Here is a 114,497-nt window from a genome sequence, read left to right on the forward strand (position 1 = left end):
CTGGCCCTGGGATCGGACACGGGCGGGTCCATCCGCCAGCCGGCGCACGTGACGGGCACCGTCGGACTCAAGCCCACCTACGGCGGGGTCAGCCGCTATGGGGCGATCGCCCTGGCCTCGAGCCTGGACCAGGTGGGCCCGGTGACGCGGACGGTGTTGGACGCCGGCCTGCTCCACGACGTCATCGGCGGGCACGACCCACGTGACTCGACCTCGCTCACGGATGCCTGGCCGTCCTTCGCCGAGGCGGCGCGGGAGGGCGCACGTGGAGACGTGCTGCGCGGGCTCAAGGTGGGTGTGATCACCGAGCTTCCCGACTCCGGTTTCCAGGCGGGCGTGTCCGCCTCCTTCCGCTCGGCACTGTCGGCGATGGAGGCTCAGGGTGCGGAGATCGTCGAGATCAGTGCCCCGCACTTCGAGTTCGGCGTGGCCGCGTACTATCTGATCCTGCCCGCCGAGGCCTCCAGCAACCTCGCGAAATTCGATTCGGTCCGCTTCGGGCTGCGCGTCACTCCCCACGGGACGCCCACCGTGGAGAACGTCATGGCCGCCACGCGCGATGCGGGCTTCGGCGACGAGGTCAAGCGCCGCATCATCCTCGGCACGTACGCCCTGTCGGCCGGCTACTACGACGCGTACTACGGCTCCGCTCAGAAGGTGCGCACCCTCATCCAGCGCGACTTCGACGCGGCGTTCGCACAGGTGGACGTGATCGCGACGCCGTCCGCTCCCACGACGGCGTTCCGCCTCGGAGAGAAGATCGACGATCCGATGCAGATGTACCTCAACGATGTGACGACCATTCCGGCGAACCTCGCCGGCGTCCCCGGCATCTCGATCCCTTCGGGCCTCGCCGAGGAGGACGGCCTGCCGGTCGGCATCCAGTTCCTCGCCCCTGCTCGGCAGGACGCGCGGCTCTACCGGGTCGGTGCGGCACTCGAGGCGCTGCTGATCGATTCCTGGGGCGGACCGCTGCTGGACCGGGCCCCCGTGCGCGGAGAGGTGGCCTGAGATGGCGAAAGAGAAGACTCTGGACTTCGACAAGGCGCTCGAGCTTTTCGAGCCGGTCCTCGGATTCGAGGTGCACGTCGAGCTCAACACCAAGACGAAGATGTTCTCCGCCGCACCGAACTCCTTCGGGCGTGAGCCGAACTCCGACCTCGCCCCCGTGGACCTCGGTCTTCCCGGTTCGCTTCCCGTGGTCAACGAACAGGCCGTGAGGTACTCGATCTCGCTCGGGCTCGCCCTGGGCTGTCAGATCGCTCCCTCGAGCCGCTTCGCACGGAAGAACTACTTCTACCCCGACCTCGGCAAGAACTACCAGATCTCCCAGTACGACGAGCCGATCGCGTTCGAAGGATCGGTCGAGGTCGAGCTGTCCGACGGCACTCGGGTGGTCGTTCCGATCGAGCGCGCACACATGGAAGAGGATGCCGGCAAGCTCACGCACGTCGGCGGCTCGACGGGCCGCATCCAAGGCGCCGAGTACTCTCTGGTCGACTACAACCGCGCCGGAGTTCCGCTCGTCGAGATCGTCACCAAACCCATCTACGGCGCGGAGCACCGCGCACCCGAGATCGCCAAGGCGTACGTGCAGACGATCCGCGACATCGTGCTGTCGCTCGGGATCTCCGACGCGAAGATGGAGCGCGGCAATCTGCGCTGCGACGCGAACGTCTCGCTGCGCCCCCGCGGTCAGGAGAAGCTGGGCACGCGCACCGAGACCAAGAACGTCAACTCGATGCGATCCGTCGAGCGCGCCGTGCGCTACGAGATCCAGCGCCAGGCGGCGATCCTCGCCGACGGCGGCACGATCACGCAGGAGACGCGGCACTGGCACGAGGACACCGGTACCACCTCGCCGGGGCGTCCCAAGTCCGACGCCGACGACTACCGCTACTTCCCCGAGCCGGACCTGCTTCCCGTCGTTCCGTCCGCGGAGCTGATCGAGGAGCTGCGGGCGGCGCTTCCGGAGCCGGCAGCGGCACGTCGCCGTCGGCTGAAGACCGAGTGGGGCTTCACGGACCTCGAGTTCCAGGATGCAGCCAACAACGGCATCCTGGCGGAGCTGGAGGCGACGATCGCGGCGGGCGCGACGCCCGCCGCAGCGCGCAAATGGTGGACGGGCGAGATCACCCGCCTCGCGAACGCGCAGGGTCGCGAGGCATCCGATCTGATCGCGCCGGCCGATGTGGCCGCCGTCCAGGCGCTGGTGGATGCGGGCACGCTGACGGACAAGCTCGCCCGGCAGGTGCTGGAAGGCGTGATCGCCGGCGAAGGGTCTCCGCAGGAGGTGATCGACGCCCGTGGTCTCGCGGTCGTCTCCGACGACGGCGCGCTGGTGGCGGCGATCGACGAGGCGCTGGCGGCACAGCCGGACGTTCTCGAGAAGATCCGCGACGGCAAGGTGCAGGCGGCCGGAGCGGTGATCGGTGCTGTCATGAAGGCCATGAGGGGCCAGGCCGACGCTGCGCGCGTGCGCGAGTTGGTGCTGGAGCGTGCCGGCCAGTAGCGGAAGGGATGTCGGTCGGTGCTGACATCATCGGTTCATGGGACGCGGTGACGGCACCGGTCGCCTCGTCTCCTCCGACGATGCGGACGACACCGGCACCGACATCCTGCACGTCGACATGGACGCGTTCTACGCATCCGTCGAGGTGCTCGATGACCCGTCGCTGCGCGGCAAGCCCGTCATCGTCGGCGGGTTCGAGGGCCGCGGCGTCGTCTCGAGCGCGTCCTACGAGGCGCGCAGATTCGGCGTCCGATCCGCGATGAACGTGGGGCAGGCGCTTCGGCTCTGCCCGACGGCGATCACTGTGCGCCCGAACTTCGAGCGCTACGCCGCCCTCTCGAAGGAGGTCATGCGGATCTTCCATGACGTCACGCCGCTAGTCGAGCCGCTCTCGATCGACGAAGCGTTCCTGGACGTCCGAGGTGCGCGGCGGCTGTGGGGGAGTCCCGGTGAGATCGCACGCACGCTGCGCCGGCGCGTGCGCGCCGAAACCGGGCTGACCTGCAGCATCGGCGTCGCGGCCACCAAGCACGTGGCGAAGATGGCCTCGACGATCAGCAAGCCGGACGGTCTTCTGATCGTGGCCGCCGCCGATACCGAGGCGTTCCTGCGCCCGCGATCGGTGCGGACCCTCTGGGGGATCGGGCCGAAATCCGCCGAGGCGCTCGAGGGACGCGGCATTCACACCGTCGCCGACATCCTCGACACTCCGCGATCGGTGCTCGAGCGATCTCTGGGCGCGGCGACGAGCGAGCGCATCTGGCATCTGGCACGAGGGCTCGATGCCCGCGTCGTCGACACCACGCGCGTCGAGAAGAGCGTCGGTCACGAGGAGACCTTCGATCTGGACATCGACGATGCCTCCACGCTCCGCTCGGAGCTGCGCCGCCTCGCCGACCGTGTGGGCGCCCGGCTGCGCACACACGGGTGGGAGGCGCGGACCATCTCGATCAAAGTGCGATTCGCCGACTTCACCACGATCAGCCGCTCGCAGACTCTGCCCGAGGCGACCGCGGTGGGCCAGCGCATCGGTCAGGCGGCGCTCGATCTGTTCGATGCGGTCGATCGCACGATGCCGGTGCGCCTGGTCGGTGTTCGGGCCGAGAAGCTGCGCGCAGCCGGGGTCGACGGTCCGGCGCTGTGGGATGACGACGAGGAATGGCGTCGTGTCGAAGGCGCGCTGGATGATGCCGCCGCCCGCTTCGGCAAAGGTGCGATCACACGAGCGACACTGCTCGGCGGCTCTCGCGGCGGCGAAGCGCTGCCGTCGCATCCGCGCCCCGAGAGCATGGATTGAGCAGGAACCCTCGCGCAGACCTGGGCAGTGCGGCCCCGGCCGGGTAGCGTGGAGGAATGCCCAACATCGCACTCGAACTCGGCAAGCAGTCCGCGACCTTCGGGGTCCACAGCGCCTATGGCGAGCAGATGGACGTCGGCGGCATCCAGATCGTCCCCGTCGCACTGGCGTGGACGGGATTCGGAGGCGGATCCGATGAGGCCGGCAACGGCGGCGGAGGCGGCGGCGGGTACTCGGTGCCGCTGGGCGCATACATCCGCAAGGGCGATTCGCTCACCTTCGAGCCGAACATCGTCTCGTTCCTCGCGGTCGCCATTCCGTTCGTGTGGGTCGCAGGTCGTGCGCTGAGCCGTGTCATCCGCGCCCTCAAGCGCTGACGCCGATCCGGTCTCGACGGCGCTCGGCGTCGCCGCCTCACATGTCCTGCAGGCGATCGTCGGGGTGGGCGCCGCCAACCCCGTGGTGCTGATCGACGGGCGCAGCGGGTCGGGGAAGACGTCGCTGGCGCGCGCGCTGGTGGCTCGATGGCCGATGCGCGGGCGTGTGCAGCTGGTCTCGATGGACTCCGTCTATCCGGGGTGGGACGGATTGGCGGACGGCGTCGAGACCGCGCGGGAGCTGATCCTGCGTCCGCACGCCCGAGGACTCATCGGCGTGTGGCAGCGGTGGGACTGGGAGATCTCCGCGCCCGCGGAGGCGCATGCCGTCGACCCCTCGCTGCCGTTGATCGTCGAAGGATCCGGCCTCCTCACGGCGGGGACGGCGCGTCTGGGAGACGTCCGGGTCTGGCTCGAGTCACCGGGTCCGTCGCGCATGCGCCGCGCGCTCGAGCGGGACGGCGACACCTATCGCCCGCACTGGAGCCGCTGGGCGCTGCAGGAGGACCGGCACCTCGAGCGGGACGAACCCACCCGGCGCGCGACCCACGTGTTCGCCATCCCGTGACGGCCTAGTCCTCCGACGCCGCCTGCACGATCCCGTCGAGCCGGTATCCGAGCCACTCGTAGATCCCGAACCGCGGGTCCTCGACGTCGTGGTCGTCCTCCGAGCGGATTCCGAGCCGCGTCGCCAGCACCAGGCGGATCGCCGCCAGGCACCGCAACCACGCCTGAACCGTCTCGGCGTCCAGTGCCAGCTCGACGAGCTCCATGAGGACCTCATCGTCGGCGGCGACGTCCTCGGGCAAGGAGGCGGCTGCACTGAGAGTGCTGAGGACGATCCCGGCGTCCTGGCGGCGGCGCTCGAGGAGGTCGCTCTCGGTGAGCTCGCGGAATTCCCGCGCCGCCGCGGGGTCGCCCGCGTAGGCGTCGGGTACCAGCCGCGCGATCGCCGGATCGCCGCCGGCACTGTCCGCGTCCTCGAGCAGCTCGGCGAACTGCGTCACGAGTCCGGCGAGATGGGCGGCCTCCATCCTCGTCAGCTCGAGCACCACGGTGCGGCGCGCGCTCACTGCGGCGCCTGCCGGATCGTCGCCCACAGCCCGTAGTCGTGCATCGCCTGCGCGTGCAGCTCCATCTGCTCGCGCGCGCCTTCCGCCACGATCGCATGACCGTCGTGGTGAACGGCGAGCATCAGCCGCTCCGCGTGGGAGCGTTCGAATCCGAAGTACTCGCGGAAGACGTGTGCGACGTAGCTCATGAGGTTGACCGGATCGTTCCACACGACGGTCTGCCAGGGCCGGAGGGGTGATTCCTCCCCGCGGGTTCCCACGCTCTCGTCGATATCAGGCTGCGCGAGCATCATGCCCACCCGAGTTCGTGCAGCCGGTGGTCATCGATGCCGTAGAAGTGGGCGATCTCGTGCACGAGGGTCGTGTGGACTTCGTCGCGGAGCTCCCTTTCGCTTCCGCACGTCGCCAGATGCGGTTCCCGATACAGGATGATCCGGTCGGGAAGCTCGCCCACACCGTAGCGGTCGCGTTCGGTGAGAGCCCAGCCGTCGTAGAGTCCCAGCAGGTCGAGAGTGCCGTCCTCAGGCCGATCCTCGACGACGAAGATCACGTTGTCCAAGCCGTCGACCATGTCGTCAGGGAGGCGATCGAGTTCGTCGGTGACGAGCGTCTCGAATGCCTCTGCATCCATGTCAATCATTGGGGTGAGTAACGGGGCTCGAACCCGCGACATCGGCCACCACAAGGCCGCGCTCTACCAACTGAGCTATACCCACCATGTCTCCCGCACGTGTCGGGCAACCCGAAAATTCTCTCATACTTCGGGCGCGTACGCCGAAACGGCCGCCGCCGCCGCGGCGCGTGCGCCATCACTGGTCGGCCCCGGCTCGGGGACGAACACCGCGGAGCGGTAGTAGGACAGTTCCAGGATCGATTCCCGGATGTCGGCCAGCGCGCGATGACCCCCGCCCTTCGCCGGAGCATGGATGTACGCGCGCGGATACCAGCGCCTGCTGAGCTCTTTGATGCTGGAGACGTCGACGTTGCGGTAGTGCAGCCAGCGGTCGACGCGAGGCATGTACTTGGCCAGGAACATCCTGTCGGTGCCGATCGTGTTGCCCGCCAGCGGAGCCTTTCCCTGCAGCGGAACGAATCGCTGGATGTACTCGAGCGCCTCGAACTCCGCCTCGGCCACGCTGACCCCGCCGGGGATCTCCGTGAGCAGTCCCGATTTCTCGTGCATGGCGGTGACGAAGTCGTTCATGTGCTCGAGCGCGGACGCATCCGGCTTGATGACGATCGAGAAGCCGGAATCGAGCGGGCGCAGCTCGAAATCGGTGACCACGACGGCGATCTCGACGAGCTCGTCGACCGCGAGGTCCAGACCCGTCATCTCGCAGTCGATCCACACGAGACGGTCGTTGTCCGAAGCTCCCACCATGGGCTCCATCCTAGTGACGGGGCTCGGACACGGACGTCCGCGGGGATGCCGCCTCGGCCCCCCCGGAGAGATTCGAACTCCCGACCAGCCGGGTAGAAACCGGACGCTCTTCCACTGAGCTACGGGGGGTGACCCGTATACGCTACCGGGCGCGCTCGTTCCCCCGGAACCGGTGTCGTCCACGCGGGGCCGTGAGCCCGACGCGCCACGACGGCACTGGCGGGAGCCGACGCGCGGGCGTAGCGTCGAGCGTGTCGGAAGGAGTTCGAAGATGAGCACGACCGAGACTCACCACGCCCTGTGGGTCGCATACGGCCCGTCCGGAGTGGCGGGCAGCATCCGCAAGGACGACGGCGGGTACACCGTGACGATGGCCGGAGCGCAAGCGCATGCGGGAACCTACCCGTCGATGGAGATCGCGAAGAGCGCACTGCACGCACGCATGCCCGCCGGCAGCGATTGGCCGCGGTTCCAAGAGCACTGAGCGGTTGTCAGTGGACGGCGTCCGCTGACGCCGGCGCTGCGCTGCTGTGCACGGAGCCTTTCGCGCGGCGGGTGTCCAGCAGCGGCAGCGCCACGTGGACAAGCGGTCCGATGAGGACCGCGAAGAGCACGGTGCCGATGCCGACCGTGCCGCCGAGCGTCCAGCCGACGGCGAGTACGGTCACTTCCACCGCCGCGCGGCACACCCAGATCGGCCATCCCAGGCGCGCGTGCAGGCCGGTCATCAGGCCGTCCCGTGGTCCCGGTCCGAACCGCGCACCGATGTACAGACCCGATGCGAGCGCGACCAGCAGGATGCCGGTCAGCAGCACGGCGACCTGCGCTCCGACACCGGAGACAGGGGGTATGAGCCAGAGCACGGCCTGCATGCTCGTACCCACGAGCAGGATGTTCGCGATGGTTCCCACGCCGGGCCGCTGGCGGAGCGGAATCCACAGGAGCAGAACGAGGAAGCCCACGATGTTGGTGACCCACCCGATGCCGATGCCGGTGTGCACCGAGATCCCCTGCGCGAAGACCGTCCACGGGTCCACGCCCAGTCCCGCCTCCACCGTCAGTGCGCAGCCGGCGCCGTAGAGCACGAGGCCGACGAGGAGCTGGAGGATGCGTCTGGGCATGTGACCATCCAATCTCATGATTGGCTCGCATGGAGCAGTCCAATTCACCTACTCTGGCTTCCATGGACTCTCGGATATCGGCCCGCGCCCTCTCCGCTGCGCTGGGCGGGTGGCGCACGCGCGAGCCGGCCTACGAGGCGCTGGCTGACGGCATCCGTCTGCTGTGCCTCGACAACCGGATCGCACCTCGTACCGCCCTGCCCGCGGAACGCGAGCTGTCGGCCGCGCTCCAGCTGAGCCGGAGCACGGTGGCGGCCGCCTACCGCAGCCTTCGCGACTCCGGTCATATATCCAGCACGCGTGGCTCGGGCAGCGTGACCCTGCCGCTCCGGCGCCGCGACCCGGAAGGAGCGACGACCACGGAAGACGCGATCGACCTGCAGCAGGCCAGCCCACCGGCATGGCCGGGACTGGCCGGGGTGATCAGCGAGGTGGCGCTGTCGGCGTCGACGATCGTTGCGCGGACGGGTTACGACGTTCTCGGGAGGAGCGAATTGCGCGAGGCGATTGCCGCCCGGTACAGCGCGCGCGGCATCCCGACCTCGCCCCACGAGATCGTCGTGACGACCGGGGCCCAGAGCGCGATCCACCTGCTCGCGAGCGTCCTGCTCAGCAGGGGCGACCGCGTGGTGATCGAGACGCCGACGTACCCGCACGCCGCGGACGCGCTGCGCCGCGCCGACGCGAGACTGGTCGGGGTGCCGGTGACCACGGCGGACGGCTGGGACCTCGACCGCGGCCAGCAGGCGTTCGCGCGCACGCTTCCCGTGCTGGCGTACCTCATGCCGGACTTCCAGAATCCCACGGGGCGATCCATGACCGCGGCGGAGCGCCACGGCGTGCTGCAGGCTGCCGAGCGGTCCGGCACGATCCTGGTGCTCGACGAGACCACGGCGGACCTGGACATCGATCGCGGCACCGTCGCTCCCGGTTTCATCGACGGCGACCCGTCACTCGTGGTCAGACTCGGCTCGCTCGGAAAGACGGTCTGGGGCGGGCTGCGGGTCGGCTGGATCCGGGCCGAGGCCGATCTCGTGCGACGCCTCGTCGCGGCGCGACCGGCCCATGATCTGGGGACACCGGAATTCGAGCAGGCCGTCGCGGCAGCGGCACTCGCGCAATACGACGCCGTCATCGCCCAGCGGTCGCATGTGCTGCGCGCAGGGCGCGACGCCCTGGTCGCGGCGCTGCGGGGATCCCTTCCGGAGTGGCGCATCCCGGACGTGCACGGCGGAGTCTCGCTCTGGATCGCGCTGGACGCCCCGCTGAGTTCGACGCTCGTCATGGATGTCCGATCGCGCGGCGTGCTGCTCTCGGCGGGACCGCGGTTCTCGGTGGACGGCGGTCATGATCGGCACCTGAGGATGCCCTTCACCGCCGCGCCGGAGGACCTCGTGCGGGCGGTGGGCGTCCTGGGCGAAGCGTGGCCTCGCGTACGCGGCGGTGCGCCGGTTGCCATGACCGAGCATCTGGACTCGGTCGTGTGAGCACCACCGGGGCCGGCGGGCTCTGCCGTCAGCGGGCGAAGCGGACACAGTCGACGGCGTCATCCGCCGCCCAGAATTCCCCGAGGTCACGGAATGCGCGACTGGGGGCGTGGTACCGCCGCGCTCGGTAGCGGAGGTCCTCTCCGGTGCGTACGGCCTGAAGGTGGCCGATCACCCGGCCCCGCTCGACGACGCGCCAGAGCAGGGGACCGGCGGAGACGAGACCGACGGCGACAGCCCCGGACAGGCGGGGGGTTGCGGGGGAGGAGGACATCGTGAGCGTCATGGCATTCCCTTCTCATTCGAAGATAGGTACGACCTCCGACATCGCGCGAGCCGCGGCCGCCTCCTCCCCAGGCGGCTGTTCGACGAAGACTTTCTCCACCTCTCCACAGGCGGGTGCACGACACTCGCCGATCTGCGCATTCTGAGAACGCGTCGGTGCCCGACGGGCACCCGGGCACCGACGCAACCCGAGGACCGTCCTCGGGAAGAGAGGGATGCGCCATGAACGACACGATCACCATCGTCGGAACCGTCGGAACCGACCCGGAGAAGAAGGTGCGCAACGGCGTGCCGATCACCACCTTCCGGGTGGCCAGCAAAGAGCGCCGTTTCGACCGGGCCACCGGCTCGTGGGTGGACGGGGAGAGCAACTGGTACACGGTGTCGGCGTACCGTCGCCTTGCCGAGCACGTCTTCGAGTCGGTCCACCGCCGCGAGCGCGTGGTGCTCACCGGGCGCCTGAAGATCCGCAACTGGGACACCGGCGAGAAGCGCGGCACGTCCGTCGACATCGACATCGACGCGATCGGACACGACCTGCTGTTCGGAACGACGACCTTCCGTGCCGATGAGTCCGGGCCGGCTGCAACGGCATCGGCGCCGGAGGGGTGGGCCTCCACGGGTGCGGATGACGGCGGGTGGGAAAGCGCGGGCGCGCAGGGGTCCTCGTCTCTGGTCGGAGGCGACGCGGCCGCGGTGAGCGCACCGGAGGACGACTCCGACACGAGCAGCGCCGGTGCACAGCGGCCGCTCTCGCTGGCCGGTGCGGAGACGCCGTTCTGAGCGACGACTCCGGGTGCTCAGGACGGTGCACTTTAGACTCGAACCGTGTCCCGCCACCCTGAGCGCCGCGCCGGTCCCGCTTCGCGCACACTGATCGTCGCTGTGCTCGTTGGCGCCCTTGCGCTCGCCGGGTGCACGCCCACGCTCGGAGAGAACACTGCGGAGTCATCTCCGAGCGCTCCCCCGAGCGCAACCCCGGAGGCGACCGTGGCGGAATCCGCTTCGCCGTCCGCCGCACCCTCCGAGACCGAAGCCGCGGGGCCGGCCCTGGTGCCCGATGGCACCGCCGAGGAGAACCTTCCCCTCTTCCGCGCGGTGGTCGAGGCGGTATGGGCGACGCCCGACCAGGTGGCGGGCCGCGCGTTCATCGACGCGCTCGTCGCCGCCGGGTTCGACAAGACCGCGATGCAGCTGACGCCCGACCAGAGCACCGTCGGCAACCCCGCCGAGAGCATCCAGTTCTCGGTGCGCTGGAATGATCAGTGCCTCATCGGCCAGGTCGGCCCCGCGACCGGCGCGCCGGTGGCCGTGGTCGTTCCGCTGCTGGCCGAAGGCACCTGTCTGGTCGGAGAGACCCGCCCGATCGACTGGTGAGCCGCTCGCGCGAGGCGCCCCGACGGCGAAAGCTGCCGGAGCGCGGCCGGTAGAATGGACAGGTTATGGCTGATTACATCTACTCGATGGTCCGTGCCCGCAAAGCTGTCGGCGACAAGGTGATCCTCGACGACGTCACGATGGCTTTCCTTCCCGGAGCCAAGATCGGCGTCGTGGGTCCCAACGGCGCCGGAAAGTCCACGATCCTGAAGATCATGGCCGGCATCGACACCCCGAGCAACGGGGAGGCGAAGCTCAGTCCCGGCTACAGCGTCGGCATCCTGATGCAGGAGCCGGAGCTGGACGAAGACAAGACAGTCCTCGAGAACGTGCAGCAGGGCGTGGGTCCGATCAAGGAGAAGCTCGATCGCTTCAACGAGATCTCAGCCCTCATGGCCGACCCCGACGCCGACTTCGACACCCTCCTCGCCGAAATGGGCACCCTGCAGGAGGCCATCGACGCCGCTGACGCTTGGGACCTCGACTCCCAGCTCGAGCAGGCCATGGACGCATTGCGCACTCCGCCCTCCGAGGCGATCGTGTCGAATCTCTCCGGCGGCGAGAAGCGTCGCGTCGCCCTCTGCAAGCTGCTGCTGCAGAAGCCCGACCTGCTGTTGCTGGACGAGCCCACCAACCACCTCGACGCCGAGAGCGTTCAGTGGCTCGAGCAGCACCTTGCGAAGTACCCCGGTGCGGTGCTGGCCGTCACCCACGATCGATACTTCCTCGACCACGTCGCGGAGTGGATCTGCGAGGTCGACCGCGGACGCCTCTACCCGTACGAGGGCAACTACTCGACCTACCTCGAGAAGAAGCAGGAGCGCCTGCAGGTGCAGGGCAAGAAGGACGCCAAGCTCGCCAAGCGCCTCGCCAGCGAGCTCGAGTGGGTGCGCAGCAACGCGAAGGGGCGACAGACCAAGTCCAAGTCCCGCCTCGCCCGATACGAGGAGATGGCGGCCGAGGCCGACCGCACCCGCAAGTTGGACTTCGACGAGATCGTGATCCCGCCCGGCCCCCGCCTGGGCCAGGTCGTGCTCGAGGCGAAGAAGCTTCAGAAGGGCTTCGACGGCCGTAGCCTGATCGACGGGCTGACCTTCAGCCTGCCCCGCAACGGCATCGTCGGCATCATCGGCCCGAACGGCGTCGGCAAGACCACGCTGTTCAAGACGATCGTCGGCCTCGAACCGCTGGACGGCGGCGAGCTGAAGGTCGGAGAGACTGTCGACATCTCCTACGTCGACCAGAGCCGTGGCGGCATCGACCCGAACAAGTCGCTGTGGGAGGTCGTGAGCGACGGCCTGGACTGGATCCAGGTCGGCAAGGTCGAGATCCCCTCGCGCGCGTACGTGTCGCAGTTCGGGTTCAAGGGACCCGACCAGCAGAAGAAGGCGGGCGTCCTCTCCGGTGGCGAGCGCAACCGCCTGAACCTGGCGCTCACGCTCAAGCAGGGCGGAAACCTGCTGCTGCTCGACGAGCCGACCAACGACCTGGACGTCGAGACTCTCGGCAGCCTCGAGAACGCCCTCCTGGAGTTCCCGGGATGCGCGGTGGTCATCACGCACGATCGCTGGTTCCTGGACCGGATCGCCACGCACATCCTCGCGTACGAGGGCACCGAGGACGATCCCGACCAGTGGTACTGGTTCGAGGGGAACTTCGAGGCGTACGAGGAGAACAAGATCGAGCGCCTCGGCGCCGATGCGGCGAACCCGCACCGCTCCACGTATCGCAAGCTCACGCGTGACTGACGCCCCGCGCGGCACCGCGCCCCATCCTCGTCTGCACGTCCCGATCCATCTGCGATGGGGCGATCTCGACGCCTTCAACCACGTCAACAACGCCTCCATGCTGAAGCTCCTCGAGGAGGTGCGCGTGCGTGCGTTCTGGCGGCCGGGCGTCGAGGAGGAAGCGCCGCCCACGGCGGTGCTGGATTCCGGCATCGATGCGGGCACCCTGACGCTCATCGCCCGGCAGGAGATCGAGTACCTGCGCCCCGTGCCCTACCAGCGCAATCCGCTCGACGTGCAGCTGTGGTTCGGCAAGATCGGCGGATCCAGCATCGAGGTCTGCTACGAGGTGTTCAGCCCCCCGTCGTCCGGCGCGCGCATGAGCGAGCCGGGTGATCGGGGTGCCGCCGCGATGCAGCAGGAGCTCTATGCGCGGGCGTCGGCCGTCGTCGTGATGGTGGATGCCGCCACCGGGCGGCCTGTCCGCCTCACCGACGAGCAGCGCTCGGCTTGGACCCCGTACCTCGGACCCCCGGTCGTCTACGCGCACCGGCGCTGACGCGCCTCAGCCGGCCGGGTGCGCGGGAACGCGGACCATGATCTCCTGCGCCACGCTGGCCACCAGCATCCCGTCACGCGAGTAGATGCGCCCGGTCGCGAGCCCGCGTCCGCCGCGCGCGCTCGGCGACTCCTGGACGTACAGCATCCACTCGTCGACGCGGCCGGGGCGATGCCACCACATCGCGTGGTCGAGGCTCGCGACCTTCAGACCCGGGGTGGCCCACGCCACGCCGTGCGCGCGCAGGATCGACTCCTGGATGGTCAGATCGCTGAGGTAGGCCAGCGCCGCGCGGTGCGTGGCCGGATCGTCGGGAATCGCTCGCCGCGTACGCATCCACACCGCCTGGCGGGGCACATGCTCGCCCTGCACGGACAGGTAGATCGGCGAGGCGATGTGGCGCACATCCAGCGGCCGGTCCGTGAAGAGGCGCTTGGACATCGGATGAAGGCCCGCGAGGTGGTCTTCGAGATCGGGTAGGTCCTCCGGTGCCGGCAGTCCAGCCGGCATCTCGGCCTGATGCTCGATGCCGGGGTCTTCGTCCTGGAAGGACGCGATCATGGAGAAGATCGGCACGCCCTCCTGGAACGCCTGCGTCCGCCGGGTCGAGAACGACCGCCCGTCGTGGATGCGATCGACCGAGAAGGTGATCCCTTTCGAGGCGTCGCCCGGTCGCAGGAAGTATCCGTGCATCGAGTGCACGGAACGACCATCGGGAATCGTGCGCTCCGCGGCGACGATGGACTGAGCGAGGACCTGTCCTCCGTAGACGCGTCCCAGCGGCATCGACTGCGACACTCCCGTGAAGATGTCCTCGGTGGTGCGGGCGCCGGATTGGGACAGATCGAGCACCGCCAGCATGGAGGCCACCGGATCGGGGTCGGGGATGAAGTCCTCGGGGGCGGTGTGATGAGCATCGGTCACAGTGCCATTCAACACCGCCATCCGACGCGATGCTTTCCGGCACGATGTTGTAGCTTTGGGCGGATGTCCCCGCGCCTGATCTTCCCCGACGCCGCTGCGGCCGCGGACGCCCTCACTTTCGCCGGCCGCACGGCGCGCGTGGGCGACGGCGCCGTGCGGCTGGCGGCCTCGGCGGGAACGCTCATCATGACCTCCGCGCCGTTCGCGCCGCGCGGCCTGTTCGACGCGACGCCGACGGTGCTGGCCATGCGCGCGCTTCCCGTCGACCCGGAACTGGTGTGCGATCTGGTCGTGGACGCATCGGAGCTCGTCGGATCGGATGACAGCGCGGCTCAGCTGCAGCTGCCCGACACGGCGCTGTCGCCGGCATGGGCCGGCGTCTCGCCGCCGCGTGCCGGCTGGCGGCAGACCGCGAAGATCGCGGCATCCGTTCTCGCCTCGCGCGCGCAGTGGGGGATCGCGGCCGTCGCCGAAGCGCTGCCGCAGAACCCCGGGGAGGATGCCGTCCGCGCGGTTCGCGCCACGGTGTGGGGTCCGCCTGATGACGCACTGGCCGGCCTTCCGCTCGGAGCCGCGTTCGCCGCGTTCACTCTCGGCTTCATCGTCGGCGAGGAGGACGCAGTCGTACGCTCATCGGGCGCGTGGACGCGTGTCTCGCTTCGTCGGGGCCACGTGATCGTGCGCGGCCCTGCCCGCACCGGCATGACCGCCGTGCGCGAAACCGGCCTCGCGCCGGGGGCCTAGAGCGCAGCCGCGGCCGCCCTGCCGGCGGTTCTGCCCGAGAAGAGGCACCCGCCCAGGAACGTTCCCTCCAGTGCGCGATAGCCGTGCACGCCGCCGCCGCCGAACCCGCTCGCCTCGCCGGCGGCGTACAGACCGTCGACCGGTTCGCCGTTCGCCCCCAGGGCGCGTCCGGACAGATCCGTCTCGATGCCGCCGAGCGACTTGCGGGTCAGGATGTGCAGCTTCACCGCGACGAGCGGTCCGGCCTTCGGGTCGAGGATCCGGTGCGGATCGGCGGTGCGCACGAGCCGATCGCCCCGATACGAGCGCGCCGAGCGCAGCATCGCGATCTGCGCGTCCTTGGTGAAGTCGTTGTCGATCTCCCGATCGCGAGCCTCGACTTCCGTGCGCACGAGAGCGGGGTCGAGGACCTCGCCGCCGGGCAGCGCCTGCATGCCGGCGATCAGCTCGTCCAGGCTGTCGCGCACCACGAAGTCGGCCCCGTGGTCCATGAACGCCCGCACGGGGCCGGCTGCCCCCTTGCCGAGGCGCGACTTGAGCAGCAGCGGCACGTCGCGCCCGGTGAGATCGGGATTCTGCTCGCTGCCCGACAGGGTGAACTCCTTCTCGATGATCTGCCGCGACAGGACGAACCACGAGTGGTCGTACCCGGTCGTGCGCAGGTGCGCGAGGGTTCCCAGTGTGTCGAAGCCCGGGAAAAGCGGCACCGGGAGGCGCTTGCCGTTCGCGTCGAGCCAGACCGAGGACGGACCGGGGAGGATCCGGATGCCGTGCAGCGGCCACACCGGGTCCCAGTTCTGGATGCCCTCGACGTAGTGCCACATGCGGTCGCCGTTGATCAGCCGCGCGCCCGCCTGAGCGCTGACACCCAGCATCGCTCCGTCGACATACGCGGGAACACCCGCGATCATCGACGCCGGTGGAGTGCCCAGTCGCGCGGGCCACTGCGCACGGACCATGTCGTGGTTGCCGCCGATGCCGCCCGAGGAGACGATCGTCGCGCCCGCCCGGATCTCGAACTCACCGACGATCTCACGGGAGGTGGCACTGCCGCGCACGGCACCGGATGGGGCGAGGACCTCACCGCCGGCGCCGATCACGGCACCCTCCGACGTCAGCAGGGTGGTGACGCGATGTCGCGGCAGGATCGTGACGAGACCCGCTGCCTCACCGGCCTCCACGGCCGACTGGAACGGGGCGACGATCCCGGGTCCGGTGCCCCACGTGATGTGGAAGCGGGGGACGGAGTTACCCGGACCGGTGGCGGTGTAGCCGCCGCGCTCGGCCCAGCCCACGACCGGGAAGAACCCGACGCCCTTCTCGCGAAGCCACGCACGCTTCTCGCCGTGCGCGAAGTGCAGATAGGCCTCGGCCCAGCGGCGGGGCCATGCATCCTCGGCACGGTCGAACCCGGCTGTGCCGAACCAGTCCTGGTGCGCCAGCTCGGCCGAGTCTCTGATCCCCATCCGGCGCTGCTCGGGCGAGTCGATGAAGAACAGGCCCCCGAAGGACCACCAGGCCTGCCCGCCGAGATTCGAGCGCGGCTCCTGGTCGACGAGGACGACGCGACGGCCGGCGGCGACGGCTTCGGCGGCGGCGACGAGGCCCGCCAGGCCCCACCCCACGACCAGGACGTCGGTGGACAGCGGGGTGGGGGTGGCGCTCATGTGCGACTCCTTCGTCGGCGAGGGAAGTGGGGTTATCAGTCCGGCGGGGTGCTCGGATGGACCGGGAGGGATGCCGCGCCGCGTCCGTCCGCGGCCGGACCGATGCCCGAGGGCTCGAACGTGTTGACCATCGCCATGGCGGCGCGCTGCAGATAGTCCCACAGCGTCGCCTCGTGCAGGGGTGACAGCTGGAGTTCGTCGACAGCCGTGCGCATGTGCGCGAGCCAGCGATCCCGCGCATCCGGATTCACAGGGAACGGCGCGTGCCGCATCCGCAGGCGGGGATGCCCGCGTTCCCGGCTGTAGGTCGTCGGACCGCCCCAGTACTGCTCGAGGAACCCCGTCAGGCGCTGCTTGGCCGGTCCGAGATCCTCCTCGGGATACATCGGCCGCAGCACCGGGTCGTCCGCAACACCCCGGTAGAACGCGTCGACGAGGCGGACGAAGGTCTCGTGCCCGCCGACTTCCTCGTAGAAGCTGATGCTCATGCCGACCCCTCCGGCGTCTCGGGCGGGTTCTTCGCCTCGTCCTTCGGCGTCCGCTTGGGTCGCCACACCGGCCGCTCGGGGGGCGGGGGAGCGTGTGTCACGGCTGTGGGCTTCGTCTTGGGCGGGTTCGCACCCCGGACGCGCTGAGCCCCCTCCAGACCGCTGAGGACGATCGAGTTGAGCTGAGGCAGCTCCAAACCGAGCTCGTTCACGGCGTTCAGGACCCGCATGCGCAGTTCGCGTCCGACGTCGTCCTTGGCGTTGGCCCGCGTCTTCATGACGAGGCGGATCACCAGCGCGTCACCGGAGACGGATTCCAGCCCCCACACCTCGGGCTTGTCGATGATGCGCGTGCGCCACTTCGGGTCCTTCGCGAGATCCTTCATCGTCTCGAGCATGGTGCTCTCGACGAGTCCGATGTCGGTCCCGATCGGCAGGGCCAGGTCGACGATGACCCGTGACCAGCCCATCGACATGTTGCCGATGCGCGTGATCTCGCCGTTGCGGACGTACCAGAGCGTGCCGTTGACGTCGCGGACGGTCGTGATGCGCACGCTCACGTACTCGACGATGCCGGTCGCCAGGCCGAGATCGACGACATCGCCGATGCCGACCTGATCTTCGGCGACGATGAAGATCCCGTTGAGCACGTCCTTCACGATGTTCTGCGCACCGAAGCCCAGGCCCGCGCCGATCGCGGCGGTGAGCAGGGTGAGCGAGGCGAGTGCGGTGGGTGCCAGCAGATTCACGATGAGCAGCAGCGCGACGATCACGATCGAGACGTTCACGATGTTCTGCAGGATCGACCCGAGGGTCCGCGTCCGCTGCACGAGACGGATCGAGGCGAGGGGTGAGCGCTCGAGCGCCTGGGTGTCATCCACGTTGGCCTTGTTCTTGGCCCCGTTGACGATGCGCTTGACCACGCGCTCGATGACGAACTTCAGGATCCACCCGATGATGAGCGCCCCGAGCACGATCCCGAGCACCTGAAGGGTCTTCCAGCCGGCGCGAACGAAGAACGCGCCGACCGCTGTCCAGAACTCGAGGTCTGTGATCGTCGGGTCCGCAGAGATCCACATCATCGGCTCGATCCTAACGACGGATGCCTCGGCGTCCGCTGAGCGCGAGGCCGAGGCATCCGTGGGTGTCGATTACGACGCGTCGCGATCCTGCACGGCCAGTGCCCGCTCGACGCCGGCGAGGTTCTCATCGACGAGTCGGCGCAGTGCCGGGGCTGCGTCCGGGTTCGCCTTGAGCCAGGCTCGCGTCGCGTCGCGCAGCTCGAGGTTCGCCAGCGGCGACGGGTACAGGCCCACGATGATGTACTGCGCGATCTGGTACGACCGGCTGTTCCAGATCGGCAGCAGCATGTCGAAGTACGGCGTGACGAATTCGCTGAGCTGTCCGACCGTCGCCGGGTGCTGGAACCCGAGGGCCGTGGAGCGCACGATCGTGTTCGGTTGATCGTCGTTGTCGATGATCGAGGACCACGCGGCGTGCTTGGCGCCCGAGTGCGGGATCGACGCCTTCGCCTGAGCGGCGAACTCGCCGCCCTTCGCCGTGTTGTCGGCCGCGAGGGCGTCGTCGATCTGCTTCACGTGCGCGACTCCGCCCGCGGCGAGCGAGATGAGCAGCTGCCACGCCAGGTCGGTGTCCACCTCGAGACCCTCGAGCGTGGTCTCGCCATCGCGCAGCGCCCGCACGATCGCCCAGTGCTCGGGCGTCGAGGCCGCGGTCGCGAAGGCGGTCACGAACTGGAGCTGGCTGTCGCTGCCGGCCTCGGCCGCCTGGGCCAGCGCCCAGAGCCCCTCGGCGACCTTCGCCCGCGTGGCCTCGCGCTTCTCCGGCGCGACGTACGAGTTCGCCGCCAGCTGCAGCTGAGCGAGCGTCGTGCGCACCGTCGTCGATTCGGTCTCGCTGCCGATGTTGCGCAGCACGAGATCGACGTAGTCGCTGGGGGAGGCCTCGGCATCCCGGGTCTGGTCCCACGCGGCACCCCAGACGAGCGAACGCGCCAGCGGATCGGAGATCTTGCCGAGGTGCGCGATGGCGGTCGAGAGCGACCGCTCGTCGAGGCGGATCTTCGCATAGGCGAGGTCCTCGTCGTTCAAGAGCACCAGGTCGGGACGCTTCTGACCCTTGAGCTCGGGCACTTCGGTGAGGTCGCCGTCGACATCGAGCTCGACGTGGTGCACACGCACGAGCGCGCCGCCCGTGACGTTGTAGAAGCCGACGCCCAGGCGATGCGGCCGGATGGTCGGATAGTCCGCCGGCGCGGTCTGGGTGATGGCGAAGCGGGTGATCGTGCCGGTGCCGTCCTCGTTGATGACCGGCGCGAGGGTGTTCACGCCCGCGGTCTCGAGCCACTTCTTGGCCCATGTGCCCAGTTCGCGGCCACTGGTCGCCTCGAGCTCGGAGAGCAGATCGGTCAGCTCCGTGTTGCCCCACTCGTTCTTCTTGAAGTACTCCGCGACGCCGGCGAAGAACGCCTCGATGCCGACCCAGGCGGCGAGCTGCTTGAGCACCGACCCGCCCTTGGCGTACGTGATGCCGTCGAAGTTGACCTGCACGTCTTCCAGGTCGTTGATCTCGGCCACGACGGGATGGGTGGAGGGCAGCTGATCCTGACGGTAAGCCCAGGTCTTCTCCATCGCGTTGAACGTCGTCCACGCCTCGGTCCACTCGGTGGCCTCGGCAGTGGCGATCGTGGACGCCCACTCGGCGAAGGACTCGTTCAGCCAGAGCCCGTTCCACCACTTCATGGTGACCAGGTCGCCGAACCACATGTGCGCGAGCTCGTGCAGGATCGTGACGACCCGGCGCTCTTTGATCGCGTCGGTCACCTTGCTGCGGAAGACGTACGACTCGGTGAAGGTGACCGCTCCCGCGTTCTCCATCGCACCCGCGTTGAACTCCGGCACGAACAGCTGGTCGTACTTCGCGAACGGGTAGGGGTAGTCGAACTTCTCCTCGTAGTAGGCGAAGCCCTCACGGGTCTTGTCGAAGATGTAGTCGGCGTCCAGATGCTGCCAGAGGCTCTTGCGCCCGTACACGCCGAGGGGGATGACGCGACCGGACGCGCTCGTCAGCTCCGAGAAGACCTCTTCGTAGGGACCCGCGACGATCGCGGTGATGTACGAGGAGATCGGCGGAGTCGGCTCGAAGCGCCACGTGGCGGTGCCGTCACCGTGCTTCTTGGGCTCCGGGGTCGGCGAATTGGAGATGACCTTCCATGGTTCGGGGGCGGTGACGGTGAACTGGAACGTCGCCTTCAGGTCGGGCTGTTCGAACACCGCGAAGACGCGTCGCGAGTCCGGCACCTCGAACTGCGAGTACAGGTAGACCTCGCCGTCCACGGGGTCGACGAAGCGGTGCAGGCCCTCGCCGGTGTTCGTGTAGAGGCAGTCGGCCTCGACGATGAGCTCGTTCTCGCGCTCAAGACCGTTCAGGGCGATGCGCGAATCGGCGAAGACGTCCAACGCCACCTCGCGCCCGTTCAGCGTGATCGAGCGCACCTCGCGGGCGATCAGGTCGATGAACGTGTCGGCGCCCTCGGTGGCGGAGAAGCGCACGACGGTGCGCGAGCCGAAGATCTCAGCGCCCCTGTTCAGGTCGAGGTCCACTTCGTAGGAGTGGGTGTCGACGATCGCGCGGCGCTCCTGCGCCTCGATGCGGGTGAGGTTTTCTCCAGGCACTGCTTCTCCCATGTTCTACGGGGTCGTGTAGGGGGTTCGGACGTGCGAGCACCGGCGGGTGGCCGACGCTGGCAACCTCCCCAGCCTACGTCAGGCTCGCGCGCGCGACGTGGCTGCGCGCGTGGGTGACGGCAGGAGCGAGCTCGTCGAAGAGGTGATTGCTGTGCCTGAGCGAGCTGAGCACTCCCACGGTCGTGAAGAGCTCGACGTGGCCCTCGCGCACGCCCTTGATGAGCACCGTGACGCCTCGCCGTTCCAGCTGCTGGACGATCTCGGAGAGGACGTGCGCTCCGGTCGCGTCGACGAGCTCCAGCTGGGACATGCGCAGGATCACCACGGTCACGCCGTCGATCGAGGTGACGGCCTCGAGCACCCGATCTGCGGCCGCGAAGAACAGCGGGCCGTCCAGCCGGATGACGGCGATGCCGTCATCGCCCGGCTGCGGGTCACCGCCGATCGGCTCGCGGTGCACGCCCGTGGCGTGGGACAGACCGCGGATCGCGAAGACCGCCGCCACCGCCATGCCGATTCCGACGGCCACGATGAGATCGACCGAAACCGTGACGACGGCCGTCACGACGTAGGCGATCGCGTCCGCGCGCGTGGAGCGCAGGATCGAGCGGGCGGTCGCCAGGTGCACCATGCGCACCGCGGTGACCATCAGCACGCCGGAGAGGGCGGCGAGCGGGATGGCGCCCACCGGCCCCGCAGCGACCAGGACCACCAGCAGCAGCACGAGAGCGTGGAAGATCGCCGCGAACCTCGAGCGGGCGCCCGCGCGCACGTTGACAGCCGTGCGGGCGATCGCACCCGTGGCGGGCATCCCGCCGAACAACCCCGCGCCGATCGAGGCCAGCCCCTGGCCGACGAGTTCGCGATCGGGATCGTACGAGCCGGTATCGGCGAGCGACGCGGCCACTCGCGCAGACAGCAGGGACTCGATCGACGCCAGCGCGGCGACGGCCACTGCGGGAAGGAGCAGCTCGGAAAGGGTCTGCAGGGAGAACGACGGAAGGATCGGCGCGGGCAGGCTGGTCGGCAGGGTCCCGATCACCGCGAGCGGCGAGGGCAGGAGCAGTGCCAGCACCGTCACGACGACGATTCCGACGAGCGACCCCGGGAGCGAGCGGTGCAGGAGCGGCAGCGCGTACATGCACGCGGCCACGACGGCGACCGCCGCGAGCGACCAGGCGAGATACACCGGATCAGCGGAGGCGAGGGATGACAGCGCGGTCACGACCACGTTGGTGTGCAGGATGCCGTCGGGGTCGGCGCCGGTCAGTGCCGGGATCTGTTGCAGGAAGATGATCACGGCGATGCCGAGGGTGAATCCCTCGATGACGGGCCACGGAATGAACGAGACTGCGCGCCCGAGCCGGGCAGCACCGGCGATGAGCACCATGACCCCCGCAAGGACGCTCACCACTGCCACGGCGCCCATGCCGTGTGCGGCCACGATCGGTGCGAGCACGACGACCATCGCGCCCGTCGGACCGGACACCTGCACATTGGATCCGCCGAACACCGCCGCGATCACGCCGGCGACGATCGCCGTGATCAGCCCCGCCGCGGCCCCGGCGCCCGAGGCGATTCCGAAGCCGAGGGCGAGGGGGAGGGCCACGATGCCGACGGTGAGCCCGGCCAGCAGATCACCGCGCCAGCTCCGGCCGACATCTGCGTAATCGCGCGCACCGGGCAGGAGAGCGCGCGCGTACGTCGCGGCTCTGCTCATGCGCCGGGTCCGAGAGGGGGCAGGGATGCGGCATCCCTTGCGCGTCCCGCGTCGGCGGCCACGACGTTCAGCAGGAGCCGGCGCGCGACGGTGAGCAGTTCGGCGACCTCCGGATAGGCCAGCCGATAGTAGACGCTGCTGGCGCGCCGTTCGGACTCGACGAGTCTGTGGCGGCGCAGCACGGCGAGGTGCTGGGAGAGATGCGACGCCTCGAGGCCGGTCGCGGATTGCAGGTCGGCCACAGAACGCTCGTCCGCCGCGGACAGCAGTTCGAGGATACGGATGCGCAGCGGGTGCGACAGTCCCTTGAACAGTCCCGCCTTGATCTCGTAGAGCGGGCGCTGATTCTGGCTCGTCGACATGATGAATCCATCATACCGAGCTTGCCGCCGAGGCGATCCACCGGCCGCCCCTCTGCGCTGCTCCATAGAATGAAGGTCATGCGCATCCACATCGCGACCGACCACGCCGGCCTCGAATTCTCGACCCAGCTGCAGCATCACCTCGCCGGCCAGGGACACGACATCGTGGATCACGGGCCGCTCGAGTACGAGCCGCTGGATGACTACCCGGCGTTCTGCATCCGAGCCGCCCAGGCGGTGGTGGCAGACCAGGAGGCCGGAGTCGAAGCGCTCGGAGTGGTGTTCGGCGGTTCCGGCAACGGCGAGCAGATCTCGGCGAACAAGGTACGGGGCGTCCGCGCCGCACTGGTCTGGAGTGTGGCGACGGCCGAGCTCGCCCGCGAGCACAATGACGCCAACGTCATCGCGATCGGTGCCCGCCAGCACACTTTCGAGGAGGCGGCGTCGTTCATCGACCTCTTCATCGCCACCCCCTTCTCGGGCGAGGAGCGCCACGCTCGTCGCATCGGGCAGATCGCCGCCTTCGAGAGCGACGGTGCGCTGCAACCGGACCCGCGCGCGACGACGGGTCGGCCCGACGTCCTGGATGCGGACGACAGCTCGTTCGACCCCGAAGCCGGCTGATGCCGGAGGGCCATTCCGTCCACCGGATCGCCCGACAGTTCGACCGCAACTTCGTCGGTCGGGAAGTGTCGGCATCCAGTCCGCAGGGCAGATTCGCCGAGGGTGCGCGCATCATCAACGGTCGGACGGCGACCTCGGTGCGCGCGGTCGGGAAGCAGATGTTCCTCGAGTTCGACGACGACCTGTGGCTGCGCGTGCACCTGGGCATGTACGGCGCCTGGGATTTCGCGGGGGAAGTCGTGGTCGACCCCACCATCGCCTCCGCGAACGGGCGCATGGGCCAGACCAACCAGCGCGGCACGCAGCTCGAGGTGCCCATCCTCGACGACGCCGGCGAGAATTCGCTGACCTCCATCGGGGCGCCCCGGCGGGCGCGGGTGCGCGTGCGGATGTCGGAGCAGACCACCGGTCTGGGCGGCGGGGGAGATGCGGACGAGGATCAGTGGCCGCCCCCGGTGGTCGGCCAGGTGCGTCTGCGACTGCTCACGGCGGTGACGTCCGCGGATCTGCGCGGACCGACGGCCTGCGAGCTGCAGACGCCCGACGAGGTGGCGGCGACGATCGCGAAGCTGGGGCCCGACCCCCTCGTCGACGACGTGGCCGAGAGCGAGGAGATCTTCACCGCCGTGGTGGCACGAAAGCCCACCCCGATCGGCCAGCTGCTCATGGACCAGAGCGTCGTCAGCGGCATCGGCAACGTCTACCGGGCGGAGCTGCTGTTCCGGGCCCGGCAGAACCCGCACACCGCGGGGCGCGAGGTCCGCGAGGAGGTCGTCCGAGATCTGTGGCGCGACTGGGTGCGGCTGCTCGCGATCGGAGTCGAGACCGGCCAGATGATGACGATGGACGATCTGGACCCGGACGCCTATCGCGCGGCCATGGCGCATCGCGACGACCGTCACTGGGTCTATCACCGCGCGGGGCTGCCCTGCCGGGTCTGCGGCACGGCGATCGTGGTCGAGGAGATGGCCACCCGCAAGCTGTACTGGTGCCCGAGGTGCCAGGCGTGAACTGCCTAGGCTGAGGACATGCGCCAGAACCCGAGCTTCGCCATGACCGACGTCGCCGAACTGCGCCGCCTGGTCGAACGCAATCCGTGGACGACCCTCGTCAGCAGCACACCCGAAGGCCTTATGGCCTCGCACTACGCGGTCCTGCTCGACGACGAGCGCGACGACCTGACGATCGTCGGCCACGTGGGCAAGCCGGACGACATGATCCACGGTCTCGGCGAGCGAGAGCTGCTCGTGGTGGTGCAGGGTCCGCACGGCTACATCTCGCCCGGCTGGTACGGCGACGTGGCGAGCGTGCCGACGTGGAACTTCGTCTCCGCGCACCTCTCAGGGGTGCCCGAGATCCTTCCACCCGACGAGAATCTGCGCGTGCTCGACCGTCTCGTGGCCCATTTCGAGGGCCGGATGCCGCAACCCCGCATGATGTGGGAGCGGCCGAACGATCCGACGTACGTGGAGCGCCTCGAGCGCGGCACCGTGGGCTTCCGGCTCACCCCGACCCGCGTCGTCGCCAAGCGCAAGCTGAGCCAGAACAAGTCCGCCGAGGTCGTCGAAACCGTGATCGCCGAACTGGTCGGCGACGGTCCGTACGCGAATCCTGCGCTGGCCGCCGAGATGAGACGCGCGCGCGACGCGATGGCGCGTTCGTGAGCGGAGTAGGAGCGAGCGTCGGGACGATCACCGGCGCCCAGGTGAGCGGTGCGGCCCGTCGACTGCTTCCGACCGACGGCCCGGTCGACGTCTTCCTCCGCGACGGCGTGATCGCCGACATCGCGCCGGCGGGGGCTCTGCGGCCGCGGGGCGGGGTGCTGGGTGCCGCCGGGCGGTGGCTGATCCCGGGCCTCTGGGACCATCATGTCCACGTCGTGCAGTGGGCCCTGGTCGCTCAGCGGGAAGTGCTCGGTCATGCCGAATCGGCCGCGCACGCTGCGAGCATCATGGGTGAAGCGCCGGTCCTGTCCGACGGACGCCGCATCGGCACGGGCTACCGAGACGCGCTGTGGCCCGATCGGCCGACACTCGAGGTGCTCGACGCGAGCACCGGCGATATCCCGACCTACCTGATCAACGCCGACGTGCACAGCGTGTGGCTCAACAGCGCCGCGCTGCGGCGCGAAGGCCACATTCCCGACGGCGTGGGAGTGCTCCGAGAGGCGCCGGCGTTCGAGATCTCGCGGCGCCTGAACGACATCGACCCGTCGGTGGGCGACCGTCTCGTCGCGGCCATGGCTCGGGATGCGGCATCCCGCGGCATCGTCGGACTCGTCGATCTGGACATGGCGTGGAACGAATCCGCGTGGGACCGGCGCCTCGGCGGCGGCTTCGACACCCTGCGGGTCGAGTTCGGCATCTACCCCGAGTTCCTCGACCGGGCGATCACCGAAGGACTGCACACCGGTGACGCTGTGCGCGGAGCCTCGTCCGGGCTCGCGCGCGTAGGATCCCTCAAGGTCATCACCGACGGCTCGCTCGGCACGCGCACCGCCGCCTGTTCGCACGCCTACCCGGGCGACCCGCACAACCACGGTGTCCTGGCCGTACCGCCCGAGACGCTGGTCGAGCTCATGACCGCTGCGACGGGGGCGGGACTGTCCTGCGCGATTCATGCGATCGGCGACCTCGCCAACTCGCACGCCCTCGACGCCTTCGCGCTCAGCGGCGCGGTCGGCACGATCGAGCACGCGCAGCTCGTCGCGCACGCGGACATCCCCCGCTTCGCGCGGCTGGGCGTCGGGGCGAGCGTCCAGCCCGAGCACGCCGTCGACGACCGCGATCTCACCGACGCGATCTGGGCCGACCAGACAGCTCTGCCCTACCCGCTGCGCACCCTGGCCGACACCGGGGCGAACCTGCTGTTCGGCTCGGACGCCCCGGTCTCGCCCCTGGACCCGTGGGCGGCGATGGCGGCCGCCGTGTTCCGCACGCGCGGCGGCAGGGCCCCGTGGCGTCCGGAGCAGGGCGTGGACGCCGCAACCGCTCTAGCCGCATCCACTCACGGCGGCTCGCAGGCCGAGGCGGCCATCGAACCGGGGGCCGTCGCCGATCTCGCTCTGGTCGAGCGCGACCCGCTGGCCGCCTCCGAGACGCAGCTGCGCGCGATGACCGTCGGTGCCACCCTGCTCGGAGGCCGCCTCACGCACCTGGCCTGACCGGGCGTCGGATACGAGACGATGCGAGCCCCCGGTCCGAGGACCGGGGCTCGCATCGTTCCTCAGCGCGAGAGGTGCGCGAACAGGAACCAGCGGTCCTTGTCGAGGGCCTCGCGGATCTGGATCGCGACGTCCTGGCTGGCCAGGTCCACTTCGTCCAGCCCGTCGATCGCAGCCTTGACATCGACCAGCACGGCGTCCATGTCGGCGATCACGCTGCGGATGATGTCCTCCCACTGCGTGAACCCGGCCGGCACCTGGGTGGGGGCGGTCTTGGCCGCGACCGTCCCCAGCCGCGCGTCGATCGGCAGTCCGAGGGCGACGATCCGCTCGGCGGCGAGGTCGGCCCCGTCCTGGGCGTGGGTGACGATCGTGTCGAGCAGCTCGTGGATCGCGATGAAGTTGGCACCGCGCACGTTCCAGTGCGCCTGCTTGCCGTTCACGGCGAGGGCCTGCAGGCCCAGCGCGACCGGGGTGAGGAATTGAGCCGTGCCGGCGGCGACCGTCGGGTCAGCGGCCGTTGCGGGGGTGGTCTGCGTGTCAGTCATCTTTCGCCTCCAGGTGAGCGGTACGTGCGCCGGGGTGCACCGTCCGTCTTCGTGCTCCAACGCTACTCAGGCGCCCGCATTCCGCAACCAAGCACAGGCTCGGCTAACTCGAGCCGGCGCGGTCTGCGCTCCGCGCCGCCGGTCGGCTTCGGATGCTGCGAACCAGCGACTAGCGTCGAGGGGTGCCCTCCGCCGATCATGACCTCGGACCGCAGCACCTGAACAAGCCGTCGACCGCCGTCCGGCGGGAACCCATCGACCGCTCGCCGGAGCATGCGGAGCCGTCGCGCTTCCTACCGCACGTGCAAGGACTGCGCGCGATCGCGGTGCTCGCCGTCGTGCTGTACCACTTCTGGCCGGCCCGCTTCTCGGGCGGGTACATCGGCGTGGACGTCTTCTTCGTCATCTCGGGTTTCCTGATCACCGCGCACCTCATGCGCGAGCTGAGCGCCACCGGGACCGTGCGGCTGGGCCAGTTCTGGGCGCGCCGCGCCCGACGCCTGCTGCCGGCGTCCCTGCTCGTCCTGCTCTTCTGCGCGCTCGTGGCGATGTCGCCGTACCTGACGCCGACCTCCGCCCTCCCGAACGAGGTGCGCGAGATCCTGGCGTCGACCTTCTACGTCGAGAACTGGTACCTCGCCCTCAACTCCGCGGACTACCTCAACCACTCGGGTGACCCCACGACGGTCCAGCACTACTGGTCGCTGTCGTTGGAGGAGCAGTTCTATGTCATGTGGCCGCTCATCATGCTCGGGGCGGCGTGGGTCGGGCTGAAGTTCTTCCGCGGGGCACGCCGCCGGGCGGTGATCCTCGCCCTGGCCGTGGTCAGCGCAGCATCCTTCATCTTCTGCGTGATCTTCACCATCACCGATCCGGCACCGGCCTACTTCGTCACCTTCGGACGCATGTGGCAGTTCGGCGTCGGCGCGATGATCGCGTTGATCCCGGCGCTGCGAATCCGCAACGCGATCGGCAGCTTCCTCCTCGGGTGGACCGGCATCGCCGTGCTGGTCGTGGTGATCTTCGGCTTCGATGGCCAGACGGCGTTCCCCGGCTACATGGCGGCGATTCCGACCCTGGCGGCCGCCGCGGTGATCGCGGCATCCCGCACCGGTCGCTGGTGGTATCCGACCCGTCTGCTCTCGCTCCGGCCGGCGCAGTTCGTCGGGAATATCTCCTACTCGCTGTACCTCTGGCACTGGCCGCTGATCATCATCGCTCCGTCGGTGCCCTTCTGGGGACTTTCGATCTACCACCGCGTCGCGCTGCTGGCCGTCTGCTTCCTGCTGGCCTGGCTCACGAAGCGGTTCGTCGAAGACCCGGCGCGCGGCTGGAAGGTGCTGACCTCGCGGCCCGCGCGCGTGACGCTGTGGTCCTCGCTGGCTGCGATGGTCGTGGTCGGGAGCACGGCGGGCATCGCGTGGGCCGTGAACGCGCCCGCCTACACCGAAGGCGTGCGCGCCATCCAGGAGCTGCGCGAAGACCCACCGGAATGCTTCGGAGCGGCCGTCGTGCTGGATGAGAGCTGCGCCGGAACCGACTTCGGAGACACGATCCTCCCCGCCCCGGGCTTCGCCGGCGTGGACCGGCCGAGCGACGAGCAGTGCTTCGTGCAGTTGAACGACGCGCGGCCCGTGTCGTGCGAGTTCGGTTCGGACGCGGCCGACGCGCCGCGCGTGGCGCTGATCGGCGACAGCCACGCGTACCAGCTGCTGTCCACCTTCCAGCGGATGGCCGACGAGAACGGCTGGCACCTCACGACCTACTTCAAAGGCGCCTGCCCGTGGAATACCACCCCGCTGGCGACGCCGGGAGCGTTCGGGCAGGCGTGCACCCAGTGGCGCGAGTCCGTGACCGCTGCCCTCGCAACCGCCGACCTGGATGCGGTCTTCACCGCCGCGATCGCCACGACGCCGTACTCGTCGGCGGGGTACGAGTCGGCGCACGATGCGGCCGTGGCGGGCTACCGGGACGCCTGGGCAGAAGTGCTCGACCGCGGCATCCCGGTGATCACGGTCGTCGACAACCCGGTGTGGGAGACGGACCCGAACAAGTGCCTGCGCACCCGGGAGATGATCGAGTGCGACGGAGAACGGTCCCAGCTGCTCGTCGCCGACGATCCGCTTCGGGATGCCGCATCCGGCGTCGCCGACGTGATGCTGCTGGATTTCACCGATGTCTTCTGCGGCGCCGAGGTCTGCGCGCCGGTCGTGGGAGGCGCCAACATCTACCGCGATCAGGACCACCTCACCGTGAGCTTCGTCGACACCCTCGCACCGTGGTACACCGCCGCGATCGCCGGGGCACTCGGCGATAAGGTCGCTCCATGACCATCGCCGCCGGAGCCTCCGTCCTCTCCGCGGCCGGCCGCACGCCGGCACTGCACGCGAGTGCCTTCGTCGCCGCGGGCGCGCGGGTCATCGGGGGAGTGACGCTCGGTGAGGGCTCGAGCGTCTGGTACAACGCTGTCCTGCGTGCCGACGGCGACACGATCACCGTCGGAGCGGGCAGCAACCTGCAGGACAACGTCTCGGTGCACGTGGACGCCGGGCGTCCGGTGGTGATCGGCGAGAACGTCTCCGTCGGCCACAACGCCGTCGTCCACGGCTGCACGATCGGCGACGGCTCGCTCATCGGCATGGGAGCCGTCGTGCTCAACGGGGCCGTGATCGGCGAGGGGTGCCTCATCGCCGGCGGAGCGGTCGTCCTCGAGGGCGCGGTGATTCCGGCCGGATCGCTCGTCGCGGGCGTCCCCGCCAAGGTGCGGCGGGCGCTGACCTCGGAGGAGCGCGTTGCCCTTCTGCGGAATGCGGATGCGTATCGCACGCACGTGCAGGAGCACGAGGGCGCTCAGCCCGCGTAGCGCGTCAGTCGGTCGCCAGGGGGTGGTAGGCCCCGCGGAAGATCTCGAACACACGCTCGCCGGCGCTGCCGGGCAGCGGCGTGATCGGCTTGTCGTCCATGAACAGGCGGATGACGTGCGCCAGCTCCCGAGGATGGCTGAAGTTGATCGCATGAGCGGCACCTTCGAGCACGACCAGCAGGACGTGGTTCTGATCCTGTGACGCCACCTCTTTGATGCGCTCCGGGCCCGGAAGCAGCGGATCGCGCGTGCCGAGCACCACGAGAGTCGGGATCTTCAGCTCGAGCAGGCGCTGCACGGACGGGTACTGCGTCAGCGCCTTGAACATCTTGAAGGTGCTCGGCACACCGAAGCGCAGGTAGTCCGGTGTCGCCACGGTCACCATCCTGCGCGGCTCGCGCCCTCCATCCTTCGCGAGCTGGCTCATCGCACGGCGCAGAGGCTGATTGTGGATGCCGCCCGCCGGCGAGACGAGGACGGCGCGCTCGACCCGCTCCGGGTAGCGATGCGCGAGTTCGACGATCACAGGGCACCCCATGGAATTGCCCACCACGCTGGTCTTTCCCACCCCGCGGTCATCGAGGAAGCGGATCGCCGCGTCGGCGAGGTCGGGGATGTCCAGCGCCGCACCCTGCTTTCCACTGCGGCCGAAGCCGGGAAGGTCGGGCACGTATGTGTGGAACTCGTCGGCCAGAAGCTCAGCCGTCGGCAGAAGGTAGCGACCCGAGAGACCGAAGCCGTGCAGGTGGGTCATCACGCGGGCATCCGGGGGATTGGCGGACTCGCGATAGAAGACGTCGACGCCGTCGACCATTGTCCACCGTTCGGCCAGGGCCGATGCCGGCCGTCGCGGCGTCATCCGCGCACGGTGGCGGTACGAGGCCTTCTCCGGGTTCTTGGCCATCGCGATCTCCCTCCCGGTCGCAGATCCTGGTCCCGAGTATGTCGCGAAAAGCACGCTGAAGGCATCGTCCGGGAAGGGTGAGCCGTGGAGAGGAGAAGGTGTGGAGGGGCTGACGAGAATCGTCCCTCCGCCCACTCCCCTCGCCGCTGCGCGGCGGGCGGAGCCTCTGGACGGTGGGGCCCGCTCGCGGGCTCGCCGTTTCGGGCGGCACCCACACGAATGCCCTGCCGCACCGACTCCGTCGGCGCGTCAGGGCATTGGAGGGGCTGACGAGAATCGAACTCGCATCATCTGTTTGGAAGACAGAGGCTTTACCACTAAGCTACAGCCCCACATTCCGGCGGACGCCCGCCGGCATGTGCACCACCGATTCTATGGCATGTCGCAGCGATGCCAGTGCCCATCGGGCCTTCGGCTAGACTTCTGGGGGCCGATCCGCACGCATCCACGTGCACACCCGCCCGGGGCGTAGCTCAGCTTGGTAGAGCGCCCGCTTTGGGAGCGGGAGGCCGCAGGTTCAAATCCTGTCGCCCCGACATCACGGCCCCCAGAACCCACATCTTCAGCTGCCGCGCCGACGCGCGCGGTCGATCACAAGGAGAACGAACAGGCATGGTCACCAGCACCGTCGAGAAGCTCACCCCGACGCGGGTCAAGCTGCACATCACGGTCTCGCCCGATGAGCTCAAGCCGAGCATCGCTCACGCATACGAGCACATCGCGCAGGACGTGCAGATCCCCGGATTCCGCAAGGGCAAGGTGCCGGCGCCCATCATCGACCAGCGCGTGGGCCGCACGGCGGTCATCGAGCACGCCGTCAGCGAGGGTCTGGACACGTTCTACCGCCAGGCCGTCGACGCGAACGAACTGCGGGTGCTCGGTCGACCCAGCGCCGACGTCAAGGAGTGGCCGAACGAGAAGGACTTCTCCGGCGACCTGCTCGTCGAGATCGAGGTCGACGTCCGGCCCGAGTTCGAACTGCCGGCTTTCGAGGGCACCACCGTCGAGGTCGACGCGATCGAGGTCGACGACGCTGCGATCGACGAGGAACTCGACCGGCTGCGGGCGCGCTTCGGCACCCTCGTGACCGTCGACCGTCCCGCCGCGACCGGCGACTTCGTCGAGCTGAACCTCGTCGCCACGATCGACGGCGCGGAGATCGATCGCGCCGAGGGCGTGTCCTACGAGGTCGGCTCGGGCGAACTGCTGCAGGGCATCGACGAAGCCATCGACTCGCTGACGGCGGGCGAGGAGACCACGTTCCGCTCTACGCTCATCGGCGGCGACCACGCCGGCGAAGAGGCCGAGGTGGCCGTGGTCGTCACGGCCGTCAAGGAGCGCGAGCTGCCCGAGGCCGACGACGACTTCGCGCAGATCGCCAGCGAGTTCGACACCCTCGCCGAGCTGCGCGAGAGCCTCAGCGAGCGCGTCGTGCAGCAGGGCAGCTTCGCGCAGGGCAACGCCGCGCGCGACAAGCTGATCGAGCAGCTGCTCGATCAGGTCGAGATTCCCGTGCCGCCGGCGCTCATCGAGGACGAAGTGCACACCCACCTCGAGGGCGAAGGCCGCCTCGAAGACGACGTGCACCGCGCCGAGGTCACCGAGGCGAGCGAGAAGCAGTTCCGCACGCAGATGCTGCTGGATGCGATCGCCGAGAAGCTCGATGTGCAGGTGTCCCAGGACGAACTGACCCAGTACCTCGTGCAGTCGGCCGCACAGTACGGCATGGCCCCGCAGGACTTCGTCGAGGCGCTGCAGCAGAACAACCAGCTGCCCTCGCTCGTGGGAGAGGTCGCGCGCAGCAAGGCGGTCGCCGTCGCCCTCGGCCAGGTCGTCGTCGTGGACACGAACGGCAAGCTGGTGGACCTGACCGGCTTCGTCGCGGATGACGAGGACGAGGTCGTCGAAGAGGCCGAGCAGATCGCAGATGCCGCGGCCGAGGCCGATGCGATCATCGAGGCGGAAGAGGCCGAAGCCGCTCCGGCCAAGCCGAAGCGCAAGGCACCCGCCAAGAAGAAGGCCGCCGACAGCGAATAGTCAGGACACATCGATCGAAGGGGCGGATGCTGCGGCATCCGCCCCTTCGCGTCTGCGACGCCACGCTTCTCTGCCCAGGGCGAACACGGGCGGGGCGAGCAGGACGCGCCGGTAGATTCGAAGCCACGACCACCGAAACAGGAGTGAACATGGCCGAACCACTTGTCGCGACGAGCGTCTTCGACAGGCTGCTGAAAGACCGCATCATCTGGCTGGGCTCGGAGGTGCGTGACGACAATGCGAACGAGATCTGCGCGAAGATCCTGCTGCTGGCGGCGGAGGACCCGGAGAAGGACATCTTCCTCTACGTGAACTCCCCGGGCGGCTCGATCACCGCGGGCATGGCGATCTACGACACCATGCAGTTCGTCCCCAACGACATCGTGACCGTCGGCATCGGCATGGCGGCCTCGATGGGCCAGCTGCTGCTCACGAGCGGCACGAAGGGCAAGCGCTACATCACCCCGAACGCGCGCGTGCTGCTGCACCAGCCGCACGGCGGCTTCGGCGGCACCGCGAGCGACATCCAGACGCAGGCGCAGCTGATCGTGTCGATGAAGAACCGCCTCGCGGAGATCACCGCTGCTCAGACCGGCAAGTCGGTCGAGCAGATCAACGAGGACGGCGACCGCGACCGCTGGTTCACGGCGCAGGAAGCACTCGAGTACGGCTTCGTCGACCACATCCGCGCTCACCTGGGCGATGTCGTCGGCGGCGGCGGAACCGATCAGGACTGACCGAAGGCGAATGAGAAGGAACAACAGCGAAATGAGCATCCCCACCTTCGGCGGCACGGCAGGCAACGGCCTGGCCATGCCCTCCAGCCGCTACATCCTGCCCCAGTTCGAGGAGCGCACGGCCTACGGCTACAAGCGCCAGGACCCGTACAACAAGCTGTTCGAAGATCGCGTGATCTTCCTCGGCGTGCAGGTCGACGACGCCTCTGCGGACGACGTCATGGCCCAGCTGCTCGTGCTCGAGAGCCAGGACCCCGACCGCGACATCATCATGTACATCAACTCACCCGGTGGTTCCTTCACCGCGATGACGGCGATCTACGACACCATGCAGTACATCTCGCCTCAGATCCAGACGGTCGTCCTCGGCCAGGCGGCTTCGGCCGCAGCGGTCCTGCTGGCAGCGGGAACGCCCGGCAAGCGCCTGGCGCTGCCGAACGCGCGCGTGCTGATCCACCAGCCCGCGATGGGCGAGGCCGGCCACGGCCAGGCGTCCGACATCGAGATCCAGGCCGCGGAGATCCTGCGCATGCGCACCTGGCTGGAAGAGACGCTCGCCAAGCACACGAACCAGACGGTCGAGCAGGTCAACCGCGACATCGACCGCGACAAGATCCTCGACGGCCGGCAGGCGGTCGAGTACGGACTCGTCGACCAGGTGCTCACGACGCGCAAGCGCGTGCCGGCGGCCCTGACCAAGTAGCCGACTCCGACGCCCCGTCGCCTCTCCGGAGGCGGCGGGGCGTCGTCGTTGCTGCGCTCCGCCGTGAGCAGAACACCCGCCGCGGCATCCACAATCCGCGTCGCAATCCCGGCGCATGTCGCCCTCGGCGGTTAGGCTCGGAGAACGGTCGGGCCACGTCCCGTCGCAACGGGGGTCTGTCCCCGGCCGCAACAAGGAGGGCCTGATGGCACGCATCGGTGAGAGTGCCGATCTTTTCAAGTGCTCCTTCTGCGGAAAGAGCCAGAAGCAGGTGCAGCAGCTGATCGCCGGCCCCGGCGTCTACATCTGCGACGAGTGCGTCGAGCTGTGCAACGAGATCATCGAAGAGCGCATGGCCGAGTCCTCGACCGGCGTGGTCTCGGACTTCGATCTGCCCAAGCCGCGCGAGATCTTCGCGTTCCTCGAGGAGTACGTCGTCGGGCAGGAGGCCGCCAAGCGCGCGCTGTCGGTCGCCGTCTACAACCACTACAAGCGCATCCGCGCGCACGGGACGATCCAGAGCGCCGAGCAGCGCGCCGATGAGGTCGAGATCGCCAAGAGCAACATCCTGCTGATCGGCCCCACCGGCTGCGGCAAGACCTACCTCGCGCAAACGCTCGCCAAGCGCCTCAATGTCCCCTTCGCCGTCGCCGATGCCACGGCGCTCACCGAGGCGGGCTACGTCGGCGAAGACGTGGAGAACATCCTCCTCAAGCTGATCCAGGCTGCCGACTTCGACACGAAGCGGGCCGAGACCGGCATCATCTACATCGATGAGGTCGACAAGATCGCCCGCAAGGCCGAGAACCCCTCCATCACCCGGGATGTGTCGGGCGAGGGCGTGCAGCAGGCGCTGCTGAAGATCCTCGAGGGCACGGTCGCCTCGGTTCCGCCGCAGGGCGGTCGCAAGCACCCCCACCAGGAGTTCATCCAGATCGACACCACGAACGTGCTGTTCATCGTGGCGGGCGCGTTCGCCGGTCTCGAGGACATCATCTCGAGCCGGGTCGGCAAGCACGGCATCGGGTTCGGTGCACCCCTGCACACGAAGGGTGATGACCTGAGCCTGTTCAGCGAAGTGCGCCCCGAGGACCTGCACAAGTTCGGCCTGATCCCCGAGTTCATCGGGCGTCTGCCCGTCGTGGCCTCCGTGACGCCGCTGGATCAGGTCGCGCTCATGGAGATCCTCACCGAGCCGAAGAACGCGCTGGTCAAGCAGTACCAGCGCATGTTCGAACTCGACGGCGTCTCACTGGAATTCGACTCCGAGGCGCTCGAGGCGATCGCCGACCTGGCGGTCGAGCGCAAGACGGGCGCACGGGGACTGCGCGCGATCCTCGAGGACGTGCTCGGGCCGATCATGTTCGACATCCCGTCGAATGAAGACGTCGAGAAGGTCATCGTGACGCGCGCCGCCGTCGAGAGCGGCGCGGCGCCCACCTTCATCACCCGCCAGGCGCGCAAGAGCGCCTGACGGGTTCGCGGCCGGGTCAGGCCGCGAGACCTCGCCGCTCCAGAAGCGGTTCGATCTCCGCATCCCGCCCGCGGAAGTCGCGATAGGCCTCGAGCGGATCCTTGGATCCGCCAACGCCCAGCAGCCGATCGCGGAAGCGATCACCGTTCTCGCGCGTCAGCCCGCCGTTCTGGCGGAACCACTCGACGGTGTCGGCGTCGAGCACCTCACTCCAGATGTAGGAGTAGTAGCCGGCGCTGTAGCCGCCGGAGAACACGTGCGCGAAATAGGTCGACGAGTACCGCGTGGGCACCGCCGGGTTGTCCAGGCCGATATCGGCGAGGGCGGCGGCCTCGAACGCCGCGACATCGATGTCGGATGCCGCGTCTTGCTCCTTCAGCGAATGCCAGGCCTGATCGAGCCATGACGCCGCCAGATACTCGCTCGTTGCGAAGCCCTGGTTGAACGCCTCCGACGCCCGCAGCTTCTCCACGACGTCGCGGGGGAGGGGATCACCGGTGTCGGTGTGACGTGCATAGGCATCGAGGATCTCCGGCCAGTAGATCCACATCTCGTTGACCTGGCTGGGAAACTCGACGAAGTCGCGGAACACGTTCGTCCCGGCGAAGTGCGGGTAGGTCACGGTGGCGAACAGGCCGTGCAGAGCATGCCCGAATTCGTGGAAGAGCGTGGTCACCTCGTCGAGCGTGAGCAGAGTCGGCCTTCCCGCGGCCGGCTTGGGGACGTTCAGGTTGTTGACGACGATCGGCAGGGTCCCGCGCAGGCGCGACTGCGAGACGATGGAGTTCATCCACGCTCCGCCGCGCTTGGTGTCACGCGTATACAGGTCGAGCACGAACAGTCCCACCGGCGAGCCGTCGGCGTTGCCGACCTCGAACACGCGCGCGTCGGGATGGTACGCGCCCAGGTCGCGGCGCTCGGCGAAACTCACGCCGTAGAGCTGCGTCGCCGCGTGGAAGACGCCGTCCTGGAGAACTCGCTCTGCTTCGAACCACGGACGCAGCGCGCCTCGGTCGAGGTCGTACTCGGCGGCGCGCACCTTCTCGGTGTAGAACGCCCAGTCATGGGCTTCGAGCTCGAACCGGTCGGGCTCGGTGTCGATGATCGCCTGCAGGGCCGCCTGCTCGCGCCGCGCGTTGCGGGCAGCGGGCACCGCCAGCCGGCGCAGCAGGTCGTGCACGGCTTCGGGGGAGCCGGCAGTCTCGTCGGCGGTCACATACGCGGCGTGCGAGTCGTAGCCGAGCAGGGCGGCGCGCTGGGCGCGGAGAGCGACGATCTCGCGCAGGACGCCGCGGTTGTCGTTCTCTCCTGCCCGCGAGCCGCGGGCGCGCGATGCGTCGAGGATGCGTTTGCGACTGGCCCGATTCGTCAAGGATGCGAGGTAAGGGTGACCGGTGAAGAGGGTGAGCGTCACCACCCACTTGCCGTCGAGCCCCCTGTCTGCGGCTGCTTGTGCGGCGGCCGACAGCTCGCCCTCGGCGAGCCCGTCCAGTTCGGCGGCATCGTCGAAGACGACGGCGAGGTCGTTCGTGTCGCGCAAGAGGTTCTTCTCGAACGTCGTGGTCAAGCTCGACAGTCGCTGGTTGAGAGCCGTGAGTCGCTCCTTGGCCGACTCATCGAGACCGGCGCCGGCGTGCGACATCTCGCGGTACCGGCGTTCAACGAGGTAGCGCTGCTCGGGATCCAGATCGAGCTGGTCGAGCTGACCGTGCAGCGTCTGAACCCGCCAGTACAGCGCGGAGTCGAGTTCGATCGAGTCGTGGTGGGCCGACATCAGCGGGGCCAGTTGTTCCTCGATCTGCTGGATCTCGGGCGTCGCGTCCGCGGAGGACACCGTGTAGAACGTGCGGGACACATCGCCCAGCAGCTTGCCGCTCTCCTCCAGGGGGACCATCGTGTTCTGGAACGTCGGCATCGAGCGCACCCGGGTGATGGCGCTGATCTCGCTCTTCTGATCAGCGAAAGCCTGCTCGAACGCGGGCAGGTAATCCGACGGCGAGATCGCCGCATAGTCCGGAAGACCGTAGGGAAGCGTGCTGGGGGACAGAAGGGGGTTCTCGTTCGCCATGGCACCAGCCTAGCTCCGGAACATCTCCATGCCGCCGAAGCTTTGCAAACTCACTGTTGCAAACAAGTAGTTGCAAAGAATCCTTTGCACTGATACATTCGCCTTATGGACGAGAACTCGCAGCAGCCGGATGACGTCAGCGACCGCGTCGAGCAGCGTCACGCCGAGGACCGCGTCCTCGACACCGGAGCGCTGCGTGCGCTCGCCCACCCGCTGCGCGTGCGCATCTACGACATGCTCAGTCAGTACGGGCCCCAGACGGCGAGCTCGCTGGCCGAGAAGCTCGGCGAATCATCCGGCTCCACCAGCTATCACCTGCGCGCACTGGCCAAGCACGATCTCATCCGTGAGATCGATGACCGCGGCACCGGCAGGGAACGCTGGTGGGAACGACCCGTGGGCGGCATCTCCTTCGCGAACGCCGATGCGATGAAGACTCCTGCGGGTCGCGCAGCGACGCAGATCGTGATGACCGAGTTCTTCCGCAATCGCAACGAGCAGCTCCTGCGTTTCGTGAACGACGGCATCCAGAGCGCCGGAACCCAGTGGGAGACGGGAACGCTGATCTCCACGGCGACCGCGCGGCTGACGCCGCAGCAGAGCAAAGAGCTCTCCACCAAGATCATGGCGCTGATCGACGACGCCGTGGACACCTATCGCAATCAGACCGGCGAGGACGTGCGACCCGTGACCATCCGGGCCGATGTGTTCCCGCTGCCCGACCTGGAAGGAAAGCCATGACCGCCATCTCCACGCCGCGCCTCAGCAGCGGCGTCACACCACTCGAGCGCATGCTCCTGCGCGCGGCATCCGCCCTCGACGTCTTCGTCGCCGGTCGGATGGAACGCCGCAGTGCCGTCGACCCGCGCGGCGCGTACGAAGCACAGCGGTCGTTCGCCGCGGCCCGCGAAGCCGCGCAGGCGCGCGGCGCCATGGGCCTGCTCCCGCGATGACCGACGCCCTGGACACCGAGACCGCGCCGCCCTCGGGCGAGGGCGAAGGACATCGGCGCACCAGGGCGGCGGAGCGGCCGCGCAAGGACCCGCTCGGTCGCGACTTCGGAAAGCTGTGGACGGCTGCGGCCTTCAGCAATCTGGCAGACGGGATCGGGCGCACCGCGGTGCCGTTGATCGCCACCACCCTGACGAGCGATCCGCTGGCCATCGCGGCGATCGGCGCTCTGGCCTTTCTGCCCTGGCTGCTGTTCGGGCTGCCGGCCGGCATGCTCGTCGACCGGTTCGATCGCCGCATCATCATGGCCTCCGCCAACGCGATCCGCGGAGGCGTCGCGCTGTGGCTCGCGATCCTGACAGCGAGCGGACACATCAGTCTGTGGGCGCTCCTGGCCGGCACGCTGGTGTTCGGGCTCGGCGAGACGCTCTTCGACAACGCGACGAACGCGGTGATCCCCGGCGTCGTGACGCGCCGACAGCTGGACCGCGCGAACGGCAGGATGCAGGCCGCGCAGGTGACGATCGACAGCTTCATCGCGACACCCATCGCCGGTGTGCTCTTCGCCGTCGCCCTCGCCCTGCCGCTGTGGATCGGCGCCGCCGGGTACCTCGTGCCCATCGCGCTGGCGATCATGCTGCCGCTGTCTGCAGCCAGGCCGCTGCGTGATCCGGCGGCCGTGCCGGACCCGGCGGCACCCGACATCGAGGTCGCGACGCCCACGCCTGAGCCGACACCCACGCCGCTCGCACCGTCCAAGGTTCCCGCCCGCGAGGCGATCTCCTACCTCTGGGGCAACCACTACCTGCGTGCGATGGTGGTCTTCACCTCGATCGTCGGATCGGCTTTCTCGTTCGCGCAGGCCGCGACGATCCTCTACTTCCTCGACGAGCAGGACGTCGCCCCTGCCGCGATCGGCTTCGTCACCGCAGGCATCGGCGTCGGGGCGCTGATCGGCTCGCTCCTCGCCCCGCCGATCGTCGCCCGGATCGGGCGCGGGTGGGTGATGTTCTCCGCGAATTTCATCTCGGCGCTGGCCATGCTCCTGACCGGTCTGGCGCCGAACCTCGTGACCGCGATCCTCGCCTACGCCCTCTTCGCGTTCGCCGTCTCGACCTGGAACGTGCCGTGGGGGGCGCTGCGCCAGCAGATCGTTCCGGCCTACCTGTTCGGACGCGTTCTCGGAATCATCCGGATGCTGACGTGGGGGATGTTCCCGATCGCCACGCTGCTGGGCGGCTGGGTCGCTCGCATCGACCTGCGCCTTCCGTTCCTGCTGGCCTCCGCAGTGGTCGTGGTGGCGTCGCTCATCGCGGCCCGACTCCTCGTCGTCGGCACACGGCGTGCCGGGGCCGAGGCCGAGGCGGCGTCGGCCTAGCCGAACCCGTCCGCCGGGTCGTGGTGCACCACGGCAAGACCATCCTCGTCGAGACTGACGATGACACCGGTGTCGAGCTCCGCGATCGGGCGCCCCTCCAGCCAGGTCAGCGTCCAGCGCGGCGCCGGCTGCCCCAGCTGGTCGGCAGGAGTGACCGCCTCGACGGCCGCGATCTGAGCTCTCATCGCTTCCGGCAGCGAAGATGGCGGTTCGCCGCCCGATATCCAGCGGGTGCCCAGCTGCATGTCACGCCTCCTGTGGTGCCAGTTCGATGCCCGAGACCTCGATGGTCTCGGCATCCGTGTAGATGATCTCATCGATGCGGCCGACGGCTTTGAGGTCGCCCTCAGCGAGCTGAAGCAGGGCGATGGATGCCGCCGGCGCAGCGATCGTCATGCGGGTGACCGGTGTCTTCTGCGATGCCTTCGCCTCGGTCTTGGCCCGACGGATGCTGATGAGGGCGGCCCCGACCGCGCGCAGCACCGCAGGATCGCCGTCGATGCCGAGCGGTTCGGGCCAGTCCGTGGTGTGCACGGAGCCGTCGTTGAACCAGGACCACGCCTCCTCGGCCGCGAACGCGAGCACCGGGGCGAACAGGCGCAGCAAGGTGGCCAGAGCCGTGCGCAGCGCGAGGGCCGCCGAAGCCTGCCCGACATCCGCGCGATCGTATGCGCGCTCCTTCACCAACTCCAGGTAGTCGTCGCAGAACGTCCAGAAGAAGGACTCGGTCAGCTCCAGCGCGCGGGCATGGTCGTACGCCTCGAAGGCCTTGGTGGCCTCGCGCACCACGCCGTCGAGGCCGGCGAGCATGGACGCATCGAGGGCGTGAGTGATCGTGGCGCCCTCGGGCACCGGGAAGGACAGCACGAACTTCGCGGCGTTGAGCACCTTGATCGCCAGGCGACGGCCGATCTTGACCTGCGTGGGGTTCTGCGGATCGAAGGCGGCATCGGCTCCCAGCCTGCTGCTGGCCGACCAGTAGCGGACGGCATCCGTGCCGTGCTGATCGAGGATGTCGGCGGGGGTGACGACATTGCCCTTGGACTTGGACATCTTCTTGCGGTCCGGGTCGACGATGAATCCGGAGATCGCGGCGTCCGTCCATGGCGCGCGATCATCTTCCAGGGCGCTGCGCAGCATCGTCGAGAAGAGCCAGGTGCGGATGATGTCCTGCCCCTGGGGGCGCAGGTCGAACGGGGCGACGAGGTTCCACAGCTCGTGGTCGCGTTCCCAGCCGCCGGCGAGCTGTGGGGTGAGCGAGGATGTCGCCCAGGTGTCGAAGATGTCCTGCTCTCCCTCGAACCCGCCCGGGATGCCCCGCTGATCCGCCGTATAGCCGGGGGGGACGTCGATCGTCGGGTCCACCGGGAGACGTGCCGCCTCTGGCGTGATCACGACGTCGAAGTCCCGCTCGCCGTTCTCATCGAGGCCGTACCACACCGGGATCGGCACCCCGAAGAAGCGCTGGCGGGAGACCAGCCAGTCGCCGGTCAGGCCGCCGACCCAGTTCTCGTAGCGGACCCGCATGAAATCGGGGTGCCACGACATCTCGCTGCCGAGGTCGAGCAGCTTCTCGCGCAGTTCGGCGTCACGTGCCCCGTTCCGCACGTACCACTGACGCGTCGAGACGATCTCGAGCGGTCGATCGCCCTTCTCGTAGAACTTCACCGCGTGGGTGAAGGGCTTGGGCTCGCCCTCCAGCTCGCCCGACGCCCGCAGCAGATCGACGATGACCTTCTTCGCGCTGAAGACGGTCTTGCCCGTGATCTCCGAGTAGGCCGCGCGGGCGGCATGCGTCACGATCACATCGGGGGCGTCCGGGAGGACCCGGCCGTCCTTTCCGAGGATCGTGCGGTTGGGCAGGTCCAGCTCACGCCACCAGATGATGTCGGTCACATCGCCGAACGTGCAGATCATCGCGATGCCCGAGCCCTTGTCCTTCTGCGCGAGCGGGTGCGCGAGCACGGGCACCTCGACGTCGAAGAGCGGCGTGCGCACGGTCGATCCGAACAGCGGCTGATAGCGCTCGTCGTCGGGGTGGGCGACCAGGGCGACGCACGCGGCCAGCAGTTCCGGACGCGTCGTCTCGATGTGGACGTCACCCGTGCCGTCGGTCTTGTGGAAGGCGACCCGGTGATACGCGGCGGGCTGCTCCCGATCCTCGAGTTCGGCCTGCGCGATCGCCGAGCGGAAGTCGATGTCCCACAGCGTCGGGGCGAGCGCCTGATACGCCTCCCCGCGATCGAGGTTGCGCAGGAACGCCAGCTGGCTGGTGCGGATCGTGTCATCCGAGATGGTGCGGTAGGTCTGGGTCCAGTCCACACTCAGCCCCAGCTGGCGGAACAGCGACTCGAAATGCTTCTCGTCCTCGAGAGTCAGCGACTCGCACAGCTCGATGAAGTTGCGGCGGCTGATCGGGATCTGGTCGGCGGCCTTGCTCGACTTGTTCTCGCCGCCCTCGAACGGGGGCGCGAACTCGCTGTCGTAGGGAAGCGACGGATCGCAGCGCACGCCGTAGTAGTTCTGCACGCGGCGCTCGGTGGGAAGGCCGTTGTCATCCCACCCCATCGGGTAGAACACGGTCTTGCCCCGCATGCGCTCGAAGCGCACCCGCACGTCGGTGTGCGTGTAGCTGAAGACATGCCCGATGTGCAGCGACCCCGAGGCGGTCGGCGGGGGAGTGTCGACCGAGTACACCCCGGCACGGCCGCGCTGCGCCGCGCGCAGGCGATCGAACAGGTACGTTCCCTGTTGCTGCCAGGCGGCATCCCACTTGGTTTCGAGACCTTCCAGCGCGGGCTTGTCGGGAATGAGGGCGTCGGCCATGGAGATCTCCTGTGCGATATGTGCGGCACTGTGTGAGCGTGCCTGAGTGTGGGATGTCCACCGATTCTACCGCGCGGATCGCCGAGCGCGAGGGCGTCAATCCACGACGTGGATGCCGGCCGCAGCCGCCAGCGCGGGGGCGAGGTCCTCGATCTGACGCGAGGAGAGGGTCGCTCCGCGCAGCGAGCCGGCGTCCAGGAACGAGAGCGCGTCCAGACCGCGCAGGTCCAGATCCTTGGCCCGGAGGCCCCGGGTGTCGACTTCCTGCGCCCTGCTGGCGGAGAACGCGGTGCGCATCACGCCGGCCTGCGGCAGGTCCAGCGAGCCGATCACGCAGTCGGCGACCAGCAGATCGGTGATGCGCCCGCCGGCCAAGGACAGATAGTCGATGCGCACTCCGCGAAGCTCGACTTCGTCCAGATCAGCGTCGGCGAGGTCCAGGGTGCCGATCCGGCCGCCGGTCGCCCGCACACGACGCCACCGCGACGCGCGCGCAGTGACCGTCGTCGCCCGCAGGTCGGACAGCTCCACGTCCACGAGTGACGCGCCGCTCAGATCGAGCCGGTCGAGCGCGGCGCCGGAGAGCCGGCACTCCGTGATCGTCGCGTGAGCGGCATCCGTCACCGGCTCCAGGTCGCTCCAGTGCAGCTGGAAGTAGTCCCCATCGCGGGAGAGCGGCTGGCCGTCTTCGAGCCGAGGCGGCAGATCGGGGGGCGAGACGCGGGGCGCGAGCGGGGAAGCGGAGCGGGCCATCCCCCCACGGTACGGTCCGTGACCGATGCGGGTAGAATCGGAGGACGAGCATCGATCCGGCATCACCGGGGAGCTTCCGGAAGAACAGGGCGCGAGCCCCCAGTAGAACCGGACGGGGCAGGCCCGTCACAGCCGCAGTGAAAGGGGTGCCGGGTCATCAGGACCGGTGCAACGCGGGGTGGTACCGCGGTTCTCCCGTTCGGGAGGGTCGTCCCAGCACGGAAGCATCGCGACCTGCTGGAGTGACATGACCTATCCCAAGACCGGACCCGACGTCCCGCCGAGCCCTCGGTTCCCCGCGATCGAGCGCGAGGTCATCGACTTCTGGAACGCCGATGACACCTTCCGCGCCTCCATCGCGAACCGCGACGGCGCCGAGGAGTGGGTCTTCTACGACGGCCCCCCGTTCGCGAACGGGCTCCCGCATTACGGGCACCTGCTGACCGGTTACGCGAAGGACCTGTTCCCGCGCTTCCAGACCATGCGCGGAAAGCGCGTGGACCGGGTGTTCGGATGGGACACGCATGGCCTTCCGGCCGAGCTCGAGGCGATGAAGCAGCTCGGGATCACCGAGAAGGACGAGATCGAGCGGATGGGCGTCGCGACCTTCAACGCCAAAGCGCGCGAATCGGTGCTGGCCTATACCCACGAGTGGGAGGACTACGTCACCCGCCAGGCGCGCTGGGTCGACTTCGAGCGTGGCTACAAGACGCTCGACACCGGCTACATGGAGAGCGTCCTGTGGGCGTTCAAGACCCTCTACGACAAGGGTCTCGCGTACGAGGGCTACCGGGTGCTGCCCTACTGCTGGCGCGACCAGACGCCGCTGTCCACGCACGAACTGCGCATGGACGACGACGTCTACAAGATGCGTCAGGACCCGTCCGTCACCGTGACCTTCCCGCTGGTCGGACTCAAGGCCGAGGCCCTCGGGCTCACGGGCGTGCGCGCCCTGGCGTGGACCACGACGCCGTGGACCCTGCCGACGAACCTGGCGCTGGCCGTCGGCCCCGGCATCCGCTACGTCGTCGTTCCCGGCGGTCCGCTGGGATCCGCCGACGTGCACCACGGCCCCGACGGACGCAGCGACGAGTACGCGGAGGCGGAATCGCACCGCTATCTGCTGGCCGAGGACCTGCTGGCGAACTACGCGAAGGACCTCGGGTACGCAGAGTCTGCGGATGCCGCGGCCGCCGTGCAGGCCGTGCACACCGGCGCCGACCTCGAGGACGTGCACTACGACCGCCTCTTCGACTACTACGCCGACACGGAGGCGTGGGGCACCGAGAATGCATGGCGCATCCTCGTCGACGACTACGTGACCACCAGCGACGGCACTGGAATCGTCCACCAGGCTCCGGCCTATGGCGAGGATGACCAGCGGGTGGCCGAATCGGCCGGCATCCCGACGATCCTGAGCCTGGACGACGGCGGCCGTTTCCTTCCGGCTGTGACCGATGTCGCGGGCGAGCTGTGGATGGACGCGAACACGCCGCTCATCCGGATCCTGCGCCAGGACGGGCGCCTGCTGCGGCTGGCCAGCTACGAGCACTCCTACCCCCACTGCTGGCGCTGCCGCAATCCGCTGATCTACAAGGCCGTCTCGAGCTGGTTCGTGCGGGTGACCGAGATCAAGGATCGCCTGATCGAGAACAACGAGCAGATCACGTGGGTGCCCGAGAACGTCAAGCACGGGCAGTTCGGGAAGTGGCTCGAGGGCGCGCGCGACTGGTCGATCAGCCGCAACCGCTACTGGGGCTCGCCGATCCCGGTGTGGCGCAGCGACGATCCGGGATACCCGCGGGTCGATGCGTACGGCTCGCTCGCAGAGCTCGAGCAGGACTTCGGCCGGCTGCCGCGCAACTCCTCGGGCGAGGTGGATCTGCACCGGCCCTACATCGACGAGCTCACGCGCCCGAACCCCGACGATCCCACCGGACGCAGCACGATGCGCCGCATCGAGGACGTCCTGGACGTCTGGTTCGATTCCGCATCGATGCCGTACGCGCAGGTGCACTACCCGTTCGAGAACCACGAGTGGTTCGACGAGCACTCCCCGGCGGATTTCATCGTGGAGTACATCGGCCAGACGCGCGGCTGGTTCTACGTCATGCACGTGCTCTCGACCGCCCTGTTCGACCGTCCGGCCTTCACGGGCGTGAGCTGTCACGGCATCGTGCTGGGCAGCGACGGGCAGAAGATGTCCAAGTCGCTGCGCAACTACCCCGACGTCAGCGAGGTCTTCGACAGGGACGGATCCGACGCGATGCGCTGGTTCCTCATGGGCAGCTCCGTGCTGCGCGGCGGGAACCTCGTCGTCACCGAAGAGGGCATCCGTCAGGGCGTGCGCGAGTTCCTGCTTCCGCTGTGGAACGCCTGGTACTTCTTCTCCACGTATGCGAACGCCGCCGAAGGCCAGGCGGGAACGGGGTACGAGGCGACGTGGCGCACCGACTCGACCGACGTCCTGGACCGCTACATCCTCGCGCGCACCGGTGACCTGGTTCGCGATGTCGCCTCCGACCTCGACGCGCTGGATTCGACCACGGCCGCGGCGAGACTGCGCGATTTCGGCGAGGCGCTGACCAATTGGTACATCCGCCGCTCGCGGGACCGCTTCTGGGTGGGCGTGAGCGCCGATCCCGCCAGCCGCGAAGCCTTCGACACGCTCTTCACCGTGCTGGAGACGCTGACGCGGGTCGCCGCACCGCTCATCCCGCTCGTGAGCGAGCGCGTGTGGCAGGGGCTGACCGGGGGCCGCAGCGTGCACCTGCAGGACTGGCCGGACGCCGACGCGTTCCCGGCCGCGGACGACATCCGCTCGGCGATGGATGCCGTCCGGGAGGTGTCCTCCGTCGCCAACGCCCTGCGAAAGCGCGAAGGCAAGCGGGTGCGGCTTCCGCTGGCGCGCCTGTCGGTGGTGGTGGCCGATGCCGCAGCGCTCGCGCAGTTCGAGGACATCCTGCGCGAAGAGCTCAACGTCAAGGCCGTCGAGCTCGTCGACCTGCAGCAGGACACCGCGGAGTCGTACGGCATCTCGCACCGGCTTTCCGTGAACGCGCGGGCCGCGGGGCCCCGTCTGGGCAAGCAGGTGCAGCAGGCGATCCAGGCCGCCCGCGCCGGCGACTGGTCAGAGACCGAGGGCGTGGTGACCGCCGGGGCGATCACACTGGAACCGGGGGAGTACGACCTCGTGCTCGAGACGAAGGGCCGCCCGGAAGGAGAAGCGCTCGCCGTGCTTCCGAGCGGAGGCTTCGTGCTGCTGGAGACCACCTCGACGCCCGAGCTGGAGGCCGAAGGGCTTGCACGCGACGTCATCCGCGCCGTGCAGGACACCCGCAAGGCGGCCGGCTTCGACGTGAGCGATCGCATCCGGCTCGATCTGACGTTCCAGTCGGCGCAGGACGGCGCGGCGGTCGTCTCGGCCTTCGGCGTCGCGGACGTCGCGGGCGAGACTCTTGCGACCGAATACGTGGTGGCCGACGCCGGTGGCGAGACGCTGGCTGCGAGCAGCCGCGCGGCATCCAAGAGCGACGCCTCGCCGGATCACACGGCGCGGTTCCCGGCGGGCACGTTCGCGAACGCGGGCGAGTTCACCGTCGCCGTGACGCGCCTGGCCGCACAGGATGAGGTCGCAGCATGAGCGATCGCAGCCGTGCCGACGCCGTGTACGCCGCGCTGCTGGAGCGGCAGGGCGAGAGCTGGGTGCAGCCCCGCGTGGAGCGCACCCGCCGGGTCCTCGAGCTGCTCGACGATCCCCAGCGCACCTATCGCGTGGTCCACGTCACGGGCACGAACGGCAAGACCTCGACGAGCAGGATCATCGAGAGCCTGATCCGCGCGCACGGCCTGCGGACCGGACTGTTCACGAGCCCCCACCTGGAGCGCTTCACCGAGCGGATCATGATCGACGGCGAGCCCGTCGCGGATGCGGCAGTCGCCGATGCCTGGGACGAGATCACGCCGTTCGTCGATCTCGTCGACGCTGAGCTGGCTGCGGCCGATGACGCACCGCTGACGTTCTTCGAGCTACTCACCGTGCTGGCTTTCGTCGCGTTCGCCGATGCGCCGATCGACGTGCTCGTGCTCGAGGTCGGCATGGGCGGCTCGTGGGACTCCACGAACACCGCCGACGGCGACGTCGCGGTGTTCGCGCCGATCGACATCGACCACGCCGACCGGCTCGGCGAGACGGTCCGCGAGATCGCGGAGGTGAAATCCGGAATCATCAAGACCGGTGCTGCCGTCGTATCGGCGCGGCAGTCTCCCGCCGCCGCCGCAGTGCTGCGCGCGGCCGCCGCGGCGCGCGACGCGAGCATCGGCTTCGAGGGCGAAGAGTTCGCCCTCACCGACGCTCGGCTGGCGGTCGGCGGGCAGCTGATCTCGGTGCGAGGCCTCGCCGCGGCGTACGAGGACGAGTACCTGCCCCTCTTCGGCGCCCACCAGGCCCAGAATGCCGCGCTCGCGATCGCGGCTGTGGAGTCGCTCATCGGCGGCGGGACGCAGCCCATCACGGGCCAGATCATGGCAGAAGGACTCGCGCAGTCCAGCTCGCCGGGGCGGATGCAGCTGGTCGGCGTGAACCCGACGGTGATCGTGGATGCCGCGCACAACCCGCACGGCGCTCACGCGCTGACGGCGGCCCTGGGCGCGTCCTTCGATTTCGACGAGTGGGGAGTGGTGCTCGGAGTGCTCGCGGACAAGGACGCCGCCGGAATCGTGCGCGAGCTGGCCCCGATCGCCGCACATGTCTTCGCCACCGCACCCGACTCCGAGCGTGCCGAGGACGCGGACCGGATCGCCGACCTCGCCGAAGCGGTGGGGCTGCCCGTGACAGTGCACGCCGGTGTGGCCGACGCTGCGGAGGGAGCGCGCGCGTGGGCGGCGGCATCCGATCGACGTGCCGTGGTCATCGCCGGCTCGGTCGTACTGGCCGGCGAAGCCGTCGGTCTCGCCGCCGACGAGGACTGGAAGGCCGGGTGGTCGCAGTGACCGCTCAGACCGCCGACGCTCCGCGTCCGCGGCGGGCGCGAGGCGCAGCCGAATCCCTCGGCTCCATCGTCCTGGCGTTCGAGTCCGTGATCGTCTTCCTGGGGGGCCTGGCCATCTTCGGACTCAAGGCCCTGCCCGAGCCGATCCCGCCCTGGTGGGGGATCGTCGCCGGGACGGTGGTCGCCGTGGCGATGGTGCTGACGGCCCGCGTGCTGCGCTACCGCTGGGGGATCATCCTCGGCTGGGTCCTGCAGGTGATCGTCGCTCTCGGCGGCTTCTTCGTCCCTGCGCTGTTCTTCATCGCGCTGGTTTTCGGTGGCATGTGGGCGTATGCGACGATCAAGGGGGCTTCGCTCGACGCGCGCAACGCGCGACTCGCGGCCGAAGCCGACACGGCGAACGGAGACTGACCATGGCCACCGAAGAGACCCTTGTGCTCGTGAAGCCCGACGGCGTCGCACGCGGATTGACCGGCGCGATCCTGGCCCGCATCGAGGCCAAGGGGTACTCGCTCGTCGACATCCGCCTCGTCGAGCCGGACCGCGAGACGCTCGAGCGCCACTACGCCGAGCACGAGGGCAAGCCGTTCTACGAGCCGCTGCTGGAGTTCATGATGTCGGGGCCGTCCGTCGCGATCCGACTCGCGGGCAACCGCGTGATCGAGGGCTTCCGCTCGCTGGCCGGGACCACCGACCCGACGACCGCCGCGCCCGGAACGATCCGCGGAGATCTCGGTCGCGACTGGGGTCTGAAGGTCCAGCAGAACCTCGTTCATGGGTCGGACAGCACGGAGTCGGCCGCCCGCGAGCTCGAGATCTGGTTCTGAGCGCTCAGAACACCGAGCCGAGCACGTCCAGCCGCAGCTGGGCGATGATCGCGATGACGGCGTAGCTGACCACCGCCAGCAGCGGCACCCAGCCCATCAGCCGGTCGGCGCCGTGACGGATGCCGCGCGGGGCGGGCACGATGCCGGTGCTTAGCACGTGCAGTGTCACGACGTAGAAGGTCGGGATCGTGACGACCCAGGTGACCATGCACCAGGGGCACAGGGTTCCGAGCACGAAGATGCTCTGGCCGATCAGCCAGAGCACGAAGACGAATGCCAGAGTGACACCGGCGGCGAAGAGCCACCAGAACCAGCGCGCGAATCGCGCGCCCGCGAGGATCGCGACTCCGACGACGACCGGCGCCATCCAGCCGGTCAGACCCAGGATCGGGTTGGGAAACCCCAGCAGCGCGCCCTGCCACGACGTCAGGTTCTTGCCGCACTGCACCAGCGGACTGATGTCGCACCCGAGGATCGCGTCGGGGTCGGCGAGCAGGTGCAACCGCTCGATCGTGAGCGAGAACGCCGCCCACCAGCCGATCGCACCGGCGACGATGAGCCACACCGCAAGAGCCGTCGGTCGGGTGCGGGTCGAAGGCGGCGTCATGCCTCGGATTATGGCACCGGGGCCTGAGCGGTTGCCGCGCGCGCGAACCGCCGAAAACCGAACCGGGACGGCATCCGCGCATTCCCGCGTCGAAAGTGCGATAATGGTCCACGACGCTTCGCGGCCGCGCCGCCACAGCGTCACCCAGATGACTTCGGGCGATGAGCGCCCTTCGCAGCACGAGCCACGGGCCGGCTGCAGACCGAACGAGTACGCGGCACCGCAGGTGCGGCACCGCACGAGATTTCGCCGGACGACGCGCGGTGTCGTCCGCAGGGAGTACGCCAGTGATGGCCGATGAGAATGATGCACACCTCGAACCACGCGACGCAGCAGAAGGCCCGGTAGCCACCAGCGCTCCCGCGCCCGAGTCGCCCGAGCCGCCCGCCGGCGAGGCGCCCCCCGGCGAACTCACCGTCGAGGATCCGCCCGCCGAGGACGATGATGCGCCCAAGTCGGCCGTGGACCTGGGACTGCTGCCCGAGGTGTTCGTCTCGGCCGTGTCCACCCAGCTCTTCTTCTACGCGCCTCCGCAGGCTGCCGCGCTTCCCCCGCTTCCCGAGCTGGACGGGCCCGCCGACCCGGCGTCCTCGACCAGCGCGCGACGTCGCAACCGTCGCCGGACGGGCGAGGGGCGCGACGAGGCGGCCGGACCGGCCGAGGCCCCCCAGCAGCAGCAGCCGCGCCCGCGCGCCGTGGAGCTGATCACGGAGCCGCAGCGCATCAAGGGCTCGACCCGCCTGGAGGCCAAGAAGCAGCGTCGCCGCGACGGCCGAGAGGCCGGGCGCCGCCGTGCGGTCGTCACCGAGGCGGAGTTCCTCGCTCGCCGCGAAGCCGTCGATCGGGAGATGATCGTCCGCTCCAAGAACGGGCGCATCCAGATCGCCGTCCTCGAGGACAACGTGCTGGTCGAGCACTACGTGGCCCGCAACCAGGACGCCTCCCTGATCGGCAACGTCTACCTCGGTCGCGTGCAGAACGTCCTCCCCAGCATGGAGGCCGCCTTCGTCGATATCGGCCGCGGTCGCAACGCGGTGCTCTACTCGGGTGAGGTCGACTGGGACGCCGTCGAGACGGGCAACCAGCCGCGCCGCATCGAGCTGGCCCTCAAGAGCGGCGACCGCGTGCTGGTCCAGGTCACGAAGGACCCGGTGGGACACAAGGGCGCCCGCCTGACGAGCCAGATCTCCCTGCCCGGCCGCTACCTCGTGTACGTGCCCGGCGGCGCGATGAACGGCATCTCCCGCAAACTGCCCGACACCGAGCGCGCGCGCCTGAAGAAGATCCTCAAGGAGGTGCTGCCGGAATCATCCGGCGTCATCGTGCGCACCGCGGCCGAGGGCGCCACCGAGGATCAGCTGACGCTCGATGTGCAGCGACTCACCACCCAGTGGGAGCACATCAGCCGGCAGGTCGAGTCCATCCAGGCGCCCGCACTGCTGCACTCCGAGCCCGACCTCCTGGTAAAGATCGTCCGCGATGTCTTCAACGAGGACTTCACCAAGATGCTCATCCAGGGGGAGGACGCGCACCAGACGATCACCGCGTATCTCGAGAGCGTGGCGCCCGACCTGCTGGACCGCGTCGTGGTCTACGAGGGCGATGCCGATCCGTTCGACGCGTTCCGGGTGACCGAGCAGATCGAGAAGGCGCTGGACCGCAAGGTGTGGCTTCCGTCCGGCGGTTCGCTCGTGATCGATCGCACCGAGGCGATGACCGTCGTGGACGTCAACACCGGCAAGTTCGTCGGCACGGGCGGCAACCTCGAAGAGACGGTCACCAAGAACAACCTCGAGGCGGCCGAGGAGATCGTGCGCCAGCTGCGCCTGCGCGACATCGGCGGGATCATCGTGGTGGACTTCATCGACATGGTGCTCGAGTCCAACCGCGACCTCGTGCTGCGCCGGCTCGTCGAGTGCCTCAGTCGCGACCGCACCAAGCACCAGGTCGCCGAGGTCACCTCGCTCGGACTGGTCCAGATGACGCGCAAGAAGCTCGGACTCGGGCTTCTGGAGACCTTCAGCGAGGCCTGCGAGGTCTGCGCCGGTCGCGGGGTCATCGTGCACCACGACCCCGTCGTCAAGCACCGGGCGCCCATCGGCAACGGCCAGCCTCCGGGACGCCGGCCGCGTGCGGCTGCCCCGACCGCCAACGGCAGCACCGGCGGCACGCACGTCATCACCGAGGGCGTCAAGTCCGCCCTCGCGCAGATCGCCGCCTCGACGATCCACTCGCATCACGAAGAGGAGGCCGCGCCCGTGACGGCGCCGGTCGAAGTCGTGGCCGTGGAGCGCCCGAAGAAGCAGCGCAAGAAGCGTCAGGACACCGGGAGCCAGGCTCCGCGCACCGAGAAGGACGCACTGCTGGATTCCGTGCTGAGCGCGCTGCCGGAGCCCAAGGCGCCCGGACAGGGACGCTCACGGCGTCGCGTGACCACCGCGGCTCTCACGGGGACGCCCATCTCGCACGCGCCGTCGGAGGACTGAGAGCGTCAGCGGCCCGTCAGCGCCCGCGCCGCTGACGGGCCGTGATGCGCAGCCCCGAGGCGATGAGTGCGCGAACCAGCGTGCGGCCGTCGACGTGCCGGGCGCCGGCCGCCACCAGCCGCGCGTGCGCCTCGTCCGGAACGTCGTAGTGGTCCCGGTCGAAACCTCGGCGCGGGATGCCGTTGGCAGCGGCGAACGCGTGCAGCTCGTCCAGGCTGTCATCGCTCACCAGATGCGCCCACAGCCGACCGTGCGCCGGCCAGCGCGGATCGTCGATCAGGATCGCCACGAGCCGATCCTACGCAGGGGGAGCGGCACCGGCTCCGGCGCTTTTGCGTGTGGGGTCGGCATCCGGTAAAGTATTCCTTTGGTGCGTTGACGACATTTCTGCTCCGCACCGCATCTTTGCTCAGGCATCCGGAGCCGCGCGCTCCCCGAAGAAACAGGTATGAAGTGGTCTACGCAGTTGTGCGCGCCGGTGGCCGGCAGGAGAAGGTGGAGGTCGGCACGATCGTCGTCCTCGACCGCCAGTCCGCGAAGATCGGCGACAAGATCGAGCTTCCCGCCGTCCTGCTCGTCGACGGCGACGCCGTCACGACGGACGCCGACAAGCTCGCGAAGGTCACCGTGACCGCCGAGGTCCTCGGCGAGGAGCGCGGCCCGAAGATCGTCATCCAGAAGTTCAAGAACAAGACCGGTTACAAGAAGCGCCAGGGGCACCGCCAGGACCTCACGCGCGTCAAGGTCACCGGCATCAAGTAAGCACGGAAGAGACGCAGACATGGCACACAAAAAGGGCGCAAGCTCCACCCGTAACGGTCGTGACTCCAACGCACAGCGCCTCGGCGTGAAGCGTTTCGGCGGCCAGAAGGTTCTCGCCGGCGAGATCATCGTCCGTCAGCGCGGCACCCACTTCCACCCGGGCGCCAATGTCGGCCGCGGTGGCGACGACACGCTGTTCGCCCTCGAGGCCGGTGCCGTCGAATTCGGCGCGAAGGGCGGCCGCAAGGTCGTCAACATCGTGGTGCCGGCGGAGTAATCCGCCGCACGCAGAGTTTTCTCTCGGAGGGGGCGGGCTTCGGCTCGCCCCCTCCGTGCAGTTCCGATCCACATCACGCACCACGATCCGCAAGGGGGAGCGCATGGTCACATTCGTCGACCGAGTGACGCTGCACCTGTCCGCCGGTAAGGGCGGCAACGGGTGCGTGTCGGTCAAGCGAGAGAAGTTCAAGCCGCTGGCAGGACCCGACGGCGGCAACGGCGGCCACGGCGGCGACATCGTCCTGGTGGCCGATCCCAACGTCACGACCCTGCTGTCCTACCATCACTCGCCGCACCGGTCGGCCGGCAACGGCGGATTCGGCATGGGCGACCACCGCTCCGGGGCGGCGGGCGAAGCCCTCGAGCTCCCCGTGCCGGTGGGCACCGTGGTCAAGGACGTCTCCGGCGAGACCCTGGTCGACATGATCGAGCCGGGCATGCGCTTCATCGTCGCGCCGGGTGGGATCGGCGGCCTCGGCAACGCGACGCTGGCCAACCCGAAGCGCAAGGCGCCCGGGTTCGCACTGCTCGGAACCCCCGGCTGGGAAGGCGATGTCCTCCTCGAGCTGAAGACCGTCGCCGACATCGCCCTGGTCGGATTCCCCTCCGCCGGCAAGTCGAGCCTCATCGCCGCCATCTCGGCGGCTCGGCCGAAGATCGCGGACTACCCCTTCACGACACTGCACCCCAACCTGGGCGTCGTCCAGGCCGGCGACGTGCGGTTCACCGTCGCGGACGTCCCCGGACTCATCGAGGGCGCCAGCCAGGGCAAGGGCCTCGGCCTCGAGTTCCTGCGCCATGTCGAGCGCTGCACTGCGCTCGTGCACGTCCTGGACTGCGCGACACTCGAGCCTGGCCGGGATCCTCTGAGCGATCTGGACGTGATCCTCGCGGAGCTTGCGGCCTACCCCGTCCCCGAGGGTCAGCTGCCATTGCTGGAGCGTCCGCAGCTGGTCGCCCTGAACAAGATCGACGTCCCCGAGGGCAGGGATCTGGCAGATCTCGTGCGTCCCGACCTCGAGGCCCGCGGTTTCCGCGTCTTCGAGATCTCGACCGTCAGCCACGAAGGCCTTCGGCAGCTCACCTTCGCCCTGGGCGACGTCGTCGCCACGCACCGCGTCGCCGAGGCCGCCAAGCCGGCGGTGGAGCGCGTCGTCATCCGCCCGCAGGGCGCGGAGCGGGAGTTCACGATCCGCGTCGAGGGCGGCACGTACGGCGACATCTACCGGGTGCTGGGCGTCAAGCCGATCCGCTGGGTGCAGCAGACGGACTTCCAGAACGAAGAGGCGGTGGGGTATCTCGCCGATCGCCTGGAGAAGCTCGGTGTCGAGGACGGCCTGTTCAAGGCGGGTGCCCAGCCCGGCTCGACAGTCGTGATCGGCGAGGGAGACGGCGTCGTGTTCGACTGGCAGCCCTCGCTGGGTTCGGTCGCCGAACTGATGACCGCTCCGCGCGGCACAGATCCGCGCCTGGACATGAACCCGCGCCGGACCACGTCCCAGCGCCGTGAGCGCTACTACGCGAGCATGGATGCCAAGGCCGAAGCCCGCGCCGAGCTCGAGGCTGAGCGCATCGCGACGAAGGCGGGCCAGAGCACCGAGCAGACTGCACAGATCGGCGAGGACGAGGAGACGGCGTGACGAGTTTCGCGCGGGATGACATCCCGTCCGCGCGACGGATCGTCGTGAAGGTCGGTTCGTCCTCGATCAGCGGCGAGAACTCCGCGAAGATCCAGCCAATCGTCGAGGCGCTGGTGGAGTCTCACGCGGGCGGCATCGAAGTCGTGCTCGTCTCCTCCGGCGCGATCGCGACGGGGATGCCGTACCTCAGGCTCGGAGAGCGCCCCACCGACCTCGCCACCCAGCAGGCGGCCGCAGCCGTCGGCCAGAACGTGCTGATCTACCGCTATCAGGAGGCGTTGCGACCGTTCCGGATCGTCGCGGGCCAGGTCCTGCTGACCGCCGGCGACCTCGAGAACCCCACCCCGCGCTCGAATGCGCGGCGGGCGATGGAACGACTTCTCGGCCTGCGCATCCTGCCGATCGTGAACGAGAACGACACCGTCGCTACGCATGAGATCCGGTTCGGCGACAACGACCGGCTGGCGGCACTGGTCGCCCAGCTCATCGGCGCCGATGCCCTCATCCTGCTGAGCGACATCGACTGCCTCTACACCCGACCCCCCGACGAGCCCGGCGCTCGACCCATCGAGCGCGTGGCGTACGGCGACGACCTCAGCGGATACGAGTTCGGCTCGGTCGTGGTCAACAGCGTGGGCACCGGGGGAGCGGCCACCAAGGTGTCGGCCGCGCGCGTGGCCACCGCATCCGGAATCGGGGTCCTCGTCACGAGCGCCGATCTGGTCGATCGTGCCCTGCGCGGCGAAGCGGTCGGCACGTGGTTCGACCCCCACCCCGAGCCGGTCTCCGTGCCGGTGACCGGGCCGATCCGCCGGACGGCCTCGCCGCGGTCCGCCGATACACTGGGCCGATGACCACCACCGTCACGAGCGCGCGGGAGCGGATGCTGCTCGCGAAGGCCGCGTCACGATCGATCGGTCTGCTCTCGGACTCCGCCAAGCGCGATGCGCTCCGGTCGATCGCCGCCGCGATCGCCGCCGCCGCAGACCAGATCGTCGCCGCCAACGCGGAGGACCTCGAACGCGGACGCTCGGGCGGCCTGTCGGTCGCGCTGCAGGATCGGCTGCGTCTGGATGCTCCGCGCGTCGCCGCTCTCGCGGCGGCAGTCCGCGACATCGCCGACCTGCCCGACCCGGTCGGGCGGGTGCTCGAGGAGCGGACGCTGTCCAACGGGGTGCGGCTGACGAAGGTGAGCGTGCCCTTCGGCGTGGTCGGCTCTATCTACGAAGCACGTCCGAACGTGACGGTCGACATCGCCGCGCTCGCCCTGCGGTCCGGCAATGCGGTCGTGCTGCGCGGCGGGTCGGCGGCCGAGGCGACGAATGCGGCGCTCGTGCGGGCGATGCGCGACGCGCTCGCGGCCGAGGGAATCGACCCCGAGGCCATCCAGACCGTCGACGAATTCGGCCGTGAGGGTGCCCGGCAGCTCATGCAGGCGCGCGGCGTCGTGGACGTCCTCGTGCCGCGAGGGAGCGCTCAGCTCATCGAGACCGTCGTCACCGAGTCCTCGGTGCCGGTGATCGAGACCGGCGCCGGTGTCGTCCACATCGTGCTCGACGAGTCGGCCCCACTGGAGTGGGCACGCGACATCGTCGTGAACGCGAAGGTGCAGCGCCCGAGCGTGTGCAATTCGGTCGAAACGGTGCTCGTGCACCGGGACGCTGCCGAACGACTCGTCGGCCCCGTCGTCGCGGCTCTGCGCGATCAGGGCGTCACGGTCCACGGCGACGCCGCCGTCGCCGCGCTGGATGACGGCGTGATCGCCGCGACCGAAGAGGACTGGAGCACGGAGTATCTCAGCCTCGACATCGCGATGCGCGTGGTCGACGACCTCGACGAGGCGCTCGAGCACATCCGTCGCTACTCGACCCACCACACCGAGTCGATCATCACGCAGGACTCCGCCAACTCCGAGCGCTTCCTCGCCGAGGTCGATTCCGCCGTGGTCATGGTCAACGCCTCCACACGGTTCACCGACGGCGGGGAATTCGGCTTCGGTGCCGAAGTCGGGATCTCGACGCAGAAGCTGCACGCCCGCGGGCCGATGGGACTCGCCGAGCTGACCAGTACGAAGTGGCTCGCGCGGGGCTCCGGACAGACGCGGCCGTGACCGATAAACTGACAGCGCGTCGCACCACGGCGCGAACCCGAACGGAGCACGTATGACCCTGGCCACGCTTGTCGTCCTCGCCGCGGAAGAGTCCGGTCACGGCAACGTCCAACTCGAGACCGTCGTGTTCGGGATCATCGCGCTCGCCACCTTCGGCGCGCTCGCCCTCGTGACCCTCTCGTACCGCAACGTGGCCAACCGCCACGCGCACAAGGCCGACGCATACGCCGCCAAGCACGCGAACGACGTTCAGCAAGCGGGGCACGGCCACTAGGCCGACTGCATGTCGGTGACACGCGCCCCGAGAATCGGGGTCATGGGCGGGACGTTCGATCCCATCCACCACGGTCACCTCGTCGCCGCCAGCGAAGTCGCGCAGTCCTTCGATCTGGACGAGGTGGTCTTCGTGCCGACCGGGCGTCCGTGGCAGAAGGACGAGGTCTCCTCCAGCGAGCACCGGTATCTGATGACCGTCATCGCGACGGCATCCAATCCGCGCTTCACCGTGAGCCGCGTCGACATCGACCGTGCCGGGCCCACGTACACGATCGACACGCTGCGTGAGCTGAAAAGGGATCGGCCCACGGCGGAGCTGTTCTTCATCACGGGCGCGGACGCCATAGCGCAAATTCTCAGTTGGAGGGACCATGATGAACTGTGGGATCTCGCCCACTTCGTCGCGGTCTCCCGACCCGGACATGTCCTCAGCACAGACGGTCTGCCGACCGAGGACGTGAGCCAGCTCGAGATCCCCGCACTCGCGATCTCGTCGACGGACTGTCGCGATCGCGTCGAACACGGCAACCCCGTGTGGTACCTCGTTCCCGACGGGGTCGTCCAATACATCGCCAAGCACCACCTCTACCGGAGCAAGGAATGAGCACACCCGAGCAGCCGGCATCACCCGCCCTGACCCGCAAGCAGTTGCGGGACATCCGCAACACCGGCGCGACGCCGATCGTGACCGCGGACGACGTCCCCCTCGAACCCGACCCGGCGCCCGCGCCGGTCGATGAGACGCCCGTCGCAGAGCCGACAGCGCACGACGTCCCGCCCGCCGTTGCAGCGCCGCTGCCCCGCGCCGCGGCGCCCGCCGTCGTGCACGACCTGCCCGGCGCCGACGCGAGCGTCGACCTCGGCGTCTCGCCCCTCACTCGCCGTCAGGCGCGCCAGCAGGAGCGCATCCGCACGGCATCCGTTCCTGTCATCACACCCGAGGTCGCTGCGGCCCACGCCGCCTCGGTGGCGGCCGCGGCCGCCGAGGTCGATCGCGCCGAGCAGAACGATGAACCGACTCCGTCGGGCGCGACGGACCTCGCGCAGCTGTTCGCAACGGCGGCGGGTACCCCTGTCGCCGAAGAGGCGGATGCAGACAGCGATGACGTCGTCGAAGCGATCATCGTCTCGGATGACGTCGTCGAAGCGATCATCGTCTCGGATGACGACGCGCATGTCGATGAAGGCGACGCCGCCTCGGCCGGCGAACCGACGGACGAGAACCACCCGGATGAGCCGGTCGCGGACGCGGAGCCGGTCGCCGACGCGGAGCCGGTGGTTGACGCTGAGCATGTCGCTGACGCGGAGCCGGCCGCCGAGCCGGAGACCGACGCGGCCGGTGAGAGTGCGCACTCCGGCGCCGAGGATGCAGCAGCCGCCGTCACGGACGAGGAAGAGCCCGAGCGCGCGATCGTCAACCCGCAGTTCGGGGCGGAGCTTCTTGCCGGCGATGTGGAACAGGTAGAACTGCCGGCGTCGTTCGATCAGCTGATCACGCGCTCGGTGACCGGTGCCATCGGCACCGGCAATGCGCTGATCCTCTCGCAGAACCCCTCCGCACCCCCACTGGGAGCACCCGTCGCCGCAACCGGCGAGGTGCTCATCACCGGATCGTTCAATCTTCCCGAAGGCCTGGGCTCCACCGGGCACGCCGTCGGCACCGCCGACGGCAAAGAGGTGGATGCGGTTCTGGTCGACGGTGAGCTTCCCGCGCACTCGTCTCCCACCCCGATCGCCGCGAGCGCCGCGATCAGCACGGTCAAGAACGGCGGGGACATCATCAAGCCCCCCGCCCCCGAAAAGGGCGGACGGCTCATGCTGACGCTCGCGATCACCGCGGGGGTGCTCGCACTCGCGCTCGTGGGAGTGCTCATCCTGGCCTTCGTGACAGGAGTCTTCTGATGACGGCGACCGACCAATCCCGCGACATGCTGCGCATCGCCGCAGGGGCTGCCGATGCGAAGGGCGGTGAAGACCTCGTAGCGCTGGACGTGTCGGGTCCGCTTCCCCTCGTCGACATCTTCCTGCTGGTCACCGGTCGCAGCGAGCGCAACGTCGCCGCGATCGCCGACGAGATCGAGGACCGGCTCCTCGAAGCCGGTCACAAGCGGCTGCGCCGGGAGGGGCGGCAGGAATCGCGGTGGATCCTGCTCGATTTCGGCGACCTCGTGGTGCACGTCTTCCACGAGCAGGAGCGCATGTACTACGGTCTCGAGCGCCTGTGGAAGGACTGTCCGGTCGTTCCCGTCGAGCTGCCCGCGGCCTCGAGCATCGAGTGACCCCGACGCCTGCGCATCACCCGCGCCGGTTCGAGCGGGGCCGGCCGATGTAGTAATCTTGTGGGGTTGCCTCCGCTTCGGAGGCTCCGGGCCTGTGGCGCAGCTGGTAGCGCACCTGCATGGCATGCAGGGGGTCAGGGGTTCGAGTCCCCTCAGGTCCACCAATGTGATGTCTCGCGACATATGTCTCATATGTCGCGAGACAAGTGTGCGCGTCAGGGCCACGGGTCGGTCGGCCGCACGGTGTCGAAGGCGAGGCCGCTCGAGCTCTCGCCGCCAGCCGGCGCCTTCTCTCGACGGGTCCAACTGTGCCAGGATCCGTCGAACCAGCGCGCGAGCACCGGTCGCCGAACCACTGCGGCGCCCTCGCGCGGCACTTCTTCTTCGTGTATCCACAGTCCCGGCGTGATGAGCCGGCCGCGCGGCGTGGCAGGAGCCGCCTCGGCATTGATCGTGGCCACCCGGAAGTGGATGCTTCCCGGTTTCTCTGTGACCGGCACCAACGGAAACCAGTAGTCGGGTGTGGTCGTGCGCACGCGATAGACCGGCATCCCGACGTCATCGGATTCGGGCGAGGCCGCATCTGCCGCTTCGGTCGCAATCGCATCCTGGCCGCGAAGCCACTCAGTGCGCACATCGACCGTCTCGCCCCGATCGTCGGTCACCGTGTGCTGGATGGCCCACGCGAGGTTGGCGAGTTCGTCGCGGGTCAGACCGACGTGCTCGAGGGGCTCGCCCGTGAGTCCCTGGGTGGTGGGCAGCATCAGCAGTCCGGTCGCCGCCGCGTGCTCACCGTCGCTGGAGAGCGAGAACATCGACCACTCGGGGTCATCGTGCGAGGCGCGCGAGAGCAGATGAGTCCTGCCGAAGACGTCCCGCACCAGCATCCGCTCGATCGTCGTCAGCGAGCCCGCAGGCACCTCCAGCGGAGTGAGGAACCAGTCGTTGCCGTACACCGTCGCGAACGAGATGAGCAGCATCCGCCCCGTGTCCAGAGTGGACACGTCCGTTGCGCCCAGGTCGATCCGAGCGTCCTCCATCTCCCAGAATCGGTCGGCGGGGACCCCGCCGTAGCGCACCACGGAAGGGATCGACTCGTCGGAGAACGTGTACGGAGCACCCGGCTCGGCAGCATCGTCGTCGGCGGAGGAATCGACGTCGAAGCTGTGCCAGTCGAGCCCGTCTCCGAGATACTCCGGTGCCCGCAGCACCGACCCGCCGACCGAGAGCTCGACGGCGTGCTCGAATCGGTGCGGATCGAAGCAGTCGGGAGCATGATCGGCTACGCGCTCCCGCCACCAGGCGAGCCACCTCGAGGTGACAGGTTCGAGGTCGGCACCGAGCGATCCGGCCTCGATGGCCTGCGCAACCAGCTGCCCGTCCAGGAGGCCTCTTCCGGCGGTGCCGACATCACCGTCCGCGCCGACGACGCCGACGAGACCGACGAGACTCGCGTCTGCGTGGTCGACGCGCAGCGCGAGTGTCGGCAGCAGCTCTGCGACGGCGTCGGCCGCTCCCTGTGCATCGAGGAGCGCCCTCAGGTACGCGCCACCCTCGGCACGGACGCGCAGATCGATCGTCGAGCTGGAGGATTCTGCCTCCACGATCGGGTCGAGGGGAACAGCGGGATCGAACGGTGTCCACGCGTCCGCGCCCGCCGGTCGCCAGGCGGTGAGCGGATCGCTGTGACCGGTGATGGTCACCAGGGCCGGCGATGCGGCATCCTGCCCCGCGAATTCTCCGAGCTGCCACTGGCGTGCGAACAGCCAGAGGGGATCATGCACGCGTGCGGCGAGCCCCTGATCGACGCGGCCGTTCGTCCGGTGATTGGGTTCGAGGCGGAACGGGCCCTCGAGGTCGCGATCGGGCCGCGGGTTCTCGATGCCGGCCAGCGCGACCCCTGCGGCCGACTGCGCCGAGATGCGAATCGCCGGCAGCAGATCGTTCGTGTCGGGCAATGCGAGGTCAGTGGTGTCGACAGCGCGCAGCCGGCCGAGCTCAGCGGTCTCGCGCAGCACCTGCACAAGGGTGTCCGGAGTCCAGCCGCGCTCCACGTTGGGCGGCACCGCGATGAGCAGCACGTGCGGCGCCTTCGCATCGGGCCGGTCGTAGTGGAACGCCACGCCCGTCAGCTCGGACTCGTCGGGTGAGGTCAGCGGCGGGGATCCTTCGGCCACCTCGCGGATGAAGTCCGCGCCCGGCAACAGCTCGATCCACTCGTCGATCACGAAACCCGTGATCGTCTGCGTCATCTCGAGCGGCGCGTGCCACACGATCTGCGTGGACGCAGCGGGCCGGTTCGCCGCGGACGGCGGATCATCGCCGGTGCGGAACGGTCCACCCACCCAGACATCGCCCTGATTCGACGGATGCTGCGCGGCGGCGAGCGGCTCCGTACGGGCCGCGCGCAACCCGGCGATGAGCAGCGTATCGGCCAGAGTGCGCGGGGTGGCGCGCACGGACCCCTGTCTCGCCAGCCACGCGACGGCATCCGCCGATTCCACTCCTGAGTGGCTCGCGAGGGCAGCGCCGCGGACGGCGAGCACGGGCGCAATCGGCACTGTCGTGCCGAGCACCTCGCCGAGCGCGGCGCTCACCACGGCCAGCCATTCGTCGGGCGGCCGGGGGGCATCGACCGTGCCGCCGATCGGCTTGCCGGCGGCCTCGGCGAGCGACGCGCCCCGCGGATGCGCCTTCACGGCGGGCGAGTCGACGTACACGAGCAGCCGTTCGCGCACGGGCTCGAGGGCAGCGACCACCTCTGCCCCGGCCAGATGCGCGGGCAGCAGCGGTTGAGCGCCGACCAACAACGTACGAATCCTTATGGCGAGCCCGTGCAGAGCGGGCCAATCGGAGCCGCCGAGGATGGGGTCGGTACCGGGAGAGGCTCCCGTCGCCTCAGCACAGGCCGCCGTCAGCGCCGTCGGACGAGCCGACGCGACGTCGAGTGCGGTCGACAGAGCGCCCAGACTGAGGCTGTCGAGCACCACGACGTGGGCCGGTGCGTCGGGGGAGGCCACCTCGATACTCCAGCCAGCCGCGGGGCCGAGCAGGTGGGCGACCCACGCCTCCACGCCGGGCAGCAGCCGGCCGAGGTCATCCTGCGGCCAGCCGGTGGGCTGCGCAGGAGTATCGGGCAGCAGTGCCGCGAGCCGATTCGTCAGAGGGCGAGCCCGGTGCGGGGTGGTGAGCACGGGGAAGGAGTCCGGCACCTCGCCGCTGCGCCCGAGCGCATCGGCGGTGAGGCCGGCGCGCGCGGTGTTGCCGATCACGAGCTGATGAACGCTCTCGGCGAGCAGAAGGTCGCTGAGAGCGTCGAGCGCCGCGGAGATGTCCTCGATGATCGCTCTCACCACCGGATCGCTCGCATTCGCGGCGGCATCGGGGTCGCGGGCGAGCTTCATGCCGTCGACCACGTTGCGCGCCGAGATCATCTCCTGGCTCTGACCGATCGCGGGGTCGTCGGTATCGGCGACCAAGGGCGCGGGGTAGGCCTTCCGGTAGTCCCGGATCAGCGGATCGAAGTCCGCGTCATGCATGGCCCGCTCGAACCGGTAGCCGAGGAGCGCGCCGAGGTTCTGTCCCTGGCGCACGCCCGCGATGAGCCACCGTGCGATTCTGCTGCGCTTCGAGGTCAGCGACACCGCATACGTCGACCGCTCCTCGGGGTGGCTCAGGGCACCTGAGCGCAGGACGGCCGCGGTCGTCGCCTGCTGCAGAGACGGGGCGTGCACGTAGCCGTCGTTGAGCGATGCGATCGCCTTGCGTTCGTCCACGAGGATGCTGCTCAGCAATCGTCCCTTCATCGGCGCGAGGCCGTGGACCCAGCCGTACGCGCCGAGGCGCACACCGGTCACGCCTGCTGAGCGGGCCTCGGCGAGGCGACGGGAGGCCAGCGAGGTGATCCAGGCATCGAGCCGGTGGGCGTAGACGTCCACGATCTCCAGCACGAGCTCGGCGATGCGCGCTGGCGGCAGCGCAGCGACGGCCCGCGCTGCCGCCTCCACGCGAGCGAGTTGTTCGGCGGATCGCCGGGCCGCGGCCAACTGCTCCTGAAGGTCTTCATCCCGGTTCGGGTCCAACCCTCGCTCTTCGTCGCTCAGGGTGGTCGAGACGATCTGGGTGACGAGGTCGGGCACACCGAAGGCGGCAGTGAGCGGATCGTCTTCATCGGACGGAAATGCCCAGTTGCGCGTCGAGAGGAGTGCTTCCAGCAGCCCGCTGCCGGGCGGCATGTCGAAGAGGGTGCCGGTGAGTTCGCGCTCGAACAGGTCGCCTTCGCCGAACATCGCCGTGAGGGCGCCGGCGAACTCTGCGGCTGTGATCTCGGCGGCGAGGAAGCCGCGCACGTGCGCGAGGTAGTCGGCCGTCTGGCCGGCGGATGCCGCGATGTCGGCGTGACCGTCGATCATGCGGGTCACGACCTGCGGTATTTCCTGCTGCACGGGTGTGTCCCAGCCCAAGTCGGTCCACGCATCCGAGTCGGTGCTCCACCGCAGCGCACCATCGGCCGGGATGCCCGCCACGCGGATCTGCGTCGGCTGCTGCGGATCTGCGCGCGGGACACCGGTTGTCGGGCCGTTCATGCGGGCCATCGCGAGGCCGGCGGGGGTCGGCTGTCGGCTCAGGATGTCGACCATGAGCTCGTCGATGGACGTGCCCGACGCGGTCTTGCCCAGGTGCGGCACGAGCTCGAGCGACGTGCGCCACTGTTCGCGCAGCCGCACCAACCACGGCAGGAGGAGGGTGTCGGCGGCGCCCACCTGCTGGGGGCGCCAGTCATCGAGCGAGGAGGCGGGCAGGATGCCATAGGGCTGATTGCCGACGCGGACGCTCGGCAGCGGCCCCCGGCCGCGCACGTGCGCGATCATGTGGTCGCGGATCGTGCGCCACGGGCGCACCGGGTCCATCCTCACGAACGATCCTCGGGCGCTCACGTCGACGTGTGTCGCCGCGGCCTCGCCGAAGCCACGACCCAAGGCCGCCCACGTGAGCAGACTGAGCCCTTCCACTGCCGTGGAGTCGGCATCCGCCATCCCCTCGCACGTGCGCAGGAAGGCCGCGTCAGCCAGCCCGAGGGCCGTCGTGATCGCATCGGCCGCCCGCCGCTCCCCAACGGCGGGGTCGGCCCCGGGCTGAGGCAGCACGGGCCGAGACGACCACCCCGACTTGGCGGCGGGCGTGTTGTTGGTGGCGGTGCCGGGGTGCACGGCGGCCAGGCCGGTGCTGTAGACGTGGGCGCGCAGCAGGTCGCGCAGACGCGAAGCGCCCTCTGCGGCCGGTTCATCGCGCACGCCGACGACGATGAGCTCGTCGAGATGGTCGACACCGTCGTTCAGTTCCAGCTCTACCGCCATACCCGCCTTGCGGGCCTCGAAGAAGTCGATCGTCCAGCTGAGATCGACCTCCAGCAGATCGATCGGCAGTGGATCGGGGATCTTGCGTCCCATGGCGTCGACGACCACCGCACCGTCGACGAAGCCGATGAATCTGAACCGGTCGGGCATGGTGACGGTGCGAGGTGACGGCGGCGCATCGTTGTCTCTGATGACCGCGGCCGGGGCACCGGGGCGCGTGGCGTGGGCCACCCACGGTGCGCGTCGCGGGCGCACCCGCGAGATCAGCTCCTGCCACGCCTCCGGCGTGGGATCGCGCCAATACGTGGCGCCGGCATCCGCTTCGGCGGACGTGAGGTCGGTCTGCAAATGGCCGAGGTGCAGGTCATCGGGGTAGACACGCACGCGAAGGGTCGGCTGGGAGTTCCCGTCGCCCTCCTCCGCCGGCGGGGCGTCCGGGTCATCGGAGGGCGGTGCCTGGCCGCTCTCGGTCCACCACACGGTCTCGACGCGCACGGGCAGAAGCGCGATCGGGTCAGCGTTTTCGGTTGCGAAGAGCTTCGCCTCGGCATCCAACAGCTGGTCGATCGACGTCTGGACGTTCGCCAGCCCCGCGCGTGCGCTCTCGGCCGCCGCCTGTCTCTCGGCGAACTCCGCGGCGGGTGCACCCGCCAGAGCCGCGGCGGCCAGCAGGTCGGCGTCGGCCTGCGCACGCTCCGCCTCGCGACGCAGCCCGTCAGCCTGGCGGCGCGAGTCGAACAGAGGGTTCTCGACCGCCATCAGCCGAGCCAGTCTCGCGCGCGGAATGCCAGTTGGAACGGCTGCTGGAAGGCGATGCGGGCCATGTCGGCCGATTCCGCGCCCCACTTCGGAGGGTCGACGGGCGCCGGGTCGCCCGGGCCGGGAACGGGGTTCGGGGGCGCGGGCTGCACTCTCACGTATCCGGCCCCGTCTAGCGTGAGACGCGCCCAGGTGAGATCGGCCCACGAGGACAGGCGAGCCTGATCGGCCGCGACGGTGCCGTCCGTGTTTCGAACCTGCAGGTCGAATCCGAATTGCGTCGCGCGCATCGGCTCCCGCAGCACGAACAGCCAGTCCTCGGCGATCGCCCGCTCCTCGCTGACAGCGCTGAACAGGAACAGGGTCGTCGAGTCATCGAGCGGCATGGGCAGGCCGTGGATGCCGGCGTCGAGAGTCATGGGGACCCGGCCGTTCTCGCCCTTGATCGCAATGAGAGCCGTCGCGGGGAAGCGGCGCAGGACCTCACCGCGGATCATCAGCACGATGCTGCCCTCGGCACCGCTGGCGATCTGGCTGCCCAGTCCGCTGTCGAGCGGCCAGCGCGCGATCTCGTCGACATCATCGCCGGGCGTCGGCCAGAAGCGCCGGAAGGGGGTGCCGCGCTGGTCGGTCGGAAACTCGCGCCACAGCAGCTCGCGGTTGAACTCGTGGTTCAGACCGACCAGCAGCGACGCCACGAACGCCGGGTTGGTCTCGAGCACGATCACCGACTCGTCGGGCACGGAGCCGATTCCGGGCAGGGCCCACTCCGGCCATCGCGCGAGCAGCTCTTCGCCGATCGCGATGCGGAACTGCGGATGCCGCATGATCGGAGCGAGCGGGCGATCGTCGGCCACACCGCGTGTCGCGATCTCAGCGGCGCCGACGACATCGGCCATTCGTCGCAACTGAAGGATGAGCGGATCGGTGCGGCTCGTGATCACATCCACCAGGGTTGCTCGTTCCTCACCGCCGACGAGGCCCGGGCGGTCGGGCGTCTCGATCCGCAGGAGGACCTCGGGGAGCTGAGCGCGATCCAGTGCACCGCCCTGGATGCGCTCGGCCCGCCGCGCGAGTGCCCCCGTGCTGCGGGTCAGGCGCGAGTATGCCGTCGTCGTCATGCCGGTGGGCACATCGGAGGTTGTGATGACCGCCGACAGAGTTGCAACGTCCGAGGCGTCGGGCGCGAGTGCGGCGCCCGTGTTCATGAAGGCCATCGGCATCGTGAGGCGCGGCGCCATTGGTGCCATCGTGGTCACGAGGTCGACGGCGGCCTGGGGCTCGACGTGCTTCCGGCGGGCCGCTTGAGACGCGACGACCGCCAGTTCCGCAGCCGCCAGAGCACGGTTCGCCTCACGAATCTGACCGACCTGCTCCCACGCGCGGGCCATGAGGAATTCCTGCTCGAGCTGCACGTAGCGGGCGCCGAGTGATGCGGGCACCCTGCGGCTCACATCGAGGTTCAGGCTCGTGAGCCATCCGTCGCCCCCACCGGCGATCGTCTGCTCGCCGGTGTGATGGCTGCCGTACAGAGGTGGTCCGACGGCGAGCTCGTCGCGGTCGAGCGGGTGTCCATCGACTCCGCCGTCGAGAGGTTCGTCGTCGGCGGGTGTCTCCCGCAGGGCTGCCGGTGCGTTCAGCAGGGTCGTCATCCGCTGGCGGAACGCGGCTTGCGCGTCGGGGTCGGTCCACGTCTCGGGCCGCGAAGGCCCGGGAGCGCGCAGCGCGCCGTCCAGGTCGACGGATGCCGCCATCTCGAGCGGTCGCACATCGCCCGGGAACGGTGTGCTCACGTCGACGCTCCTCGCACCGAGACCGAGGTCGTGCGCGTCGGCCTTCTTGAGGCGCCGTGCGAGGTCTTCGAAGGACCCGCTCTGGCCGGTGCGGAACCGCCACCAGTGGAAGACGCGGACTTCGATCGCATTCGCGCCGGCGGCGGGTGCCGGCCACGCCCCCGCAGAGGGCACGGGCACGACCGCCGCGATCCATTCGGTGTCGGGTGTCAGCTTGCGCGGGCTCAACAGCCGGGCGACCACGGTGCCAGATCGTGTGCGCGCGGAGCCGGCGACAGCTGCGGTCGCAGCCGCAAGGTCGGACGTGTCCGGCAGGCGCGCCTCGACGTGCGCCCACGCCCAGCTCTCGTCGAGCGGGGGAAGCGCAGACAGCGGCACCGTCAGGATCGGCGCCGGATCGGCATCGCGCGGCGGGCCGGCCTCCGTCGCCGAGACGACCAGCAGCACGAGCCAGGGCAGCGGCTGCTCGTCCGCACCGTTCGGCGGTCGTATCGAACGCGTCGACAGCAGCCACGGCAGGTCGGCGTGCGCGAACTCGACCGACGCCATGACGTTCTCTGCCGCGGCCGGCGTTCCTGGTGGCGGCTCCTCTCGCCACACCAGCCCCGCCGCGATCGTGGAGACATCATCCGCGCTCGTCAGTCGCATGGCCGGCCCTGACGCGACCTCGTTCGGGCGCGCTGCGCCGGCGACGTGTCGGGCGAACGTCACCTCGGGTTTCACGCTCGCGTTCGCGGAAATGCCCGCCGCCACGCCCTGGCGCACGAACGAGAAGAACCAGCGGCGCGTCATGGCAGTTCCCAGCTCTCCAGGAGTCGGCGCGGGCCGGCACCGGTCCGGCCTTGATCGTGCAGGATCCGCCAGGTGTCGGCGTCGGGTGCGAGTTCCACGCGCTGGGTGAGGGGCGCGCCGGCGGCGAACCCCATGACCGGGCCGTCGGCGGCTACCGACAGCGTCGGAGCGTTGAGGACTATCCGCGCAGTGCCCGCGTCGGCGCTCATCCAGCGCGCGAGCCGTTCGCCTGCGATCCACCGCGATGCGATTTCGTCATGCAGTGAGCCGTGCCAAGCCCGACGATCCTGCGGCTGTGCCGGTTCATACGCCGTCTCGTAGCTGTCGTCGACAACGTGGCCGGCGCCGGTCACCGCGCCGGCCGGCTGCACGCGCGTGCCGCTCGCGTGCACGGCCGTCGGCGGTGCGGTGAGCTGCTCATCCTCATCGAGCACGAAGAACTGACCCCGCACGAAACGTGTGAACAGGGCGGTCTCCGGGGTCGGAGCGAGCGTCGCGGATCCGACCCGCACCTCAGCGATCGACCACCTCTGCGCGTCGATCCGCTGCCCGTAGCGGCTGAAGTCGACATCCAGCGGGATCACTGACTGATCGACCCGGAGCACCGCATCCGGATGGACGAGTGCGCCCGCCGCCATCGCATCGGTGGCGGCACGGGTGAAGGTCAGGCCCGTGCGTTCGTTCGTCGGCCGCTCGGCGACCCACGACTTCGGACGCCCTATCGCTGCGGACAGGTCCGCGGGAATCCGATCCGGTCCGGGTTGCGCCGCGGCAACAGCGGGTCGGTCGCCCCACTCGATGTCGAAATCGAGGCTGGCATCCCAGAACAGGACCGAGACGCTGCCCGTGCCGAAGGCGTGCCAGGGGCTCGGACCCTCGAGTGTGAAACTCAGTCCCACACTGGCCAGCCTCACCCCGAACGCGCGCACGGCGATGCCGGCGCGAATGGCGACCGAGAACGAGAAGGTCGGTTCGAACATGAACAGCGCGTCGAGCCCCAGCCACCCTTCCACCCCGCATCCGGCGATCATCGCCTGCAGGTGCAGCTGGCCGCCGAACTGCACGGAGTTCGACGTGACAGCGAAATATGCCTGCATGCGCATGCGGTAGGCGCCTCCCGGGGCGAGATCCATCTCGAGTCGCTGCAGGGCCGGCACCCCAGCGGGCCGCCGATAGCGAGGATGGAATCCACCGGCCGAGAGCACGAATTCCGGCTGGTCGCCCCCGCGGATGAGCAGGTATATCTCCCCGCGCACCGCCACCCCGAGCACCGAGGATCCCGCCAGGGAGACGAGCACCTCCACCAGGGGAACGCTCGGATCGAAGCGTCCGAGAATGCTCGCCTGCAGGCGAACGAGCGGCACGACCGGATCGGGGAGGGCGACCAGCAGGCGACCGAGGATGACCGCCTGCACGGGAGCGGGCAGCTCGAGCACGAGCGCGCCCGACAGAGAGACCATGCGCCCGCCCCACGTGAGCCGCACCATGGGAGCGATCACGAACCGGCCGCCCGCGCGCGGGAACGCCGCCGAGAGAGCCCCGATGACTTCGTCCGCCCGCTCGACGATGTTGTCGGGGAAGAGGATGCGGTCGGCGTGTCCGTCGCTCACGAGCTGACGAAGTGCCTCGGCGTCGATGCGGTGGTTGATTCCCACCAGCCCGCCGATCGCGTCGAGCGCGAAGCCGAAGCCGACCTGAATGCCCGGCGGGGGGAAGACGACGCCGAGCATCGCGATGAACGTCGTGGGTGAATGGCCGAAGCGGGCAACGGCCTGCACGGCGACGAATCCCATATCCAGCGCGATGATTCCGGCGTAGCTGCCGTCGTCGCACCTGCGGACCACGCCGCCCCCCGAGACGGGCGGAAGCTGAAGACTCACGCCGATGCCGTCGGGTGCCACGTCGGCAGGCAGGATGCCGAGCCGAGGCGGGCCGTCGCCGGGGAACTCCAGGGGAAGGGTGAATCCGGCGTTGTCGATGACCGCCGTCAGCGGCACACCCGGCAATCTCGCCGTGAGCGAGACGAGCAGCCCAAGGCGCAGCCCGCCGTCCGCGGAGAGGGTGGCCGCGATGCCGCGGCTCGCGAGTCCGGGGAGCGAGAAACGGACAGGCAACGGCACGCGCAGACCGCCCTGGGCGAAGCGGAGGCCGTCCAACGGGTCGCCCGTCACCGTGATCGTGTCGCCGCCCTGCACGGACGAAGTCAACTCACCACCCGGCTTTGCGCCGACGAGTCGACCGAGGTCGGCGGGAAGCAGTGAGACCTTGAGCCCCTGGAGCGCGAATGTGGTCGTGGAGGGGACGCCGGGGACCGTGAGCCCGAAGGTGAAACCGCTGATGCGCAGACCAGGCCCGTCGGACATGCCGGCCTGGAACTCGACCTTGCGCGTGATGGAGATGGTCGCCGTGGCGCCCACCGGGGTCCCCAGCGCGGGTTCCCCCGCACCGAACGACACCTCCCACGGCTGAGGAGTCTGCGCCATCGCACTCACGGTCCATTCGCCCGCCCCGGGCGCGAATCGCAGCTGCGGCCCGGGCGTCACCACAACATCCACGATCGGATCGGCGCCGCCGTTCGGGGTGAGTGCAACGACGGCGAATTCCCCGGCCGCCGCGGGGTCGGTCATGACGAGCGCGATGCCGAACGGACCTCCTGGCTTCCGCTGCCAACCGTGCGTCCTGATCGGGCTGTCGGTCGTGAGGTCACCGACCATGTCGCGGACAAGGTCGACGAGCGCGTTGCCCGGAGGGGGCACGATAGGACCGAGCAGTCGATCTCCCAGCCCGATGGGCGTGGGCGTCACCTGCGGGATCAGAGGCAGCACCTGCGTGCGCGCGTACATCCGGAGCGCGTGCATGAGCTCCCGCCACAGGTCTTGGGGATTCATGGCGTGCCGTTGTCGAGGATCACCGCGTTGTCGAAGTGGCCGACGCCCAGCCATCGGCTGTCGGGGCTGAAACCGAGCGCCAGGCACTCCTGGATCGGCAGCGCGTACCGCTTCGTTCCCGACTCGGCGTTGAAGACGACCAGGCGCTGGTCAGGGTCACCGAATCCGGTAGCCGCTGCCCACTTGCCGTTGCCTGCGAACGCGACGTGCGTCACGGCACCGTCGAAGGCCACCTTTCCGTCGCTCGGCACGCCCGATTCGGCCTCCAGCACGATCGCCGTACCGTCGGCGCTGCCGACGACGACCCAGCGGCCCTTGGGGTCGAAAGCGACGCTGCTCGCGCCCGTCTCGAGCCTCTCCTGCCAGACCTCTTCGCCGGAGCTCGAACCGATCATGCGCGTGGTGTTGTCGGCACTGCCGAACAGCACGAACGGATCAGGCTTCTCAGGGCTGAACGCGATTGCGAACACGGCGTCGCCCGGCGTGAACCGGCTCCGCTCCGCCCCCGTGTCGAGTTCGACCACCGCGGCAGCGCCGGCGTTGATGTGGTTGGCGCCGTGGCGCTTGTCGATGGCCAGCGCGATGAGTCGACCGTCGAGGCTGAGATCGGCATCCGCGATCGTGGGTTCGACAGCGATCTCGCGGTCACGCGAGCCGGTGGCCGCGTTCAGGACGAAGACGTGATCGTCGGTCGTCACGACGAGCAGGTCGCCCGCAGGCGTGAAGGCGACCGTGTTGACGGAGCGCTCGGCCTGCACCGGGCCGCGCCACACCGCAGCCCCGGTCGCGACCTCGAAGACGGCGACCTGGTCGAGGTCGGCGACCGCGAGGCGTGTCCCGTCGGGCGAGAATGCGAGATCGGAGACGAAGCCGAGGCTCTCGATGCGGCGCTCCTGCCCGGCACCGACCGGGCTCAGAGCCACCGTCATGCTGCCGCCGCCGGAGGCGACCAGTGTTGAATCGGGACTGAAGGCGATGGCCGTGACGGCCCCGTCGTGCTGCACGGTCAGGAGAGTCGCTCCGGGTGCGCTCACGCTCCACCCCCTGCCCCGGGAAGATGACTCTGCAGAATCGTTGGCATCGGCGCACTCTCTGTGATCGGAATCAGAACACGGGGTCGGCCTCGGGGGGCACGGCCTGGGACAGCAGTTCATCGACCACGCCGGTGGCGAGTTCGCAGCGCAGCCTGCCGTTATCGAAGTGCGATGCCACGAATCCAGGCAGATCGATGATGGCTTCCTCGTCGGTGATCGGAAAGCCGAGCGGTCCGTTTGCGAACGTCGGCAGGTAGGCGTCGTAGATGTTGCCGTGCACCTCGTTCGCCTCACCGTGACCGCGCGTGAAGAAGATCGCGCCGGAGGCGCCGGCGATGTGCGCCGGCGTGAACGTGCCCGACGTGTTGTCGATCGGAAGCGTGCGAAGTTCGCTGGCATTGATCGTCACGTCCACCCCGCTTGCGATCAGCTGCTGCGCCTTCGCCTCGATCGCCGCGATCGAGGCGTCGAGGACGACGCAGACGCGATCCAACTGGGCGAGGGTGCGCGGACCGGCCAGACCGTCGATGAAACCGTTCGGGTCGGAGGGAGGAAAGCGGAGACCGTATCTGGTCTTGAACGCCTTCACCGCTTCCGTGGTCTTGGGGCCGTAGATCCCGACGACGAACTCCGACCTCTCGAGGATCAGCGGCTGGGACGTCTTCCGGTTCCAGGTCAGATCGAACAGAGCCTCCTGGAGTATTCGGACACTTTCCGCAGGACTGCCGGCTTGCAGCTTCCTCGTCCCGGTATCCGGATCATTCAGGATCTCGACCAGGAGCGGATCGCCTGCGAATCGCGGCGACTCGAATTGGAGCACCATATTCATCCCCACCTCTCCGGAAGCGCGAGTCCGACGATGTCGGTCCCCCAAGGACCTCGTGGCCTCCGATGTGACCACGTTCCTCCCTCACCGGGCCCGAGCGCAAGCACCGCAGTATCGGTGGACGGCGAGACCACGTGCGCGGGCGTCGCCGTCCTCACGCATCAGGTCACTTGCTCGACGGTTCAGAGCACCCCTCGTGGGCGCTTCTTGCGTTATGCCGGAAGGCGGGAGAGCCTGGGGTGAAGCCAGGAGGCACCCGATGACAGACGTGACCCCGTTCCTGTGGTTCGACGACGACGCCGAGGCGGCGATCACGTTCTACACCGCGCTCATCCCGCACTCGGAAGTGATCTCGATCGACCGCTACCCCGATGAGGTGCCCGGGATGGGCGGCAAGGTCATGCACGCGCACTTCCGGCTCTCGGGACGCGAGTACTACGCGATGAATGCCGGACCCCAGTTCCCGTTCACCGAGGCGGTCTCGCTCTTCGTCTCCTGCCGCGATCAGGCGGAGGTGGACCGGTACTGGGATGCGCTGACCGCCGACGGCGGCCAGGAGCAGCCGTGCGCCTGGCTCAAGGACCGCTGGGGCCTGTCGTGGCAGATCGTGCCCGACCGCCTCGTGGAGCTCATCCGCGACCCCGATCCGGACCGCTCGCACCGCGCGGTGCAGGCGATGTTCACCATGACCAAGATCGACATCGCCGCGATCGAAGCCGCCGCCGACGCATCGTGAACTCGCGCACGATCGCGGTCGCAGCCGCGCTGGTTGCGGCATCCCTCGCCATCACCGCCTGCACCGCGCCGTCCGGCACCATTCCGCCCCGATCGACGGGCGCGCCTCAGGCGCAAGGATCCGCGTCGCCCTCCCCGGTGCCGGCGGACGGGTGGTGGCAGCCGGCGGGGGAGCCGACGACGCTCGCCGCGAGCCTGGCCGTTCCCTGGTCCGTCGTCCCCTTGGCCGGCGGCGGCGCGCTCATCTCCGAGCGCGACACCGGCACGGTGCGCGAGCTGCTCGCGGACGGCGCCCTGCGCACAGCCGGGGTGGTTCCCGGCGTGGTATCGGGCGGCGAGTCGGGGCTGCATGGTCTGGCGCTCTGGGAGGACGAGAGGTCGCAGACGTGGCTCTACGCCTACCACGGCGCCGACGACGACAACCGGGTCGTGCGGATGCCGCTCCTCGGTGAACCCGGATCGCGGAGTCTCGGCGAAGCGGAGCCCGTCTTCACCGGCATCCCCCGCAACAGCACGCACAACGGCGGGCGGATCGCCTTCGGCCCCGACGGATTCCTGTACGTCACAACGGGCGACGCGCAGATCCGCGACGCCGCCCAGGATGTGAACGCCCTCGGCGGCAAGATCCTGCGGATCACACCGGACGGCGCGCCCGCGCCCGGCAACCCCTGGGGCAACGCCGTGTGGACACTCGGCCATCGCAACGTGCAGGGCATCGCATGGACACCGGACGGCCGCATGTGGGCGAGCGAGTTCGGACAGGACACGTGGGACGAGCTGAATGAGATCGTCGGCGGGTCGAACTACGGGTGGCCCGTGGTGGAGGGGAAGGGCGGCGGCCAGAAGTACACCGACCCGGTGATCGCGTGGCGCACGAGCGAGGCGAGTCCCAGCGGCATCGCGGCGGTGGGTGGCACCGTCTTCGTCGCGGGACTGCGGGGTGAACGTCTCTGGGCGGTGGATGTGCGGGCGGACCGCGAGCCGACGGCCACGGCCGTCCTGCAGGGTCAGGGGCGGCTGCGCGATGTCGTGGTCGCGCCGGATGGCGCACTGTGGCTGCTCACCGGCAACACGGACGGCCGCGGATCACCACGCGTCGAGGACGACGTGCTGATCCGAGTGCCGATCGCACTGCAGGACGAGTGACGGACGGCAGGCTACGCGGGCCCGGCGCGACCGCGCGCTACGGTGAGAGCGTGAGTTCACAGCCGCGGTGCCCGCACTGCCGACACTTCCTGTACCTGGACGCACTGGCGTGTCCCAACTGCGGTGCGGATCTCGGATTCCACATGCTGTCCCGGCAGTTCTACGGCCTGCGCAACAACCAGGTCGTGATCGAGGATCGCACCTGGTACACCTGCTCGAACCGCTCCTGGGCCTGCAACTGGCTCGTCCGCGACGATGCGCCCGCGGGCCGCTGCTTCTCGTGCCGACTGACCCGCACCCGCCCGGCAGCGAACGACACGGTCGCCCTGCAGAAGCTGGCCGGCACAGAGGAGGCCAAGCGCCGGCTCGTGCTCCAGCTCGCCAGCCTGGGGCTTCCCATCGTGGGGTGGGACGTGCAGCCCGGCGGCCTGGGATTCGACCTGCTCTCAAGCCTGACCGACGGCCGTCCGGTCATGATCGGACACGCGAACGGCATCATCACGATCGATCTGGCGGAGAGTCTCGACGACCGCCGCGAAGCGCTGCGCGTACGGCTGGGCGAGCCGTACCGCACGATCCTCGGCCATCTGCGCCACGAGGTCGGGCACTACTACCAGAACGTCCTGCTGACGGATGACGAGGATTGGGCGCGGTGCCGCGCCCTGTTCGGCGACGAGCGTGCCAGCTATCGGGACGCCATCAAGCGCCACTACGCGCTCGGCGCGCCGGAGCACTGGCACGACTCCTTCATCTCCGAGTACGCCACCATGCATCCGTGGGAGGACTTCGCCGAGACCTTCGCGCACTACCTGCACATCACCGGGACGCTGCAGACGGCGGCGGCGATCGGGATCCGCCTGGATGCCGCGGTGACCAGCCTGCGGGATGTGGACGTGATCCCACGCGAGTCCTATGAGGACCAGCCGATCCAGAGCCTGCTGACGGACTGGGAATGGATGTCGCAGGGGTTCAACCGCATCAACCGCGCCATGGGCTTCGGCGACCTGTATCCATTCCGCCTGGTCGAGCCGGTCCGGCGCAAGCTCGCTTTCATGCACGACATCATCACGAAGGCACCTTTGACCTACGAGCAGCAATTGGCCATCGCCGCCCCCTGGGACGGGGAGCGCGCATGACATCGGTCGCCCGGGGCCAGCGCGTGATCGGCGCCGCGACCCACTACGTCGAGAACCAGCCGCCGGTGCGGACCGAGATCGACGAGTACGAGGAGAATGCGCCGCTCAAGCACGCGGTATCCGCATTCGGTGCGGATTGGGCGCACGACGGTCTGCATGAGGCGGGTCAGCTCGTCGGCTCGCCGGACTTCCAGCGGGACGCCACGCTGGCCAACGTGCACGAGCCCGTAGCCATGGCGCACGATCGCTGGGGTTTCCGCCTCGACGAGGTCGAGTACGACCCGTCCTATCACCGCATCCTCGGTGAGGCGATCGCCCGCGGCGCCCACACCTCGGCCTGGGCGGACCCTCAGCCGGGGGCGGAGATCGCCCGCGCCGCGACGTTCATGCTGTTCGCGCAGGTGGAGCCCGGTCACGCGTGCCCGGTATCGATGACCCACGCCGCCGTGGCGTCGCTGCAGGGCTCGCCGTGGATCGCCGACGAGTGGCTGCCCCGGCTGTTTTCGCGGGAGTACGAGCCCCGGCTCCTGCCCAACGAGGAGAAGAAGAGCGCTCTGATCGGCATGGCGATGACCGAGAAGCAGGGCGGCTCGGACGTGCGCGCCGGCACGACGCTCGCCACCGACATGGGCGGCCACGCGTACCAGATCACCGGACACAAGTGGTTCTGCTCGGCGCCGATGTCAGACGGGTTCCTCGTGCTCTCGCAGACCCGCCGGCGCAACGCAGACGAGGGGCTGTCGTGCCTGTTCGTGCCGCGACTGCTGCCGCGTGGGATGCGCAACGTGTTTCGCATCCAGCATCTGAAGGACAAGCTCGGCAACCGTTCCAACGCATCGGCGTCGGTCGAATTCGACGGGACCATCGGCTTCGTCGTCGGCGAGCCGGGCCGGGGAGTGCAGGCCATCATCGAGATGGTGCAGCGCACTCGGCTGGACTGCGTGCTCGGATCGGCCGCCGGGATGCGACAGTCCGTCGCCGAGGCGATCTGGCACGCGCGCGGCCGCGCCGCGTTCGGCAAGCCGCTGGTGGATCAGCCCGCCATGACCGCCGTGCTGGCCGATCTCGCCCTCGAGTCCGAGGCGGCGATGCTCACGGGTCTGCGCCTGGCCCAGACGTTCGGGGCGTCGTCGTCCGACCGGGACATCGCCCTGCGGCGCCTGGCCACCCCCGTCTCGAAGTACTGGGTGACCAAGCGCGGTCCCCATCATGCGTACGAGGCTCTCGAGTGCCTCGGCGGCAACGGCTACACCGAATCCTTCCCGCTCGCGCGGCGCTATCGGGAGCAGCCCGTGATGGCGATCTGGGAGGGCTCCGGCAACGTCATCGCGCTCGACGTTCTGCGAGCGCTGACGCGCGACGCGGAGTCCGCCGAGGCGTTCTCCGATGAGCTCGGAATCACCGCGGGCGCATCGCGGATGCTCGACGACCACGTGGCACGCACACTCGCGCTGATGGCCGACGTGGCCGACGCGGACGACCAGACCGCGCAGTCCCAGGCGCGGCGTCTGAGCGAGGGCCTTGCTCTCGCGTTCCAGGCGTCGCTCATGCTGCGCCACTCCGAGTCGCCGTCGGCCGAGGCCTTCATCGCCGCCCGGCTGGGCGAGGATCGCGCCGCGCAGTACGGGGTTCTCCCGCGAGGGACCGACGCCGCGGCCATCGTCGCACGGCACTGAGCGGGCGCGGCGCCTACTGCTCGACCGGCTCGATGAGCTCCGGAGAGTTGTTGCGCACGTTGCCGACGGCCTTGGCGACGACGTGGTTGTCCAGTGTCTCGGCGACCGCGGGGGCGGCGTCGATCGCGGCATCCAGGACGTCGCGGACGTTGTCGGTCGTCGGGTCGAGCCACGCATCGGCGTGGTCGGGGTCCATGAACAGCGGCATCCGGTCATGGATCGAGCCGAGCGCGCCGATCGAGTCGCGGGTCAGGATCGTGAAGCTCAGCATCCATCGAGCGGGGTCGTCCTCAGCCAGCGCCGGGTTCTTCCACCACTCGTAGAGCCCGGCCAGGAACAGCGGCGATCCGTCGGCGGGGTGGATGTAGTGGGGGATCTTGCCGCCGTCCGCCTGCTTCCATTCGTAGTAGCCGGATGCCGGAATCACGGCGCGACGCTTCTCGAGGGCTTTGCGGAACATGGGCTTGGACTCGAGCTCCTCGGAGCGGGCGTTGAAGGCGCGCGCACCGACGGACACGTCCTTGGCCCACCCGGGCACGAGCCCCCACCGGGCGGTCTCGAGCCGACGCGTCGGAGGCTCGGTCTTGGCGGAATCGATCACGATCGCGACCGGCGCCGTCGGGGCGACGTTGTAGGAAGGGGCGGGAAGATCGTCGCCCTCGACGTCCACTCGCAGAACCCCGACGAGCTCCGAGCCGACGCTGGCCACCACGAACCGTCCGCACATGCCTCAGAGCCTACGCGGCACCGACGACACGCTCACCGGTCGAGGATGCCGATCTCGTCGAGCCGTTCGGCGAGCCCCGCGCCGTCGGACTCGGTCACCCACGGCACGGTCGCCGCGGCATGCCCGTCGACCGCAGTGCGGCCACCGGCCAGCACCGCCTCAGCGGGTGAGAGCCGCCGGATCGCCACGGCCGCCACGTTGCCCGGGGACTCCCGCGCGAAGGTCGTGTAGATCTCGTCGTCGTGCTGACCGTCGTCGCCGATCAGCAGCCACTTGACGCTCGGGAATTCGGCCGCAAGCCGGCGCAGGTTCGACAGCTTGTGAGCCTTGCCGCTGCGGAACCACCGGTCGTGGGTCGGCCCCCAGTCCGTCAGCAGCACCGATCCGGACGGGAAGAGGTGCCGGCGGAGGAAGCGGATGAGGGTCGGTGCGACATTCCACGCGCCGGTGGACAGGTAGATCACGGGGGTGCCGGGGGCATCGCGGACGAGCCGCTCCATGAGCACGGCCATCCCGGGGACGGGCTGACGGGCATGCTCGTTGACCACGAACGAATTCCACGCGGCCAGGAGGGGACGCGGCAGCGCGGTGACCATGACGGTGTCATCCACGTCCGAGACGACTCCGAAGCGCACGTCCGATCCGACCACGAACACCCGTGTCTCGACGGGCTCTCCGCCCTCGACCGACATCGCGAGCGTCTGCCAGCCGGGCTCGAGCTGCGCGGGGATGTCGGTGTCGATCACGCCGCCGCGATCGGCCACGACCTCATGGGTCACGTCGCCGATCGTCACGCGCACCTGGGCGAACCCGACGGGGACCGAGGCGAAGCTGCGCCAGCCGCGCACGCGCTCGTACTCGCCGGAGCCCGCGGACGGCACGGGCGGAACGATCAGCACCCGGCCCAGGACCCTGACCCAGTCCGGGCCCCCGTAGCCCGGAAAGGGCGTGACGGTCGGCGTGAGACCGCGGGCTCGCGCGCGGCGCTCCCGCCACGCGTGGAAGCGGTACTCCAAGCGGGCGACCCACAGGATTTTCCGGCGCGCGGGAATCGGCTCGGTGGTGGGGGGCATCCTCTCAGTCTTCCACGTCCTCGGCGGCGCGCATCGATCCGGGGGTCAGTCCCGGCAGTTCCTCGTCCTCGCGCAGGTGCCTGCGCTCGGCGCGCTCGATGATCTTCTTGCCCAGGAACACCAGCAGCAGGAACGCCACGATGACGCCCACGAAGATGTAGCCGGCGTAGTGCAGCCGGTCGGCCAGCTCGCGGTAGCTTCCCGCCGCCAGCGCAGCGACGGTCACGTACAGGCTCGACCAGATGATGCACGCCGGCACCGTCCACGCCAGGAACCTCCGGTAGGAGTATCCGCTCATCCCGACCGTCAGCGGCACGAGCGAGTGCAGCACGGGCAGGAACCGTGAGACGAAGATCGCCGGCCCGCCTCGGCGGCGGAGGTACCGCTCCGAGCGCTCCCAGTTCGCGTCCCCGACGCGTCTGCCGAGTCGGGAGTGGCGGATGCGGGGGCCGAGGTATCTTCCGAGCCAGAATCCGATGCTCTCGCCGATCAGCGCGCCGATCACGACGGCGACGATGAGCACCACCCCCTCGACCGGAGAGCCCACCGCCGTCCCCGCGATGATGACCACGGTGTCGCCGGGAACGAACAGGCCGATGAGCACGCTCGTCTCCAGCATGACGGCGATGCCCGCCAGAATCGTCCGCAGCACGGGGTCGACGCTCTGCACCGCGTCGAGCAGCCACGTGAGGAACTCGTTCACCCTCCGAGCTTATGGCGGTCATCAGCCCCTCTACCCTGGGAGGATGCCCGAGTCGCCGATCGCCGTGCGCCTGCACGGGTGGCGCGAGCCGGCATCCGTCTTCGCGGCGATCGCGGCCGGCTCACCGCACTCGTTCTGGCTGGATGCCGGGCCCGACGCGACGAGCGGTTGGAGCTGGGTCGGAACCGGGGTGGTCGAGACCGAGCCAGACGGCCCCCGCCGCGTCCCGCTCACCGGGACGCCCGAGGACGACGGGTGGGAGGCGGGCCGCTTCCGCGGCGGCTGGGTCGGGTGGCTGGGGTACGAGGAGGCGGCCGCGCGGGCCGGTGCGCCGGTGGCCGAGGGCGACGTGGCCGGGTCGGCGGACATGTGGCTGCGCGTTGACACCTTCGTGGCGTTCGACCACGCGCGCCGATCGGTGTGGGCGATCGCTCCGGCGCGCGACGTGCGCGCGTTCGCGGAGGCGGTCTCCGCCGCGCATGCCTCCCTGGAATCCGTGATCCCGGGGACACCCGCTCTGTCCCGCGCTGTATCGCGCCACACGCCGCAGGAGTACGCGGAGCTGATCGAGCGCTGCCGCAGCGCGATCCGCGAGGGCGACGCCTACCAGCTGTGCCTGACCACGAGGTTCAGCGTCAGCCACGCCGTCGACCCCGTCGCCGCATTCGGGCGCCTGCGCGCCGCCACGCCGGCGCACCACGGCGGGCTCGTCCGCTCGGGTGGGGTCGCCCTCGCCAGCGCCAGCCCGGAGCGCTTCCTCGAGGTCGAACGCGGCGTCGTCCGCACGAGCCCGATCAAGGGGACGCGCCCGCGCGGTGACGATGCGGTGGAGGATGCCGCACTGATCCGCGAGCTGCGGGACAGCGAGAAGGAGCGCGCCGAGAACATCATGATCGTCGACCTCATGCGCAATGACCTGTCCCGCGTCTGCCGGCCCGGCTCGGTCGGGGTGGATTCGCTGCTGCAGGTGGAGTCCTACCCGGCCGTGCACCAGCTCGTGAGCACGGTGTCCGGCACCCTGAACGAGGGGACCGACGTGGGCGGGCTCCTGGATGCGACCTTCCCTGCCGGAAGCATGACCGGCGCCCCGAAGCTCTCGGCGATGTCGATCCTCCACGGACTCGAGCAGGGGCCGCGCGGCGTCTTCGCGGGCTGCTTCGGCTGGGTGGGCACCGACGGAGCCCTCGATCTGGCCATGGTGATCCGCTCGATCGTCACCCACCCGGCCGGCGCATACGTCGGGGCCGGCGGGGGGATCACCTGGCGTTCGGATGCCGCAGCCGAAGTGGCCGAAGTCGCGGTCAAGGCCCGCGGGCCGCTGGCGGCCCTCGGGGCTGACCTGCCGCTCGGATGGTGAGCGTCAGGGTCCGGTAGCCTGGAAGGCGCGCTCCGCGCCGCAGCTTCCGCTCCACGATTGGTTCCTCCCCGTGTCCCAGACCTCGCCCGATTCCGCCGTGCCCGTCGAGGGCGGGGGCTACGACGCCGCCGCCATCCAGGGCAAATGGCAGGCGCGCTGGGCGGAGGCAGACCCGTTCCGCGCGGGCGGCGCGGAGGACAAGCGCCCGCGCAAGTACGTCCTGGGCATGTTCCCGTACCCCTCCGGCGATCTGCACATGGGGCACGCCGAGAGCTACGCGTACGTCGATGTCGTCGCGCGCTTCTGGCGCCACCGCGGGTACAACGTGCTCAATCCGATCGGGTGGGACTCCTTCGGGCTGCCCGCCGAGAACGCGGCGATCCAGCGGGGAGCCGACCCGCGCGAGTGGACGTACGCGAACATCGCCCAGCACAAGAAGAGCTTCCGCGAGTACGGCTCGTCCTACGACTGGTCGCGCATCCTGCACACGAGCGACCCCGAGTACTACCGCTGGAACCAGTGGCTGTTCCAGCTGCTGTACGAACGCGGGCTGGCCTACCGCAAGGAGAGCCCGGTCAACTGGTGCCCCAACGACCAGACCGTGCTGGCCAATGAGCAGGTGGTCGACGGGCACTGCGAACGCTGCGGGGCCGAAGTGGTCAAGAAGAAGCTGACGCAGTGGTACTTCAAGATCACCGACTATGCCGACCGCCTGCTGGATGACCTCAATCAGCTCGAGGGCTTCTGGCCGCAGAAGGTCATCCGCATGCAGCGCAACTGGATCGGGCGGTCGATCGGTGCGGACATCGACTTCGCGATCGAGGGTCACCATGAAACCGTGACGGTCTTCTCGACCCGTCCCGACACGCTGCACGGCGCGACGTTCTTCGTCGTGGCGCCCGAGTCCGACCTGGCGGCCGAACTGGCCGCCGGGGCATCCGCGGACGTCCGTGCGCGCTTCCAGGACTACCTCACCAACGTCGGTCGATCGAGTGAGATCGAGCGGCAGAACACGGACCGCCCGAAGACCGGCGTGTTCCTGGAGCGCTACGCCATCAACCCGATCAACGGCGAGCGCCTGCCCATCTGGGCGGCCGATTACGTGCTCGCCGACTACGGCCACGGCGCGGTCATGGCCGTCCCCGCCCACGATCAGCGCGATCTCGATTTCGCCCGGGCATTCGACCTGCCCGTCAAGGTGGTCGTGGACACGACCGCGCCGATCACCGGCGCCATCCCCGTCATCGAGCTCGACGAGCACGGCGACCCGATCGATCCCGGCTCCGACGGCGACGCCCTGTCCGAGCTGGACCCGGCGGTGACGGGAATCGCCCTGACCGGCGAGGGCCGGATGATCAACTCCGGCACGCTGGACGGCCTGTCCAAGCGCAACGCGATCGCGCGCATCACCGACCAGCTGGCCGCTGCCGGCACCGGTCGGGCGTCCAAGTCCTATCGACTGCGCGACTGGCTCATCTCGCGTCAGCGCTTCTGGGGAACGCCCATCCCGATGATCCACACCGAGGACGGGCGCATCGTCCCCGTTCCGGCAGACCAGCTGCCGCTCGTGCTGCCGGATGCGGAGGGGCTGGACCTCACGCCCAAGGGCACCTCGCCGCTGGGCGGGGCCACCGCGTGGATGTCCACGACCGACCCCGAGACCGGCGCACCGGCGCTGCGCGATCCGGACACGATGGACACGTTCGTCGACAGCTCGTGGTACTTCCTGCGCTTCCTCGCTCCGGGCGATGCCACCGAGGCCTTCTCCACCGCCGAGGCGGCCAAGTGGGCACCGGTGGACTCGTACATCGGCGGTGTCGAGCACGCGATCCTGCACCTGCTGTACGCCCGCTTCATCACCAAGGTCCTCTTCGACGTCGGACTGATCGACTTCACCGAGCCGTTCTCCACCCTGGTCAACCAGGGCATGGTCCTGCTGGACGGCTCGAAGATGTCCAAGAGCAAGGGCAACCTGGTCGAGTTCGCCGCGAGCATGGCCGATCCCGGCGCCGACGCCGTCCGCGTCGCGATCGCCTTCGCCGGTCCGGTCGAGGACGACATCAACTGGGAGGACGTCTCCACGACCGGCGCCCAGAAGTTCCTGGCCCGCGCATGGCGCGTGGCCCAGGATGTCGACAGCAGCCCCGACGTCGTCTGGGCGGAGGGCGATCCGGCGCTGCGACGCGTCACGCACCGGCTGCTCGCCGACGCGCCCGGCCTGGTGGAGCAGACGAAGTTCAACGTGGTCGTCGCACGTCTGATGGAACTGGTCAACGCCACGCGCAAGGCGATCGACACCGGCGCCGGCCGGTCGGACCCGGCCGTTCGCGAAGCGGCCGAGGTCACCGCGATGATCCTGGACATGTTCGCGCCGCACACCGCGGAAGAGATGTGGGAGATGCTCGGCTACCCGCCGTTCGTCGGACTCGTGGCCTGGCGTCAGCCCGATCCCACGCTTCTGGTGGAGGACACCGTCACGACCGTCGTCCAGGTGGACGGCAAGGTGCGCGCGACCCTCGAGGTCTCGGCGCGCATCGATCCGAGCCGGCTCGAGTCCCTCGCTCGCGCTGACGCGCGCGTCCAGCGGGCGCTCGGCGGACGCGAGATCACCCGCGCCGTCGTACGGCCGCCGAAGGTCGTCAGCTTCAGCACGCACTGAGACTCCTCCCCAGGCGGAGAGGCAATCCGGCTCGTCCACCATCCCGACCGACCGCCGGCCGGGCTCGCAGGTGTGACGTATGTTCGGCGGTGTGTCGTCGCCCGAGGAGCATCGCAGCGCTGTCGCGAGCCCCCGAGCGCGGCTCGGCCTCGGGGCGGCGATCGTCGTGGTCGTGATCGCCCTCGCGGTCACGGTGGCGATCGGCGTCCTGCGGAGCTCCTCCTCGCCGGTCGAGGCTGTGACGATCGATCGCGGGGGAGCGACGGATGCCGCGGCGCCGGCATCCGTCTTCGTCCACGTCTCCGGCGCCGTCAACAGCCCGGGACTGTACGTTCTGGACGACGGGGCGCGGGTCATCGACGCCGTGGCGGCCGCGGGCGGATTCGCGGCCGGCGCCGATGAGGCAGCGGTGAATCTGGCGCGGGCGCTCAGCGACGGCGAGCAGCTCGTGGTGCCGCTCGTCGGCGCGCCCGGCGAATCGAGTTCCGGCGCCCCGGCGGGTGACGGCCGGGTCAACCTCAACACCGCCGACGCCGCGGAGCTGGACACGCTCCCGCGGATCGGGCCGGCGATGGCGGAGCGGATCATCCAGTGGCGGGAGGCCAACGGGCGGTTCACCAGCGTCGAAGATCTGCTGGCGGTCCCCGGCATCGGCGACAAGATGCTCGAGTCCCTGCGCGACCTGGTGGCGGTGTGAGATTCACGGTCACGACGTGAGTCGCTCTCGGATGAGCAGGTTCCGGCTCCTTCCCGTGGCGGGCGCAGCGTGGGCGGTGTGCCTCGTCGCCACGCTGGCGCCGCAGTTCGCCCAGGTGGTGGCGGCGATGCTGTGGATCAGCACGATCGGTGTGCTGCTCGCCATGGCGCGCCGACCGCGGGAGCGCTCGACCGGGAGGCGCACCGCGGTCATCGTGCTCCTCGCGTGCGCGGCCTCCGCCGCCGCGGCATCCCATGTCGCGCTCGCGCAGCCGGCCCGCAGCGAAGCGGCCCATCTCGCCCTGGGCGGGGGAAGGTCGGTGACCGTCGAGGCCACCGTGGTCGGCAAAGTCGAGCTGCGCGGGACGGGCGAGTGGGCCTTCGATGCCGTCGCCCACCGTGTGAGCACCGGTTCGGTGGGCGAGTCGGTCGGCTTCGACATCTCGGTGCGGGTCCAGCCGGCGAAGGTGGACCGCCCGGACGACCTCGACGTCGGCGCCGAGGTGCAGCTGCGCGGAACAGCCCGCCCGGCGCCGGCGGGGGATCGCGCGGTGCTCGCCGTCTCCGCATCGCGGGGGCTGGACATGCAGGCCGCGCCGCAGGGCCTCCTCGCCGTGGCCGCGGACCTGCGACGAGGACTGGTCATCGCCTCCTCAGGCCTTCCGACCCCCGGTGCCGGCCTGATCCCGGGTCTGGCGGTGGGCGACACCTCCGCCGTGACCGCTCCGCTGGACAGCGCGATGAAGCAGTCCTCGCTGTCGCATCTGACCGCCGTGTCGGGCGCCAACTGCGCGATCGTCGTCGGCCTGGCCTTCGGCGCCGTCGCTGCCGCCGGCGGCTCGCGGCGGGCACGGATCGCCGGCGGCGTGGGGGCGCTGACCGGCTTCGTCCTGCTGGTGACGCCCGAGCCGAGCGTCGTGAGGGCCGGGGCGATGGCCCTCATCGCGATGCTCGGCGTGCTCCTCGGGCGCAGCGCTGCCGGCATCGGCATCCTCTCGCTCGCGGTGACCGTCCTGCTCGTGGCAGATCCATGGCTCTGCGGCTCGCTGGGCTTCGCGCTGTCCGCGGTGGCGACCGGCTCGCTGCTGCTGTGGGCCCGTCCGCTCTCTACGGGACTTTCCCGATGGATGCCGCGCGGACTGGCGCTCGCGCTCTCGGTGCCGCTTGCCGCGCAACTCGCGTGCGGGCCCCTGCTGGTCATCATCACCCCGACCGTCCCGCTGTACGGCGTCGTGGCGAACCTGCTCGCCGCACCCGCCGCACCACTGGCGACGATCGTCGGACTCGCCGCGTGCCTGGCGGCTCCGCTGCCCTGGCTGCAGTCCGGGCTCGCGGCGATCGCGTGGGTGCCGGCCGCGTGGATCGCGGGGACGGCGGAGACCTTCAGCGCGCTGCCGGGCAACCAGGTGCCGTGGCTCGACGGCTGGATCGGCGTGGGCACGCTCGCGGTGGTGAGTCTCGCCGCCGGCGTGGTCATCGTCGCTGGGCCGGGTCGAACCCGGCTGCTCGCGACGCTGCTGCTGGCGACGGTGGCAGGAGTCGTCGCGGGGGGCGCCGCGCTGCACTCGGTCGCGGGCCGGTTCACCCTTCCGCAGGAGTGGAGCGTGCTCGCGTGCGACGTGGGCCAGGGGGATGCCGTGCTCGTGCGCTCTGCGGGGGCGATCGCGCTCGTGGACACGGGGCCTGACCCCGCGCTGCTCGAGCGTTGTCTGACGCGCACCGGGGTCGAGCGGATCGATCTGCTCGTGCTCACGCACTTCGACCTGGATCACGCCGGAGGCGTGCCGGCGGTGCTGGGCAGGGTCGAGACCGCCCTGCACGGTCCCGTGGGAACGCCCGCGGGCGCGGGCGCACTGGCCGATCTCGAAGGCGCCGGCGCGCGGACGGTGCCGGCGCACACCGGCATGAGCGGAACCCTGGGCGATTCGGCCTGGCGAGTGGTGTGGCCGCCGGCGGGCGCCCGCGGCTATCCTCCGGGCAATGACCTCAGCGTCGTCGTGGACATCCGCGGTGGGGGAGTGCCGACGTCGCTGTTCCTCGGAGACCTGTCAGCCTCGCCGCAGGCCGCGATCGCGGCATCCGGGAATCTGCGGCCGCCGTACGACCTCGTCAAAGTCGCCCATCACGGCAGCGCCGATCAGGACGTCGGGCTCTACGAGATGCTCAGCCCGGCCGTGGCCCTCGTGAGTGTCGGCGCGGACAACACGTACGGACATCCGCGCGCAGAGACCCTGGCGGCGCTGGAAGCGGCAGAGGCCCGTATCGCCCGCACGGACCGGGAGGGGGTCATCGCCGTGTGGGGCCGGGCAGGGACCGTCTTGGTGTGGCGCGAGCGCGAAGGCGACGTCGTGCCCGCTGGGTAGGCTCTTCGCATGGCGACCAGCGCGCGACGCACCCCCGCGACCCGGGCCCGCACGACCATCCCGCAGATCTCTTGGCGTGCTCCGCAGCCGGCGCCGATCGTGCTCGTGTCCGGACCCGAAGAGGTGTGTGCCGAGCGGGCGATCGCCGGCGTTCGCGATTACCTCCGGGCCGAAGATCCGAGCCTCGAGGTCACGGACCTACGGGCAGACGATTACGCGGCGGGAACCCTGCTCGGCGTGACCTCGCCGTCGCTGTTCGGCGAACCGCGCCTGGTCCGCGTCACGGGGGTGGAGAAGTGCTCGGACGCGTTCCTGTCCGAGGCGCTGTCGTACCTCGCCATGCCGCAGGAGGGTGCAACGGTCATCCTGCGCCATACCGGTGCGACAGTCCGCGGCAAGAAGCTGCTCGACGCGATGCGCGCCGGCGAAGGCGGCGGCATCGAGATCGCCTGCCCGGCGGTCAAGCGCGACTCCGACCGGTTCGATTTCGCAGCGGGAGAGTTCATCGCGGCCCGCAAGCGCATCGCTCCGGTCGCGCTGCGCACACTCGTCTCGGCGTTCGCCGACGACCTGACCGAGTTGGCCGCCGCGTGCCAGCAGCTCATCTCCGACGTGCCCGGAGACGTGTCGGAAGAAGTCGTGCAGCGCTACTACGGCGGCCGCGTCGAGACGTCGGCCTTCGCGGTGGCGGACACCGCCATCGCCGGCAGGTACGGCGACGCGCTCGTGTCGCTGCGCCATGCCCTGGCCTCCGGCGCCGACCCCGTGCCGCTGGTCGCGGCGATCGCGTCGAAGCTGCGCACCATGGCCCGCGTCGCGGGCAATCGCGAACCCGCTGCGGCTCTGGCGGGACGGCTCGGCCTGAAGGACTGGCAGGTGGACCGTGCGCGGCGTGATCTGTCGGGCTGGTCGGATGCCACGCTCGGCATGGCGATCCAGGCGGCCGCGCGCGCAGACGCCGAGGTCAAGGGCGGCTCACGCGACAGCGTGTTCGCGCTCGAGCGGCTCATCACGGTCATCGCCACCCGCAGCCCCTACGGCCAATAGCGGGGGATGACGAAAAGCCCGCCCCCGGAGGGACGGGCTTTCGCGTGGATGCGGGCTCAGAGAGCAGCGACCTGCTTGGCGATCGCGGACTTGCGGTTCGCCGCCTGGTTCGCGTGGATGACGCCCTTGCTGGCGGCCTTGTCGAGCTTCTTGGTGGCGCGGGCCAGGGACTTCTCGGCGGCGGTCTTGTCGCCGGCAGCCACGGCCTCGCGGGTGCGACGCACCTCGGTGCGCAGCTCGCTCTTGACGGCCTTGTTGCGCTCGTGAGCCTTGTCGTTGGTCTTGTTGCGCTTGATCTGCGACTTGATGTTTGCCACGTTTGTAGACGGTCTTTCGTTTCGGAGTGTTCGATGTGAAGTGCCGGGTGGCAGGAGAGGGATGCCGCACGGCGGTCGTGCGGGAGTGGTACCCACACGCAAGCCAATCACCGAGTCTATCAGGTCGGGCGCATCGTCGTGATCGCCAGGTTCAGGACGGCGTTGAACACCGCGGGACGCATCACCGTCACATGATGGGTCGTGCGGGGAACGACGATGAGCTCGGCGTGACGCGCCACGCGCAGGAACAGCCGCTCATTGATGCGCAGCTGATCGAACTGTCCGTTGACGAACCAGAGGGGGACCTCTATGCGGTGCAGCGCCGCCAGCAGGTCCAGCACCGAGAGGCTGGCCAACGCGACGTCCTGCGCATCCAGGGCATAGCCGCCGGCGCCGAAATCCGCCCGCGTCTCCTCGGGAAGGATGCGGTCGAGCATGCGGTTGGTGAGCCACATGCCCCGGTCGGGGAGCGAGTCGAACCCGCGGGCGAGCACGCGATACGCGGCGAGCCCCGCCCCGCGCGGAATCGCCGTGCAGGAGGCGGCGATGAAGGCCGCGACCGGGGGAGCGTCCTCGGCGCCGGCGTACTCGATGCACAGCAGTCCGCCCATGGAATGACCGACGAGCAGGACGGGTCCCCGGGTCGCGGCATCCCGGACCGCCGCATCGATCGTCGCGAGGGCGCCCTCCAGGGTGAACTCCTCGGCCATCCGCGTGCCGTGCCCGGGAAGGTCGACGGCGACGGCGGCGACGCCGCGAGCGACCAGGTACTCCACCTGGGCGCGCCACATCGTCGCGGATGTCCGGATGCCGTGCACGAGCACCACCTGGACGACCATGGGTCCAGGGTATTGCGCGTCCGGCCCGACGCTCGGGCGGGCCGTCCCGCCCGGTAGAATCAGTCGGATATGTCTCCGCGCGCCCAGAAGCCCCTCCAGCCGTCGGCGACCCCGCCCGGGCTGATCCGCAATTTCTGCATCATCGCCCACATCGACCACGGCAAGTCGACCCTCGCCGACCGCATGCTGCAGATGACCGGCGTGGTCTCGGATCGCGACATGCGCGCGCAGTACCTCGACCGCATGGACATCGAGCGCGAGCGGGGAATCACGATCAAGAGCCAGGCGGTGCGCATGCCGTGGGAGGTCGACGGCGCGACCTATGCGCTGAACATGATCGACACACCGGGGCACGTCGACTTCACCTACGAGGTCAGCCGCTCACTGGCCGCGTGCGAGGGAGCGATCCTGCTCGTGGATGCCGCGCAGGGCATCGAGGCGCAGACCCTCGCGAATCTGTACCTGGCGCTCGAGAACGATCTGCACATCATCCCCGTGCTCAACAAGATCGACCTGCCGGCCGCCGACCCGGAGAAGTACGCGAAGGAGCTCGCCAGCCTGATCGGCGGCAAGCCGGAGGACGTCCTGCGCGTGAGCGGCAAGACCGGGATCGGCGTCGAGGAGCTGCTCGAGCAGGTCGTCCGCCAGATCCCCCCACCCCAGGGCGACCCGACGGCGCCGACGCGCGCCATGATCTTCGACTCGGTGTACGACTCATACCGCGGCGTCATCACCTACGTGCGCATGATCGACGGCACGCTCAGCCCGCGCGAGCGCATCCAGATGATGTCCACGCGCGCCGTGCACGAGCTGCTGGAGATCGGCGTCTCCTCGCCGGAGCCGACCCCGACCAAGGGGCTGGGCGTCGGCGAGGTCGGCTACCTGATCACCGGGGTGAAGGACGTGCGTCAGTCCAAGGTGGGTGACACGGTCACCAGCGCCGCCAAGCCCTCCACACAGGCGCTGCCCGGCTATACCGACCCCAAGCCGATGGTGTTCTCGGGGCTGTACCCGATCGACGGCAGCGACTACCCGGTGCTTCGCGAAGCGCTCGACAAGCTGAAGCTCTCCGACGCGTCCCTCAACTACGAGCCGGAGACCTCTGTCGCCCTCGGGTTCGGCTTCCGGTGCGGATTCCTGGGCCTCCTGCACCTGGAGATCGTCACCGAGCGCCTGGAGCGCGAATTCGGGCTCGACCTGATCTCGACCGCGCCGTCGGTCACGTACGAGGTGACCACCGACGACGGCAAGTCGTACACGGTCACCAACCCGAGCGAGTTCCCGTCGGGCACCAAGATCGCCAGCGTCACCGAGCCCATGGTCAAGGCCGCGATCCTCGCTCCGAAGGACTACGTCGGCACGATCATGGAGCTGTGCCAGTCCCGCCGCGGCACGCTGCTGGGGATGGAGTACCTGGGCGAGGACCGCGTCGAGATCCGCTACACGATGCCGCTCGGCGAGATCGTGTTCGACTTCTTCGACAACCTGAAGTCCAAGACAGCCGGCTACGCCTCGCTGGACTACGAGCCCAGCGGAGATCAGGAGGCCGACCTCGTCAAGGTCGACATCCTCCTGCAGGGGGAGCCCGTCGACGCGTTCAGCGCGATCGTGCACCGCGACAAGGCGTACGCCTACGGGGTGCTCATGACCGAGCGCCTCAAGAAGCTCATCCCGCGCCAGCAGTTCGAAGTGCCGATCCAGGCCGCGATCGGCGCGCGCATCATCGCGCGCGAATCGATCCGGGCGATGCGCAAGGACGTCCTGGCCAAGTGCTACGGCGGCGACATCACCCGCAAGCGGAAGCTGCTGGAGAAGCAGAAGGAGGGCAAGAAGCGCATGAAGATGGTCGGGCGCGTCGAAGTCCCTCAGGAGGCGTTCATCGCCGCACTCTCCGGCGAGACCGAAGGCAAAGAGAAGAAGTAGCCCCGAGCCGTCGACGGCTCGGTCACGAACCCGAAGTAGGCTGGAATCCATGCGGCGCGGGACGTTCAGGGACGAGACCGTCGATTACGCCGCCGTCGGAGCGACGCAGGCAGCGGACCTGATGCATTTCCCGCCCGAGCGCAGTCTGCCGGCCGAGGAGACGTGGCGCATCGGCAGCGGCCAGGCGCGGTTCGAGACCGCCGGCGATGCCCTGCTGTCGTGGGCGGCCCAGCGCGGTGCGGGGCTGCAGCTCAGCGACGTGCGTCCCGCAGCCGGGCCGATGTACTCCGGGGTGAGCTTCGACGCGGAGGGCAACCCCCTCGCTCCCAGCAAGCTCGAGGCCGACCAGCGCTTCGACAGCGACGGCACGCCCTACGTGGGCGCGGGCACCACGATCCGTGTCGACGGACGCGTCCGGGGCATGAGTGCGGACGCAGAGCTGCGCGTGATCTTCGCGATCGAGGAGCCCCGCCGGGTCGGGTTCGCGCTCGGCACGGTCGGCGGCTCGGTCGTCAGCGGCGAAGAGTCCTTCATGGTGCAGTGGTACGACAACGACGAAGTCTGGTTCACGGTCCGCGCGTTCGACGCCCCGACCGCCCTGCTGTACCGGGCGTTCCCGGCCATGGTCCGGCGGCGCCGCCGCGAGCTGTTCACGCGTTATCTCCGGGCGATCTCCCCGCTGTACGCGACCCCGGCCTGATGGGTGCGGCGCTGCCGCTCGGTGAGCCGGCCCCGCTCGACGGCGTGCTGCCGGTCGCCGTGGACCCGGAAGCCCCGTTCAGCGTCTACCTGCACGTGCCCTTCTGCCGGGTGCGGTGCGGATACTGCGACTTCAACACCTACACCGCGGGGGAGCTGCGCGGCGCACGGCAGGACCAGTACGCCGACACGCTCCTTCGCGAGGTGCAGCTCGCACGCTGTGTCCTGGGCGCGGCGGGGCCGCTGCGTCCGGCAGCCACCGTCTTCTTCGGAGGGGGGACGCCGACCCTGCTGCCACCGGGCGACCTGGCGCGCATGCTCGACGGCGTCCGGGAGGCGTTCGGGCTCGCGGACGGCGCGGAGGTCACCGTCGAGGCCAATCCCGACACGGTGACCGATGCGGTCGCCGCGGAGCTCGCTGCCGCGGGCGTCACGCGCCTGTCGATCGGCATGCAGTCCGCCGTCCCGCACGTGCTCGCGGCACTGGATCGCACCCACGAGCCGGCGAACGTCGCCACGGCCGTCGAGGCCGCCCGCCGGTCGGGACTGGATGTGAGCCTCGACCTGATCTACGGCGCGCCGGGCGAGTCGATCGACGACTGGCGGAGATCCGTCTCCTCGGCGCTCGCGCTCAGCCCCGACCACGTCTCGGCCTACGCCCTCATCATCGAGGACGGGACGAAGCTGGCCCGGCAGATCAGGCGGGGGGAAGTGCCGACGCCCGACGATGACCTGCAGGCCGATATGTACGAGCTCGCCGACGAGCTGCTCGCCGGCGCCGGGTACGAATGGTACGAGGTCTCCAACTGGGCCCGTGAGACCTCCCAGCGCTCACGGCACAACCTGGCGTACTGGCAGGGCGCGGACTGGTGGGGCTTCGGGCCGGGTGCGCACAGCCACATCGCCGGCGTCCGCTTCTGGAACGTGAAGCATCCCGCCGCCTACGCGCAGCGCCTCGCGTCGGGCGAGTCCCCGGCAGCCGGACGCGAGCGACCGGATGCCGAGGCCACGGAGCTGGAGGGCGTGCTGCTGCGCAGCCGCATCCGGGAGGGCCTGGCGATTGCCGACCTGCCCGCCGAGCGCCGCCCCGCCGTCGCTCAGTTAATCGCCGATGGACTCATCGAAGGTCGTGCGGCACTGGGCGGCCGAGTGGTGCTCACGCTTCGTGGCCGGCTGCTCGCCGACGCGGTCGTGCGCACGCTGACCCGGTAACGCACCTACGGCTGCGACGCGGCCCCATCCGGTAGAATTGGCACTCAGAACGGGTGAGTGCCAGTCGAGCGGCTGGCGGAGATCGCGGGTATCGCGGAGGGAGGCGAGATGGTCACCGATCGAGGGCTCCAGGTCCTGCGGGCGATCGTGCAGGATTTCGTCGACACGCGCGAGCCTGTCGGCAGCAAGGCGATCGTCGAGCGGCACGCCTTCGGGGTCTCGGCGGCGACGATCCGCAACGACATGGCGCTGCTGGAGGACGAGGACCTCATCGCCGCGCCGCACACGTCTTCGGGACGTGTGCCCACCGACAAGGGCTATCGGGTGTTCGTCGACCACCTGGCCGAAGTGCGGCCGCTCTCGCCGGCACAGCGCACTGCGATCTCGACGTTCCTGGAAGGACCCGGCGACCTCGATGACGTGCTCGTGCGCACGGTGCGCGCGCTGACCCAGTTGACCGGGCAGGTCGCGATCGTGCAGTACCCGTCCTTCGCGCGCGCCACCGTCTCCCACGTCGAGCTCGTGCAGCTGGGTGGCGGACGGATGCTGGTGATCCTGGTCACCGACACCGGACGCGTCTCGCAGCGGCTCGCCCTGGTGCGGGACGAATTCGACGACGACGACCTGGCGCGCGTGCGCGCCGAGGTCGCCGCTCTGCTGGTGGGCAAGCCCGTCCGCGACGGCGCGCAGAACGTCGAGGAGCGCCTGGCTCACGACCACGCCGTCCCGTCGCCGCGGGATGCCGCGACCACGGCCATCGTGAGGGTCGTCGCCGAGGAGCTCGAGGACTTCCGACACGATCGCCTCGTGATGGCGGGGGCGGCGAATCTCGCGCGCAGCGAGTCCGATTTCCGCGGCAGCATCTACCCGCTGCTCGAGGCCATCGAGGAGCAGGTGACCCTGATGAAGCTCATGAGCGAGATGGTCGCCGACGATCATGGCCTCGCCGCGAGCATCGGTCGCGAGAACGAGCCGTTCGGACTGGGCGAGGCATCCGTCGTGGCGAGCGAGTACGACGCGACCGGCGGCCGCGCGCGCGTGGGCGTGCTCGGGCCCACCCGGATGGACTACCCGACCAACTTCGCGGCGGTCCGTGCCGTCGCGCGATACCTCACTCGGATGCTCGACGAAGACGAGAGTGCCCGCTGACGCGGCATCCGTGACCAGACGATCCCGCGCGCTGCGCGGACGGGAAGGCGATTGTGGCTGACCATTACGAGGTGCTCGGCGTCGCGCGCGACGCGACCCCTGACGAGATCAAGAAGGCCTACCGGCGTCTTGCGCGCGAGCTGCACCCGGACGTGAATCCGGGCGCGGACGCGTCGGAGCGGTTCAAGCTCGTGACGCATGCCTACGACGTCCTCAGCGACGCCGACCAGCGCGCCCGCTACGACATGGGCGGAAGCGACTCGCCGTTCGGAGGCGCTCAGGGCGGATTCACCGGCTTCGGCGACATCTTCGAGACGTTCTTCGGGTCCGCCGGAGGCCAGCGGGGCGGCCGTCCCCGCTCCCGTCGGGAGCGCGGACAGGACGCTCTGGTGCGCGTGACGCTCGATTTGAAGGACGTCGTGTTCGGTGTGCACCGCGACCTCGACGTGGACACCGCGGTGCTCTGCGACACCTGTCAGGGCTCGTGCTGCCAGCCCGGCACGAAGCCGGTCACCTGCGACATCTGCCACGGCTCCGGCCACGTCCAGCGCACCGTGCGGAGTCTGCTGGGCAACGTCGTGACCAGTCAGCCCTGCAACATCTGCCAGGGTTACGGCACGACGATCCCGTACCCCTGTGCCACCTGTCAGGGGCAGGGGCGGGTGCGCGCGCGACGCACCGTGTCGATCGACATCCCGGCGGGCGTCGAGACCGGACTGCGCCTGCAGCTGCCCGGGTCCGGCGAGGTCGGCCCCGCCGGAGGGCCGAACGGAGATCTGTATCTGGAAGTGACGGTCTCGCCGCACGAGGAGTTCAGCCGCGACGGCGACGACCTGCTCGCGACCCTCGAGGTCTCGATGCCCGACGCCATCCTGGGAGCGACCACGACGATCGACTCCCTCGACGGCCCGGTGGAGCTGGAACTGCGGCCCGGTGTCCAGGGCGGAGACGTGCTCACGATCAAGGGACGCGGGATCACCCCGCTGCGCGGCACCCAGCGGGGCGACCTGCGGGTCGGCGTGCACGTCGTGACCCCCACCCGACTCGATGCGAAGGAGCGGGCCCTGATCGAGGAGTTCGCCCGCCGCACGAAGGCGCCCGCGCCGCATCTGGCGGAGTTCCATCAGGGACTGTTCGCCAAGCTGCGCGACCGCTTCCGCAACGGCTGAGCGCGTGAGCCTGCACTTCATCCTCGACGAGCCGACCGATGCGGGCCCGGGGGATGCCGTCATCCTCACGGGCGGCGAGGCTCACCACGCCGCGACCGTGCGACGCGTGCGCGTCGGCGAGCGGGTGACACTCGGCGACGGGCGCGGCTCGTGGCTCGCGGGGGAGTGCGAAGCCGTTTCGCCGCGGGAGGTGCTCGTCCGCATCGCGGAGCGATCGTTCGTTGCGGCGCCTGACCCGCGCATCGTGCTCGTGCAGGCCCTGGCGAAGGGCGACCGCGACGAACTCGCCGTCCAGGCAGCGACCGAGCTCGGGGCGGATGAGATCGTGCCCTGGCAGGCCGCGCGCAGCGTGTCGCGGTGGGACGCGGCCAAGGCGGTGAAGGGCCGGGCGCGCTGGGGCGCCATCGTCCGGGAGGCCGCCAAGCAGGCGCATCGAGCCTGGATCCCCGAGGTGGCGCCGCTCGAGACGACGACCGCGCTGACCGATCGAGCCGCGGCATCCCTCGTCGTCGTCCTCGAGCCCTCGGCCCGGCGCCGGCTGACGGAGATCGCGCTCGGTCCCGGTCGCGACGTCGTCCTGGTGGTCGGCCCCGAGGGCGGCATCGCCCCTGAGGAGCTGGCCGCGCTCGAGCAGGGCGGGGCGGTCCTCGCCCGGCTGGGAGAGACCGTGCTGCGGACGTCCACCGCGGGGCCGGCCGCCCTGGCCGTGGTCAGTGCGTCCCTGGGGCGCTGGTGAGGACCGATCCTGAGCACTCCTCCGCTGGTCAGAGCCCGCCGATAGACTGGAACCCATGAGCGAGCCGTCCGTGTTCACCCGGATCCTGAAGGGCGAGATCCCCTCCGAGATCATCGCCGAGACCGACAATGCGTTCGCCATCCGCGACATCGCGCCGAAGGCGCCGGTGCACCTGCTCGTGATCCCCAAGACCGAGAAGTACCGCAACGTCGTCGAGCTCGCCGCCGAGGATCCGGCTCTGCTGGCCGAACTGGTGGGACTGGCGAACGCGGTAGCTGCCGAGCGGTCGGACGGCGACTTCCGGCTCGTCTTCAACACCGGACGCGGCGCAGGCCAAACCGTCTTCCATGTCCACGCCCACGTCCTCGCGGGCGACCTCGACGAATCGAGCCTCGGTGGCTGACGCGCCCGAAGAGAGGACGGTCGAAACCGTCTACGCCGACGGCGTCGCGATGGTGCAGCTCCTGGGGCCGCAGGATCGGCTGCTGCGGGTCGTGGAACGCGAGCACCCTGCGGTGGATGTCCACGTCCGGGGCAACGAGATCACGCTGACGGGGGATGCCGCCGCCGTCGCCGCGGCACGGGTTCTGGTCGACGAGCTCCTGGCGATGACGAAGGCGGGCCATTCCCTCGGTCCTTCGGACGTCTCGTCCTCGAACCGCATCCTGCGCTCGGAAGGGGGACCGCGTCCGTCCGAAGTGCTGGGCGAAGCGATCCTGTCCACGCGCGGCCGAGTCATCCGGCCGAAGACCCTCGGCCAGAAGGCCTACGTCGATGCGATCGAAGAGAACACCATCGTCTTCGGCATCGGGCCGGCCGGTACCGGCAAGACCTACCTGGCGATGGCCAAGGCGGTGCAGGCGCTGCAGCGCAAGGAGGTCAGTCGCATCATCCTGACCCGCCCGGCGGTCGAGGCCGGCGAGCGGCTCGGATTCCTCCCCGGAACCCTCAACGACAAGATCGACCCGTACCTGCGCCCGCTGTACGACGCGCTGAACGAGATGATGGATCCCGAGCTCGTGCCCAAGCTCATGGCCAGCGGGACCATCGAGGTCGCGCCGTTGGCCTACATGCGAGGCCGGACGCTCAACGACTCGTTCGTCGTGCTCGACGAAGCGCAGAACACCACGCCCGAGCAGATGAAGATGTTCCTCACGCGCCTCGGCTTCGGAACGCGCATGGTCGTCACCGGCGACATCACCCAGGTGGACCTGCCGGTCGGCGCCTCGGGGCTGCGGCTGGTGACGCGCGTGCTCAGCAGCATCGAGGACATTCACTTCGCCTACCTGACCAGCGATGACGTCGTGCGTCATTCGCTCGTCGGGCGCATCGTGGATGCCTACACCGAATACGACGAGCACCGCCTGGCGAGCCGGCGTGAACGCGACGAGGCGGCCGAGTTCGCGAACCGCGCCGAGCGGCGCTCTGGTGCGCCGCGGTCGTCGGGACCTCGCGATCACCTTCCGAAGCGGGGTCGCTCATGACGATCGAGATCAGCAACGAGTCCGGGTTCGCCGTCGACGAGACCGTGCTGCTGCGCCTCATGGAGTACAACCTCGCCGAGCTGCATGTCAGCGCGGACGCCGATGTCGCCATCCTCCTCGTGGACGAGGGTGCGATGGAGGCCCTCCACGTGCAGTGGATGGACGAGCCGGGTCCGACCGACGTCCTCAGCTTCCCGATGGACGAGCTGCGACCGGGCACCGAGGACATGCCGACGCCCGCCGGGCTGCTCGGCGACATCGTGCTGTGCCCGCAGGTGGCCGAGACCCAGGCTGCGGCCGCCAAGCATTCGACCGTGGACGAGCTCATCCTCCTCACCACGCACGGGCTGCTGCACCTCCTCGGCTTCGATCACGCCGAGCCGGAGGACAAGCGCGAGATGTTCGGGCTGCAGAACGACCTGATCCTCGGGTTCCACGTCGCCGAACGACGACGACCCCGCGCATGACCGCTGCGCTGCTGCTGGTCGCCGCGGTCCTGCTGATCGCCTTCGGCGGCCTGATGGCGGCGATCGATGCGGCGATGTCGGTGACCTCCCGCGCCGACCTCGCCGAACTCGGCGCGAGCGGGCGCAATGCCGCAGCGCTGCGGCGGATCTCGATCGATCCCGAGGCGCACGCGAACGCCGTCGTGTTCATCCGCATCCTCGCCGAGACAGCCGCCGCGGTGCTGGTCACCGTCGCCTTCACGATCCTGTTCGACAGCATCTGGTGGGCGATGCTCGCCGCCGCGGTGCTGATGACCGGCATCTCCTTCGTCGTGGTGGGGGCCAGCCCTCGCAGCGTCGGTCGCGCGCACGCCAAGGGCCTGCTGCGGGGAGCGGCGCCGGTCATCCGCGGTGTGCGCATCTTCCTCGGGCCGCTCGCCCACGGCCTGGTGGCCCTGGGCAACCGGGTGACGCCCGGTGCGGCGCGCGGCTCGTCCTTCGCCTCCGAGGAGCAGCTGCTCAGCATCATCGACGAGGCCGCCGAGAACGAGCTCATCGAGCAGGACGACCGGGAACTGATCCACTCGGTCTTCGACTTCACCGACACGTTCGTGCGCGCGGTCATGGTCCCGCGCACCGACATGGTGACCGTCGACGCCGGTTCCTCGACACGCGAGGCGATGGGCATCTTCCTCGAGAAGGGCGTTTCGCGCATCCCGATCGTCGACGACGAGGCCGACGACGTCGTGGGGGTGCTGTACCTGAAGGACCTGGTCCAGTTCGGCTTCCGCGACGAATCCGGGTGGCGCGATGCCCCGATCGGCCGGATCGCTCGGCCGGCGGTGTTCGTGCCGGAATCGATGAAGGCCGAGACGCTCCTGCAGCAGATGAAGCGGGATGCCGTGCACGTGTGCCTCGTCGTGGACGAGTACGGCGGCGTCTCGGGACTCGTGACGCTCGAGGACCTGATCGAGGAGCTCGTGGGCGAGATCGCCGACGAGTACGACCCTCGCGCAGACGAGGTGGTCGAACTCGAGCCGGGCAGGTTCCGGGTCAGTGCCCGGCTGGGGCTGGACGAGGTCGGCGACCTGTTCGGCATCGAGCTCGAGGATGAGGACGTCGACTCGGTCGGCGGGCTGCTCGGCAAGGCGCTCGGACGCGTGCCGCAACCCGGGGCGACGGCGGATTTCGAAGGACTCCTCATGACCGGCGGAGCATCCCGCGGGCGCGGGCGGGGCCTGGACACCGTGTTCGTCGAGCGCAGCCCTGAGGCCGTCTCCTCGGAGGAATCGTCCGGCCGTGCTCCGCGCACCGGAGAGATCGGGGTCGCTCGGAGCGGCTCCAAGAGAGGCGACTGATGCCCGCAACCCCCGCCCGGCCCGCGGAGCCGTTCCGTTCCGGATTCGTCACGTTCGTCGGCCGCCCCAACGTCGGCAAGTCGACGCTGACCAACGCACTGGTGGGCGAGAAGGTCGCCATCACCAGCGACAAGCCCCAGACGACCCGACGCGCGATCCGCGGCATCCTGAACCGCGCCGACGGCCAGCTGGTGATCGTGGACACGCCGGGCATCCACCGCCCGCGCACCCTGCTCGGTGAGCGACTCAACCACCTCGTCGAGCAGGTGCTCGGCGACGTGGACGTGATCGGATTCTGCGTGCCCGCCACGGAGAAGATCGGCCCGGGCGACCGGCGCATCGCCGAATCGCTCGACGGGTACCGCCGGGCGAAGAAGGTCGCGATCGTGACCAAGACGGATGCCGCTTCTCGCGAGCAGGTGACCGAGCGGCTTTTGGAGGTCGACGCCCTGCGCGAGGACTGGGCGGCGGTGATCCCGCTCTCAGCCCTGACGAACGCCCAGCTGGACGTGCTCACCGGCGAGGTGCTCTCCCTGATGCCGGAGGGACCCGCTCTCTATCCCGAGGGTGTCGTGACGGACGAATCGGTCGAGGACCGGATCGCCGAGATCATCCGCGAGGCGGCGCTCGAGGGCGTCCGCGACGAGCTGCCGCACTCCATCGCCGTCGTCGTGCAGGACATCGCCGCGCGCGAAGACTCCGACCTCACGGACATCTTCGCCGACGTGGTCGTCGAGCGGGACAGCCAGAAGTCGATCATCATCGGTCACAAGGGCTCGCGTCTTGCCGACGTCGGCCGACGTGCCCGCGCTCAGATCGAACCCCTCATCGGCTCGCGCGTCTACCTGTCGCTGCACGTGCGCGTGGCCAAGGAGTGGCAGCGCGATCCCAAGCAGCTGGGTCGCCTGGGATTCTGAGATGGTGCAGGCCCGGGCCGACCGACGCGTCCCGGCGGCAGGCCATCCGGCATCCCTGCTACCATCGATGCATGCGCTTCGGTCGACTCCTTCTTAGTCGCCGCGACGAGTCCTCGTTCTAGGGCCCTCCTCGTCGCGGAGCTCGTTGTCGGCCCGCTTCATCTGACGAGAGAGCAAGCGACCATGAACGAATCACAGAAGCCTTCGGGCATGCCGATCCACAAGTACCGGCCCTACCACGAGCAGCTCTCGGTGCAGCTGCCCGACCGCACCTGGCCCGATGCCCGCATCACCGCGGCGCCGCGGTGGTGCGCCGTCGACCTGCGCGACGGCAATCAGGCCCTGATCGACCCGATGAGCCCGGAGCGCAAGCGGATCATGTTCGACCTGCTGGTCAGCATGGGCTACAAGGAGATCGAGGTCGGATTCCCATCGGCCAGTCAGACGGACTTCGATTTCGTGCGTCACCTCATCGAGGACGACGTGATTCCCGATGACGTCACGATCCAGGTGCTCACGCAGGCGCGCGAGCATCTCATCGAGCGCACGTACGAGTCGATCGCCGGCGCCAAGCAGGCGATCGTGCACCTGTACAACTCCACGAGCGTGCTCCAGCGCGATGTGGTCTTCCGCACCGATCGTCAGGGCATCATCGACATCGCGCTGGACGGCGCCCGGCTCTGCCGCGAATACGAGAAGCGCATCCCCGAGACGAAGGTCTTCTACGAATACTCGCCGGAGAGCTACACCGGGACCGAACTCGAATTCGCGCTGGAGATCTGCAATCAGGTCATCGAGGTCTTCGAGCCGCGCGCCGACCGCAAGGTGATCGTCAACCTGCCGGCCACGGTGGAGATGGCGACCCCCAACGTCTACGCCGACTCGATCGAGTGGATGAGCCGTCGTCTCGCTCACCGCGAGAACGTGATCCTGTCACTGCACCCCCACAATGACCGCGGTACGGCGATCGCCGCCGCCGAGCTCGGCTACATGGCCGGAGCCGACCGCATCGAGGGCTGTCTATTCGGCAACGGCGAGCGGACGGGCAACGTCGACCTGGTCGCGCTCGGCATCAACCTGCTGACGCAGGGCATCGACCCGCAGATCGACTTCAGCGACGTCGACCACGTCAAGCGCACGGCGGAGTACTGCAACCAGCTCCCCGTGCACGAGCGCAGCCCGTGGGCGGGCGACCTGGTCTTCACCGCGTTCAGCGGCTCGCACCAGGATGCGATCAAGAAGGGCTTCGAGGCGATGGAAGCCCGAGCTGCGGCCGAGGGCGTCTCGGTCGACGAGCTCGAGTGGGCGGTTCCGTACCTGCCGATCGATCCGAAGGACCTGGGCCGCTCGTACGAAGCGGTCATCCGCGTCAACTCGCAGTCGGGGAAGGGCGGAGTCGCCTACCTGCTCAAGAGCGATCACGCGCTGGACCTGCCGCGACGCCTCCAGATCGAATTCTCGGGCGTGGTCCAGGCCAAGACGGACTCCGAGGGAGGAGAGGTCACCAGCGACCAGATCTGGCGCATCTTCACCGACGAGTACCTGCCCTCGCGCGTCGCGGAGGAGCGCTGGGGCAGGTTCGAGCTGTTCGCGACGCGCACGCAGAGCGATCTGGCGGGCGACGTCGCTCTCGAGGTGTCCCTGCGCGACGGCGACGACCGCGTCGATGCCACGGGGCACGGCAACGGGCCGATCGCCGCGTTCCTGTCGATCATGCGCGAGCGCGGGTTCGAGGTGGCCCTCTACGACTATGTCGAGCACACCCTCAGCGCCGGCGGCGACGCGCAGGCGGCGGCGTATGTCGAACTGCAGGTCGAGGGCGAGCGCCTCTGGGGCGTCGGCATCGACGGCGACATCTCCACCGCATCGCTGAAGGCCATCGTGTCCTGCGTGAACCGCGCCATCCGCACGCGCGAGACCTCGGCTCAGCTGGCCACCGTGTGAGCAGCAGTCGGCGCGGCATCCGCAGGGATGTCGCGCCGGCTCAGCAGGGCCGCCACGAGGAAGCACAGTGCGCCGAGGAACGTTCCGGCGTTCGCCCAGAACTGACTGACGAACTCCGACGTCTCGGGAATCACGAAGGCGCCGATCGCGGAGAGCCCGAAGAACACCGATCCCGCCATGTTCAGCCATGTGCAGCGCCAGGTGCGCGCATGCGGGTCCCACAGGCCGTCGCGATCGGTGGTGGCGACCACGGCGAACGCACTCGCCACGAGAAAGCACACTGAGCCCCAGGCATCCGGCCGCCAGCCGGAGCCGACACGTGCGTCCTCGTTCACGGCGGTGATCAGCGCCGCACTCGTGCTCAGATTGAAGAACAGCGTCCCGGCGAACTGCACCGCCGCGGCCCACCAGTCGGCGCGATCGGAGCGGGACGAACCTTCTCGCGGCGGCCGTCGCCCGCTGAGCAGCAGCTGGATCAGGGCGGCGAGGGTGAAGAAGACGGCGCCGACGAAGAAGGTCGCGTTCGCTGCGACCTCGCCGACGGCGTCGGCGTAGAACGGAACCGCTCCGACGGCGAAGAAGAGGGATCCGATGGCGAAGCCCCACGCTTCCCGGCGCAGGCGCACGCGACGTTCCGCGGTCATCCTTCGAGAGTACGGGCCCCGGACAGGGGCCACGTCACTCGCACAGCATGACGCACGCGACATGCTCTGCCCCTAGCATGAGCCGCATGACGACCACACCGCGCCCGGAACGCCAGGACGAGACGACGCAGGACTTCACCGGATTCCGTGATCAGAACCAGCTCAACCCGCTGTTCGCCCGCCCCGGGGAGGCCACCGACTTTCCGCTGAACTCGCTTCCCCCGAGGGAATCGCTGCCCGAGACCGCGTACCAGGTCGTTCACGACGAGGCGATGCTCGACGGCAACTCCCGATTGAATCTCGCGACCTTCGTCGGAACCTGGATGGATCCGCACGCCGACCGGCTCTACTCCGAGACGGCCGATAAGAACATGGTCGACAAAGACGAGTACCCGCAGACCGCCGCGATCGAGACGCGGTGCTGGAAGATGATCGCGACGCTGTGGAACGCGCCCGATGCCGAGGGCGCGATCGGCACATCGACGATCGGATCGTCGGAGGCGTGCATGCTCGGCGGACTCGCGCTGAAGCGTCGGTGGCAGCAGGCGCGCAGAGCTGCGGGGCTCTCGACCGAGAAGCCGAACCTCATCCTCTCCAGCGCCGTGCAGGTGTGCTGGGAGAAGTTCTGCAACTACTGGGACGTCGAACCCCGCTACGTGCCGATCTCCGACGAGCACAAATGCCTCGACGGTCACGATCTCGACACCTACGTCGATGAGAACACGATCGGCGTGGTGGCGATCATGGGCGTCACCTACACCGGCGTCTACGAGCCGGTCGCGCAGATCGCCGCGGCTCTCGATCGCATCCAGGAGGCGACAGGTCTGGACATCCCGATCCACGTCGACGGGGCATCCGGCGGCATGATCGCGCCCTTCCTGCAACCGGACTTGGAATGGGACTTCCGCGTCGAGCGCGTCGCCTCGATCAGCACCTCCGCCCACAAGTACGGCCTGGTCTATCCCGGTCTCGGCTGGGTCGTCTGGCGCACGGTGAGCGATCTGCCGGCAGACCTCGTGTTCGACGTCACCTATCTCGGCGGCCACATGCCGAGCTTCGCGCTGAACTTCTCACGACCCGGCGCCCAGGTGCTGCTGCAGTACTACCTGTTCCTGCGCCTCGGATGGGACGGCTACTACAAGGTGCAGAAGGCATCGCAGGACGTCGCGGTCGATCTGGCGGGTGAGATCGCGAAGATGCCGGCGTTCGATCTGTGGAACGACGGCACCGACATCCCGGTCTTCGCATGGCAGCTCGCGAAGGGCCACACCGACAAGTGGAACCTCTACCACCTGTCGGAGCGCCTGCGTCTGAAGGGCTGGCTGATTCCGGCCTACCCCATGCCGGACAACCTCACCGACGTCGTCGTGCAGCGCATCGTCGTGCGAAACGGACTGAGCCGCAACCTGGCCGAGAGCCTCGTGAAGGACATCACCGACGCGGTCGCCTACCTCGACGCCCTCGATTCCCCGATGCCCACCGAAGGCCTGGTGACGAGCTTCACGCACTGACGCTCAGGGCTTGACGATCGGAAGGGCGCCGGTTTCGGCCGCCACCTTGCGCCGGTAGAGCATGCGCTGCTCCGGCAGCGACAGATCGAACACGACCGCGAGAACGCGGATCACGGCGGTCACGATCACTCCCGCGATCGCGGCCACCGGGAGCGGCACGCCGAACGCGTGGGACACGGCCAGAACCAGGCAACCGGCGGCCGCCGCGACCGCGTACAGCGAACCGACGTGCATGATCGCGACCGGAAGGCCCATGAAGACATCCCGCAGGATGCCGCCGCCGACGGCGGAGCACACGCCCACGAACACGGCCGGCACGAGGGGGAGCCCGAGCGCGAGCGCCTTGCTCGTGCCGAACGCTCCGAAGAGGCCGATCACGATGGCGTCCAGCCCGACGATGAGGCCGTTCACCCGCCGCAGGGGCGCCGCGAGCAGCATGCCCACCAGCGCGGCGACCGTGGCGGTGAGCAGGTACCAGTTGCTCTGCAGAGTACTCAGCGGCTGGTCGAGCAGCATGTCGCGGATGATGCCGCCGCCCATGCCCATCACGATGCCGATGATCGCGACGCCCAGCAGATCCAGGCGGCGCTGTCCCCGGAATCCCGACGCGAACAGGGCGCCCTGAATGCCTCCCAGCCCGACGGCGGTCAGATCCGCCCACAGCGGGATCGTGAAGAGGGGAGCGTCCACGCCGTCCATTCTCCCGCACGGCTCGGCGCCGACCACGCGGCGGAGCCGACGACCATAATTGAGGGGTGCCCACCTACCGCGACGAGGTCGTGATCCTGCGCACCCACAAGCTGGGTGAAGCCGACCGGATCGTGACGATGCTGAGCCGGCGCCACGGCAAGCTCCGCGCGGTCGCGAAGGGGGTGCGCCGCACGTCATCGCGCTTCGGAGCACGGCTGGAGCCGTTCATGGTGGCCGATGTGCTGCTGTACCAGGGACGCAATCTGGACATCGTCCAGCAGGCCGAGTCGCTCGGCTCGTACGGCGCCGACATCGCCGTGCATTACGACCGGTACACCTCGGCCAATGCGATGGTCGAGGCCGCCGACCGGCTCAACGAGGCCGAAGCGACCCCTCAGCAGTACCTCCTCCTCGTCGGAGGACTGCGAGCACTCGCCCGTGGCGAGCACGTGCCGCGCAGCATCCTGGATTCGTATCTGCTGCGTGCCATGGCGCTGTCCGGCTGGGCTCCCGGCTTGGCCGACTGTGCGCGCTGCGGCGCCAACGGTCCGCACGACACGTTCGTCGCGCAGCTGGGGGGCATGATCTGCCGCGACTGCGCGCCCGTCGGCGCCGCACGGGTCGATTCTCCGACCGCCGATCTGCTCTCCGCCCTCATGGAAGGCGATTGGACCATCGCCGACGGCGCATCGGCCGCCACACGGGGCTCGGCGTCGGGTCTGATCGCCGCGTACGCGCAGTGGCACCTGGAGCGCGGCATCCGGTCTCTGCAGCACGTCGAGGCCGCGACGTGAGCCCGAAGCCCTTCACCCATCGCGATGCGGTCGCGTACCGGCCCCTCGACTGGACCGGCCTGTACCCGCCCGTCTTTCCGAAGGGAAAGGTCCCCAAGCACGTCGCGATCGTGATGGACGGCAACGGACGCTGGGCGAACAAGCGCGGCCAGACGCGCATCGAGGGCCACCGGGCCGGCGAGGCGGCGCTGCTGGACGTCGTGGCCGGGGCGATCCAGGCCGGCGTCACGCATCTCAGCGTGTACGCGTTCTCGACCGAGAACTGGAGCCGCTCGCCGGACGAAGTGCGCTTCCTCATGGGCTTCAACCGCGACGTCCTGCATCGCCGCCGCGATCAGCTGAACGAGTGGGGCGTGCGCATCCGGTGGTCCGGACGCAAGCCGCGCCTGTGGGGATCGGTGATCAAGGAACTGCAGTACGCCGAGCAGCTGACCGCCGGCAACACAGTGCTGACCCTGACGATGTGCGTCAACTACGGCGGACGGGTGGAGCTGGTCGATGCGATGCGATCGATCGGGGACGACATCGCCGCGGGGAGGCTGAGGGCCTCGGCGGTCACCGAGAAGCTCATCCAGAAGCGGCTGTACCAGCCCGACATGCCCGACGTCGATCTGTTCGTGCGCTCCAGTGGCGAGCAGCGCACCTCGAACTTCCTGCTGTGGGAATCCGCGTACGCGGAATTCGTCTTTCTCGACACGCTCTGGCCGGACTTCTCGCGGGCGGACCTGTGGCAAGCCATCGGCCTCTACCTCGACCGCGACCGCCGCTTCGGCGGGGCGGTCGACACCCCGGAGATCCCCGCGCTCTGACGGCTCGTCTCAGCCCGCGGGGAACAACTCGGCGTCGCTCTGCAGATAGTGCCGCTGCAACCAGTCGCCGAACCTCGGCTTCGCCAGGCAGGCCTGGTCGGAATCGCACGAGACCACGGCGTCCTGCGCCGCGTAGATCCGGTACGGCGCGAGCTTGCGGGAGAGCTCCTCACCGGAGACGTTCGCCGGAAGGGATGCCGTCGGATAGCCGATCGCGTACGACACCTGTGCCGGCACCAGCCCGGCCCGCTGCCACGCGGAGCGCGCATACGATCCCGTGGCCGCGTGGTCCGGATGATCGCCCGCTGTCCAGTTGTCGGCTGTGCCGGGGACATGGGTGAGCAGGCGCGTCGCGTGGTACGCCTGGATCGTCTCGGCGAGGGACGCGACGAGGGTCTCGGACGAGATCGCAGGGCGCCCGTCGATCGGCCACATCGCAGGGATCGCGCCGTTCAGCATCTGGGACAGGCTCGTGCCGCCGGTGGCGGCGAAGCCGTCGCCGGTCACGCCGCCGTCGGGCAGCCGCAGGAAGGCGACGGTGATCCTCGGCTCTCCGTCCGGTGACCACTGCGTCAGGACCGCCCCGGACAGCAGCGTCACCGCGGTCGGCGACCACAGTCCCTGCTGTCCGCGCATGCTGTTGTAGGCCCGGAGGATGCCGAGCTCCCGCTTCTCGGAGTAACCGGATCCGCGACCGGCATCGGAGGCCGTGACGAACACCGTCCGGATGCAGTCTCCACCGTCCATCGCCTGCTGAAGCGCCGGGTTGGCGAAGATGAGGTCGTCGTCGTAGTGCGCCCAGATCGACATGGTGACCGACGCAGCGCACGGTGTCTCCGCCGGCGAGACGGGGGGAGCAGCCGGCGCCGAGGGGACGGCGGTGGGCGTGGGGCTCGCCGTGGGGGTGGTGGTCGTCGGGGCGGTCGGCGCGAGGACGGCCGGACTCTCGGCGGGACGGGCAGTCGCCGAGGCGATGCCGGCCGGTTCGATCGCCGAGGCGGTGAACGGCGCGAACTGTCCACTCGCCACCGCGGCGCCGGCAACACCGAACAGGGCGATGACGATGACGCCGATCGCCCACCCGGATGCCGCCCCCGCGCGGCGTGGGCGCCCTGCGGCACGCGCGCGTCGGCGGGTTCGCCTTGCCTGCACGGTCCCTCACCGATTCCCGCGCGCCGCGTCGGCGTGGCGCGCGCACGGTCATCCTGGCACAGGGGCAGCGCGTTCCCGCGATGCCATTCGGGGAATGTCCATCCTGCGGCGACGGTTGCACCCCGCATGACGGATGCCATCAAGATCGACGTGTGGAGCGACATCGCCTGCCCCTGGTGCTACATCGGCAAGCGCAATCTCGAGAACGGGCTGGCCGCGGCATCCGCGGATGACGATTCACCCCAGGTCGAGGTGACCTTCCACTCTTTCGAGCTCTCGCCCGACACCCCGGTCGACTTCGACGGAGGCGAGGCGGAGTACCTCGCGACGCACAAGGGGATCAGCGAAGATCAAGCCGGACAGATGCTCGAGCGCGTCACCGGTGTCGCGGCGGACGCGGGCCTGGAATACCGGTTCGATCTGCTGAAGCACACGAACACGGTGAAGGCGCACGAACTGCTGCACTTCGCCAAGGAGCAGGGCATGCAGACGCAGCTGGCAGAACGGCTGATGTCTGCGTACTTCACCGAGGGACGCCACCTCGGGCAGGAGGACGAGCTGGTCGCGCTCGCCGGCGAAGCGGGCCTGGATCGGGATGCCGCGCGCGACGCTCTGCGAAGCGGCCGCTTCCTCGCCGATGTGCGCGCCGACCAGACACAGGCAGCCGCCTACGGCATCACCGGCGTCCCGTTCTTCGTGATCGACGGGAAGTACGGTGTGTCCGGCGCCCAGCCTGCGGAGGCGTTCTCGCAGATCGTCCGTCAAGTGTGGGCTGAGCACCGCGAAGAGCAGCGCGAACAGGACAGCGACGCGCTCCAGGCTTCCGCCTGAGCGCATCCGTCCGTCAAGAGGGCAGGTTCGCCTCGATCAGCGAGACGATCGCCGCATCGTCCGGCTTCATGCGCGGGCGGAAGCGCTTCACCTCGCCGTTCGGGAGGACGAGGAACTTCTCGAAGTTCCACTCGATGCGACCCGCCTTGCCGTCCGCATCCGGGGCCTTCGTCAGCTCCTGATACAACGGCGCCGCCTTCTTGCCGTTGACCCGGACCTTGTCCATGACGGGGAAGGTGACCCCCCACGTCATCGAGCAGTATTCGAGGATGTCATCCATCTTCGACAGCTCCTGCAGGAACTGGTTGCTCGGAAACGCCAGCACGTCGAAGCCGCGATCGCCGTACGTCTTCTTCAACTTCTCGAGCTGCTCGTACTGCGGTGCCAGGCCGCACCGCGAGGCGACGTTCACGATGAGCAGCACCTTGCCGTCGTAGTCGGCCAGAGAGGCCTGAGCGCCGTCTGCGGTGGTGAAGGGGATCCTGCGGATGTCAACGGCGGTGGCCTCGGTCATACCCACAGGTTAAGCCCGATTCCGAACGCGGGTGCGCGGGTCTGGGAGAATGGACGGGTGACCCCCACCCTCGCTCCCGCGGCCGCGCTGCGGATCGGACCCATCGCGCTGGACGCGCCGGTCGTGCTCGCCCCGATGGCCGGGATCACGAACACCGCGTTCCGGCGCCTGTGCCGCGAATACGGCGCCGGGTTGTACGTCAGCGAGATGATCACGTCCCGCGCTCTCGTCGAGCGCAACGCGACGACGATGCGCTTGATCACCCATCACGAGAGCGAGACTCCGCGCTCGATCCAGCTGTACGGGGTCGACCCGGCAACCGTCGAAGGCGCCGTCCGAGTGCTGGTCGACGAGGACCGGGCCGATCACATCGATCTCAATTTCGGCTGCCCCGTCCCGAAAGTCACCCGCAAGGGCGGCGGGGCGGCGCTCCCGTGGAAGCTGGAGCTGTTCCGCGAGATCGTGACGCGAGCGGCCAGGGCTGCCGGAGACATTCCGCTGACGGTCAAGATGCGCAAGGGCATCGACTCCGACCACCTGACGTACCTCGACGCGGGGCGCATCGCGGAGGACGCCGGGGTGGCGGCGGTGGCACTGCACGCGCGAACCGCAGCGGAGTTCTACAGCGGCCAGGCCGACTGGAGCGCGATCGCCGCTCTCAAGCGCGCCGTCACGAGCGTTCCCGTTCTGGGCAACGGCGACATCTGGTCCGCGGAGGATGCCGTGCGGATGATGGCCGAGACCGGCTGCGACGGCGTCGTGGTCGGACGCGGCTGCCTGGGCCGCCCGTGGCTGTTCGGCGACCTCGCTCGGGCGCTCGGATCGCCGGGTTCCGCCCCGGTCGACCCGGTCGACGCGAACCTCGGGTTCGTGGCCGACGCCTTCCGACGCCACGCAGAACTCCTCGTCGAATTCCTCGACGACGAGGAGCGCGGGTGCCGGGACATCCGCAAGCACGTCGCCTGGTACTTCAAGGGCTACCCCGTCGGCGGCGATACGCGCGCGGCCTTGGCGACGGCATCCACCCTCGACGAGATCGACGCGCTGCTGGCCGTGCTCGACCGCGATGCGCCGTACCCCGGCGCCGCCGCCGAAGGGCAGCGCGGCAGGGCGGGTACGCCGAAGCGTCCCGCGCTTCCGGACGGCTGGCTCGACACGCGGGAACTGGGCGCCGCGGCATCCACCGCCCTGGCCGACGCGGAAACGGACCACAGTGGCGGCTGACGGCGCGATGCGCATCGCGTCCGAGCGCCCCCAGGGGTACGACGAGACGGATGCCGCGCGCTTCTGGGCCGAGCGGCACCGCTCCCAGCGCGACGACTTCGCCCGCGATCGCGCGCGCGTGCTGCACTCGGCGGCGCTGCGGCGACTGGCCGCGAAGACGCAGGTGCTGAGCCCTGCCAGCCCCGCGGATTTCGCACGCAACCGCCTGACGCACTCTCTGGAGGTCGCACAGGTCGGTCGCGAGCTCGCGACGGCGCTGCGGCTCTCGCCGGACGTCGTGGACACGGCGTGCCTGAGCCACGACCTCGGTCACCCACCCTTCGGGCACAACGGCGAGCGGGCGCTCAACGACTGGGCCGAGGGCGTCGGCGGGTTCGAGGGCAACGCGCAGACGCTGCGCATCCTCACCCGTCTCGAGCCGAAGGCGATCGATGAGGACGGCCGCAGCCTCGGGCTGAACCTGACCCGCGCCAGCCTGGACGCGACGTGCAAGTACCCGTGGACCGCCGCCCATCCGCTGCCCGATCCCGGCGGGCGGCTGAAGTTCGGCGTCTACCCCGAAGACGAGGACGTCTTCCGCTGGCTGCGCGAGGGCGCGCCCGGGCGCGTGCGGTGCATCGAGGCGGAGGTGATGGACCTCTCGGATGACATCGCCTATTCGGTGCACGACTTCGAGGATGCGATCGTGAACGGCTACCTCGACCCCGCGCGTCTGGGCGCGGGCTCGGAGCACTCGGCCCTGCTCTCGGCGATCCAGTCGTGGGTGGGATTCGACTTCGCCCGCGATGAGCTCGAAGACGCCCTCTACCGCCTGATGAGGATGCCCGAGTGGATCGGATCGTTCGACGGCACCCGGTCAGCGCATGCGCAGCTGAAGAACCTCACATCCGATCTGATCGGCCGTTTCGCGCGGGCGGCAACGACCGCCACGCGCGAGGCGTACGCCACAGCGGTCCTCACCCGCTACCGCGCCCACGTCGTCGTGCCCCGCGTCGTGGAGGCGGAGATGGCCGTGCTCAAGGGCATCATCGGCGCGGTCGTGGTCTCGATCGAGGGACGCAAGAGCGTCTACCGCGAGCAGCGGCGGGTGCTCAAACGACTCGCGAGCGCCCTGTGGGAGCGGCCTGAGGCGCTGGACGCGATGTACGCGGGAGACTTCGCCGCCGCGGAGACGGATGCCGCACGACGGCGCGTCATCATCGACCAGGTGGCGAGTCTGACCGATCAGCACGCGATCGCCTGGCACGGCCGCTTGATCGGCGATGTGGATGCCGCCTCGCTCGGGGTCTGGGCGCCCGGTGCCCGCCGGCCGGAAAGGGCGAGCTGATGGCGGGGCGGATCCTGCAGGCGGACGTCGACGAGGTGAAGGCGCGCACCAACATCGCCGACATCATCGGTGAGCGCGTGGCCCTGAAGTCCGCGGGGATCGGCGCGATGAAGGGGCTCTGCCCTTTCCACGACGAGCGCAGCCCGAGCTTCAACGTGCGGCCTCAGGCGGGTTTCTACCACTGCTTCGGGTGCAACGAGTCGGGGGACGTCTACTCGTTCCTGCGTGCGATGGACCACGTCTCGTTCACCGAGGCGGTCGAACGGCTGGCCGGACGCATCGGCTACACCCTGCACTACGAGGACGGCGGGGCGGCCCCGGAGACGACCGGGCGTGCCCGCATGTACGCGGCCAACGGCGCCGCCGCCGAGTTCTTCCGCGCACAGCTGCTGACGGCGGAGGCCGACGCTGCGCGGCGCTTCCTCGGCGAACGGGGCTTCGACGCGGGCGCCGCCGCACACTTCGGAGTCGGCTATGCGCCCAAGGGCTGGTCGAACCTGCGCGATGCGCTGCACAAGCAGGGCTTCAGCGATGAGGAGCTCAGCGCGGCCGGCCTGGTCTCACAGGGACAGCGCGGCGTCTACGACCGCTTCCGCGGCCGAGCGATCTGGCCCATCCGCGACGTGACGAGCCAGGTGATCGGCTTCGGCGCCCGCAAGCTCTACGAGGACGACCAGGGTCCGAAGTACCTGAACACCCCCGAGACGCCGGTGTACCGCAAGTCGCAGGTGCTCTACGGACTGGATCTCGCCAAGCGGGACATCTCCCGCGACCACCGGGTGGTGGTCGTGGAGGGCTACACCGATGTGATGGCCTGCCACCTCGCCGGCATCACGACCGCGATCGCGAGCTGCGGCACCGCGTTCGGCACCGACCACATCACGGTGCTCCGCCGCGTGATGGGCGACGACTCGGCGTCGGGCGAAGTCGTCTTCACCTTCGATCCCGACGCAGCCGGGCAGAAGGCGGCGCTGCGCGCGTTCGGTGAGGAGAAGCGCTTCGCCGCGCAGACGTACGTGGCGGTCGCACCGGGCGGTCTGGACCCGTGCGATCTGCGCCTGCAGCGCGGCGACGGCGCCGTGCGGGCTCTGATGGACACCAAGGTGCCCATGTTCGAGTTCGTGATCGACCAGAGACTGGCCGGATTCGCCCTGTCCACGGTGGAGGGCCGTGCCGGCGCCCTGCGCGCCGCCGCGCCGATCGTCGCGGAGATCCGGGATCCGTCTCTGCGACCGGGCTACATCCGGGTGCTCGCCCGACGCCTGGGCCTGGATCTGGGCGAGGTCCGCGCGGCCGTCGAACGAGCAGCTCGCGGCCCGGCCGGGCGACCGCCCGAGCAATCGCGACCGTCGTCCGCCGCGTCCGAGGACGACGGACAGGACAGCGCGGTGCGTGTCACGATCGCCTCGCTTCCCCGTACGGCCGACGTGGCGCTCGAGCGCGACGCGCTGATGGGTCTGCTGCAGTTCGGCCATCGCCTCGACCCGGCGCTGCTGCAGAAGTCGGTCGCTCTGCCGTTCCAGCACCCCGCCCTGGAGGCGGTGCGCGCCGCCATCGCCGCCGCGCCCGACGTCAACCGTCCCGGATGGGCGGCCGACGCGGTCTCGGCGGTGAGGGAGCCCTATCGCTCGCTCGCGGCCGAGCTTCTGACCGCCGATTTTCCGGCGCTCACGGATGAGGCCGCGACCGTCTCGGCGACCTCGCTCGCGCGTCGTCTCGTCGTGCGCGCGGTCGATCGGCAGAAGGTGGAACTGCTGAGCGCGATCCAGCGAGTAGCTCCTGATTCGGAGGAGGGCCGCGCGATCCGGATGCGCCTTCGCGAACTGGACGCCGAGCGCCAGCGACTCGCCGCGGAGTGAGCGCATGAGCACCCCGGCGCGCGCTGGCGCCCGGGCCCGCTGCAGGGCAGGATGAGGACATGCCCCGCCGTCGAGACGCTGATGTCGC

General features: G+C 69.4%; 103 protein-coding genes and 5 tRNA genes (2 of these 108 running past the window's edge). 70 read left to right on the forward strand and 38 right to left on the reverse strand.

The genetic code is table 11. The features are described 5' to 3' along the window. The 5 genes in view from gatA to RWQ91_RS01150 are tightly spaced (at most 56 nt apart) and all read left to right on the forward strand, a layout consistent with a single transcriptional unit that may run on beyond the window. Positions 1-1,011, forward strand: the 3' portion of a protein-coding gene (gene gatA / locus RWQ91_RS01130; protein WP_314502006.1) for an Asp-tRNA(Asn)/Glu-tRNA(Gln) amidotransferase subunit GatA. 510 nt of this gene lie to the left of the window's left edge; 1,011 of the gene's 1,521 nt are visible here — the last part of the coding sequence; the start codon falls outside the window, past its left edge; the stop codon is at positions 1,009-1,011. 1 nt (position 1,012) lies between these two features. Next, entirely contained in the window at positions 1,013-2,512 is a 1,500-nt protein-coding gene (gatB, locus tag RWQ91_RS01135) for an Asp-tRNA(Asn)/Glu-tRNA(Gln) amidotransferase subunit GatB (RefSeq protein WP_314502009.1), read from the forward strand. 37 nt (positions 2,513-2,549) lie between these two features. After that, the gene (locus RWQ91_RS01140; RefSeq protein WP_314502011.1) at positions 2,550-3,809 is read left to right on the forward strand and encodes a DNA polymerase IV; all 1,260 of its coding nucleotides are present in this window, start codon (positions 2,550-2,552) and stop codon (positions 3,807-3,809) included. Between the two features lie 56 nt (positions 3,810-3,865). Next, positions 3,866-4,186 (forward strand): hypothetical protein, encoded by a 321-nt coding sequence (locus RWQ91_RS01145; protein WP_314502012.1) that lies wholly within the window; start codon positions 3,866-3,868, stop codon positions 4,184-4,186. Next, positions 4,161-4,754, forward strand: a complete 594-nt coding sequence (locus RWQ91_RS01150; protein WP_314502013.1) for a hypothetical protein — start codon at positions 4,161-4,163, stop codon at positions 4,752-4,754. The genes RWQ91_RS01145 and RWQ91_RS01150 overlap by 26 nt, the downstream gene beginning before the upstream one ends. Positions 4,755-4,758: 4 nt before the next feature. On the opposite strand, the gene RWQ91_RS01155 is transcribed toward RWQ91_RS01150, so the two are convergent. The 6 genes from RWQ91_RS01155 to RWQ91_RS01180 form a co-directional block, all read right to left on the reverse strand. Continuing rightward, complete coding sequence (locus RWQ91_RS01155) at positions 4,759-5,259, reverse strand: DUF2017 family protein (RefSeq protein WP_314502015.1); 501 nt, start codon at positions 5,257-5,259, stop codon at positions 4,759-4,761. Then, positions 5,256-5,558, reverse strand: a complete 303-nt coding sequence (gene clpS / locus RWQ91_RS01160) for an ATP-dependent Clp protease adapter ClpS (RefSeq protein WP_399545631.1) — start codon at positions 5,556-5,558, stop codon at positions 5,256-5,258. Before clpS ends, RWQ91_RS01155 begins: the two co-directional genes overlap by 4 nt. After that, a complete protein-coding gene (locus RWQ91_RS01165) occupies positions 5,549-5,899 on the reverse strand; it encodes a metallopeptidase family protein (protein WP_314502017.1) in 351 nt (116 codons plus the stop codon). The genes clpS and RWQ91_RS01165 overlap by 10 nt, the downstream gene beginning before the upstream one ends. Beyond that, positions 5,900-5,975, reverse strand: a tRNA-His gene (locus tag RWQ91_RS01170). Positions 5,976-6,013: 38 nt separating this feature from the next. Beyond that, entirely contained in the window at positions 6,014-6,640 is a 627-nt protein-coding gene (orn, locus tag RWQ91_RS01175; RefSeq protein ID WP_314502019.1) for an oligoribonuclease, read from the reverse strand. Positions 6,641-6,697: 57 nt separating this feature from the next. Further along, positions 6,698-6,769 (reverse strand) — tRNA-Arg (locus RWQ91_RS01180). 142 nt (positions 6,770-6,911) lie between these two features. On the opposite strand from RWQ91_RS01180, the gene RWQ91_RS01185 reads away from it, so the two are divergent. Next, positions 6,912-7,124, forward strand: coding sequence for a methyltransferase (locus RWQ91_RS01185; RefSeq protein ID WP_314502021.1), 213 nt, complete (start codon positions 6,912-6,914; stop codon positions 7,122-7,124). Between the two features lie 7 nt (positions 7,125-7,131). On the opposite strand, the gene RWQ91_RS01190 is transcribed toward RWQ91_RS01185, so the two are convergent. Beyond that, entirely contained in the window at positions 7,132-7,761 is a 630-nt protein-coding gene (locus RWQ91_RS01190) for a hypothetical protein (protein ID WP_314502023.1), read from the reverse strand. 62 nt (positions 7,762-7,823) lie between these two features. On the opposite strand from RWQ91_RS01190, the gene RWQ91_RS01195 reads away from it, so the two are divergent. Continuing rightward, positions 7,824-9,248 (forward strand): PLP-dependent aminotransferase family protein, encoded by a 1,425-nt coding sequence (locus RWQ91_RS01195; RefSeq protein WP_314502025.1) that lies wholly within the window; start codon positions 7,824-7,826, stop codon positions 9,246-9,248. Between the two features lie 28 nt (positions 9,249-9,276). On the opposite strand, the gene RWQ91_RS01200 is transcribed toward RWQ91_RS01195, so the two are convergent. Continuing rightward, positions 9,277-9,534, reverse strand: coding sequence for a hypothetical protein (locus tag RWQ91_RS01200; RefSeq protein ID WP_314502026.1), 258 nt, complete (start codon positions 9,532-9,534; stop codon positions 9,277-9,279). A gap of 221 nt (positions 9,535-9,755) precedes the next feature. On the opposite strand from RWQ91_RS01200, the gene ssb reads away from it, so the two are divergent. The 4 genes from ssb to RWQ91_RS01220 all read left to right on the forward strand — a co-directional run bounded on the left by ssb (position 9,756) and on the right by RWQ91_RS01220 (position 13,196). After that, positions 9,756-10,316 (forward strand): single-stranded DNA-binding protein, encoded by a 561-nt coding sequence (ssb, locus tag RWQ91_RS01205; RefSeq protein ID WP_314502027.1) that lies wholly within the window; start codon positions 9,756-9,758, stop codon positions 10,314-10,316. A 45-nt stretch (positions 10,317-10,361) separates the two neighbouring features. After that, positions 10,362-10,910 (forward strand): DUF6993 domain-containing protein, encoded by a 549-nt coding sequence (locus RWQ91_RS01210; protein WP_314502028.1) that lies wholly within the window; start codon positions 10,362-10,364, stop codon positions 10,908-10,910. Between the two features lie 65 nt (positions 10,911-10,975). After that, a complete protein-coding gene (ettA, locus tag RWQ91_RS01215; RefSeq protein WP_314502029.1) occupies positions 10,976-12,658 on the forward strand; it encodes an energy-dependent translational throttle protein EttA in 1,683 nt (560 codons plus the stop codon). After that, positions 12,651-13,196 (forward strand): thioesterase family protein, encoded by a 546-nt coding sequence (locus tag RWQ91_RS01220; RefSeq protein ID WP_314502032.1) that lies wholly within the window; start codon positions 12,651-12,653, stop codon positions 13,194-13,196. Before ettA ends, RWQ91_RS01220 begins: the two co-directional genes overlap by 8 nt. 6 nt (positions 13,197-13,202) lie before the next feature. On the opposite strand, the gene RWQ91_RS01225 is transcribed toward RWQ91_RS01220, so the two are convergent. Beyond that, positions 13,203-14,057: an acyl-CoA thioesterase II gene (locus RWQ91_RS01225; RefSeq protein ID WP_314502895.1), complete on the reverse strand. Its 855-nt coding sequence runs from the start codon at positions 14,055-14,057 to the stop codon at positions 13,203-13,205. A gap of 126 nt (positions 14,058-14,183) precedes the next feature. On the opposite strand from RWQ91_RS01225, the gene RWQ91_RS01230 reads away from it, so the two are divergent. Further along, complete coding sequence (locus tag RWQ91_RS01230) at positions 14,184-14,864, forward strand: hypothetical protein (RefSeq protein WP_314502034.1); 681 nt, start codon at positions 14,184-14,186, stop codon at positions 14,862-14,864. Here the strand turns inward: RWQ91_RS01230 and RWQ91_RS01235 are convergent. From RWQ91_RS01235 to RWQ91_RS01260, 6 genes are all read right to left on the reverse strand, one after another. Then, positions 14,861-16,531 (reverse strand): FAD-binding dehydrogenase, encoded by a 1,671-nt coding sequence (locus RWQ91_RS01235; RefSeq protein WP_314502036.1) that lies wholly within the window; start codon positions 16,529-16,531, stop codon positions 14,861-14,863. The two genes, RWQ91_RS01230 and RWQ91_RS01235, sit on opposite strands and share 4 nt — an antisense overlap. Before the next feature lie 35 nt (positions 16,532-16,566). Beyond that, positions 16,567-17,019 carry a globin gene (locus RWQ91_RS01240; protein ID WP_314502038.1) on the reverse strand — a complete coding sequence of 151 codons (453 nt, stop codon included), beginning with the start codon at positions 17,017-17,019 and terminating at the stop codon, positions 16,567-16,569. Further along, entirely contained in the window at positions 17,016-18,101 is a 1,086-nt protein-coding gene (locus RWQ91_RS01245) for a mechanosensitive ion channel domain-containing protein (RefSeq protein WP_314502040.1), read from the reverse strand. Before RWQ91_RS01245 ends, RWQ91_RS01240 begins: the two co-directional genes overlap by 4 nt. A 69-nt stretch (positions 18,102-18,170) precedes the next feature. Beyond that, entirely contained in the window at positions 18,171-20,714 is a 2,544-nt protein-coding gene (gene pepN, locus RWQ91_RS01250) for an aminopeptidase N (protein ID WP_314502042.1), read from the reverse strand. A gap of 85 nt (positions 20,715-20,799) precedes the next feature. Next, entirely contained in the window at positions 20,800-22,446 is a 1,647-nt protein-coding gene (locus RWQ91_RS01255) for a SulP family inorganic anion transporter (protein ID WP_314502044.1), read from the reverse strand. Next, the gene (locus RWQ91_RS01260; RefSeq protein WP_314502046.1) at positions 22,443-22,808 is read right to left on the reverse strand and encodes a metalloregulator ArsR/SmtB family transcription factor; all 366 of its coding nucleotides are present in this window, start codon (positions 22,806-22,808) and stop codon (positions 22,443-22,445) included. Before RWQ91_RS01260 ends, RWQ91_RS01255 begins: the two co-directional genes overlap by 4 nt. Before the next feature lie 78 nt (positions 22,809-22,886). On the opposite strand from RWQ91_RS01260, the gene RWQ91_RS01265 reads away from it, so the two are divergent. Genes RWQ91_RS01265 through RWQ91_RS01280 form a run of 4 tightly spaced genes read left to right on the forward strand, consistent with a single transcriptional unit; the run spans position 22,887 to position 26,595 of the window. Further along, complete coding sequence (locus RWQ91_RS01265) at positions 22,887-23,432, forward strand: ribose-5-phosphate isomerase (protein WP_314502047.1); 546 nt, start codon at positions 22,887-22,889, stop codon at positions 23,430-23,432. Further along, positions 23,432-24,442 (forward strand): DNA-formamidopyrimidine glycosylase family protein, encoded by a 1,011-nt coding sequence (locus RWQ91_RS01270; protein WP_314502049.1) that lies wholly within the window; start codon positions 23,432-23,434, stop codon positions 24,440-24,442. The genes RWQ91_RS01265 and RWQ91_RS01270 overlap by 1 nt, the downstream gene beginning before the upstream one ends. Positions 24,443-24,460: 18 nt before the next feature. Continuing rightward, entirely contained in the window at positions 24,461-25,096 is a 636-nt protein-coding gene (locus RWQ91_RS01275; protein WP_314502051.1) for an FMN-binding negative transcriptional regulator, read from the forward strand. Further along, a complete protein-coding gene (locus tag RWQ91_RS01280) occupies positions 25,093-26,595 on the forward strand; it encodes an amidohydrolase family protein (RefSeq protein WP_314502052.1) in 1,503 nt (500 codons plus the stop codon). Before RWQ91_RS01275 ends, RWQ91_RS01280 begins: the two co-directional genes overlap by 4 nt. Positions 26,596-26,657: 62 nt before the next feature. On the opposite strand, the gene RWQ91_RS01285 is transcribed toward RWQ91_RS01280, so the two are convergent. Next, a complete protein-coding gene (locus tag RWQ91_RS01285) occupies positions 26,658-27,143 on the reverse strand; it encodes a DNA starvation/stationary phase protection protein (protein WP_314502054.1) in 486 nt (161 codons plus the stop codon). A gap of 182 nt (positions 27,144-27,325) precedes the next feature. On the opposite strand from RWQ91_RS01285, the gene RWQ91_RS01290 reads away from it, so the two are divergent. Both RWQ91_RS01290 and RWQ91_RS01295 read left to right on the forward strand, forming a co-directional pair. Continuing rightward, complete coding sequence (locus RWQ91_RS01290; RefSeq protein ID WP_314502056.1) at positions 27,326-29,473, forward strand: acyltransferase family protein; 2,148 nt, start codon at positions 27,326-27,328, stop codon at positions 29,471-29,473. Then, positions 29,470-30,006, forward strand: coding sequence for a gamma carbonic anhydrase family protein (locus RWQ91_RS01295; protein WP_314502058.1), 537 nt, complete (start codon positions 29,470-29,472; stop codon positions 30,004-30,006). The genes RWQ91_RS01290 and RWQ91_RS01295 overlap by 4 nt, the downstream gene beginning before the upstream one ends. A gap of 4 nt (positions 30,007-30,010) precedes the next feature. Here the strand turns inward: RWQ91_RS01295 and RWQ91_RS01300 are convergent, their stop codons facing one another. Together RWQ91_RS01300 and RWQ91_RS01305 are read right to left on the reverse strand one after the other, a co-directional pair. Continuing rightward, positions 30,011-30,910 carry an alpha/beta hydrolase gene (locus RWQ91_RS01300; protein WP_314502060.1) on the reverse strand — a complete coding sequence of 300 codons (900 nt, stop codon included), beginning with the start codon at positions 30,908-30,910 and terminating at the stop codon, positions 30,011-30,013. A gap of 258 nt (positions 30,911-31,168) precedes the next feature. Then, positions 31,169-31,242: transfer RNA gene (locus tag RWQ91_RS01305), tRNA-Gly, on the reverse strand. A 130-nt stretch (positions 31,243-31,372) separates the two neighbouring features. Here RWQ91_RS01305 and RWQ91_RS01310 point away from each other — a divergent pair. From RWQ91_RS01310 to clpX, 5 genes are all read left to right on the forward strand, one after another. Beyond that, positions 31,373-31,446, forward strand: a tRNA-Pro gene (locus RWQ91_RS01310). A gap of 76 nt (positions 31,447-31,522) precedes the next feature. Continuing rightward, a complete protein-coding gene (tig, locus tag RWQ91_RS01315; RefSeq protein ID WP_314502062.1) occupies positions 31,523-32,947 on the forward strand; it encodes a trigger factor in 1,425 nt (474 codons plus the stop codon). 149 nt (positions 32,948-33,096) lie between these two features. Further along, positions 33,097-33,684: an ATP-dependent Clp protease proteolytic subunit gene (locus RWQ91_RS01320; RefSeq protein ID WP_314502064.1), complete on the forward strand. Its 588-nt coding sequence runs from the start codon at positions 33,097-33,099 to the stop codon at positions 33,682-33,684. 31 nt (positions 33,685-33,715) lie between these two features. Further along, positions 33,716-34,387, forward strand: a complete 672-nt coding sequence (locus tag RWQ91_RS01325) for an ATP-dependent Clp protease proteolytic subunit (protein WP_314502066.1) — start codon at positions 33,716-33,718, stop codon at positions 34,385-34,387. 205 nt (positions 34,388-34,592) lie between these two features. Then, complete coding sequence (gene clpX, locus RWQ91_RS01330) at positions 34,593-35,861, forward strand: ATP-dependent Clp protease ATP-binding subunit ClpX (protein WP_314502068.1); 1,269 nt, start codon at positions 34,593-34,595, stop codon at positions 35,859-35,861. A 16-nt stretch (positions 35,862-35,877) separates the two neighbouring features. Here clpX and RWQ91_RS01335 read toward each other — a convergent pair whose 3' ends face one another. Continuing rightward, positions 35,878-37,929 (reverse strand): M3 family metallopeptidase, encoded by a 2,052-nt coding sequence (locus RWQ91_RS01335; RefSeq protein ID WP_314502070.1) that lies wholly within the window; start codon positions 37,927-37,929, stop codon positions 35,878-35,880. A gap of 105 nt (positions 37,930-38,034) precedes the next feature. Between RWQ91_RS01335 and RWQ91_RS01340 the strand changes: the two genes are divergently transcribed. From RWQ91_RS01340 to RWQ91_RS01350, 3 genes are read left to right on the forward strand one after another with little or no spacing between them, the layout of a single operon-like run. Further along, entirely contained in the window at positions 38,035-38,670 is a 636-nt protein-coding gene (locus tag RWQ91_RS01340; RefSeq protein WP_314502072.1) for a helix-turn-helix domain-containing protein, read from the forward strand. After that, on the forward strand, positions 38,667-38,882 hold the full coding sequence (locus tag RWQ91_RS01345) for a hypothetical protein (protein ID WP_314502074.1): 216 nt from the start codon (positions 38,667-38,669) through the stop codon (positions 38,880-38,882). The genes RWQ91_RS01340 and RWQ91_RS01345 overlap by 4 nt, the downstream gene beginning before the upstream one ends. Continuing rightward, a complete protein-coding gene (locus tag RWQ91_RS01350; RefSeq protein ID WP_314502076.1) occupies positions 38,879-40,258 on the forward strand; it encodes an MFS transporter in 1,380 nt (459 codons plus the stop codon). Before RWQ91_RS01345 ends, RWQ91_RS01350 begins: the two co-directional genes overlap by 4 nt. On the opposite strand, the gene RWQ91_RS01355 is transcribed toward RWQ91_RS01350, so the two are convergent. The 3 genes from RWQ91_RS01355 to RWQ91_RS01365 all read right to left on the reverse strand — a co-directional run bounded on the left by RWQ91_RS01355 (position 40,255) and on the right by RWQ91_RS01365 (position 43,837). Continuing rightward, a complete protein-coding gene (locus tag RWQ91_RS01355) occupies positions 40,255-40,443 on the reverse strand; it encodes a hypothetical protein (RefSeq protein WP_314502077.1) in 189 nt (62 codons plus the stop codon). The two genes, RWQ91_RS01350 and RWQ91_RS01355, sit on opposite strands and share 4 nt — an antisense overlap. A 61-nt stretch (positions 40,444-40,504) precedes the next feature. Further along, positions 40,505-43,084 carry a valine--tRNA ligase gene (gene valS, locus RWQ91_RS01360; RefSeq protein WP_314502079.1) on the reverse strand — a complete coding sequence of 860 codons (2,580 nt, stop codon included), beginning with the start codon at positions 43,082-43,084 and terminating at the stop codon, positions 40,505-40,507. Between the two features lie 96 nt (positions 43,085-43,180). Next, positions 43,181-43,837 (reverse strand): pentapeptide repeat-containing protein, encoded by a 657-nt coding sequence (locus RWQ91_RS01365; RefSeq protein WP_314502081.1) that lies wholly within the window; start codon positions 43,835-43,837, stop codon positions 43,181-43,183. A 247-nt stretch (positions 43,838-44,084) separates the two neighbouring features. Between RWQ91_RS01365 and ileS the strand changes: the two genes are divergently transcribed. Genes ileS through ndk form a run of 4 tightly spaced genes read left to right on the forward strand, consistent with a single transcriptional unit; the run spans position 44,085 to position 49,655 of the window. Beyond that, positions 44,085-47,480 (forward strand): isoleucine--tRNA ligase, encoded by a 3,396-nt coding sequence (gene ileS, locus RWQ91_RS01370; protein ID WP_314502083.1) that lies wholly within the window; start codon positions 44,085-44,087, stop codon positions 47,478-47,480. Beyond that, the gene (locus tag RWQ91_RS01375) at positions 47,477-48,829 is read left to right on the forward strand and encodes a glutamate ligase domain-containing protein (RefSeq protein ID WP_314502085.1); all 1,353 of its coding nucleotides are present in this window, start codon (positions 47,477-47,479) and stop codon (positions 48,827-48,829) included. The genes ileS and RWQ91_RS01375 overlap by 4 nt, the downstream gene beginning before the upstream one ends. Beyond that, positions 48,826-49,239, forward strand: coding sequence for a DUF4233 domain-containing protein (locus RWQ91_RS01380; protein ID WP_314502087.1), 414 nt, complete (start codon positions 48,826-48,828; stop codon positions 49,237-49,239). The genes RWQ91_RS01375 and RWQ91_RS01380 overlap by 4 nt, the downstream gene beginning before the upstream one ends. A gap of 2 nt (positions 49,240-49,241) precedes the next feature. Next, positions 49,242-49,655, forward strand: coding sequence for a nucleoside-diphosphate kinase (ndk, locus tag RWQ91_RS01385; RefSeq protein ID WP_314502089.1), 414 nt, complete (start codon positions 49,242-49,244; stop codon positions 49,653-49,655). A gap of 4 nt (positions 49,656-49,659) precedes the next feature. Here ndk and RWQ91_RS01390 read toward each other — a convergent pair whose 3' ends face one another. Beyond that, a complete protein-coding gene (locus RWQ91_RS01390) occupies positions 49,660-50,262 on the reverse strand; it encodes a vitamin K epoxide reductase family protein (protein ID WP_314502091.1) in 603 nt (200 codons plus the stop codon). A gap of 290 nt (positions 50,263-50,552) precedes the next feature. Between RWQ91_RS01390 and RWQ91_RS01395 the strand changes: the two genes are divergently transcribed. Next, entirely contained in the window at positions 50,553-52,748 is a 2,196-nt protein-coding gene (locus tag RWQ91_RS01395) for an Rne/Rng family ribonuclease (RefSeq protein ID WP_314502093.1), read from the forward strand. 16 nt (positions 52,749-52,764) lie between these two features. Here RWQ91_RS01395 and RWQ91_RS01400 read toward each other — a convergent pair whose 3' ends face one another. Beyond that, positions 52,765-53,037 carry a DUF4031 domain-containing protein gene (locus RWQ91_RS01400; RefSeq protein WP_314502095.1) on the reverse strand — a complete coding sequence of 91 codons (273 nt, stop codon included), beginning with the start codon at positions 53,035-53,037 and terminating at the stop codon, positions 52,765-52,767. A gap of 164 nt (positions 53,038-53,201) precedes the next feature. On the opposite strand from RWQ91_RS01400, the gene rplU reads away from it, so the two are divergent. From rplU to RWQ91_RS01450, 10 genes are all read left to right on the forward strand, one after another. After that, positions 53,202-53,510, forward strand: coding sequence for a 50S ribosomal protein L21 (gene rplU / locus RWQ91_RS01405; protein WP_314502097.1), 309 nt, complete (start codon positions 53,202-53,204; stop codon positions 53,508-53,510). A 19-nt stretch (positions 53,511-53,529) separates the two neighbouring features. Continuing rightward, a complete protein-coding gene (gene rpmA, locus RWQ91_RS01410) occupies positions 53,530-53,787 on the forward strand; it encodes a 50S ribosomal protein L27 (protein WP_091490368.1) in 258 nt (85 codons plus the stop codon). A gap of 103 nt (positions 53,788-53,890) precedes the next feature. Next, complete coding sequence (gene obgE, locus RWQ91_RS01415; protein WP_314502100.1) at positions 53,891-55,429, forward strand: GTPase ObgE; 1,539 nt, start codon at positions 53,891-53,893, stop codon at positions 55,427-55,429. Next, entirely contained in the window at positions 55,426-56,283 is an 858-nt protein-coding gene (gene proB, locus RWQ91_RS01420; protein ID WP_314502102.1) for a glutamate 5-kinase, read from the forward strand. The genes obgE and proB overlap by 4 nt, the downstream gene beginning before the upstream one ends. Further along, positions 56,280-57,539 carry a glutamate-5-semialdehyde dehydrogenase gene (locus tag RWQ91_RS01425; protein ID WP_314502103.1) on the forward strand — a complete coding sequence of 420 codons (1,260 nt, stop codon included), beginning with the start codon at positions 56,280-56,282 and terminating at the stop codon, positions 57,537-57,539. The genes proB and RWQ91_RS01425 overlap by 4 nt, the downstream gene beginning before the upstream one ends. 52 nt (positions 57,540-57,591) lie before the next feature. Further along, complete coding sequence (locus RWQ91_RS01430) at positions 57,592-57,813, forward strand: hypothetical protein (protein WP_314502105.1); 222 nt, start codon at positions 57,592-57,594, stop codon at positions 57,811-57,813. 9 nt (positions 57,814-57,822) lie between these two features. After that, positions 57,823-58,419: a nicotinate-nucleotide adenylyltransferase gene (nadD, locus tag RWQ91_RS01435; RefSeq protein ID WP_314502107.1), complete on the forward strand. Its 597-nt coding sequence runs from the start codon at positions 57,823-57,825 to the stop codon at positions 58,417-58,419. Then, positions 58,416-59,717 (forward strand): hypothetical protein, encoded by a 1,302-nt coding sequence (locus tag RWQ91_RS01440; protein ID WP_314502108.1) that lies wholly within the window; start codon positions 58,416-58,418, stop codon positions 59,715-59,717. Before nadD ends, RWQ91_RS01440 begins: the two co-directional genes overlap by 4 nt. Further along, positions 59,717-60,094 carry a ribosome silencing factor gene (rsfS, locus tag RWQ91_RS01445; protein ID WP_314502110.1) on the forward strand — a complete coding sequence of 126 codons (378 nt, stop codon included), beginning with the start codon at positions 59,717-59,719 and terminating at the stop codon, positions 60,092-60,094. Before RWQ91_RS01440 ends, rsfS begins: the two co-directional genes overlap by 1 nt. An 88-nt stretch (positions 60,095-60,182) precedes the next feature. Then, a tRNA-Ala gene (locus RWQ91_RS01450) sits at positions 60,183-60,258 on the forward strand. 51 nt (positions 60,259-60,309) lie between these two features. Here RWQ91_RS01450 and RWQ91_RS01455 read toward each other — a convergent pair. The 5 genes from RWQ91_RS01455 to RWQ91_RS01475 form a co-directional block, all read right to left on the reverse strand. Continuing rightward, the gene (locus RWQ91_RS01455) at positions 60,310-66,210 is read right to left on the reverse strand and encodes a hypothetical protein (protein ID WP_314502112.1); all 5,901 of its coding nucleotides are present in this window, start codon (positions 66,208-66,210) and stop codon (positions 60,310-60,312) included. After that, positions 66,210-68,795: a hypothetical protein gene (locus RWQ91_RS01460; protein WP_314502114.1), complete on the reverse strand. Its 2,586-nt coding sequence runs from the start codon at positions 68,793-68,795 to the stop codon at positions 66,210-66,212. The genes RWQ91_RS01455 and RWQ91_RS01460 overlap by 1 nt, the downstream gene beginning before the upstream one ends. Further along, entirely contained in the window at positions 68,792-71,683 is a 2,892-nt protein-coding gene (locus RWQ91_RS01465) for a DUF6603 domain-containing protein (RefSeq protein WP_314502116.1), read from the reverse strand. Before RWQ91_RS01465 ends, RWQ91_RS01460 begins: the two co-directional genes overlap by 4 nt. After that, positions 71,680-72,717, reverse strand: coding sequence for a WD40 repeat domain-containing protein (locus RWQ91_RS01470; RefSeq protein ID WP_314502117.1), 1,038 nt, complete (start codon positions 72,715-72,717; stop codon positions 71,680-71,682). The genes RWQ91_RS01465 and RWQ91_RS01470 overlap by 4 nt, the downstream gene beginning before the upstream one ends. A 70-nt stretch (positions 72,718-72,787) precedes the next feature. Continuing rightward, on the reverse strand, positions 72,788-73,540 hold the full coding sequence (locus RWQ91_RS01475; RefSeq protein WP_314502119.1) for a peptidoglycan-binding domain-containing protein: 753 nt from the start codon (positions 73,538-73,540) through the stop codon (positions 72,788-72,790). 262 nt (positions 73,541-73,802) lie between these two features. On the opposite strand from RWQ91_RS01475, the gene RWQ91_RS01480 reads away from it, so the two are divergent. The 4 genes from RWQ91_RS01480 to RWQ91_RS01495 are packed head-to-tail and all read left to right on the forward strand — an operon-like array spanning position 73,803 to position 78,236. Beyond that, positions 73,803-74,279, forward strand: coding sequence for a VOC family protein (locus tag RWQ91_RS01480; protein WP_314502121.1), 477 nt, complete (start codon positions 73,803-73,805; stop codon positions 74,277-74,279). Continuing rightward, positions 74,276-75,424, forward strand: a complete 1,149-nt coding sequence (locus tag RWQ91_RS01485) for a PQQ-dependent sugar dehydrogenase (protein ID WP_314502123.1) — start codon at positions 74,276-74,278, stop codon at positions 75,422-75,424. The genes RWQ91_RS01480 and RWQ91_RS01485 overlap by 4 nt, the downstream gene beginning before the upstream one ends. A gap of 50 nt (positions 75,425-75,474) precedes the next feature. Next, positions 75,475-76,560 carry a putative zinc-binding metallopeptidase gene (locus RWQ91_RS01490; protein WP_314502125.1) on the forward strand — a complete coding sequence of 362 codons (1,086 nt, stop codon included), beginning with the start codon at positions 75,475-75,477 and terminating at the stop codon, positions 76,558-76,560. Continuing rightward, positions 76,557-78,236, forward strand: coding sequence for an acyl-CoA dehydrogenase family protein (locus tag RWQ91_RS01495; RefSeq protein WP_314502127.1), 1,680 nt, complete (start codon positions 76,557-76,559; stop codon positions 78,234-78,236). The genes RWQ91_RS01490 and RWQ91_RS01495 overlap by 4 nt, the downstream gene beginning before the upstream one ends. A gap of 13 nt (positions 78,237-78,249) precedes the next feature. On the opposite strand, the gene RWQ91_RS01500 is transcribed toward RWQ91_RS01495, so the two are convergent. Genes RWQ91_RS01500 through RWQ91_RS01510 form a run of 3 tightly spaced genes read right to left on the reverse strand, consistent with a single transcriptional unit; the run spans position 78,250 to position 80,739 of the window. Continuing rightward, on the reverse strand, positions 78,250-78,963 hold the full coding sequence (locus RWQ91_RS01500) for an SOS response-associated peptidase (RefSeq protein WP_314502129.1): 714 nt from the start codon (positions 78,961-78,963) through the stop codon (positions 78,250-78,252). 32 nt (positions 78,964-78,995) lie between these two features. Beyond that, positions 78,996-80,036 (reverse strand): phosphatase domain-containing protein, encoded by a 1,041-nt coding sequence (locus tag RWQ91_RS01505; protein WP_314502131.1) that lies wholly within the window; start codon positions 80,034-80,036, stop codon positions 78,996-78,998. Between the two features lie 4 nt (positions 80,037-80,040). Further along, positions 80,041-80,739, reverse strand: a complete 699-nt coding sequence (locus RWQ91_RS01510; RefSeq protein WP_314502133.1) for a DedA family protein — start codon at positions 80,737-80,739, stop codon at positions 80,041-80,043. A gap of 43 nt (positions 80,740-80,782) precedes the next feature. On the opposite strand from RWQ91_RS01510, the gene pabB reads away from it, so the two are divergent. From pabB to holA, 5 genes are all read left to right on the forward strand, one after another. After that, a complete protein-coding gene (pabB, locus tag RWQ91_RS01515) occupies positions 80,783-82,096 on the forward strand; it encodes an aminodeoxychorismate synthase component I (RefSeq protein ID WP_314502135.1) in 1,314 nt (437 codons plus the stop codon). A 70-nt stretch (positions 82,097-82,166) separates the two neighbouring features. Continuing rightward, positions 82,167-84,755, forward strand: a complete 2,589-nt coding sequence (gene leuS, locus RWQ91_RS01520; protein ID WP_314502137.1) for a leucine--tRNA ligase — start codon at positions 82,167-82,169, stop codon at positions 84,753-84,755. Between the two features lie 91 nt (positions 84,756-84,846). Then, a complete protein-coding gene (locus RWQ91_RS01525; protein WP_399545651.1) occupies positions 84,847-85,452 on the forward strand; it encodes a ComEA family DNA-binding protein in 606 nt (201 codons plus the stop codon). A gap of 16 nt (positions 85,453-85,468) precedes the next feature. Continuing rightward, the gene (locus RWQ91_RS01530) at positions 85,469-87,814 is read left to right on the forward strand and encodes a ComEC/Rec2 family competence protein (RefSeq protein WP_314502141.1); all 2,346 of its coding nucleotides are present in this window, start codon (positions 85,469-85,471) and stop codon (positions 87,812-87,814) included. A gap of 9 nt (positions 87,815-87,823) precedes the next feature. Then, positions 87,824-88,861 (forward strand): DNA polymerase III subunit delta, encoded by a 1,038-nt coding sequence (holA, locus tag RWQ91_RS01535; RefSeq protein ID WP_314502143.1) that lies wholly within the window; start codon positions 87,824-87,826, stop codon positions 88,859-88,861. Between the two features lie 56 nt (positions 88,862-88,917). Here holA and rpsT read toward each other — a convergent pair whose 3' ends face one another. Beyond that, the gene (gene rpsT / locus RWQ91_RS01540; protein WP_314502145.1) at positions 88,918-89,178 is read right to left on the reverse strand and encodes a 30S ribosomal protein S20; all 261 of its coding nucleotides are present in this window, start codon (positions 89,176-89,178) and stop codon (positions 88,918-88,920) included. Between the two features lie 119 nt (positions 89,179-89,297). Next, positions 89,298-90,017 carry an alpha/beta hydrolase gene (locus tag RWQ91_RS01545; protein ID WP_314502147.1) on the reverse strand — a complete coding sequence of 240 codons (720 nt, stop codon included), beginning with the start codon at positions 90,015-90,017 and terminating at the stop codon, positions 89,298-89,300. Positions 90,018-90,086: 69 nt separating this feature from the next. Here RWQ91_RS01545 and lepA point away from each other — a divergent pair, with 69 nt between their 5' ends. From lepA to leuA, 12 genes are all read left to right on the forward strand, one after another. Beyond that, complete coding sequence (lepA, locus tag RWQ91_RS01550) at positions 90,087-91,940, forward strand: translation elongation factor 4 (protein WP_314502148.1); 1,854 nt, start codon at positions 90,087-90,089, stop codon at positions 91,938-91,940. A gap of 49 nt (positions 91,941-91,989) precedes the next feature. Next, a complete protein-coding gene (locus RWQ91_RS01555; protein WP_314502151.1) occupies positions 91,990-92,640 on the forward strand; it encodes a DUF1990 family protein in 651 nt (216 codons plus the stop codon). Beyond that, positions 92,640-93,851 (forward strand): radical SAM family heme chaperone HemW, encoded by a 1,212-nt coding sequence (hemW, locus tag RWQ91_RS01560; protein ID WP_314502153.1) that lies wholly within the window; start codon positions 92,640-92,642, stop codon positions 93,849-93,851. Before RWQ91_RS01555 ends, hemW begins: the two co-directional genes overlap by 1 nt. A 108-nt stretch (positions 93,852-93,959) precedes the next feature. After that, positions 93,960-95,000, forward strand: a complete 1,041-nt coding sequence (hrcA, locus tag RWQ91_RS01565) for a heat-inducible transcriptional repressor HrcA (protein WP_314502896.1) — start codon at positions 93,960-93,962, stop codon at positions 94,998-95,000. Between the two features lie 53 nt (positions 95,001-95,053). Further along, positions 95,054-96,169 (forward strand): molecular chaperone DnaJ, encoded by a 1,116-nt coding sequence (dnaJ, locus tag RWQ91_RS01570; protein WP_314502155.1) that lies wholly within the window; start codon positions 95,054-95,056, stop codon positions 96,167-96,169. Positions 96,170-96,173: 4 nt separating this feature from the next. Then, entirely contained in the window at positions 96,174-96,905 is a 732-nt protein-coding gene (locus RWQ91_RS01575) for a 16S rRNA (uracil(1498)-N(3))-methyltransferase (RefSeq protein WP_314502157.1), read from the forward strand. Between the two features lie 55 nt (positions 96,906-96,960). Further along, entirely contained in the window at positions 96,961-97,308 is a 348-nt protein-coding gene (locus tag RWQ91_RS01580; RefSeq protein ID WP_314502159.1) for an HIT domain-containing protein, read from the forward strand. 49 nt (positions 97,309-97,357) lie between these two features. Continuing rightward, a complete protein-coding gene (locus RWQ91_RS01585; protein ID WP_314502898.1) occupies positions 97,358-98,389 on the forward strand; it encodes a PhoH family protein in 1,032 nt (343 codons plus the stop codon). After that, positions 98,386-98,856, forward strand: coding sequence for an rRNA maturation RNase YbeY (ybeY, locus tag RWQ91_RS01590; protein ID WP_314502161.1), 471 nt, complete (start codon positions 98,386-98,388; stop codon positions 98,854-98,856). Before RWQ91_RS01585 ends, ybeY begins: the two co-directional genes overlap by 4 nt. Next, the gene (locus tag RWQ91_RS01595) at positions 98,853-100,193 is read left to right on the forward strand and encodes a hemolysin family protein (protein ID WP_314502163.1); all 1,341 of its coding nucleotides are present in this window, start codon (positions 98,853-98,855) and stop codon (positions 100,191-100,193) included. The genes ybeY and RWQ91_RS01595 overlap by 4 nt, the downstream gene beginning before the upstream one ends. Then, entirely contained in the window at positions 100,193-101,110 is a 918-nt protein-coding gene (era, locus tag RWQ91_RS01600; RefSeq protein WP_314502164.1) for a GTPase Era, read from the forward strand. The genes RWQ91_RS01595 and era overlap by 1 nt, the downstream gene beginning before the upstream one ends. A gap of 183 nt (positions 101,111-101,293) precedes the next feature. Beyond that, a complete protein-coding gene (leuA, locus tag RWQ91_RS01605) occupies positions 101,294-103,054 on the forward strand; it encodes a 2-isopropylmalate synthase (protein ID WP_314502166.1) in 1,761 nt (586 codons plus the stop codon). Here the strand turns inward: leuA and RWQ91_RS01610 are convergent. Next, complete coding sequence (locus RWQ91_RS01610) at positions 103,036-103,698, reverse strand: hypothetical protein (RefSeq protein WP_314502168.1); 663 nt, start codon at positions 103,696-103,698, stop codon at positions 103,036-103,038. The genes leuA and RWQ91_RS01610 overlap by 19 nt on opposite strands. 77 nt (positions 103,699-103,775) lie before the next feature. On the opposite strand from RWQ91_RS01610, the gene RWQ91_RS01615 reads away from it, so the two are divergent. After that, positions 103,776-105,209 carry a glutamate decarboxylase gene (locus RWQ91_RS01615; RefSeq protein ID WP_314502172.1) on the forward strand — a complete coding sequence of 478 codons (1,434 nt, stop codon included), beginning with the start codon at positions 103,776-103,778 and terminating at the stop codon, positions 105,207-105,209. A 3-nt stretch (positions 105,210-105,212) separates the two neighbouring features. Here the strand turns inward: RWQ91_RS01615 and RWQ91_RS01620 are convergent, their stop codons facing one another. Further along, on the reverse strand, positions 105,213-105,908 hold the full coding sequence (locus RWQ91_RS01620) for a trimeric intracellular cation channel family protein (protein ID WP_399545657.1): 696 nt from the start codon (positions 105,906-105,908) through the stop codon (positions 105,213-105,215). 56 nt (positions 105,909-105,964) lie between these two features. Here RWQ91_RS01620 and recO point away from each other — a divergent pair, with 56 nt between their 5' ends. Beyond that, complete coding sequence (recO, locus tag RWQ91_RS01625) at positions 105,965-106,693, forward strand: DNA repair protein RecO (RefSeq protein WP_314502175.1); 729 nt, start codon at positions 105,965-105,967, stop codon at positions 106,691-106,693. Beyond that, complete coding sequence (locus RWQ91_RS01630) at positions 106,690-107,502, forward strand: isoprenyl transferase (protein WP_314502177.1); 813 nt, start codon at positions 106,690-106,692, stop codon at positions 107,500-107,502. Before recO ends, RWQ91_RS01630 begins: the two co-directional genes overlap by 4 nt. Positions 107,503-107,511: 9 nt before the next feature. Here RWQ91_RS01630 and RWQ91_RS01635 read toward each other — a convergent pair whose 3' ends face one another. After that, positions 107,512-108,654, reverse strand: a complete 1,143-nt coding sequence (locus RWQ91_RS01635) for a PIG-L family deacetylase (protein ID WP_314502179.1) — start codon at positions 108,652-108,654, stop codon at positions 107,512-107,514. Between the two features lie 126 nt (positions 108,655-108,780). On the opposite strand from RWQ91_RS01635, the gene RWQ91_RS01640 reads away from it, so the two are divergent. Beyond that, positions 108,781-109,485 carry a DsbA family oxidoreductase gene (locus RWQ91_RS01640; RefSeq protein ID WP_314502181.1) on the forward strand — a complete coding sequence of 235 codons (705 nt, stop codon included), beginning with the start codon at positions 108,781-108,783 and terminating at the stop codon, positions 109,483-109,485. A 13-nt stretch (positions 109,486-109,498) separates the two neighbouring features. On the opposite strand, the gene RWQ91_RS01645 is transcribed toward RWQ91_RS01640, so the two are convergent. After that, entirely contained in the window at positions 109,499-109,999 is a 501-nt protein-coding gene (locus RWQ91_RS01645) for a glutathione peroxidase (protein WP_314502183.1), read from the reverse strand. 57 nt (positions 110,000-110,056) lie between these two features. Here RWQ91_RS01645 and dusB point away from each other — a divergent pair, with 57 nt between their 5' ends. The 4 genes in view from dusB to RWQ91_RS01665 are tightly spaced (at most 59 nt apart) and all read left to right on the forward strand, a layout consistent with a single transcriptional unit that may run on beyond the window. Then, positions 110,057-111,223, forward strand: a complete 1,167-nt coding sequence (gene dusB, locus RWQ91_RS01650; RefSeq protein WP_314502185.1) for a tRNA dihydrouridine synthase DusB — start codon at positions 110,057-110,059, stop codon at positions 111,221-111,223. A gap of 7 nt (positions 111,224-111,230) precedes the next feature. Next, positions 111,231-112,550 (forward strand): deoxyguanosinetriphosphate triphosphohydrolase, encoded by a 1,320-nt coding sequence (locus RWQ91_RS01655; RefSeq protein WP_399545845.1) that lies wholly within the window; start codon positions 111,231-111,233, stop codon positions 112,548-112,550. Then, positions 112,550-114,409, forward strand: a complete 1,860-nt coding sequence (dnaG, locus tag RWQ91_RS01660; protein ID WP_314502189.1) for a DNA primase — start codon at positions 112,550-112,552, stop codon at positions 114,407-114,409. The genes RWQ91_RS01655 and dnaG overlap by 1 nt, the downstream gene beginning before the upstream one ends. A 59-nt stretch (positions 114,410-114,468) precedes the next feature. Then, positions 114,469-114,497, forward strand: the beginning of a protein-coding gene (locus RWQ91_RS01665; protein WP_314502191.1) for an ATP-binding cassette domain-containing protein. It continues 760 nt past the right edge of the window; 29 of the gene's 789 nt are visible here — the first part of the coding sequence; it begins with the start codon at positions 114,469-114,471; its stop codon lies beyond the right edge, outside the window.

Origin of the sequence: uncultured Microbacterium sp. (genome assembly GCF_963524805.1) — a bacterium.
GTDB lineage: Bacteria > Actinomycetota > Actinomycetes > Actinomycetales > Microbacteriaceae > Microbacterium.

Bases quoted from the DNA above. Each gene is read 5' to 3' on its own strand.
- RWQ91_RS01195 (WP_314502025.1), top strand. From the start codon at position 7,824: ATGGACTCTCGGATATCGGCCCGCGCCCTCTCCGCTGCGCTGGGCGGG.
- hrcA (WP_314502896.1), top strand. From the start codon at position 93,960: ATGGTCACCGATCGAGGGCTCCAGGTCCTGCGGGCGATCGTGCAGGAT.
- RWQ91_RS01200 (WP_314502026.1), bottom strand. From the start codon at position 9,534: ATGACGCTCACGATGTCCTCCTCCCCCGCAACCCCCCGCCTGTCCGGG.
- RWQ91_RS01145 (WP_314502012.1), top strand. From the start codon at position 3,866: ATGCCCAACATCGCACTCGAACTCGGCAAGCAGTCCGCGACCTTCGGG.
- RWQ91_RS01245 (WP_314502040.1), bottom strand. From the start codon at position 18,101: ATGATGTGGATCTCTGCGGACCCGACGATCACAGACCTCGAGTTCTGG.
- RWQ91_RS01555 (WP_314502151.1), top strand. From the start codon at position 91,990: ATGCGGCGCGGGACGTTCAGGGACGAGACCGTCGATTACGCCGCCGTC.
- RWQ91_RS01275 (WP_314502051.1), top strand. From the start codon at position 24,461: ATGCGCCAGAACCCGAGCTTCGCCATGACCGACGTCGCCGAACTGCGC.
- RWQ91_RS01595 (WP_314502163.1), top strand. From the start codon at position 98,853: ATGACCGCTGCGCTGCTGCTGGTCGCCGCGGTCCTGCTGATCGCCTTC.
- ssb (WP_314502027.1), top strand. From the start codon at position 9,756: ATGAACGACACGATCACCATCGTCGGAACCGTCGGAACCGACCCGGAG.
- pabB (WP_314502135.1), top strand. From the start codon at position 80,783: ATGCCCGAGTCGCCGATCGCCGTGCGCCTGCACGGGTGGCGCGAGCCG.
- RWQ91_RS01355 (WP_314502077.1), bottom strand. From the start codon at position 40,443: ATGAGAGCTCAGATCGCGGCCGTCGAGGCGGTCACTCCTGCCGACCAG.
- RWQ91_RS01480 (WP_314502121.1), top strand. From the start codon at position 73,803: ATGACAGACGTGACCCCGTTCCTGTGGTTCGACGACGACGCCGAGGCG.
- RWQ91_RS01545 (WP_314502147.1), bottom strand. From the start codon at position 90,017: ATGGTCGTCCAGGTGGTGCTCGTGCACGGCATCCGGACATCCGCGACG.
- RWQ91_RS01235 (WP_314502036.1), bottom strand. From the start codon at position 16,531: ATGAGCGCCACCCCCACCCCGCTGTCCACCGACGTCCTGGTCGTGGGG.
- RWQ91_RS01140 (WP_314502011.1), top strand. From the start codon at position 2,550: ATGGGACGCGGTGACGGCACCGGTCGCCTCGTCTCCTCCGACGATGCG.
- RWQ91_RS01300 (WP_314502060.1), bottom strand. From the start codon at position 30,910: ATGGCCAAGAACCCGGAGAAGGCCTCGTACCGCCACCGTGCGCGGATG.
- RWQ91_RS01640 (WP_314502181.1), top strand. From the start codon at position 108,781: ATGACGGATGCCATCAAGATCGACGTGTGGAGCGACATCGCCTGCCCC.
- RWQ91_RS01460 (WP_314502114.1), bottom strand. From the start codon at position 68,795: ATGACGCGCCGCTGGTTCTTCTCGTTCGTGCGCCAGGGCGTGGCGGCG.
- era (WP_314502164.1), top strand. From the start codon at position 100,193: ATGCCCGCAACCCCCGCCCGGCCCGCGGAGCCGTTCCGTTCCGGATTC.
- RWQ91_RS01465 (WP_314502116.1), bottom strand. From the start codon at position 71,683: ATGAATCCCCAAGACCTGTGGCGGGAGCTCATGCACGCGCTCCGGATG.
- RWQ91_RS01325 (WP_314502066.1), top strand. From the start codon at position 33,716: ATGAGCATCCCCACCTTCGGCGGCACGGCAGGCAACGGCCTGGCCATG.
- RWQ91_RS01225 (WP_314502895.1), bottom strand. From the start codon at position 14,057: ATGCTGGCGGTGCTCGATCTGTCCCAATCCGGCGCCCGCACCACCGAG.
- RWQ91_RS01165 (WP_314502017.1), bottom strand. From the start codon at position 5,899: ATGATTGACATGGATGCAGAGGCATTCGAGACGCTCGTCACCGACGAA.
- RWQ91_RS01425 (WP_314502103.1), top strand. From the start codon at position 56,280: ATGACCACCACCGTCACGAGCGCGCGGGAGCGGATGCTGCTCGCGAAG.
- RWQ91_RS01350 (WP_314502076.1), top strand. From the start codon at position 38,879: ATGACCGACGCCCTGGACACCGAGACCGCGCCGCCCTCGGGCGAGGGC.
- RWQ91_RS01285 (WP_314502054.1), bottom strand. From the start codon at position 27,143: ATGACTGACACGCAGACCACCCCCGCAACGGCCGCTGACCCGACGGTC.
- RWQ91_RS01260 (WP_314502046.1), bottom strand. From the start codon at position 22,808: ATGTCGACGAGCCAGAATCAGCGCCCGCTCTACGAGATCAAGGCGGGA.
- RWQ91_RS01345 (WP_314502074.1), top strand. From the start codon at position 38,667: ATGACCGCCATCTCCACGCCGCGCCTCAGCAGCGGCGTCACACCACTC.
- ybeY (WP_314502161.1), top strand. From the start codon at position 98,386: ATGACGATCGAGATCAGCAACGAGTCCGGGTTCGCCGTCGACGAGACC.
- RWQ91_RS01615 (WP_314502172.1), top strand. From the start codon at position 103,776: ATGAGCCGCATGACGACCACACCGCGCCCGGAACGCCAGGACGAGACG.
- rsfS (WP_314502110.1), top strand. From the start codon at position 59,717: ATGACGGCGACCGACCAATCCCGCGACATGCTGCGCATCGCCGCAGGG.
- dnaG (WP_314502189.1), top strand. From the start codon at position 112,550: ATGGCGGGGCGGATCCTGCAGGCGGACGTCGACGAGGTGAAGGCGCGC.
- RWQ91_RS01610 (WP_314502168.1), bottom strand. From the start codon at position 103,698: ATGACCGCGGAACGTCGCGTGCGCCTGCGCCGGGAAGCGTGGGGCTTC.
- clpX (WP_314502068.1), top strand. From the start codon at position 34,593: ATGGCACGCATCGGTGAGAGTGCCGATCTTTTCAAGTGCTCCTTCTGC.
- RWQ91_RS01375 (WP_314502085.1), top strand. From the start codon at position 47,477: ATGAGCGATCGCAGCCGTGCCGACGCCGTGTACGCCGCGCTGCTGGAG.
- ndk (WP_314502089.1), top strand. From the start codon at position 49,242: ATGGCCACCGAAGAGACCCTTGTGCTCGTGAAGCCCGACGGCGTCGCA.
- RWQ91_RS01340 (WP_314502072.1), top strand. From the start codon at position 38,035: ATGGACGAGAACTCGCAGCAGCCGGATGACGTCAGCGACCGCGTCGAG.
- RWQ91_RS01440 (WP_314502108.1), top strand. From the start codon at position 58,416: ATGAGCACACCCGAGCAGCCGGCATCACCCGCCCTGACCCGCAAGCAG.
- RWQ91_RS01320 (WP_314502064.1), top strand. From the start codon at position 33,097: ATGGCCGAACCACTTGTCGCGACGAGCGTCTTCGACAGGCTGCTGAAA.
- RWQ91_RS01295 (WP_314502058.1), top strand. From the start codon at position 29,470: ATGACCATCGCCGCCGGAGCCTCCGTCCTCTCCGCGGCCGGCCGCACG.
- orn (WP_314502019.1), bottom strand. From the start codon at position 6,640: ATGGTGGGAGCTTCGGACAACGACCGTCTCGTGTGGATCGACTGCGAG.
- leuA (WP_314502166.1), top strand. From the start codon at position 101,294: ATGAACGAATCACAGAAGCCTTCGGGCATGCCGATCCACAAGTACCGG.
- RWQ91_RS01185 (WP_314502021.1), top strand. From the start codon at position 6,912: ATGAGCACGACCGAGACTCACCACGCCCTGTGGGTCGCATACGGCCCG.
- RWQ91_RS01365 (WP_314502081.1), bottom strand. From the start codon at position 43,837: ATGGCCCGCTCCGCTTCCCCGCTCGCGCCCCGCGTCTCGCCCCCCGAT.
- RWQ91_RS01335 (WP_314502070.1), bottom strand. From the start codon at position 37,929: ATGGCGAACGAGAACCCCCTTCTGTCCCCCAGCACGCTTCCCTACGGT.
- obgE (WP_314502100.1), top strand. From the start codon at position 53,891: ATGGTCACATTCGTCGACCGAGTGACGCTGCACCTGTCCGCCGGTAAG.
- hemW (WP_314502153.1), top strand. From the start codon at position 92,640: ATGGGTGCGGCGCTGCCGCTCGGTGAGCCGGCCCCGCTCGACGGCGTG.
- RWQ91_RS01455 (WP_314502112.1), bottom strand. From the start codon at position 66,210: ATGGCGGTCGAGAACCCTCTGTTCGACTCGCGCCGCCAGGCTGACGGG.
- tig (WP_314502062.1), top strand. From the start codon at position 31,523: ATGGTCACCAGCACCGTCGAGAAGCTCACCCCGACGCGGGTCAAGCTG.
- holA (WP_314502143.1), top strand. From the start codon at position 87,824: ATGGCGACCAGCGCGCGACGCACCCCCGCGACCCGGGCCCGCACGACC.
- ettA (WP_314502029.1), top strand. From the start codon at position 10,976: ATGGCTGATTACATCTACTCGATGGTCCGTGCCCGCAAAGCTGTCGGC.
- RWQ91_RS01655 (WP_399545845.1), top strand. From the start codon at position 111,231: ATGCGCATCGCGTCCGAGCGCCCCCAGGGGTACGACGAGACGGATGCC.
- gatB (WP_314502009.1), top strand. From the start codon at position 1,013: ATGGCGAAAGAGAAGACTCTGGACTTCGACAAGGCGCTCGAGCTTTTC.
- nadD (WP_314502107.1), top strand. From the start codon at position 57,823: ATGTCGGTGACACGCGCCCCGAGAATCGGGGTCATGGGCGGGACGTTC.
- RWQ91_RS01645 (WP_314502183.1), bottom strand. From the start codon at position 109,999: ATGACCGAGGCCACCGCCGTTGACATCCGCAGGATCCCCTTCACCACC.
- RWQ91_RS01240 (WP_314502038.1), bottom strand. From the start codon at position 17,019: ATGAGCATCAGCTTCTACGAGGAAGTCGGCGGGCACGAGACCTTCGTC.
- RWQ91_RS01265 (WP_314502047.1), top strand. From the start codon at position 22,887: ATGCGCATCCACATCGCGACCGACCACGCCGGCCTCGAATTCTCGACC.
- lepA (WP_314502148.1), top strand. From the start codon at position 90,087: ATGTCTCCGCGCGCCCAGAAGCCCCTCCAGCCGTCGGCGACCCCGCCC.
- ileS (WP_314502083.1), top strand. From the start codon at position 44,085: ATGACCTATCCCAAGACCGGACCCGACGTCCCGCCGAGCCCTCGGTTC.
- RWQ91_RS01190 (WP_314502023.1), bottom strand. From the start codon at position 7,761: ATGCCCAGACGCATCCTCCAGCTCCTCGTCGGCCTCGTGCTCTACGGC.
- RWQ91_RS01475 (WP_314502119.1), bottom strand. From the start codon at position 73,540: ATGGTGCTCCAATTCGAGTCGCCGCGATTCGCAGGCGATCCGCTCCTG.
- RWQ91_RS01255 (WP_314502044.1), bottom strand. From the start codon at position 22,446: ATGAGCAGAGCCGCGACGTACGCGCGCGCTCTCCTGCCCGGTGCGCGC.
- valS (WP_314502079.1), bottom strand. From the start codon at position 43,084: ATGGCCGACGCCCTCATTCCCGACAAGCCCGCGCTGGAAGGTCTCGAA.
- RWQ91_RS01620 (WP_399545657.1), bottom strand. From the start codon at position 105,908: ATGGACGGCGTGGACGCTCCCCTCTTCACGATCCCGCTGTGGGCGGAT.
- RWQ91_RS01585 (WP_314502898.1), top strand. From the start codon at position 97,358: ATGGTGCAGCTCCTGGGGCCGCAGGATCGGCTGCTGCGGGTCGTGGAA.
- RWQ91_RS01500 (WP_314502129.1), bottom strand. From the start codon at position 78,963: ATGTGCGGACGGTTCGTGGTGGCCAGCGTCGGCTCGGAGCTCGTCGGG.
- rpmA (WP_091490368.1), top strand. From the start codon at position 53,530: ATGGCACACAAAAAGGGCGCAAGCTCCACCCGTAACGGTCGTGACTCC.
- RWQ91_RS01495 (WP_314502127.1), top strand. From the start codon at position 76,557: ATGACATCGGTCGCCCGGGGCCAGCGCGTGATCGGCGCCGCGACCCAC.
- RWQ91_RS01270 (WP_314502049.1), top strand. From the start codon at position 23,432: ATGCCGGAGGGCCATTCCGTCCACCGGATCGCCCGACAGTTCGACCGC.
- RWQ91_RS01430 (WP_314502105.1), top strand. From the start codon at position 57,592: ATGACCCTGGCCACGCTTGTCGTCCTCGCCGCGGAAGAGTCCGGTCAC.
- RWQ91_RS01505 (WP_314502131.1), bottom strand. From the start codon at position 80,036: ATGCCCCCCACCACCGAGCCGATTCCCGCGCGCCGGAAAATCCTGTGG.
- RWQ91_RS01390 (WP_314502091.1), bottom strand. From the start codon at position 50,262: ATGACGCCGCCTTCGACCCGCACCCGACCGACGGCTCTTGCGGTGTGG.
- RWQ91_RS01580 (WP_314502159.1), top strand. From the start codon at position 96,961: ATGAGCGAGCCGTCCGTGTTCACCCGGATCCTGAAGGGCGAGATCCCC.
- RWQ91_RS01230 (WP_314502034.1), top strand. From the start codon at position 14,184: ATGTCCCCGCGCCTGATCTTCCCCGACGCCGCTGCGGCCGCGGACGCC.
- RWQ91_RS01395 (WP_314502093.1), top strand. From the start codon at position 50,553: ATGGCCGATGAGAATGATGCACACCTCGAACCACGCGACGCAGCAGAA.